The following is a 112460-nucleotide window of genomic DNA, read 5'->3' on the forward strand; positions in this document are numbered from 1 at the left end:
CGAGACCGGCGCGGCGGGCAAACAGCGCCAATTGCTCGATATCATGCTGGCGCAAGCTGGTATTGGCGGGAAACTCGGTGAGATTATAGCCGGCGCCGCGCAAGCCGATGCCTTCATAGGCGGCGAGCGTTCGGGTTCCGCAGGCCACCGTCGCCAGCACACTCCGCGCGAAGGGGCGCAAGGTGTTGACCATATTGACGAGTCTGCTCTGCGCTACACCCAGCGGCACGTCGTAGATGATGAAGCTCATGAAATTGCGGGCGTTGAACGAGAGCCCCTTGCAGGCCGCGAGCACTGCGACGCGTCCCGCAGGCACACCCAGCACATTGAAAGAGAGCGGCACCGCCAGCAAAAAACGCTGCGGCGTGTTAAGCGTGGCTTCCAGCTTGGCAATCCCGTCCCGCAAGGTGGCGAGTTCGACCTCAATGCGCTCTTCCAGGGAAAGCTGGCTTAAGAGGACCGTACCCGGGCGGCCAGATACCGTAATATCCCGCGCTTCGCAGCCATAGCTTGTCACAGCAGTGCTGGGCACCGCCCAGATCGGCACGTAATGGAATTTACATTGCACACCGGAAGCATCATTGGCGCGCGGAGGCGCAACCGCCTTATTGACCACCACTGGCGCGGTTGAAGGTGTCTGCGTGGCGAATGCATCCGCTGCGCTCGCGACTTGCGACCCGGCAACAGCCTTGCGCAGCACCTCTTCGGGAACGCCACCGCGCGCGGCCAATGTGATGATGCGATCCGATGAAATACGGCTCAGCTGCAAAGTGTCGTCTGAAGCGCTGCTTGCGACATCGACCACCACATCCTGCAGAACACATTGACCAAGGAAACTTGTCTGAAGATCAAAGGCAACACGGGTGCAAACAGCACTAACCTCGTCAGGCGCAATGCCGGGCATACTGACGAGATAAGCCGCCTCGCCGATCCGCACAAAAATGTCGTTCGGACCAATCCGGGCATTAAGCAGAGCTTCGATTCTGGAATACACGCCCTCGCAAACACGGGACCAACTGGCCCCGGCACGGGCCTTGATGTTTTCGAATTCGATAACGTTCACCGCCCCGCGCGATAAGAAGGCAGGAGAAGCTGCAACTGCGAGGACTGATGAAGGCCGATTCAACATAAGGCCGCATCTAATAAATTCCCGCGTTACAAGCTAAACAACTTTCTTGACTAGACTATTAGGGATTACCGCAACGCCCGGATAATCTCGCAATGTTTGGTTAACCACACATCGGGAACGGTTTCTCAGGCGGCGGTTTCGATAACGCCGTACCAGCCGAGCCCCTTATAGGTTTCATAGCCGGGAGTCAGCGCATAGGCGTAGAGCTTTTCGTCTTTATAGTAGTAATTGCGCGGTCCGCCGGAGTGGTCCAAGGCATAGACTTCGGTCAATTCCCCCTTGCCGTCCGATGCCGCGATGACACGGCCTTTCGCATCCAGGATAAGAACGCGCGCATGTTCCTTTTCCTCATCCGAAAGCCCCACCCCCGTGACCACGGTTCTGGCTTGCGGCGCCCAATCGAAGAAGATGCCGAGCACGCCCGCAGGCGCGCCGTTATTCTCGCCGCCCCGGCGGATCGCCGTGGCATAGGTTGCGACTGCGGCACCGCCAAGTCCGGGATTGGTGGCAATGTCGGCCACCGCGAAATCATCGCCCGAACGTGTCGCCATCGCTTCACGAAACCAGGCTGTGCCGGAAACGTCCATGCCGAGTACCTTGTATTTCTCCGGTTGGCCGTTCGCGATCACTTTTCCCTTGGCATCGGCGATCCATAAATCGAGATAGACCGTATAGGAGCGCAGGATTGTCGCCAGCCGCGAAGAGGCATGGCGGCAGGTTTCCGCGCTCGCATATTCCACCGCATCCACCACAGCGGAATCCGTTGCCCACCAGCGCACATCGCACGAGCGCTCATAAAGATTGCGGTCGATGATTTCGATGATGTTGAGTGCCAAATCCTGGCAGCGCACGCCACGAAAGCGCTGCACGAGATCGCCCATGACGGAGATATTGGCCGCGATGGCCGTCTTTAATTCACGCGAGACGGCACCGATGTCCTTGGCGACACTGCCCATCTCAGAGGCGACAACGGCGAAGGCATTGCCACTGTCTCCGGCGCGGGCCGCTTCGATGCGGGCGTTTAGCGAAAGCAAATGAGTCTGGCGGGTGATGGAGTCGATAAGGCCAATTTTCTCTTCCGTGACCCGCGCCACTTCCGCCGACAGCTTTACGATATCGTCCTGCATGAATTCCCCCGCACGGGGAAATACTGCCCTGGCGACGTTTAACAGTTTGCTTTACGTCCTAAAGAATTATACGCAAAAATTATGGGCAACCCGCTGCTTTCCGAGGCGCCTTCGCCGCCACGACGAAGAGCGCCAGCGCAGATGCCCAATTAGAATGCAATCAACCCCGGCCGCGATACGGCGCCACTTCCAGCGCAGGCAGGAAGGTGTTTTTCGGCAGCGTGCCGGTCTGCCAGAAGACATCGATCGGAATGCCGCCGCGCGGATACCAATACCCCGCGATACGCAGGTATTTAGGCTTCAACACCTCGATCAGCTTCTTGGCGATGACAAGCGTGGTGTCTTCGTGGAAGGCCGGATTGTTGCGGAAGCTCGAGAGATAGAGCTTGAACGACTTCGATTCCACCAACGCCTTACCCGGCACATAATCGATGACGAAATGCGCGAAATCCGGCTGGCCCGTCACCGGGCAGAGGCACGTGAATTCCGGCGCGGTGAAGCGCACAACATAATCCGTACCCGGATGAGGATTGGGCACTGCCTCGAGTTTGGCGTCGTCGGGCGTCTCAGGAATGGCAACAGCCTTGCCGAGTTGGGTCAGGCTTTTGCGAAGGGTGGTTTTCTTGGTAGCAGCCATGGCTTTCTCATGTCGTTATGGCCGGATTTTCACCCGGCCATTCGCTGACGACATGAGCGTGTTTCCCGGCCGGGTCAAGTCCGGCCCGGGATGAGGGGTTATTTATGCCCGTCTTTCCACTTCTTCACGGCGTCCAGGGTCAAGGTGACGTGCTGGTCGGGGCTCATGTCGGAATGGACGAAGGCGACCTTATGGTCGGGCGTAATGACATAGGAAATGCGGTTGGACATGGCCAGAACCGGCATTTTCGCGTCATAGGCGCGGATCACCTTGCCGTTCGGGTCGGCGGCGACGGCGAACTTGTTACGGCATTCTTCGGTAGAGAACTTCTGCTGGGTGGCAATATCGTCGTTGCTGACCCCGATCACGGTCGCGCCGCTGGCGGCGAACTTCTCGGTCGCTTCGGCAAATTCATGGGCCTCGATGGTGCAGCCCTTGGTGAACGACTTGGGATAGAAATAGAGCACTACCGGCCCTTTTTTCAGGGCGTCCGCGAGCGAAAACGAAAAAACCTTGCCGCCAAGGGAGGCCTCGGTGGTGAAATCGGGCGCGGCGGCACCGATGCTCAGCGCGGCTTCAGCCGGGGCGGCGGCAATGCCAAGGCCCAGAGCGGCGGCATACAAGAGCTTCATGAACTACTCCCTTCCAGACGTTATCGTCTCGCAGTATTAGACGGGCCGCACTATGGATTGGATCAGCCCGAAACTGCAATCGGGCCCGAGCCCTTAGTGAGCTTCAATTGCGCTTGAAAAACGCCCCGAAAACCACGACATCTTTGGGGTCATTGTTTCCAAATAGTGGGAAGGGCGGCTGCCTGATGAAATTCGTGCTCACCAATTGGCTGGAGCGTAACACGCCCGCCCCGATTGCCGGCTTCTTCGCGCGCCAAGATGTGAAGGCCGTGATCGAATGGCTGAAAGAGCCCGTCTACGCGGTGGCGCTGATGTTCGCGCTCACCACGATCATCGCCCAGCCATTTTACGTTCCGTCAGGATCTATGGAGCCGACGCTGGCCATCGGTGATGCCGTGCTGGCCGCGAAATTCCCCTATGGCTATTCGCGCTATTCCATTCCCTTCGTGAACGGCCCGACGCCCGAAAAGAAGCTGTTCGAGCGCCTGCCCTCCGTTGGCGACGTGGTGGTGTTCCGCCTGCCGCGCGATACTAAGGTCACCTATGTGAAGCGCGTCATTGGCCTGCCGGGCGACCGCATTCAGATGAAGGAAGGCCGTCTCTGGATCAATGGCAAGCAGCTACCGCTGCGCCAAAGCGGTGTCGGCGAAAGCGAGGATTCCTTCGGCGGCACCAAGGAAGTCGCGCGCTTTGTCGAAACCCTGCCGGGCGGCAAGGAGCACATCATTTTCAAGGAGCGTTGGGACGGCCCCGCTGACAACACCGGCGTCTATGTCGTGCCCGAAGGCCATCTCTTTATGATGGGTGACAACCGCGACAACTCCCTCGACAGCCGCTTCTCGATCGACGGCCACGTCCTCGGCAATGACTATATGGCCTCCAATGAAGGCGGCGTCGGCTATGTGCCGGTCGGCAATCTCGTTGGCCGCGCCTTTATCGTGATCGGCTCAGTGGACTTCCTGAATGCCGGATCTTTGCTCGAATGGCCGCTTCAGTTCCGCTTCTCGCGCATCCTGAAAGCGATCCATTAGGCCAGCCACTTGAATCCTGGCGCCATTCCCTCCAGGTAAGGCGCCTGGGAGGCTTTTATGCTTAAGACTGGGGACCAATGGTGGAACACGGCCGCGGAAAAACTCCGCAGCCGTGATGGCCGTCAGGAAATTGCGACTTGGTTGCGCCGCAACGCCTATCATGTGGCCGATTACTTGCGCGAGCCGGTGATGGTCTTCGCCGCCTTCTATTTTGTGGCCTCCGCCATCGCCCAGCCGTTCTACGTGCCGTCGGGGTCCATGCAACCCTCGCTGGCCATTGGCGACCTTCTGATCGCCACGAAATATTCTTACGGCTACAATCGCTATTCGCTGCCCTTTGCGGGCGGCGATACCCCAAAAACACGGCTTTTCGCGAGTCTGCCCCAGGCCGGGGATGTCGTCGTATTCCGCAAACCCGGCGACACCGCCACCACCCTGGTGAAGCGCGTGGTCGGCCTTCCCGGCGACCGGGTGCAGATGCGGGCCGGACATCTCTGGATCAACGGCAAGGAACTCTCCCTGAAGGCCGAAGGCTATGGCAAGGTAGAAGACGGCCCAGGCGAGCCCTCGCCCGGCACCTATTTCACCGTCGCCCGCTACACCGAAACCCTGCCCAATGGCCGCGAACATCCCGTGTTCAAGAAATATTGGGGTACGGCCTATGACGAGACGGTCGAGTACCACGTCCCAGAAGGTCACCTTTTTGTGATGGGCGATAACCGGGATGATTCGGCGGATAGCCGGGCCGATGTCGGTTTCCTGCCGGTCGGCAATGTCATGGGCCGGGCGCAGTTCGTCCTCGCCTCAGTGGATTTTGTGAACGCCAGCGGGATCTGGGCCTGGCCGCTGCAATTTCGTGTCAAAAGACTTCTCAGCCGCATTCCGTAACGGTCCGAAACCGGGCGTTTTTCACCGCATCTATGAGCCGCATCGCCGCGCCGCGACTATCCGCGGCGGCAGGCTTATTGCGCGTCATTCCCGGTCCATGCTAAGGCCAGCCTCCGCGAGTTGAGGGATTCTCTCGCGTCGCTGAATTTTCATTGCCCATCAGGGATTTAAAGGAGCCGGGACCCTCCTCTCCGGCACCATGAAACGGAAGAAGCGTGGCAGACGAAGCTCATCTTTCGGGGATCGCAGGGCGCTATGCGCTAGCCGTCTTCGAGCTTGCCCAGGAAGAACGGAAGGTCGAGGTCTTGAGCCGCGATCTCCAAGCACTCAAACAATTGCTGGCCGAAAGTGCCGATTTGCGCCGTCTGGTGCGGGCACCGGTGTTCAGCCGTGACGATCAGGCTAGAGGCATGCAGGCGGTGTTGGCCGCCGCTGGTGCCGACGCCCTGACGGCGCGCTTTGTGCAGCTTCTCTGCTCGAAGCGCCGCCTCTTCGTCCTGCCGGACGTGATCCGCGATGTCGAAACGCTGGTCGCCAAGCAGAAGGGCGAGATCGAGGCCGAAGTGACCTCGGCGCATCCGCTAACGGATGCACAGACCGTCGAACTCAAGGCCGCGCTGAAAGACAAGCTCGGCCGTGAGCCGCTCATCGCCACCAAGGTCGATCCGACGCTGCTCGGCGGCTTGGTCGTGAAGGTCGGCTCGCGCATGATCGACGCGTCGCTCCGCGCCAAGTTGAATGGCCTTCGCACTGCCTTGCGAGGGGCAGCCCACTAGAATTTTCGCGCCAAATCTACGCGCTTCGGCGCGGCCTCTGCCCAGATAAAGCAAGGTCAAGCAGGATAAAGGAACTCTCACGATGAACATCCAACCGGCCGAAATCTCGTCTATCCTGAAACGCGAGATCCAGAATTTCGGCGCCGAAGCGGAAGTCAGCGAAGTCGGCCAGGTGCTCTCGGTCGGTGACGGTATTGCCCGCGTCTATGGCCTCGACAACGTCCAGGCCGGCGAGATGGTTGAGTTCAACGGCGGCATCAAAGGCATGGCGCTGAACCTCGAAAACGACAACGTCGGCGTGGTGATCTTCGGTTCCGACGTCACCATCAAGGAAGGCGACACCGTCAAGCGCACCGGCGCCATCGTGGACGTGCCGGTCGGCAAAGGTCTCCTCGGCCGCGTCGTGGACCCGCTGGGCAACCCGATCGACGGCAAGGGTCCGCTGACCGATGTCGCCGAACGCCGCCGCGTTGACGTGAAGGCCCCCGGCATCATTCCGCGCCGCTCGGTGAACGAGCCGATGCAGACCGGCATCAAGGCCGTCGACGCCCTCATCCCGATCGGCCGCGGCCAGCGCGAGCTCATCATCGGTGACCGTCAGACCGGCAAGACCGCGATCATTCTGGACACCATCCTGAACCAGAAGACCGTCAATGCGGGCACCGACGAATCCAAGAAGCTCTATTGCATCTACGTCGCTATCGGCCAGAAGCGCTCCACCGTCGCCCAGATCGTGAAGACGCTCGAAGACGCCGGCGCCATGGAATACACCACCGTCGTCGCCGCCACGGCCTCTGAACCGGCCCCGCTGCAGTTCCTGGCCCCGTTTGGCGGTTGCGCCATGGGCGAGTGGTTCCGCGATAACGGCATGCACTGCCTGATCATCTATGATGATCTTTCCAAGCAGGCCGTCGCCTATCGCCAGATGTCCCTGCTGCTGCGCCGCCCGCCGGGCCGCGAAGCCTATCCGGGCGACGTGTTCTACCTGCACTCCCGCTTGCTGGAACGCGCCGCGAAGATGAACCAGGCCAATGGCGGCGGTTCCTTGACGGCTCTGCCCGTGATCGAAACCCAGGCCAACGACGTCTCGGCCTATATTCCGACCAACGTGATTTCGATCACCGACGGCCAGATCTTCCTTGAAACCGAACTCTTCTATCAGGGCATCCGTCCTGCCGTGAACGTCGGTATCTCGGTGTCGCGCGTGGGCTCCTCGGCCCAGGTGAAGGCGATGAAGCAGGTGTCCGGCTCGATCAAGCTGGAACTGGCGCAGTACCGCGAAATGGCGGCCTTCGCCCAGTTCGGTTCGGACCTCGACGCCTCCACCCAGCGCCTGCTCAACCGCGGCGCCCGCCTCACTGAACTTCTGAAGCAGCCGCAGTATTCGCCGCTGCCGGTGGAAGAAGAAGTGGTGGTGCTGTTCGCCGGTATGCGCGGCTATCTCGACAAGCTCGCCGTGCGCGATGTCGGCCGTTTCGAGCAGGACATGCTGCGCCTCTTCCGCGGCAAGCATCAGGACATTCTGGATGCGATCCGCACTGGCGGCGTCCTGACGCCTGATCTGGAAGCCAAGGTCCGCGCGGTGCTCGACGAGTTCACGAAGGCGTTTGTCTAATGGCGTCGTTGAAGGCACTGCGCAACCGTATCGCTTCCGTCAAGGCGACGCGCAAAATCACCAAGGCCCAGCAGATGGTCGCGGCGGCGAAATTCCGCCGCGCCCAGGATGCCGCGGTCGCGGCCCGTCCGTACGCGGACAAAATGGGCCAGGTGATTGCGTCTCTTGCCGGCGGCATGAAGGGCAATGCGGGCGCCTCGCCTCTCCTTTCCGGGACGGGCAAGGACGACGTTCATCTGTTGATCGTCGCGACCGCCGACCGCGGTCTCTGCGGCGCCTTCAACACCAACATCGTGCGCCTGGCGCGCCATAAGATCGAAGAGCTGCAGGCCCAGGGCAAGAAGGTCCTGATCCTGACCGTGGGCCGCAAGGGCCGCGATCAGCTCAAGCGCCAGTATGAGAAGCTGATCCTCGAAAGCATCGAGTTCACGCATGTGAAGCGCATCAGCTTCGCCAACGCTGCCGAGATCGGCCAGCGCGTGCTGGAACTCTATGCCGAAGGCAAGTTCGACGTTGCCACGGTCATCTATTCGAAATTCCGCTCGGTGATCAGCCAGGTCCCGACCGCAACGCAGCTCATCCCGGCTCCGGTCGAGGAGAAGGCTTCGACGCAGACGGGCGTGACCTATGATTACGAGCCGGATGAAGGCGAAATCCTCGCCGACCTTCTGCCGCGTAACGTCAGTGTGCAGATCTTCCGCGTTCTTCTCGAGAACGTGGCGGGCGAATTCGGCGCCAAGATGACTGCCATGGACGGCGCCACGCGCAACGCTGGCGAAGTGATCGACAAGCTGACGCTGCAGTACAACCGCACGCGCCAAGCCCAGATCACCAAGGAACTGATCGAAATCATTTCGGGCGCCGAAGCGCTCTAAGCTGAAGGAGAACGGTCATGGCCTACACGACGAAAGCGATTTCCAAGGGCGGCCGTGCGGGTCGCAGCGCGGTTGAAGGCGGGGCTCTCGCCCTTGCCATGAGCTTCCCCAAGGAATTGGGCGGCGACGGCGACGCGCACAATCCCGAACAGCTTTTCGCGGTGGGCTGGGCGGCCTGCTTTAATCAGGCCGTGCTGGTGCTGGGCCGCAACCATGGCATCGATCCGGCTGCTGCCGTGGTCGGCGTCGCGGTGACCCTCCATACCGAAAACAATGACTTCAAGCTCTCCGCTGAGATCAGCCTCAAGGTTCCGGGCGCCGACAAAGCCGCTGTGGAAGCCCTGATCAACGACGCCCATTCGATCTGCCCCTATTCCAAGGCGACCAAAGGCAACATCCCGGTCACGCTGACCGTACTTTGAGCAAATACCCAAGGAAATAATCCGATGAACGTAGAGACAAGCAACAAAGTGGGCCGCGTGACCCAGGTTACGGGCGCTGTGGTGGACGTGCAGTTCGACGGCCATCTGCCGGAGATTCTGAACGCGCTCGAAACCGAAAATAACGGCCTGAAGCTTGTGCTCGAAGTGGCCCAGCATCTCGGCGAGTCCACCGTGCGCACCATCGCGATGGACTCCACCGACGGTCTCGTTCGTGGTCAGGCGGTGAACGACACCGGCCGCCCGATCGCGATCCCGGTCGGTGAAGGCACCCTCGGCCGCATCATGAACGTCATCGGTAACCCGGTGGACGAAGCCGGTCCGGTCAACGCTGCCGAACTTCGCCCGATCCATGCCGAAGCCCCGGCCTTCACCGAACAGTCGACCGAAGCCCAGGTGCTCGTCACCGGCATTAAGGTCATCGACCTTCTCGCCCCGTATGCGCGCGGCGGCAAGATCGGCCTGTTCGGCGGCGCCGGCGTCGGCAAGACGGTGCTCATTCAGGAACTGATCAACAACATCGCCAAGAAGCACGGCGGTTATTCGGTCTTCGCCGGCGTCGGCGAGCGTACCCGTGAAGGTAACGACCTTTATCACGAAATGATCGAATCCGGCGTGAACAAGGACCCCAAGAAGGGTTCCACCGAAGGCTCCAAATGCGCCCTCGTCTTCGGCCAGATGAACGAGCCCCCGGGTGCCCGCGCCCGCGTCGCCCTGTCGGGTCTGACCGTCGCCGAATACTTCCGCGATCAGGGCCAGGACGTGCTCTTCTTCGTGGATAACATCTTCCGCTTCACCCAGGCCGGTTCCGAAGTGTCCGCGCTCCTCGGCCGTATTCCTTCGGCGGTGGGCTATCAGCCGACTCTCGCGACCGATATGGGCGCCCTGCAGGAACGCATCACCACCACCACCAAGGGTTCGATCACCTCGGTGCAGGCCATTTACGTGCCGGCCGACGACTTGACCGACCCGGCGCCTGCCACCTCCTTCGCCCACTTGGACGCCACCACCGTGTTGTCGCGTTCGATTGCGGAAAAGGGCATCTACCCGGCCGTGGATCCGCTCGACTCCACCTCGCGCATCCTTGATCCGCGCGTCGTTGGTGAAGAGCACTATCAGGTTGCCCGCCAGGTGCAGCAGATCCTGCAGCGCTATAAGAGCCTGCAAGACATCATCGCCATCCTGGGCATGGACGAACTGTCTGAAGAAGATAAGGTCGCCGTGGCCCGCGCCCGTAAGATCGAGCGCTTCCTCAGCCAACCCTTCCACGTCGCCGAAGTCTTCACCGGCTTCCCGGGCGTGTTCGTGGACCTGAAGGACACCGTGCGTTCGTTCAAGGCGCTGGTGAACGGCGAATACGATCACCTGCCGGAAGCGGCCTTCTACATGGTCGGCACCATCGAAGAAGCGGTGGCCAAGGCCGAGAAGCTCGCCACCGAAGCGGCGTAAGTCTGATCGTTGTGGCCGGGCTCGTCCCGGCCATGACCGATTGCAAAAAGCATTAGGTGCAGGATTCTCCGTATGGCCGATAAAATCTCTTTTGACCTCGTCTCTCCCGAACAGCTTCTGTTGTCCGATGCCGCCGATATGGTGACCATTCCGGGCTCGGATGGCGATATGGGCGTGATGGCTGGCCATGCTCCGCTGATCACCACCCTGCGCCCCGGCATCATCAAAGTGGCAGGCGCGACGGGCGGCGAAGACAGCTACTTCGTGGCTGGCGGCTTTGCCGAAGTGAATGCCGAGAAAATTACGGTGCTGGCTGAGGAAGCCGTGCCGGTGAAAGGCCTCGACATCGAGGCGCGGCTTACGCTCGCCAATGAAGCCGTTACGGCGGCCAGGAGCGATGCCGACAAAGCCAAAGCGCAAGAAATTGTAGATGCGCTCGCGGCGCTGCGCTCGGTGCACTAACTTTTAGCAGTTACTGAACGGCGAACCTTGCGCGGGCGCCACGCTTGCGCAAGAAACTGTCCCAAATCCTGAAACTACCGGTTCCCTGACGCATTTTGGTCTTGTTATAATTCCACCCTGGTGGGCGGTGTATAGAGGCCTCAATGGTGCAAGGACCGGTTTACAAGGCGGGCTGGAACCCGGACGACATCGCGTGGGAAAAATTCGATCCGTCCAAGGCTGAATCCTGGATGATCGACGCGATCAAATCCGCGGCTCTGGTGGAATATAACGCCCCCGATTACGTCTCCTATTTGAAGCGCATTTTTCCCGATCCCGACTTTCATCCCGTGATCGAACAATGGGGCCGCGAGGAAAGTCAGCACGGCAAAGTGTTGGGGCGCTGGGCCGAGATGGCTGATCCGAATTTCAAACTCGAAGAAGCCTTCGAACGCTTTCGCGCCGGGTATCGGCCAGAGCATTTCGATACCGAAGACACTACCTCCGTGCGCGGCTCGCGAAAGGGCGAGATGATTGCCCGCTGCGTCGTGGAAAGCGGCACGTCCTCCTATTACACCGCAATCAAGGAGGCTACCGCCGAGCCGGTCTTGCAGGAGATCGCGGGCCGCATCGCCGCCGACGAATATCGCCACTACCGCCTCTTCTATGAAACCGAGAAGACGCAACAAGGCGAAGCCGATCTGCCGTTCTGGAAAAAGCTCTTGATTGCCATCGGACGCATCACTGAATCCGACGATGACGAGATCGCCTTCTCGCATTACTGCGCCACGGTTCCGGCCGCCGAAATGGTAGCCAAGCCTTACGATCGCAGAGCCTATTCAAAGCGGATTTTCGAGATCACCGTGCGCGTCTATCGCAAGAAGCACATCCACAAGCTCACCCAGATGGTGGCCAAGGCTGTTGGCGCCGATCCGCAAGGAAAGCTGGTGCAGCTCGCGGGCGGGGCCATCTGGCGGATGCTGCGCATGCGCGCAGGGCTTGCCGGCGTCCATCATCAAATGGCGTCGTAGCGTTTCCTTTCACTTCCCCCTCGCGGGGAAGTGAATCGTCATCACACCCCGCGCTTGACCAGCATGCGCTTGATATTGCCGATCGCCTCGGCCGGGTTCAGCCCCTTCGGGCAGGTGTTGGCGCAGTTCATGATGGTGTGGCAGCGATAGAGCCGGAACGGATCCTCAAGGTCATCGAGACGCTCCGGGGTCATCTCATCGCGGCTATCGGCGATCCAGCGATAGGATTGCAAAAGCGCAGCGGGGCCGAGATAGCGGTCAGAGTTCCACCAATAGCTTGGGCAAGCCGTCGAGCAAGAGGCGCAGAGAATGCACTCATAAAGCCCATCGAGCTTGGCGCGTTCTTCGGGCGACTGTTTCCACTCGGCTTCCGGTTCCGCTGTCTTGGTCTGCAGATAGGGCTTGATGGAAGCGTGCTGGGCATAGAAATGGGTGAGGTCCGGCACCAGATCCTTCAGCACCGGCTGATGCGGCAAGGGATAGACCTTCACCGGCCCGGAGACATCCGTGATCGCCTTGGTGCAGGCCAGCGTGTTGCCGCCATCGATATTCATGGCGCAGGAGCCGCAAACGCCTTCGCGGCAGGAGCGGCGGAAGGTCAGCGTCGGATCAGTCTCGTTCTTGATCTTGATCAGCGCATCCAGAACCATCGGCCCGCAGCTATCGAGATCGACCGTATAGGTGTCGATGCGCGGATTGGCATCCGTGGCCGGATCGTAGCGGTAGATCTTGAATTCCTTGGTCCGCTTGGCCTTCTTGCCATTGGGCTCTTTGGGTCCTTCCCACGTCTTGCCTTGCTCGGGCTTGGAGCCTTTGGGCAGCGTGAACTGGACCATGTGATTCTCCGGCAAAAAGCGGTGCGACACCTTTGCTTAGCAAAGGCAGCCTCACCCTGCAACGATATTGCCGCAGGCCGTCGCCACCTGCCCGCGGAAGGTCACGCGCGCGCAGCTTTACGGGCCTTAAACCCCGAATAGGTGGCCACATTGCGGACCTGCAACCCGCCCGCCTCGCCTAGCTGGAAAAAGCCGATCAGATCGCTCAAGACCTCTGTTTCGGCGGCCAGGCTGCGCGTCGCGGCGGTGGATTCCTCCACCATGGCGGCGTTCTGCTGGGTGACATGCTCAACTTGGGTGACGGCGCTGGAAACTTCTGCCACGCCCACCGACTGGCGCTCGGCGGCGCCGGCCATTTCGTTGACCAGCGCATTAATCTCGACAATTTGCGCAACCATGCCTTTCAGCGCCTCGCCGGACTCGCCTGCGAGTTTCACCCCGGTGCCGACATGCCCGCTGGCGGCATTGATCAGCGCCTTGATCTCCTTGGCCGCCTGACCGGAGCGCTGGGCCAGGGCGCGCACTTCCGAGGCGACCACGGCAAAGCCCCTGCCCGCCTCACCCGCGCGCGCCGCTTCCACGCCTGCATTCAAGGCGAGCAGATTGGTCTGGAAGGCGATCTCGTCAATCACCCCGATGATGTCGGTGATCTGTTGCGAGGACTGCGCAATGGCATCCATCGCCGCCATCGAGGCTTCCACGATCTTGCCGCCTTTAGCGGCCTGTTCGGTCGCCGCTTTGACATTGGCGCTGGCGCGCTTGGCGTTATCGGCCGTGCCTTTGGCGGTGGTGGTGATTTCCTCCAGCGCGGCAGCGGTTTCTTCCAGACTCGCGGCCTGCTGTTCGGTGCGATGCGAGAGCTCCTCGGCGGCGTGGCTGACATCGCCCGCACCATTGGCGATCTGCTCGGTCGAGACACGCACATTGACGAGGGTTTCGCGAATGCGATCCATCGCTGCGTTGAAATCATCCTTCAGCTTGCGGAACGGCCCGGTGAGGTCCTCCTGAACGCGATGGGTGAGATCGCCCTGTGCCAGCCGCGCGAGGCCCGCGCCAATGCTGGCGACGATAATCTCGGTCTGGGCCTCTTTGGCGTGATCTGCTTCGTCGAGCTGACGCTTGAAGGCCGTCATGGCGCTGGCGAGCTTACCGATTTCATCTTCCTGATCGGTATAGGGCACATGCACATCGCGCCGTCCGGCTGCGAAAGCGCCCATAGCCTCTGTCATACGCCCCAAAGGCACAGAGATGGCGTTGATCATGAAAGCGCTAAACACGCCACCCAGGATCACCGCGACGCCGAGGGCAAGGAAAATCCAGAACCGCGCGGATTGATAGGTGCGGTTGCCGAGATCGCCTGACTTCATACCGCCTTCGGCGTTGAACTCGACCGCCTTTTCAATGGGCTTATAAAATGCGTTGAAGGCGTTCTTCATGTCGGTCGTAAAGAAGGCCGCTGCCGCTTCCGTGCCTTTCGACTGCCGAATTTCGATTTCCTTGTCGAGCAGCGGCAGATAGGCCGCCCATTTCTGCGAAATCTCCGCCGTCAGCGCGCGCTTTTCATCGGTGTCGGCGAGCGGGGCGAGCTTTTCCAAATCCGCCGCGATCAGCCCTTCGTATTTCTTCAGATCGGCGACCGCATGGGCGTGATCGGCTTCCGATGTCGGCAACAGGTAAGAGCCCTCGATCGAACGATAGCGTGTCGCGTGATAGCGCAGATCGCCCAGGATACGCATCGCGGGAAGCCAGCTCGCGCGGAGATCGGCCGCCGCGCCATCAACAACCGCGAGACGTTGCAACGCAAACAATCCCAGCGCCACAGTGGTGATCAGCACCAGAACAGACGTTACGATCACCTTGGTGCGAACCGGAAGGTTCTTCAAAAAATCCGCCGACATGCCGCGATGGTCCCCGCGCGTTTCATCTCTGCCGCCCCCAAAGGCGGACACGGAGCTATCGTCTGACACCGATGGTCAACGACCGGTAAATGCACCGCGCGCGGAATCGGCCCCAGCACCCGCCTCACGGAAAAAGCATGCAGGGATAATCGTTTGAGGTGTGTACTAGGGGTTATTCCTGAGCCGCGCTTACGCCGCAGCGGGCGCGAGCGGCACACCGAGGGCGATGAGATCGGAGCGGAGCTTATTTGCAGTTGTAAAGCACAGCCCGCGCATTCCAGCCTTTTCAGCGCCTTCCACATTCTCCTGACGGTCGTCCACGAAGACGAGCTCGCCCGCCGGCATGCCATAGCAATTAAGCGCAACGTTATAGAGGCGCACATCCGGCTTGATCAGCCCATGCTCACCCGAGAGCACGATATGCTCGAACATCTGAAACGCGGGCAGGCTGTAGCGCACCTTGGCGAAGGTCTCGCAGTGCCAGTTGGAGAGCGCGAAGAGCCGGTAACCCGCCGCCTTCAATTCCGTCATCAGCTCATAGGTGCCCGGGATAGCCTCGCCGATCATTTCGATCCAGCGCCCGTAATAGGCGCGGATTTCGCGCGCCCATTCGGGATGCAGCGATACCAATTCGTTGGTCGCGACTAGAAGATTGCGGCCTGCATCCTGCCGCCCATTCCATGCGTTGGTGCAGATGGTCTCGAGGAAATTCGCGGCCTTGATTTCGTCGCCCTCGAACACCTTGCGGTAGAGATACATCGGGTTCCAATCGATCACCACGCCGCCGAGATCGAACACCACACCATTGATCGCGCCCAAAACCGCCTCTTACCTTTGAACTAGGCCCCCGCTTACCACGCCCCTGTGTCAGACGGAATGCGGTGGGATGCTCATCATTTGTCATCCCGCTGACGGATTTTCGCGCGGGAGCGCTGAGTGCGCGGGGCGCCCCATCAATTCGGCGGGGTGGCGATTTGTTCGATGATCCAGCCGATTTCGGCTGTCTCGTTTTTCACCCGCCCGGTGACCACGATCTGCTCGGCACGGCGCACCATATCGGCGCCGAGATAGACGCTTTCCTCGATGGCCATGGCGGCTGTGGCGCGCATCCGCCAGCCTTCACCATTGGGCAGCTTGAACAGCACATCGCCCGCCTGTGAGGTGGAGAGCCGCACATCGGGATGAACATGGAAGCGGATGGCGAAGGTAAGCGTATCCTTGCGCTCATGCAGCGGCACTATCCGGTCAATACCGGTCACCGCGAGGCCTTGCGGAGAAAGCGTCAACTCGCGTTCATGGCGCATAGAAAAGTTCGGCACATAACCATCATGGCACGCCACCACGGTGGTGCCTTTTTCGGTCTCCATGCGGCGGGTTTCGATATGCGTTGGACCATGGATCAGCCGCGCGCCGATTTTGGTGCGCACCCAGCTCTCGCGCAGGATGAAGCCACTGGAGGTATCGGCAAGCGTCACCGTGGAATGGGCGGCGGTGGCCCGCAGCGCATTCTGCCAGCGCCGATGGCCCGCTTGCGAAGGCGTACCGCAATTGACGATCAGCCGCTGCGCGCCAGCGCTCAATTCGAAAGCCAAACAGCCTGCATGGGCGGTGTTGGAATAAACGCCCGGCGGCGGCGTTCCGCAATCAAACAGCACCAGCGTGCGATTGGCACTCATGCGGTGATAGCCCGAATGCGGCGCATAGCCGAACGGTTGGCCCTTCACATCATCGCGCTGCAATAGGAGCTGGATCATGCGGGGGTTGCTCTCCCCGCCCCCGTTAAAGAGGCTCAAAGCGCCATCGCCATGGCGGAAGAAACGCACCATCGGCGACATGCGGTCGAGCGCGCCGCGAATGCCTTGCGGCACCGGATGCTCACGGAAGGCAAGCGCCTCCAGCACCATGATGACATGGCGATAGACATCCACCAGCGTCTCGGGCGAACGCGAGATATGCCCGCCATCGGGCAGTATCTGTTTGGCGAGTTCGGTTTCGAGCCGCTCAAGCCCATTTTCCAGCCGCCGCGAGCCGTCTTCCAGACAGACGCCAGAAAGGGCAAGCGCCGCCGCCGCTTCGATGCGCGGCAAGCCTTCGGGCGCCTCGCGCGCGATACGGTCCAGCATGCGCGCCTGTTCGCGCAGCGACACGAAAACTTTCGAGCGCCAGAGCATGTCGCAGTTGGTCAGAATAAAGCGGCCATAGGTGAAGATGGCGATCAGGCGCCGCGCCATGACATGCGGAGCCCAGGCAGGCTCGGAATATTTGCCGTAGCGCTTCAGCCATTGGCTGACGAGATTGGTGGCAAGCGTGCGCGCCGGATCTCCACCCGCCATAGCGAGCGGCGGCAGAAAGGCAAAGCCGTGCAGGTTCTTCAGCCAATCTTTCGATGGCGGCACCGCGTCGAAAATCGATTTGCCGCCCGCATCCGCCATCTCGCCTTCGAATTTGAAGCGGCCGCGCAGAAGCGCGTCGGCCTCATCCAAACGGCGCGGCAGGCGGTCCTGTGGCTGGTAATCGATGCGGTCGGTAAGCTGACCGATGAGAAAGCGGCGATAAATCCAGGTCGAGCGATACCAACTGCGCCAGCCACTCAAGCCTTGCCACAAAGCGTATTCCAGCGCTTCCGGCCATAAGGCCAGGGGTGGTTTGGTGTGGTGTGGCGCGCGGGCGGGCACCCTAGCCTCTCAGGGCCGTGATATTGGCAGCGTATTGGTCCGGCCCGCCTTGAAAGACCGCCGTTCCCGCCACCAAAAGATCAGCACCGGCATTGATGACATCCTTCACCGTCTTGGCGTTCACCCCGCCATCGACTTCCAGATCGATATGCCGCCCGCTCTTGGCGATACGCTCCGCCGCCGCCTCGATTTTCTTGAGCTGGCTGTAGATGAAACTCTGCCCACCGAAGCCCGGGTTCACCGTCATGATCAAGACCAGATCGACCAGATCGAGCACCGGATCGATGTGATCGATGGGTGTGCCGGGATTGAGCACGATGCCCGGCCGTTTACCGAGGGCGCGGATGTGCTGCAGCGTGCGATGGATATGGGGGCCCGCTTCGGGATGCACCGTGATGCCGTCGGCGCCTGCTTCCGCAAAAGCCTCCAGGAATGGATCGACCGGCGAAATCATCAGATGCACATCGAAGGGCAGTTTGGTGTGCGGGCGCAACGCCTTCACGATGGGCGGCCCTAAGGTGATGTTGGGCACGTAATGGCCATCCATCACATCGATATGGATGAAATCGGCGCCAGCTTTATCCAGCGCCTCGATCTCCGCGCCAAGGCGGGAAAAATCGGCCGAGAGAATCGATGGGGAAATGCGGACCTTAGTCATATCAAGCCATTAAGTGCCGGATTCGAGGGGGCGCCGCAAGGCGCGTTGACACTCTGGCGCGCCTAAAACGGGACAATCAACCCAGTACCGTCAAATGCGACCCCGCCGCTGCACGCACGGGATGACACATGGAAAAGTTCATCCCGGCTACCCATATCCATTACACCTGAGTTATGGAGTTCTGGTCATGTTTGGTTCTGCTGCTGGCCGTTTTGCTGGTGTCGCCCTTGCTTGCCTCATGACGGCGTCCGCAGCCGCAGCGACCCCGGATGAGTCCGAAATGGAGTTTCCAGATGGCTGGTTCGCCGCCACAGAAGCCCCGCCAGCGACGCTGACGCCAGAGGAAGCAACCGCCCAGGTCAACGCGATTTTCGATCTGGTCGACCGCCACATTTTCGATCCCGAGAAAACCGCCGAAGCCCGTGCGAAAGCCCGCGAAGCCGCGTTGGCCGCCGTAAAACAAGGCCCCCAGGACCAGAAAACAGTCGGAGACAGCATCGAAAAAGCGCTTGTGGGCATGGGCTATTCCCACATGCACCTGTTTCCGCCCGCGATCGCGCGAAAACTCGCGGACATGACAGACGGCAAGGACGACGGTGAACCAGCCCAAGCGGTGATTACGGCCCACATGGAAGGCGATGTCGGCATCCTCAGGGTTTCCAGCTTCATGGTTCCTCTGTTCAACCAGAAAGACCTCGCCAAGGCTCAAGCCAAGCTCCGTAAGGCTAAAACCCTGGTGATCGATCTCACCGGCAATGGCGGGGGAAATGTCTCGCCGGTCGTGGCTCTGGCCCACCCGCTGGTTGGCGCGGGCAAGCCGATCGTCAAAGACGTCAAGCGGCCCGCCGGAACACCTACGCCGATCGACCAATTCGGACCGCTGCCTGACAACACCAACCATGGCGGCGGCGCCGATGATCGCCTGAGTGAAATCCACGGTGTGGTCACCTGGTTCACGGCCAAAACGCCGGTCCCTGCGAACCACCGGCCGACCTACCTTGTGATCGACGGCCATTGCGCCTCGTCTTGCGAGATTTTCTCAGGTGCCATCAAACACTATGGTGCGGCGCGCCTGTTGGGCCGCAACACAGCGGGCAAAGTGCTCGGCGGAATTGCGTTCCGCCCGCCAATGAAGGGCTACGCGCTTCTGGTGGCGACCAGCACGACTTATGGTCCGGGCGGTGAGTTCTACGAAGGCCCCGGCGTTGCGCCGGATGTCGAGCTGACGCAGTGCCAGACAGCCAAAGACAAGACCGCCGATAGCGGCGCCTGCCTGACGGCTGCGCTGGACTACATCAAGGCGCAGCCCCACTAACGGTCTCAGGCGGTCAGGTTTGGCCGCCGCAAGGCGCGTTCCACGCTTTGCCGGGCTGTCAACAGAACGATCAAGCAGGGAACCCAGGCCACACGGGACTGGTAGCGGTCATGCGGCCCCGAAAACAGGCCGCAGACCATCGCGTTTCCCAAAAGCCCGAGCAGCACAAAGGCGGGCAGCGTACCAAGGTTCCAGCGGCGGCGTTTGATGGCGCGATAAAGCACCCAGCCAAGCCAGAGTTGCGCCAAGAGCGCCAGCGGCACATGCACCACATTGACGGCTGGGAAACGCAAGGTGCCGCGCTGCTGATGCGCAGTCAGGTAATCCTTGTATTGCGCCGGCATGAAACCGCGGAACAGCGGCCCAAGCACCCATTCTTGCGGCTCAACGCCATCGCCGGTGCGCACCATGAAATACTGGCGCAGCGAGCCTAACAGCCCCGGCATCAGGCTTTGCAGCGGATAATGGGTCAGGCTGTGAGAGACGATGAGATCGTATTCTTCCTTCGGCCCGTAAAACCGTCCGATCTTGTTGAACGGACTTTCCGGCCCCCAAAGAAAATTGTCCGCCGTCTTGGGCAGGTTGTCCTTGTAAGGGCACAGCAGCAAAGGATGGGTTGGGCAAAGATCATAGAGGGTCTTTTTCACCACCCCGTCGCCCATCAGACGCGCGGCCAGGAAGAACGAGCCCGAGCGGCTGACGAACCATTTATCCGGCAGGCCCTTGTTGTGAAGCGCGATGCTGTGATTGGCGAGCAGCACCAGCGAAAGCCCTGCGGCCACCATCGCCGCGGGAAGAACCACATTCGGCCGCGGCAGACGCAGACGTTTCCAGATCAACGCCGCAATCCAGGCCGCGAAAAGACACAGCACCAGACCGGAACTGGTCCCGAGATGCGAAGGATGCGTCCCAATCGCAATTCCCCCCACCACAATCAAAAGGATCGCCCGCACCACGCCCAATTGCTGCGGTTTGAACGCCAGCGGATACATGGCGAGGATCAGAACCGCCGTGAAACAGTCCGGCTCGATCTGGCCGACAAACCAGGAAATGCTGGTGAGGATGGAGAGGGCCGCGCCCGCGCGCAGCATCAGCCAGAGGCTGGTGCGCGGCCACACCGCCCGGGCGAATTCCACAATGGCGATGGCCGTCAAAAGCGACTGGATAATCGCGACATACCACAAGCTCTCGCGGCCATCGGCGTAATGGATGAAGAGCGAATAGACCGGCGAGCGCTCCGGCACAAAGACGCGTGCAAAGCCTTCCAGCACATAGGCGCCCGAATCGAAGAACAGGAAAGGAAAGCCGTTCCACACCGCCACGAAGAGGAACATCGGCGTCAGAAGCGCAATCGCGGCGAGTTCCCCGCCCAGATGCGAAATCGGAAATGCGGGTAAGCGCTGCCAGCCAAACACCCCTGCGGACCGGCGCCCTCGCAAAGTCCTGGCCGACGAATCGTTGATCACGAAAATCACCTCAAAACGCTGATGGCGGACAATGGCCTGCCCGCGCCCGCCCCGCAAACAGCGAATTGCCTCTTCGAACAGGTTTTTTCCGCTTTTTTCAGGGGGCGAATTGGTTGACTTGGAAGGGGTAAAACCTACACTCCTGCGTCGTTTTAACACCCCAGGATCACCCCTGGCACTTTCACATCTGGCAGTTTGAGGACTTTCATGGCGGAAACCCCGAGAGCGGCGCCAAAGCTGGCCGCCCGCCCGCTATCGCCCTTCACCACCATCTTCCGCTGGCCGATCACCATGGTGACCTCGATCACCCACCGCATCACCGGTGTGGCACTGTCGGTGGGCACAATCCTTCTCGCCTGGTGGTTGATCGCCGCCGCGAACGGACCTGACAGCTATCAGACCTTTGTCGATACGGCCTCCTCGCCGCTCGGCCAGATCGTGCTGTTCGGATTTTCCTGGGCGCTGGCCTTTCACACCTTGAACGGCATCCGCCACCTCGCCTGGGATATGGGCTACGGCTTCAAAGTGCCGACCGCGAATAAGACGGGCATTCTGGTGATCGTCCTCTCGCTTGTTCTCACCATCGCGGCCTTCGTGGTCGTCTGGACCGGTCATGGAGGCTATTACCAATGAGTCTCGAAACGCCTCTGCATAAGGCCCAAGGCCTGGGCGCGGCCCATTCGGGTGTCGGCCATTTCTGGAAGCAGCGCGTCTCGGCGGTGGCTCTCGTCCCGCTGGTGCTGTGGCTGGCGATATCCATTCTAGGGCTCGCCGGCGCGCCCTTGCCCGCCGTGCTCTATTTCCTCGCCAACCCGGTCAATGCGGTGTTGATGGCGGCCTTTGTCGTGATCGGCCTCTACCACATGACCCTGGGCTTGCAGGAAATCATCCTGGATTACGTGCCCCATCAGGGCCTCAAGCTCACCCTGATCATCGCCGTCTACACCTTTGCATTCGCAGTGGCGGCGGCGTCTCTCTTCTCGCTCTTGCGCATCGTCGGAACCTGACATGACCGCTTATCCCATTATCGATCACACCTTCGATGTCGTCGTGGTTGGCGCCGGCGGTGCCGGTTTGCGCGCCACGCTGGAATGCGCCCGTCAGGGCCTGAAGACGGCCTGCATCACCAAGGTCTTCCCCACCCGCAGCCATACGGTCGCCGCCCAAGGCGGTGTCGCCGCCGCGCTCGGCAATATGGGCGAGGATGACTGGCGCTGGCACATGTACGACACCGTGAAGGGCTCGGACTGGCTCGGCGATCAGGACGCCATCGAATATCTCTGCCGCAACGCGCCCGAAGCCGTGTACGAGCTTGAGCATTTCGGCGTTCCGTTCAGCCGCACCGAAGACGGCAAGATCTATCAGCGCGCTTTCGGCGGCATGACCAGCCATTTCGGCAAAGGCATCGCCCAGCGCACCTGCGCCGCGGCCGACCGCACCGGTCACGCCATGCTGCACACGCTGTATGGCCAATGCGTGAAGCATGAGGTGAACTTTTTCGTCGAATACCTCGCCCTCGATCTCATCGTCGAAGACGGCGCGGTGCGCGGCATGATGGCGTGGAAGCTGGACGACGGCACCATCCACCGTTTCCGCGCCCATAAGGTCATTCTCGCCACCGGCGGCTATGGCCGCGTCTATTTCTCCTGCACTGGCGCCCATACCCAGACCGGCGACGGCAATGCCATGGTGCTGCGCGCGGGCCTGCCCTTGCAGGATATGGAATTCGTGCAGTTCCATCCCACCGGCATTTACGGCGTCGGCGTGCTCATCACCGAGGGCGTGCGCGGCGAAGGCGGCTATCTCACCAATTCCGAAGGCGAGCGCTTCATGGAGCGTTACGCCCCGAATGCGAAAGACCTCGCCTCGCGTGACGTGGTTTCGCGCGCCATCACGGTGGAAATCCGCGAAGGCCGCGGCTGCGGCCCCTTGAAGGACCACGCCCATCTGCATCTGTCGCATTTGGACCCCAAGGTCATTCACGAGCGCCTGCCCGGCATCACCGAAAGCGCGCGCATCTTCGCGGGCGTGGACGTGACCAAGGAGCCGATCCCGATCCTGCCGACCGTGCATTACAACATGGGCGGCATCCCGACGAATTATATGGGCGAAGCCGTCACCTTGCATGACGGCAACCCCGATACCGTGATCCCTGGCCTGATGGCGGTGGGTGAAGCGGCTTGCGTCTCGGTGCATGGCGCCAATCGCTTGGGCTCCAACTCGCTGATCGATCTTGTGGTGTTCGGCAAGGCCGCGGGCATTCAGGCCGCCAAGAGCATCGGCGAAAATCCCAAGCATTTCGATCTGCAGAAGAATGCGGGCGAAGCCGCGCTCGAGCGTTTCGATCGCCTGCGCTATGCCAAGGGCTCGACCAAGACCTCCGAGCTGCGCCTTGCCATGCAGAAGGCGATGCAGGAAGACGCCGCCGTGTTCCGCACCGGCGAGGTGCTCGAGAACGGCAAGAAGCGCATCGCCGAAGTCTATAAGGCGAAGGCCGACATCCAGGTGCGGGATCGCTCGCTGATCTGGAACACCGATCTGGTCGAGACGCTGGAATTCGAAAACCTCATCGCTCAGGCCGCGGTCACCATCGCCGGTGCCGTCAACCGCACCGAAAGCCGCGGCGCGCATGCGCGCGAGGACTTCCCGAACCGCGACGACAAGGAATGGATGAAGCACACCCTGGCGTGGCTCAATAACGAAACCGGCGAAGTCACCCTCGACCAGCGCCCGGTGCATAGCTACACCCTCAGCAACGACGTAGAATACATCCCGCCCAAGGCGAGGACGTATTGAGCGGCAGGTAGCTTGGGGGGAAGATGTGGGGGAAAATCAACAACTTTGGAAAGAGCACTTTCAAATCCAATCAATGGTCGATTTGGACTTCGTTATCGGCCAAATGATTGGCTACCCGATAGGCATGACGCGCGACAGCCCTGCAGAGTTTCGCAGGCGCGTCACAGCGGCGGGAATTTCCTACTTTCTTCAATTGCGCTCCATCGATTACGCACTTAGGCGCTACGTCGAGCCTGCAATGTACGAAGAGATGAGCGTCACATGCGGGGATCAAACTAGCGACTATCTGCGGAACTGCTCCGATGTGATGGTGGAGGAACTTAAGCTTCTACACACCACGGAAGAACTTACGTTCGGGATATTCGCAGCTGAAATCTCGCTTTATAGGGTCCCTCATGCCCTAGATACGGCGCGTATGTTGGCGAACCGAGGTCTTTTGCTTGAGATGTTGCCGATACTGCGTCTTTGCCTCGAGATGATTGCGTGGGGTGCTGCCGCATTTAGTTTAAGTGACGATGAAAAAATAAAAGCACTAAAGGCACAGAGATGCGTTTCTCAGCTTAAGCCAGTCTACGCCACAGCTGGAAAGCTTTACGGTTACCTTTCACGTTTCACCCACTGGGGATTTGAGGTCCATCGCGAATTCCTCATTACCGAAGAAGACCATGTTGGCGTTCTGAATGCGTCTGTTCGCTATCGCGCCATAGGGCTCTCACTCTGCTTAGTGGTACTTGATGTAATGATGGCAGTTATCCGCCACTTATACCCAAGCGAGTGCGATAGGATTATGTGCCGCATACAGGGGGAACAACTGGATGACAATAACCGCAACACGGCCAAGCATCTAGCCGACATTGTTAATCTCACCGACTTGGAGGAGATTAGAGAGATACGACAACTTATGTTTTCGTGAACTAAAACCGTCTAACACTAAATATATGTCAGAGCAAAATGCTGTTCCCCTGGCGGGTTATGTGCGGCAGCGCTTGGGCTATCACGGTTTATTCCGCAGCCATCTTCTTTCCGCGTTGCAGGATTTGCAGCGCTTCCGCGATCACATCGGGATGCTTGCTGGCGAATTGGATATTGTAACCGACTGGCTCGCCATCCTCACCGATATCGACCGCGAAATCGCGATCATCATGAGCGATAGTGTCGACCACATGGCCCTCACGCAGCGTGATATACATGCTGTCGGTGCTCTGGTCATAGATGACGGGATCGCTCATGGCCTGAAATTCCTGTCGAGAAAGGCGTTGTGGACGGTCTCTTCATCGGCAAGCGTTACGACGCGCAGCCATCGCTCCAATTCCGCAATATAGCCCCAGTACCGGATGCGTCCGTTCTCCTCGCGCTCTTTCCGGGCGGGGGCCTCTAGCACAGAGATTACCATTTCCGGCCGGATCATCCAACGCCCGGGCTTCTGGAGAACAGCTCTTTCAAAATATTGCGTTCGCCAGAAAGGCGGCGGCGCTAACCTTTCCGGCTCGGGCGTGCTCAGATCAGGCATTAGAAACCTCGAAGACGCAATTTTACCGCGAAATGCCGGAATGGCAAAGGGCGCCAATTCCGGCGGAAATCGCGCCTCCCCCTCACCTCCTGCGCACCGTCATACTGGCAAACACGCCATCGCGGAAGACGAGCGCGTGCATCAGGGCGGCGCCGAGATGGGCGAGGATCACCGCAAACAACGTGAAGGCCAGCACCGTGTGCACTTGGCGCAGCGTTGCATACAGCATCACGTCATGTGGCACGATGTGAGGCAGATGCCAGCCGCCAAAGAGCACGATGGGATCACCCGCGGCTGACAGCATCGCCCAGCCCACCAGCGGCAGCGCGAACATTAATCCGTATAGCACCCAATGCGAGCCATGGGCCGCGAGGCGCAGCACAAGCGGCATACCCTCCGGCAAAGGTGGGGGCGGATTGAAGAGGCGGTTGATCAGACGCACCGCCGCCAGAAGCAAAATCAGCGCCCCCAGCGGACGGTGTATCGACACAAGCTGGTGATAATCGGCCAGCGAAGAGACCATGGCGATGCCGATAAACAGCATGGTGAGGATCAGCGCCGCCATCAACCAATGCAAGGCGCGCGAGAAAATCGTGAAGGTCATCTTTAAGCTCCTTGGCGGGCGGGCGGTTGCACGGCGCTGGGACTTTTGGGCTCGCCCGCGCGGCGCCGGAACGACACCGAATAAGCCGCCGACCGTGCCGAGAGCAGCGGATCGTCCGAGGGCTGAATACCGTGCGGCAGCATCATCGGATCGAAATTGATATCGCGGCAATTGCCGTCTTCTTCCGCCGTCAGCGCCGATACCGTCAGCACGCCCGCATCGATTTTCACCCGGTCTTTCGGCCACATCTTGCTGGCATCATTGGTGGGATCGCCGGGCGCCCCGATGGTGACGATCAGATGCCATTGCACTGGGCCTTTGGCGAGGCGCCGTTCGAGATCGGTGAAGAGAAAATTCTGGTCGCTTGGGGCAGTCTTGAGCGCGGGCTGAAACGGCTCGACCGGCACCATCGCCCAGCGCACCGGCGTTTTCTTGCCCGCCGCATCGACAAATAAAAACGCGTTCAAGCTTTCATAGCGGTCATCGGCAAAGCCTTTGGAAAACGGCGTCGCCTTGATGATCGCGATGGCTTGCACAGCTTCGGGATGCTTCTTCAGAAACGCCGGAAACGCAGCAGGATCGGGCTTGCCGTTCGGCCCCGGCTTGGCTGTGGAGACCTGATCGTAAAAGCCCTGCACATCCTTCACTGGCAGCACCGGAATATCATTCATGCCCGTGCGCCAGACCTCGCCATTGGATGTAGTGAAATTGAGCGCCATGCTGCGCACGGTGGAGGGCGTATCGGGCGTCCGTGGCATGCCGCCTGCGAGCGCGAAGCGGCCAAACACCGGCACCGTGCCCGGCTTGAACACCACAGCATCCGAGATCGCGGCCGCATCCCCGCTCGCCTGGAAAGTCCCGGCGAGACAGACGCCTTTGGTGTGATTGCGCCGGAAGCCGGGATGAACGCCATTGACCGCTTCAAAAGTATTGATGATGCGGGTCTGGGTCAGCCGGTGCGAGAAAAGTCCACCCGCCCAAGCGAAAGCCGTGGCCGCACCCAGCACCACCGCACCAATCCCGGCCATGGCCAGCATCGCACGCGGGTTCAGCACGGCGCGCAAACTATAGCGCTCCTTTGCGTAAGCATTCTTCTCTTGGTTTGGTGGCATGAAGTCTTCTCCACTGGTGTTGAAGGCCATTCGTGCAGCCGTGAGCACCGGTTACACGTCACCTATCCGAAATCTTGCACAACCGAGGGGAGATTTCACGCAACTTCGCACCTAAATTCCGGAGGGTGGCTTCCTGTTTGTACGCTTTGCATACAAGATCACTTGGCGCCAACCGCTGATGGAGCGCGCCATGGCTCTTCACATCCGCCTACCAGCACTGTCCTGCATCGCACTGCTTCTGCTCACGGGCTGCAGCAGCGAAACCCTGTTCCGCTCCGACTTCTCACCCAGCACCATCGGTGATCCGCCTGCGCAAACCCAACCGGTCGGCACACTGAAAGTCTGGGGGCCGGGCGTCACGGTGGTGGCTGCGCCGCCTGATGCGTCGCCGTCCGGCAAATGGGTCGAGATCACCCGCACCACCAGCCCCACGGCGACGCCGGGCATCCAGGGTCAATTCACGCGCCAAGCGGGCGACGGGATCTATACCTTCAGCGCCGTGCTTTATCTTCCAACCGGCTCCAATGGCCCATCAACGATCCAGTTCGAGCGGTCCGGCGCCACAGACTTCAAAAGCTTTCTGCATCTGGATTTCATGGCCGACAACACGGTGCGGATTGACGACGGCTATAACGGACCCAATTTCGGAAATTTTCCGCGCAACAAGCCCTTCGGCGTACAGGTCACGCTCAACATCAACGCAAGCCCGAGCGCGCATATCGTGCTTTATGGCGACGGCGCCTCGGGCACGGCGGATTGCACCGTCCTTCCACCCTTCAGGGGCGATGCGCATCTCTTCGGCGCGGTTCGAGCCTGGATCGGCTTTCCCAATGAAGGCACCTTCGACATCACCAATATCGTGGTGACGAAACGAAACAACTGATCCGCGCACGCAAAATATTTCCGCCGTCCCCACTTTCTGCTTTGACGGCAGGCTGTAGGATGCATATTCGCATTTCCTCGCACCGGATCTCATGTCTTTCTTGCGCGCCACCGGGCCGTTCGCGGCGGTATCGTTCATTGCTGTCATCATGGGCGCCATCACGGCCCATTTGCATGGCGTCGGCCCGGCGCTGATCGCGCTGAATCTTGCAGCCTGGGTGATCGGCCTCAGCGCGGCCTTCGCACTCTCCAAGGCGAGCCCCCAAACAGCCCTGCCGCTCGCAATCCTCGCCACTGCCGCCCTCGCCACCACACTAGCATCGCCCGGCATGGAGGGCGTGCATCGCTGGATCGGTTTAGGCCCCCTCAAGCTCAACGCTGCCGAGGCCGTGTTGCCGCTGGCCTTGGTGGCGCTCGCCAGCCTTACCACCAACTCACGTGCGCGCCTGCTGTTGCCCGCCGCAATCGCCGTGCTCTTAGCCAAACAGCCGGATGCCTCTCAGGCGTGTGCTTTCACGGGGGGCGCGCTGGCGCTGGTCCTCACCACAGCCCAGCCCGTTATTCTCCGGGCGCTTACTATTGTGGCGATGATTGCCGCTGCCACGCTCGCTTGCCTTCTGCCAGATCCTTTGGCGCCAGTGCCATATGTGGAGGGTATCATCGGCCTCGCCGCGCAAAGCTCACCTATACTCGCCGCTCTCACCGTTCTGGCGCTCGCCGCCATTCCCCTGCTGATTGCCAATGCCGCCCGCAGCAGCAACACACCAGCCCCATATCGCCTTGGCGCACTGTCCCTCGCCATCTATTTCGCCCTCGCCTCCATCGCGTCTGCTCTTGGCGCTTTTCCCGTGCCGCTTATCGGCATAGGGCTCAGCCCCATTCTCGGTTTCTGGCTGGGGATAGGCTTTCTGACCGCGCTGAAGAAAAACTGATCCTCATTCCCAGCGCCGCCCAGCAGACATTCTGTCAAAACTCCATCACCGAAGCGTCACACGGAATCGGCAAAGTTCCGCTACGCGGGCGCAACACCCGGCTATGTGGAGGCGGAAATGAAGGGGCTTCTGTCATCGCTTTCGGCGGCAACGCTGGCGGCCATGCTGTCGGTGCCAGTGCAAGCCGCCACCGAAGAACCCACTTCCAGCGCCTGGCAATGGCTGGAGCTCATCGACCACGGCAAATATAGCGAGAGCTGGGCGGAAGGCTCGGCTTTATTCCGTGCACGGATCACTGAGCGCTCCTGGGAATCCAAGATTCAGATTTTTCATGATGCCGTGGGAAGCATCGTTTGGCGCGATGTCTTGGGCGTTTCCTCCGTCGCCGATCCCAAGGGCCTGCCGAAGGGCCTATACCAAGTCGTGCATTACAAATCGAAATTCACCGACGCGCGCGGAAAGAAAAGCGAATACGAGGAAACCGTCACCCTCATTCTCGAGAACGGGCTTTATCGGGTCGCGACCTACGACGTCAAATAGCAAAGCCGCCGCTGACAGCGGAACCATTGTCCGAGACCCCGCGTTCACCTCCCGCGAAACGGTGTGTGGGAGCGGTCATGAGCCTTGTTCTGATCATCATCTTGGTACTTCTGATCGTCGGCGCATTCCCGAGCTGGCCTTACTCCTCCGGCTGGGGCTATTACCCGTCGGGCGGTCTGGGCCTCGTGCTGCTGATTATCCTCATTCTGGTCCTGATGGGGCGGCTATAGCGCCCCAACGGCACCTTCAGTGGTCAAGGTTGCGGCCAAGGTTACGGGAAGTTCAGCCTGCAATTTGCCGAAATCCGTTCAGGGCGCGTTCAGCCTCGAAATATGATGCTATAGTCAGCATCTACCAAAGGAGTGCTTCGCGTGTTGAGGAAACTGTTGATGGCGGGGGCCACCCTCGCAGTTCTGAGCGGGGCCGCGCTGGCGCAACCTTACCCAGTCCCCCCGGGCGCCGATCCCGAAGGCTATTACAGCCGCTCCGACCGTGACGGCTATTACGACCGCCGCGGCCAATATCATCGCTTCAGCGAGTACCGTGATCGCGATCGCGATAATTACCGCGACCGCGATAGCTATAGCCCGCCGCCACCTCCGCCGGACTATGATCGCGACGCCGCCTATGTGCGGGACTGCCGTAATCAGAACTCCTCCAACAAGACGGTCGGCACCATCTTCGGCGCCCTCGCGGGCGGCCTGATCGGCGGCGCAGCCAGCCATGGCAATGGCGGCGCAGTGGTCGGCGGCGCGATCCTGGGCGGTCTCCTCGGCAATGCGGTCTCCAAGGAGATCCCCTGCGAAGACCATCCTTACGCCTTCCGCGCCTACTCCACCGGCCTCAACGGCGATCTTGGCCGCCGCTATGAGTGGCGCCATGACGACAACTACGGCTACTTCACCCCGCAGCGGGAATTCTATCGCGGTCGCACCGTCTGCCGTTCCTGGAGCGAGACGAGCTATGTCCGTGGCCGGGAATACACCCGTTCCGGAACCGCCTGCCGCCAGACCGACGGCAACTGGCGTTTCGACGACTAGGCCCCAATACACCAGAAGCGTGAAGAAAGGCCCGTTTATGCGGGCCTTTCGCATTTATTCGGTCCAATTCAAGCATTGAGTAAGGTTTAAAATCTAGGCTAGGCGCCGCAAGAACCGGCTTTTCGAGTGTATGGAATCGACCTGGACGATCCGCGTGAACGAACGCAGCTTCGGGCCTTACACGCTCGAGCAGATGCGCGTCTTCACCACTGAGGGACGTCTGGCCCCCCATTCCCTGGTGGCCCGCGGCAGAGGTAGCGATTACCGTATGGCCGCCGAAGACGCCGAACTCGCCACGCTCTTTCGCCCGGCCGCCATACCCCAAGCGCCGCGCCCGGTCTTTTTCACGGCCGAAGGCGATATCGGCCAGTCTCAAAAGCGAGACGCCGAAGCCTCGCAGTTCTCCCGCTTCCTGGTCCTCGCGGATATGAAATCGCGCTCCATCGCGGGGCTCGAGGAAGAGATCTTCCGTTTCGGACGCGCGGTGCCGCTGATGCCGCAAGCCTGGCTCCTTATCACCGACCAGTCCCTTAATGCCGTGCGCAATTGCCTGATCCAGAAACTCGGCCGTATTGATACGCTGTTCGTGGTGGATATCGCCCGCAACAAGGCGGCGTGGTCAGGCTATGGATTGGAAGCCGATTCCCGCATTCGCCGGGTCTGGCAGGAAGCCATCAAACAGACCGCCGCCGAGTAACCGTGCTATGCTCCCGTTAGAGGGAGTTTCGCCGTGCTCACCAGACGACGCCTGATCATCGCCGCGCCGGGATTGCTCAGCGCCTGCGCCACACAAGCTTCCACCGACAACCTGATCAAGGTCACTGCCAAGCCCGGATCGACCACAGGAGAAGTGGCATTCGAGGGCCAGCGCTATCCCTGCATGCTCGGACGTTCAGGCATCGTCAGCGCCAAGCATGAGGGCGATGGCGGCACGCCTGCCGGCGTTTTCCCGCTGCGCCGCGTCTATTACCGCCCCGACCGGCTGGTGCGCCCGGGGACCGCCTTAAGGGCTCAAGCGCTGTCGCCAAATGATGGCTGGTGCGATGCGTCAGGCGATCCCAACTACAACAAGCCCGTAGTTTTGCCCTATGCAGCCAGCGCAGAGGCGCTGTGGCGGCAGGACGGGGCTTATGACGTCTTCGCGGTGATCGGCTACAATGATGCGCCCATCGTGCCCGGCGCGGGCAGCGCCATATTTCTGCATGTGATCCGGCAAGACGGCGCGGTGCGCTTACCCACTGCGGGCTGCGTGGCACTGGAAAGGGAGCACCTTCTCGAATTGCTCTCGCACATCCGCCGCCAGACGCAGATCCGTATCGGCTAATTATTTCGCCAATGGACTACTTGGAAAGCATGCGGGCGGCGGTGGCCAGCGCATTGCTCCGGCGACGGCGATCGCGCCACAGCCGTGCCATCACATCCGTCATCCCCCCCAGAAACGCGATGGCGACGATGATGAAGGTGAGAATGGAGGTACGGCGCTGCTGCTGTTCGGTCTCCGCTTGATGGGCCTTCAGCGCCTTCAATTCGGCGCTGCGCATTGCTTCCAGCCCATTCAGCACCTCATAGCGCTTCTGACGCTCGACCGGATCGATGATCACCGCAGCGACCTCGGCGGCGTGTTTCGGCCCTAGCGCCACCAGCTTTTCATACACCGCCGCATGCGCTTTCAATTTCTCTTTCAGTGCAGCAAGACCTGCCTGCTGCTGCGGACCAACGAGCGGCATCAGCTCGTCTAGCACGACCTTCAACCGGCCTTGCTTCTGGTATTCATGATCCAGGAAAAGAACCTGCCCGGTAAGCGCATAACCGCGCGCAGAATAATCGACACCGATGACGAGGCTGTTGATCTCTTCAATCTTCAGAAGCGCTGAGGTTGTGCGCTCCATATCGCGATTGGATTGGCGCAGCTTGGCCTCGGCGGAAAACAGAAGCGCCGCCGCCGAGGCTAGAAGCACCAGCCCGGTCACCAGCATCGCCTTACCGACTTCGGAAACATTCATCCGGTCAAGCATAGAAGGGCTCACTGTGCCGCTTTCCATAGAAGGGTCCACATCCTCTATACCCGCCAGCATTACATAGTTGTTAACACTGACAATGGCACGCGGATGGCACTCGCGGCAAGTTTGGTCACCCGATCTTTACCAAATCGCGACGATAGCGCGCTGATTTTTCAACATAAACGTGTGAAGCATCTTTTAGTGCCTTTCGCTGCTCTTCATTCAGCGTGCGGATGACCCGCCCCGGCGCGCCCACAATCAACGAGCCTTCTGAATAAGCCCGTCCTTCGGGGACCAAGGCATTCGCGCCGACCACGCTATACGCGCCGATGATGGCACCGTTTAGAAGTGTGGCACCCATGCCGATGAGCGCATGATCACCCACGCGCGCGGAATGAATGGTTGCGCTATGCCCGACCGTCACACCTGCCCCCAGCACAATCGGCTGACCTGGGTCTGTATGTAATACAGCGTTATCCTGCACATTGCTGCCCTCGCCTAATGTGATCCAATCATTGTCGCCACGCAGCACCGCGCCAAACCACACGCTCGCATTTCTGAGCAGCCGCACACGTCCAATCAGCACCGCGTTTGGTGCGATGAAGTATTCGCCGTCTGGCGGCAGTTCGGGCGAGACGCCATCGATGGAATAAAGCGGCATGACTGACAATCCTCAAACGATGATAAAAGCGGCGCAGTGCTGCTTCGTTCATCATTATGCCAGTTATATGACGCGGCGAAATAACCGAGGCGCAAAGGCGCTGCGATGATATTCTAAACACAGTCGCGTGATTCGAACTGATCACAGCGGAGGCGAAAACCGGTGCGGCGTTGCACAGTGGAAATTTCGAGCTTCCAACGGCCTTCCCGCCGCATCCTTCACGCACCGCATCACGCAACTGTCCCCAACAATGGCGTCTGTAAGTTGACCAGGGAGTACCCATGGCCAAGCGGTCTGCGCGTTACAAAACTCGCGAACTTTCAACGAGCGAAAACGTCCATCGATTGTTTCCGTCCAGCGGCGGGCGAACCCCGCGTGACGACGGGGCACGCGATCGAAAATATGTAAAAAATGTCCGGGCCATGAGCCCGGCGCAGCAATTGCTGCTCAATGCGCTTGAGGAGCGCAGCGTTACCCTCGCTTTGGGGCCTGCGGGCACCGGCAAAACCTATCTCGCCATCGCCAAAGGTGTTGAAGCCCTCGAACAGGGCCGGGTCAGCCGTATGGTGCTGTCACGTCCTGCGGTGGAAGCAGGTGAAAGTCTCGGCTTTTTGCCAGGCGATCTTGAACAGAAGCTGGCGCCTTATCTGCGCCCGCTTTACGACGCCCTCACGGAGCGGCTTGGCACCAAGCGTATGAAGGCGCTTTTGGCCGAAGGGGTGATTGAAATCGCTCCCGTCGCCTATATGCGCGGGCGCACGCTCAATGACTGCTTCGTGGTCATCGATGAGGCGCAGAACTGCACCTATACCCAGATCAAGATGCTGCTGACGCGTCTTGGTTGGCGCTCGACCATGGTGCTGACGGGCGATCCGGACCAGACCGATTTGCTGCCCGGTCTATCAGGCCTCGCCGATGTCGCCGAGCGTTTGGAGAAAGTGCCGGAAATCGCGGTGGTACGGCTCGCGGATGCCGATATCGTGCGTCACCCGCTGGTGGCTGGCATGCTGACGGTGCTCTAGCCCCGTTCAGTGCGCCACATAGAGATTGAGGACGAACAGGCCGAGAGCAAAGCTCCAATAGCCTGCGACGGCAGCCGCCAGCCAAAAGGCGATGCTGGAGCATTTCTTGGCGCGAAAGCTCTTGGCCGCATTGCCGAACAACACGCTCGGCCCAGCCAGCACCATCACGCCGGCATAGACGACCTTGCCAGGCAGGCTCTCAGGCTTGTTCGCAATAAGCCGGTACAGATTGGCGGTGATGCCCGAGGCGGTGAACCCGAAGGCAATCGCGAACAGGATGATGACAAGACCGTGCATGAAACCCCTCGACCAGTTGAGGGATCAACTGCATTGCCTGTGCCCGCTCCGGCCTGCAATTATGTGCCACTACGATACAGATTTCGCGATATCGGCGAGCCCGCGCTAACCAAACCTTGGGCCCGTGCCGATTTGAGCCGAGGCACTAACGGACTTTTGGCGCTTGCCGCATAATACTGGCCTTACCGACTCGGGATTTGGGGGACATGCGCCGGACCGACGACGACGAGACCATCAAGAAGCGCTCCGGCTGGGTCATCCCGCTGGCCGTTTTTCTCGTGACTTTCCTGCTTTCGGCGGGTTTCCTGCTTTTCTATCTCGCGCCGTCCGGGCCGGCCCTGTTCGACAAACAGGTCAATCCGACCGCGCGCAGCGAGATGGTGACGCTGCGCCTGGCGGGCCGCACCTTCTATATCCCTGCCAATTACCTGCTCTATGCGGGCACGCGGCAAGGCGGCGACCGCAAGGATATCGCGATCTTCGCGCTTCTGCCGAACCTCACCGGCTGGTCGAATTGGGATGCGGAGGCCTTCGCCTCCAATAGCGCCGATTCCAAGGTCGTGTATCTCACCATCAAGGCCGATAAGCTGGGCCTGAGCGAGGAACAGAAGCTCGCCCGCGTCTACAAGGATTATCTCGAGCCCGGCTCGGGCCATCCCGGTCCTGCGGGCCTGACGCAATATAGCTTTCGCGAGGATACCGGCTATCGCAGCGAGGACCTCTATGTCGGCCAGGGCGCCAAGGGGCCCATCGTGATGCGCTGCGTGAAACCCTTGCGGGAAGTGCCCAATCCTAGCTGCCTGCGTGAAACCGTGCTCTTTCCCGGTATCTCCCTCTCCTACCGCTTCAAGCGTACGCATTTGGGGGATTGGCAGGAGATCGCGGCCAAAGTCGACCGTCTGATCACGAGCTTTGAGAAAAGCCGCTAAGATTTGCGCACGTAAAGCTCTTCCAGCCGCCGCTTGCGCGGAAACAGCGCCTCGAGCGCCGTGACCACGGCGGGCGCCAGCAAACCGCCGCTCAGCCCAGCCGCGGCGATAACAAAATAAAACGCCACCGCGCCAGGAATAAGAAGCACGGGCAGCGTGAGCATCAACAGCACACCACATACCGCCGCGAAGACCGGACCCGTCTCTTCCAGCATCCGTCCGCGCGCGCCTGCGGGCAGCTCGCCCCTTTGCCGGAAAATCCGCACCTTCGCCAAGCCGCAGAGCGCGAGAAAACTCGTGAGGATGGCTGCTTGCAGGGCCACCGCCCCGCCTTCCGCCGCACGCGGAGCGATGGCGAGAATCCATAAAGCCAAAAGCGCCGCGGCCACAAAAGCCAAGCCCAGCGCAAGTCCTTCGCGCCATCCCCCGCCCGTCCACCAGCCCAGCGCGATCAGCACCGCCGCCGCGCCAAGGGCCATGACGGATGAACCGCTGATATGCGCGCCGTACCAGCTCAAGGTCATCAACACCAAGCAGATCCCGGAAAGGCTCAAGCCCCAGCGCGGTGTGGCAGCGAAAGCAAGTCCTTCAAAAACCCGGCCACGCTCCTCGCGGGCGCGATTGGCCTCGGCGATAAAATCCTCATCGAAATGCAGAAACGACAGCGCCATGGGTAAAAGCAACGTGACCGAGAGCATCACCAAAATCGAATCGGCCGCGATCTGGATAGCCATATCCGGCTTGCCGCTGAGAAGCAGCGTGCCACTCACGGTGGCGAGTGCAGCCGACATCCAGCCCGCGCGCAATGGCCTGCCCTCCGGGCCAGCCTGTAGCAGCAAGGTGAGCCGGTCATCGCTATAGAACAGCGCAGCGGCGAAGCCCAAGCCATAGGCTAAGAACGGCAGCAGGCCAAAATCCGATCCGCTCGACACCGGCGCAGCCCAAATCAGCCCTGGCAGCGGAGCCAAGGCAGTCATGGCCGCGATCAACCAACGGCGCGTTAGTGCATAGCAAGGAAGTATCGCAAGGCAGGCGCCCAGCGCCAGATACAACGCGTTTTGGAAAACCAGGGCTTGGCTGAGCGCCAAACCCGTCGCGATTCCCGTCGCGATGCCCGCCACCGACAGCACAGCCGTCACGGCTGGCATGTGGTGGCGGCGACAAAACTGCTGAGCCCGGCCCGGAAGACCGGTCTCAAGCTCCATCATCTTGTTTAGGCTCGGCTGGAAGGTGCTTGCGGAAGATCCATTTCCAGGATCGCCATGTTGAAGGCGTAGGAAATCTCGCCGTCTTCTTCATCCTTGAAGATCACGCCGATGAATTCGCCATTGACCATCACTTCCGCCGAATCGGGCGCCTTGGGACGCTCGACAACGGTGATGGTGTCCAAACGGAACAGATTCCGCAGGTATTTCTCGACACGCCAAAGTTCGTTACGGGTCACGCTCGTCTCCTTATGGCCGGGTTTCTTGCCCCAGCCTTAACGGCCTCGCGCTGGACTCGCACGGCGGCCCGGAAGGGTCAAGAAGCTTTGTGCCCCTCCGCAAATGGCCGCGGCTACGCAGCCTCAGACCTCGTCATCGATGAACTGATCCATATCCTGGCTCGGCCTTTCGCAGCCAGGGCAGGAAACCACCTTGGCGGGAACGCCCACCGCGGTACAGCGCGGCGGAACAGTCTTGAGAACCACCGAACCGGCGCCGATGCGCGAGTATTCGCCAACCGTGATATTGCCGAGCACCTTGGCGCCCATGGAGAGCAGCACGCCCCGCCCGATCTTGGGATGGCGATCACCGGTTTCCTTGCCGGTGCCACCCAGCGTCACGCCATGCAGCATGGAGACATCATCACCAACCACGGCCGTCTCGCCGATCACCACCCCGGTCGCATGATCGATCATGATTCCCCGGCCGAGCTTGGCGGCGGGATGAATATCGACATCGAAGCGTTCGGAAATGCGGCTTTGGAAAAACAGCGACATGCCTTCGCGCTTTTGCGTCCACAGCCAATGGCCGATGCGATAGCATTCGAGGGCGTGGAAGCCTTTGTAATAGAGGAACGCCTCGGCATAGGAATGGCAGGCCGGATCACGCTCGAACACCGCCGAGAGGTCCGCGCGCACTGCCGCCCCGATCTCTGGGTCGGCGTTCAGGGCCTCATCGAAGATTTCCCGCGCCAGCATGGGGGAGATGTCCTCGTTCCCGACCTTTTTGGCGAGGTGATAGGACAAGGCCGATTCCAGCCGGTCATGTTTCAGGATGGTGGCATGGATGAAACTGGCGAGCGCCGGTTCGCGCGTGGCCAATTCCTCGGCTTCCTTGCGCAGGGCCGACCAGATGGGGTCCACGCTCGCGATTTTTTCCAGGGAAACGGCCATTCTTCTCTCCGTCCCCCATTCTAGCGCAGAGGGCCCGCTATCGCCAAACCGGCATTTCCCTTAGATAGGGGCCAAACGCGCCACTGCCAAGCCGCCACAGGAGCCTATGGACAGCCCCCCGCCCTTCAATGTTTCCGCCCCTAAAGCCCTCGACCTCCTTCTGACCCGGCGTTCGGGCTCGGCCAAGGCCATGACAGGGCCCGGCCCCGGCCCCGAGGAACTTGATGCCATTCTGAAGGCCTCCGCCCGCGTGCCCGATCACGGCAAGCTCGCGCCTTGGCGCTTCGTGGTGTTCGAAGGCGACGCCCGCGCCCGCTTCGGCCAGCTTATTGCGGACGCCCTCGCAGAGACCGAAAAAGTCAGCGATGAGCGCAGCGCCAGCGAGGCCGCCCGCCTGATGCGCGCCCCGGTCGTGGTGGCGGTGATCAGCCGCGTGCGCGAGGCGATTCCGATTCCCGAATGGGAGCAGGTCCTCTCCGCCGGCGCCGTCTGCCAGAACATGCTGATCGCGGCACATGCGCTGGGCTATGTCGGCAATTGGCTGACGGAGTGGTACGCCTATCACCCGGTGGTGAAAGAGCGCATGGGCCTGAAACCCGGCGAACGCATCGCAGGCTTCATCTACATCGGGACCAGCGCCATCGAGCTTGAGGAACGCATCCGTCCCGATCTCGAGAAAATCGTTACGCGGTTTTGACGTCGTCCCATTCGGGCTGAATCGTGCGCCCTGGGGGCATACGGAGCCACACCGTCGTGCCCCTGCCCGGCTCTGAGTCGATCGACAGCGTGCCGCCATGGCGCTCGGTCAGGGATTTCGCCATGGAAAGTCCCAAGCCTGTGCCTTCGACATTGCGTGCCAAGGGCGATGAAATCTGCCGGAAAGGCTCCAGCGCCACCGGGATCATTTCGGGCTCCATGCCAATGCCCGTATCGGTAATGGAGAGAACGATGCCGCCGTCCGCACCAATCTGGGCGGAAGCTACCACCGCGCCGCCGGGCAGCGTGAATTTCACCGCATTACTCAGAAGATTCAGCAGCACCTGCTTGATGCGCAAGGTGTCGGCGCGCATCGCGGGCAGATCCTCGGGCACCTCTATTGTCAGATCAACCTTGCCCTCTGCCGCCCTCGGATGCACCAGCCGCACACAATCACTGAGTAGCTTGTTGACGTTCACCGGCTCCGAATAAAGCTCCATCTGGCCCGATTCCGATTTGGAGAGGTCCAGGATGTCGTTGATCAGCGCCAGAAGATGCCGCCCCGCACCGAGAATATCATTGGCATATTCGCCATAACGCTTCACCGTATGTGGGCCAAACAATTCCGCGGACAGAACCTCGGAAAAACCGATGATGGCGTTCAGCGGCGTGCGCAGCTCATGGCTCATGAGTGCGAGAAAGTTCGAGCGGGTGCGATCCGCATCCTCCGCCGCCACCAGAGCGGCCTGTAGCTGGGCCTCGCGCTCCGTCAAAATCTGAACCTTGGCCTTGATCAGCGCTTCGCTAGTACCGATGCCGAGATATTGCCCCGCCTGGGTGACCACAAAACACTCGCGCAAAGCGTCGGGATGATCCAGCGTGATCATGTTGGCAAGCTCGCTCACCGTCATCGCTTCGTCCACGATCAGCGCATGCGGGTTGGCCATCGCCAGAATGGGGCGGCGGTCATACAGCTCGGGAATGAAGCGCTGGGAGTAGCGTGCCAGAAAGCGCAACCGGTTCACCAACCCGACCGGGCGGGCCAGATGATCGATCACCGCAACAGCGCTCGGTGCATCGGGCTCTTTCAGCTTCTCATAGATGGCCGCGCAGGTCGCTTCGGCGGGAATAGGTGGAATGGTATCCACCAGCCGCCCGGCGGTCCAATCAAGCTCGACATCAGGCATCGCCAAAGAATGCGAACCGCCGAAAGAACTCATACCCACACACCCACAACACCCGCGGATGGCAAAATAGTTTCTATGCGTTTTCTGCCCGTTAATACGCTCAAGCGCAGCGGCGGCTTTTTTGCGAAGACTTGGTGACAGATTAGAAGAACTATGGAATTCCCAGCAACTTGTGCGTCTGAAGTGAGAGCTTCCACCTGGGATGCGCGAGACAATAGGCAATCGCAGCCTTGGTATTCTCCTCGCGCGCGGGCCCGTCCATCGGCTGCAAGTAGAAGTTTTCGAACATCAGCTTCTCGAACTGGGACGGATCCAGCCCCTGTTGCGGATAGACCAGCTTCAATTCCTGACCGTTCATTTGCACAAGACCAGCCCCAGCCTTAGGACTGATGCAGATCCATTCGATGCCGCGCGGCGCTGCTTGCGTTCCATTGCTTTCGATGGCGATCTCGAAACCTTCGCCGTGCAAGGCTTCGATCAAAGCCTCGTCCAATTGCAGAAGCGGCTCGCCCCCGGTGCAAACGACATAGCGCTGTGTGGTCAAATCGTTCGGCCATAAGGCGGAGACTGCTTTGGCAAGCTCCTCAGCGGTGGCGAATTTCCCGCCGCCCTCGCCATCAGTGCCGACGAAATCGGTATCGCAGAATTGGCAAATGGCATGCGCGCGATCACGCTCCAAGCCGTTCCACAAATTGCAGCCGGAAAAGCGCAAGAATACAGAGGCACGCCCGGCGCGGGCGCCCTCGCCTTGCAGCGTGTAGAAGATTTCTTTAACCGCGTAGCTCACGATTCATGCGCGCGATATTTCGCGTAGCCCTTGGCTCGAAGATCACAGGCAGGGCAGACGCCACAGCCATAACCCCAATCGTGATGATGCTCGCGATCGCCTTCATAACAGGTGACCGTCTCTTCGCGGATGAGATCGATCAGCGCCGTGCCGCCGAGTTCATCGGCAAGCGCCCAGGTCTCTGCCTTGTCGATCCACATCAAAGGCGTGTGCACCGTCACCGGCCGGTCGAGCGCCATGGTGAGCGCCACCGCGCAGGCCTGCACCGTCTTCTCGCGGCAATCGGGATAGCCGGAGAAATCGGTCTCGCACATTCCGCCGACGAGATCTGAAATCCCCCGCCGGTAGGCGAGCGCCGCCGCCGTGGTCAGGAACAGCACATTGCGCCCCGGCACAAAGCTGGTGGGCAGGCCGTTCTGGCCCATCTCGATGGTCATGTTGTCGGTCAGCGCGCTGCCGCCGATCTGCTTCAAGACATCGAGGCTGAAAAGATGATCCTCGCCGAGGCGCGGCGCCCATTCGGGAAAGCCGGCCTTGATCGCGCTGAGCACACGCTGGCGTGCCTCCAGCTCCACACGATGGCGCTGGCCATAATCGAAGCCGATGGTTTCCACGCGTGCGAAACGGGCCAAGGCCCAAGCCAGGCAGGTGGTGGAATCCTGTCCGCCCGAGAACAATACCAATGCGCTGTCAGACATCATGAGGACGGTTTAAAGCCCTGAGCCCGAAGAAGGAAGCGCTTTTACGCCCCAGCCGATTCTGCTCGTGTCTCAGGCGATGGCTGCCCGGTATTCGCGCAAGTTTTCGTCACTCCAGACGCAGCTTGGCGGCAATTCGATGGTGACGGTGGTGCCCTTATGCTCCGCCGAGCGAATGGCGAGCCGCCCGCCATGCAGTTCGGTCAAGGCATGGGCGATGGGAAGGCCAAGGCCGGCGCCTTCGAAGCGCCGCGCCAGCGAGGCATCGGCTTGATGGAAAGGCTGCAGTACGAGCGCGATGGTTTCTTCTGACATGCCGATGCCGCTATCGCAGACCTCGAAATGCACCCCGCCATCTTTCTGAAATGCCGCCGAGAGCCGGATTTCACCGCCTTCCGGGGTGAATTTCAGCGCATTGCAGAGCAGATTTGCCAGCACCTGCGAAAGCCGGTTCTGATCCACATGCAGGCTCGGCATGTCGCTTGGAATATCGATCGTGACGGCCTGCGCCGTGCCGGTAAGATGGCGCGCGCGGTCAAGCGCCGTTTCGGCGACATCTTGCGGCAAGGCGAGTTGCCGGTTCAGCGTGATGGCCGCACCTTCCAGCCGCGCCACGTCCAGCACATCATTGATGATGGCGAGCAGGCGCACACCGCTGTTGTAGATGTCGTTCATATAACCGCGATAAGCCGCGGTTCCGATGGGGCCGAGCATCTCCCGGCGCACCATATCCGAAAATCCCAGAATGGCGTTGAGCGGTGTTTTCAGCTCGTGGCTCATCATGGCGAGAAAGGCATTCTTGGTGGCGTTGGCTTCTTCGGCCCGCTTCAGCCCGCGCTTGATCGCGCGCTCGGCTTCGAATTTCGCCGTAACGTCTTCCACCGTGCCTTGATAGCAGATCAGCTTACCTGACCAGTCACGCACCGCGCGCGCGTTTTCCTTGATCCAGATCGTGGTGCCATCGCGGCGGTGGATCTCGCTGACGAAATCGGAAACTTGATCGTGCTGGGCCATCAGGGCCTGGAATTCGTCGCGGCGCCTTGAATCGACATAGAGCTGTGAAGAGATGTCCGTCAGCCCAGCTTTCATCTCTTCGGGGCTGTCATAACCATAGATGCGCGCCAGGGCCGGATTGACGTCGAGATAATGCCCGTCGGGGGTGGTGCGAAAAATGCCTTCGATGGCGTTATCGAAAAACTCGCGATAGGCGAAATCGGGCGTTAGCAGATGGCGGTCAGATCTCCCCGCGAGCTTACGCAACAGGAAAACGGTCCCTGCCGCTAGGACAAGGAACACCATTACCGTGGCAATTTCGCGCGCCTGCAGCCTGGTTGCCGCGATCCCCACCACCAAACCAAGCAGGAAAAGTGCAGCCGCGCTGGAGGGCGCAGCACCGCTCTGAATAGCCGGAATCGCGCCGCCGACGCGGCTTTTGCCGTGTTTCAGGAACGCATCACCCAAAGACCCCACGCGACAACCTCTGCGGCATCGGTAGATATCCTTACTGATGAGTTCTAAACATCCTCTTGCGACTGGTTCGAAATGCTTGCCTTCGCGCGCGCGGTGCGCCAGTTTCCCTTAAGGATAGGCGCAAGGGGTTGGGAAGGAAACGAAATTGTCGAATTTAGTGCTTTCCGGGACAGGTATGTACGTCCCACCCCATAAGATCAGCAATGAAGAATTGGTCGGTGCGTTTAATGAATACGTGCACCGCTACAATCGCGCCCATGCCAGCGAGATCGAAAACGGCAGCTTGAAGCCGCTGTTGGAATCCTCCCCCGAATTTATTCTCAAGGCCTCGGGCATCAAGAGCCGCTACGTGCTCGACCGCGCCGGCATTCTCGATCCCGAAGTTTTACGCCCGCATATCCCCGAACGCGCCGACGATCAGCTTTCGATCATGGCTGAGATGGCGGTCGCCGCTGCGCGCAATGCGCTTGCCGATGCCGAGAAAAAGCCCGCCGACATCGACGCGGTGATCATCTCTTGCGCCGTCCTGCAGCGCGCCTATCCCGCTATCGCCATTGAAGTGCAAAACGCGCACGGCATCACTGGCTTTGCTTTCGATATGAGCGTTGGCTGCGCCTCGGCAACCTATGCCATGCATATCGCGCGCGGCTTGATTGAGACGGGCGGCGCCCGTGCGGTGCTGGTCTGCAATCCCGAAATCCTTTCGGGTCACGCCAATTTCAAGGAACGCGATAGCCATTTCCTATTCGGTGACGCCGCTACGGCTTTCATTGTGGAACGTGAGGAAACAGCCCAGGCCAGCAATGTCTGGCAGATCGTGTCCTCCAAGCTGAAGGCGCAATTCTCCAATAATATCCGCAATAATTTTGGCTTCTTGAACCGCTGCGCGCCGGAAACCCGCGATACGCCGGATAAGCTCTTCGTCCAGCATGGCCGCAAGGTGTTCAAGGAAGTGCTGCCGCTGGTCTCCCACTTCATCGCCGAACACCTTGAAGAACATCATCTCGGCGCCGCAGAGATCAAGCGCCTCTGGCTGCATCAAGCCAACATCAACATGAACCAGTTCGTCGCCCATAAAGTCTATGGCCGCGACCCGACGGAATCCGAGGCGCCCAATGTGATTGGCGAATACGGCAATACCTCTTCGGCCGGCGCCATAATCTGTTTCCATGAGCACAGCGCCGATCTCTCCCCGGGGGATTACGGAGTACTCTGCACCTTCGGCGCAGGCTATTCTGCAGGCAGTGTCATCCTGAAAAAGCTGAGCTGATGCTGTTTCTAGCGGCGATCCAATGGGGCTATGTGGCCTCGGGCCTGCTTGTCGGGTGCGCCGTCGGATTGACCGGGGTTGGGGGCGGCTCGCTCATGACCCCGATCCTCATTCTCATTTTCGGGATTTCACCCGTCGCCGCTGTGGGCACCGATTTGCTCTATGCCGCTGCTACCAAGAGCGTCGGCTCGGTGGTTCATGGCGCGCACGCCACCATCGACTGGAAGATCGTCCGCCGTTTGGCGTTGGGCAGTGTCCCCGCCGCCATCCTGACCCTGATCGCGCTCAACGCCCTCGGCCTCGATAGCCACAAGGCCAATAAGATTGTCTCAGAGGTGCTGGCGATCGCCCTCCTGGTCACGGCGGGCGCCCTGATCTTCCGCCGCCAACTGCGCGGGCTATACGGCAAAAGGATCGGCCATCTTAGCCCCGCCGCCACCGCCCGCTATACAGTCGCCACCGGCGCCGTGCTGGGGCTGCTCGTGGCTTCGACCTCTGTTGGCGCAGGTGCCTTGGGCGTGACCGCGCTAATCCTGCTGTACCCCGAACTTCCCGCCGTGAAGTTGGTCGGCTCCGACATTGCTCATGCCGTGCCGCTGACCCTGGTTGCGGGGGCAGGCCATTGGTATTTAGGCAATGTAAACTTCACCCTGATGGGCACGCTGCTGATGGGCTCCATCCCAGGCATTCTGATCGGCAGCTATCTCGCCCCCCGCATTCCGGAATGGGTGCTGCGCAGCCTGATGGCTTTCATCCTGGTGCTGGTCGCCATAAAGCTCATGTCATGAGTGCAAAACAGCCCGCAAGGGCTTGGCAGCGCATGCTGTCCGGCCGCCGCCTCGACCTCTTGGACCCTACCCCGGTCGATATCGAAATCGAGGATATCGCTCACGGGTTGGCGCGTGTGGCGCGCTGGAACGGCCAGACCAAGGGCGAACATGCCTTCTCGGTGGCGCAACATTGTTTGCTGGTCGAACGGATTGCGGCGGACATCGCGCCCGCAGGGCTGACCAAGGAAGGCCGTCTGATGGCCTTGCTGCATGACGCCCCTGAATATGTCATCGGCGACCTCATCAGCCCCTTTAAACGGGCTGTTGGTATTAATTACAAAAGCTTGGAGCTGAAACTTCAAGCGGCAATTCATATCCGCTTCGGCTTGCCCGCCAAGCCCTCCGCCGAGCTTGAAAAGCTCTTTAAACGTGCGGATTTGATCTCGGCTTATCATGAAGCGACACAACTGGCGGGCTTTACCCACGAGGAAGCCAAAAAGCACTTCCCCTTGCCGCCCCCCGGCCTGAAGACGCCCCGCCTCATTCCGCTCCCAACCCAGGAGGCCCAGGCAGCCTTTCTGGAACGGTTCCGGAAATTGGGCGGCTAAAACCCGCACGAATTCGCGCACCTAAACGCTTCTACGTGTCATACTGGCGGTCTATCAGAGACGTCATGTCCAAGATTCTTGTCTGTCCCCTGTCCCAAGTTCCCGACATCCTGCGCAGCCATCAGCCGTCGCATGTCATCACCCTGCTCTCGCCGGAATACATGATCGAGACGCCCGGCGGCTTCCCGCCCGAGCGCCATTTGCGGGTCAGCGTCTCCGATATCGTCGAGTGCATGGAAGGCAAGGTGCATCCTTGCGACGACCACATCTCAGCAGTGCTGGAATTTGCCCGCGGCTGGGATGGAAAGCGCCCCATGCTGGTGCATTGCTGGGCGGGCGTCAGCCGCTCCATGGCCGCGGCTTTCTCCATCCTCTGTGACCGGGCCTGGAAGGGCGCCGAATACCGCATCGCGCGCGAGATCCGCGCCCGCGCCCCCCATGCCAGCCCCAACCGCCTGCTCGTCAGCTTGGCCGATGCTTATCTGGGGCGGGACGGCGATATGGTGAAGGCGGTGGAGGCCATGAGCCCGCCCGTTTTCGTGGAAGAAGGCATTTTGGTCGAATTTCCCCTTGCCGAGTTCGGGATCGAAGGGCGCTAATCAGGGATCATGAGCGAACCAGCCAAACATGTGGTGGAGATCGGACTTTCAGCGGCCATTGTCTCGGTCGCGGAAGACAGCCCCACCGTGCTGGTCGTGCATACCCCTTCGGGCGATGACGCCCTGCCGTTCGGCCCCTTCGACCCCATCGCACACCGCACCCTCGAAAGCGGCCTTCGCACCTGGGTGGGCGAGCAGACCTATCTCGATCTCGGCTATGCCGAGCAGCTTTACACCTTTGGCGATCGCGGCCGGCACACCCTGAAACCGGGCGAGAATGCCCGCGTGGTGTCGGTCGGCTATCTCGCGCTGACCCGCCAAGGCGCCGAGAGCAAAGCTCCGGACACGCTGTGGCGGGACTGGTACCGCTTCTTTCCCTGGGAAGATTGGCGCGACGAACGCCCGGCGGTGCTGGACGAGACCATCATGCCCGCGCTCGATCGTTTCGTGGCCGAGGCGCCCGATAAGCCGACTGCCGCCCTTCGCCGGGATCGCGCCCGCCTCTGTTTCGGCACCGACGACATCGGCTGGGATGAGGAAAAGGTTCTGGAGCGCTACGAGCTTCTCTATGAGGCCGGGATCATCGCCGAAAGCGCGCGCGACGGGCGTGTCGCCAAAGAGCATGTCTTGCCGCTTGGGGACCGTATGATGTTCGACCATCGCCGCATTCTGGCGACCGCCATCGCGCGGCTGCGCGGCAAGATGAAATACCGCCCGGTGGTGTTCGAGCTGATGCCGCCCTGCTTTACGCTTCTGGATTTGCAGCGCACCGTTGAGGCGATTTCCGGCACCCGGCTGCATAAGCAGAATTTTCGGCGCCTGGTGGAAGATCAGGGCCTGGTGGAAGGCACCGGAAAATTCGCCGCCCCCGCCCGCGGCCGCCCCGCCGAACTCTTCCGCTTCCGCCGCGAAGTCCTCAGCGAACGCCCGTCGCCAGGTGTGCGTCTGGCGAGACAGAGGGCGGGTTAGCCTCTCCCCTGAGCGCCTTCGCATGCCACGCCACATGCGCGCCGATGAAGCTGGCGATGAAGTAATAACTGTGGTCATAGCCGGAGCGCATATTGAGGACCAGCTTATGCCCCACGGCATCGCAGGCCGCTTGCAACAGATGCGGCTTGAGTTGGGTTTCTAAAAACTCATCGCCCAGCCCTTGCTCGACCAGAAGCGGCAAGCGCTCTGAAGCCGTCTTCACCAGCTCCACCGCGTCATAGGCTTTCCAGGCTTCACGGTCCTCGCCGAGATAGGCGGTGAACGCCTTCTCGCCCCAGGGCACTTGGCTTGGCGCCACGATGGGCGAAAAGGCCGAGACGCTTTTATACCGCCCCGGATTTTTCAGCGCGATGGTGAGCGCCCCATGCCCGCCCATGGAATGGCCGCTGATCGCGCGCGCCTCGGTCGCCGGAAATTCGGCTTCGATCAGCTCCGGCAATTCCTTCACGATGTAATCATACATGCGGAAATGCTTGGCCCAGGGCTCCTCAGTAGCGTTGAGATAAAACCCCGCACCTTGCCCCAGATCATAAGCCGGATCATTGGCGACGCCCTCACCCCGCGGGCTGGTATCAGGCGCCACAAGGATCACGCCATGCTCCGCCGCATAACGCTGCGCGCCTGCCTTGGTGATGAAATTCTGCTCGTTGCAGGTCAGCCCCGAGAGCCAATACAAAACCGGCAGGCGATCCTTTTCTGCGTCCGGCGGCAGATAGACGGAAAAATTCATCGCGCAACCGAGCGTTTTGGACTCGTGGCGATAGACATCCTGATAGCCGCCGAATGAGGCGCGATGCTCGATGCGTTCCATAGCCATCTCAGTAATGGATCACGGAGCGGATCGATTTTCCCTCATGCATCAGATCGAAAGCTTCGTTGATGCGTTCCAGCGGCAGCGTATGCGTCACAAACGGCGCGAGTTCGATCTCGCCGCGCATCGCCTCCTCCACCATGCCCGGCAACTGGCTGCGCCCTTTCACGCCGCCGAACGCGGTGCCTTTCCAGGTGCGACCTGTCACGAGTTGGAACGGACGCGTGGAAATCTCCTGCCCCGCGCCCGCCACGCCGATGATTACGGATTGGCCCCAGCCGCGATGGGCGCATTCCAGCGCCGCCCGCATCACATTCACATTGCCGATGCATTCAAAGGAATGATCGACGCCCCAGCCGGTCATCTCCACGATCACCTGCTGGATCAGCTTGTCATAGTCTTTCGGATTGACGCAATCGGTGGCGCCGAATTGGCGCGCCAGATCGAACTTTGTTGGATTGGTATCAACAGCGATGATCCGCCCGGCTTTCGCTTGCCGCGCGCCCTGGATCACGGCAAGGCCGATGCCGCCGAGCCCGAACACCGCCACGCTGTCGCCGGGCTGCACCTTCGCCGTGTTATGCACCGCGCCGATGCCTGTCGTCACACCGCAGCCGAGCAGACACACCTCTTCGTGATTGGCGGCGGGATTGATCTTGGCGAGTGAGACTTCGGCCACCACGGTATATTCGCTGAAGGTCGAGCAGCCCATATAGTGATAGATCGGCTGGCCGTTATAGGAGAACCGCACCGTGCCATCGGGCATCACGCCTTTGCCTTGGGTGGCACGCACAGCGACGCATAAATTCGTCTTGCCGGATTTGCAGAACAGGCACTCGCCGCATTCGGCGGTGTAGAGGGGGATCACATGATCGCCCGGCGCAACGCTGGTGACACCCTCGCCCACTTCTACCACCACGCCCGCACCTTCATGGCCGAGGATGGCGGGAAACAGCCCTTCCGGGTCATCGCCCGAAAGCGTGAAGGCATCGGTATGGCAGACGCCGGTATGGCTGATCTTGATCAGTACCTCGCCTTTTTTCGGCGGCGCGACGTCAACTTCCACGATCTCGAGAGGTTTTCCAGCTGCAAAAGCAACGGCCGCACGCGATTTCATGAGAATCCTTTAGCGCAAATCCTCCAGCACCTTGGCAAAATCCGTGGCGCAACGAAATCCCAATTTCGCTTCGGCTTTGGCTGTCGAATAGACCCGGTCGATGGCGGAAAACATCGTCCAGCCGCGCTTTTCATAGAGCGCCCGGTAGTGCGGGAAATAGCGCGCAACCACGGCTGGCGCATCCGCGATCAAAGCTTCGCAATCTTCCGGGCTGAAAGGCGTCGGCGCCGAGACGATGAACGTGTCAAAGCCGATCTCAGGGGCTTTTGTAAGCGCCACAACATGCGCCTCAGCGGCATCCTCCACCGTCAGCCGCCGGAACAAGAACTCGTTCGCCTTGGTGTTGTCGCCGGATTGCACGATCGTATGCGCCATGTCGTCTTCTTCGGGGAAGAAGCGCGCCGTGCGCAGCACTACACAAGGCAAACCCTGCTCGTGAAAGGCCAAGCGGCAAAGCTGCTCGGCAGCGAATTTGGTGATGCCATAGATATTGCGCGGCTCAGGCGCGAGGGTCTCGTCGATCCATTCGGCTTTCTTGGCCCCGCCTGCCTTGCCCGCACGGATGCTCTTGGAAATCATCAGCGAGGTGGTGGAGGTGAAAACAAAGCGCGAGGCGCCCTGTGCAACCGCCTCTTCCAAAAGGTTCTGCGTTCCTTGCACATTGGTGGCGATGAAGGCCGAAGCCGGATGCTTGACGATATCGGGCTTATGCAGCGCGCCCGAATGGATCACCGCCTCCACGCCCTCCATCGCGTGGGCGACGGTCTCGCGGTCCGCGACCGATCCGACAATTTGTGTGCATGGTCCAGGCAAGATATCGAGCCCCACCACCACATGGCCATCCTGCGCCAAGCGCGGAGCAAGCGTCCGTCCCAGCCAACCCGAAGATCCGGTCAAAAGAATACGCATGGAGCGCAGGTAAGCACCCGAGGTCGCCTTGAAAAGTCCGCCCTAGGGAAAAAATGACAACCCTCCGGATCCAAAATGACGCGCCCATTTATAAACTTCCGTTCAGAAAGCTTATGAGTGCAATTCGCTCTTGACCCGACTTATCCTCATGTGCAGCATAAAGACGCTACCCGGCCCTTGAAGCCGGTTTCTTTGCACCCCATATATACTCAAGTAGAGCATAAGTGGACAGCGTCATGGATATTCTGCCTTTCACGCCCGCCGTCGCCCGCGAAACCGAGGCCCTCAAGGCCCGGATGATGAAGGTCATCCCGGAGATCGAATGGCCGGTGCACGCGCCCTATATCGCCGCGATCAATGCGCTCAAGCGCGAGAAGAACGCCGTCATCCTGGCGCATAACTACATGACGCCCGAGATTTTCCATGGCGTGGCCGATTTCGTCGGCGACTCGCTGCAGCTCGCCCGCCTCGCCGCCAAGACCGAGGCCAAGCTGATCGTGCAGGCTGGCGTCCATTTCATGGCCGAGACCTCTAAGGTTCTGTCGCCGGAAAAGACCGTTCTTATTCCCGATCCCCAGGCGGGCTGTTCGCTTGCCGCCTCCATCACCGGCGCCGATGTTCGCCTCTTGAAGCAGACCTATCCCGGCCTGCCGGTGGTGACCTATGTTAACACCTCGGCTGAAGTGAAGGCCGAAAGCGATGTCTGCTGCACCTCCTCCAACGCGGTGGCGGTGGTGGAAGATATCGCCCGCGAATGGGGCGTCGATACCGTGATCATGGTGCCCGATGAATTCCTCGCCCAGAACGTCGCCAAGCTGACCAAGATCAAGGTCATCACCTGGAAGGGCCATTGTGAGGTACACGAGCGCTTCACGGCGGAGACCATCCGCGATTTCCGCGACAGCCATCCCGGCGTGATCGTGATCGCCCATCCCGAATGCCCGCCCTCCGTGGTGGCGGAAGCCGATTTCGCGGGTTCCACTTCGGGCATGATCGATTTCGTGGCGCAGAAACAACCTCAGAAGGTCGTACTCGTCACTGAATGCTCGATGAGCGACAACGTTGCTGTTGAATTTCCCAAGGTCGATTTCGTGCGGCCCTGCAATCTCTGCCCGCACATGAAGATGATCACCCTGCCGAAAATTTTGCACGCGCTGCAAACAAACACGGTGGAAGTGACGGTCGATGCCGCCATTGCCGAACGGGCCAAAAAGGCCGTGGAACGCATGCTGGCGGTGCCTGTGAAGGCTGCGCGTCAGGCGGCGTAAACGCCGAAGGAAAATTGGAATGACAAGCCATCTGGGCAATGTCATCGAAAGCGAGGGCGCGCTTATTCTGGGCGCGGGCGTCGCTGGTTTATTCACCGCCTTGAAGCTGGCACCTTATCCCTGCCTGGTGCTCGCCGATGAGCGACCTGGCGTGTCGGGCTCGAGTGCTTGGGCGCAAGGCGGCATCGCCGCCTCGGTCGGCAAAGGCGATACTTGGCAATCTCATGCCGCCGATACGGTGGCGGCGGGCGCAGGCCTGACCGATCCAGAAATTGCTGCGCTGGTGGCGCGTGAAGCCCCTGCCCGCATCAACGATCTTCTTTCTTACGGCGCGCCGTTTGACCGTGACGCCGATGGCTCGATCGCCGTGGCGCGCGAGGCCGCGCATTCCGCCAGCCGCATCGTGCATGTGAAAGGCGACCGCGCCGGTGCCGAAGTCATGGCGGCGCTGGCCAAATGCGCTTTCGCGGCACCTTCCATTCGTTTTGTGGAAGGCTATCACGCCGTCGAGCTGGCGCTGGAAAATGGCCGTGTCGTCGGAGTCTTCGCCCGCAGCTGGACCTCCAACGCAGACGCACCCCGCCTCATCCTGATCCGTGCTAAGGCGGTGGTGATGGCGACGGGCGGGCTCGGCGCCTTATATGCCGTCTCCACCAATCCGCCGGAATCGCGCGGAGAAGGTCTTGGCATGGCGGCGCGCGCAGGCGCGGTGATCGCCGACCCCGAATTCGTGCAATTCCATCCCACCGCCATCGCGGTGAACAAAGACCCTGCCCCGCTCGCTACCGAAGCCTTGCGCGGTGAAGGCTCTATCCTGATCGATGAAACCGGCCGCCGCTTCATGCCGTCGGTGCATGAAAACGCAGAGCTTGCGCCGCGCGATGTGGTGGCGCGCGCCATTCATCGCGAGATCGCCGCAGGCCATAAGGTGTTTCTGGATTGCACCAAATCGGTCGGCGCCGAATTTCCGCATCATTTTCCAACCGTCTATCAGGCCTGCAAAGAGGCCGGGATTGATCCGGTCACGCAACCGATCCCTGTCGCCCCCGCCGCGCATTACCACATGGGCGGCATCGCTACCGATCAACGCGGGCGCACCTCGCTCGAAGGGCTTTGGGCAGTCGGCGAATGCGCGTCTACCGGACTACATGGCGCCAATCGGCTTGCCTCTAATTCGTTGCTCGAAGGCTTGGTGTTTGGCGCCCGCGCCGCGGAGGACATCAAGAGCAATCCCGCGCCTGCCATCAGCCACGCGGCGCTGCTGCCGCCGGTCGTCAGCTATTGTGCCCCGCCCGTGCCGCGTCCGTTGCGCGAGGTGATGAGCCGTCTCGTCGGTCTCGAACGCAATGAGGCCGGCCTCAAGGAAGCGCTTGGCAAGATCGCGCAGATCGAACGCGCAGGCGGCTATGATCCCTCGCTCCTCAACATGACATCTGCGGCCCGTCTGGTGATTGCTGGCGCGCTTGCCCGGCAGGAGAGCCGGGGCAGCCATACCCGCACCGATTATCCCAAGACGGACGCCCACGGGAGCCGCAACTTCCTCACCCTGGCCGAGGCCAACCGGCTGGCTGAGGAAATCCTTCCAGCCTCCGCCTGCGCCGCCCGCTAACCTTTCCAGAGACGATGAATGCCCGCTAACCTTCGCCCGCCGCCCGCGCTGCTGATCGAACCCTTGGTGCGCCGGGCGCTGGAGGAGGATTTGGGCCGGGCCGGTGACCTCACCTCCGACCTCATTCTCCCCCCAGGTCAGCAAGGCATGGCGGCGCTGGTCGCACGGCGTGAGGGGGTGATTTCAGGCCTGCAAGTCGCCGCCCTCGCCTTTGGACTGGTAGACAGCGCCCTCAGCGTCCGTCAGGAGGCTCAGGACGGCGATAAAGTTCCAGCAGGCACGAGGCTCATGGTCCTTGAAGGCGCCGCCAGGAGCCTTCTGACGGGCGAGCGCGTGGCGCTCAACTTCGTCGGGCACCTCTCCGGGGTCGCCACCGCGACGCGTGCCTTGGTGGATGCCGTGGCCGGTACGAAGGCAAGAATTGTATGCACCCGCAAAACAACTCCCGGTCTGCGCGTGTTGGAGAAATACGCTGTACGCTGCGGTGGCGGCTTTAACCATCGCTTCGGTCTCGATGACGCGATCATGATCAAGGATAACCATATCGCCGCCGCGGGTGGGATCACCGCAGCCGTGGAGCGGGCCCGCGCGGGCATCGGCCATATGCTGAAAATAGAGGTCGAGGTCGACACACTCACCCAGCTCGAAGAGGCCCTGAGCCTCGGCATCGACACCATCCTGCTCGACAACATGCCGCCCGCGATGCTGCGCGAGGCTGTGGCGCTCAACAACGGCCGCGCCACGCTCGAGGCTTCCGGCAATGTCACGCTTTCCACCGTGCGCGCGATTGCTGAGTCTGGTGTCGACTACATTTCTTCGGGTGCGCTCACCCACTCCGTAGCAAATTTGGATGTGGCCTTGGATTTTTGATGTCTGAAGCGTGAGAGAACATAACTCACGCCCGTATCGGGGACGAGGATGAGTTGCTATAAGCCGCGGCGGAATAGCACAGATGACGGAAGATGAAATCGCTCCTCGCCGGTTACCAGAAATTCCGTAAAGAGATTTGGCCCAGCGACAAAGAACACTTTGTCGAACTCGCCAAAGGTCAAAACCCCCATACGCTTGTGATTTCGTGCAGCGACTCCCGTGTGGACCCCGCCACGATTTTTGGTGCGCGCCCGGGTGATCTCTTTGTCATCCGCAACGTGGCCTCGGTTGTACCACCCTATGAAACCAACAGCGGCTATCATGGCGTCAGCGCCGCCATTGCTTTCGCCGTGATCAATCTCGAAGTGGCGCGCGTCGTGGTCCTCGGCCATGAATATTGCGGTGGTGTGACCGCGGCTATGTCCACAGAGGATCTGACCACGCCCTTCCTCTCGCAATGGGTGTCGCTCTTGAAACCCGCGATTCACAAATGCGGCTGCGAACACGGCCAGCTTCCGGTCGAATATGAATCGATCCGCCTTTCGCTCGGCCGCCTGATGACCTTCCCGTTTATCGCGGAGCGGGTGGAAAAGAAGGGCCTGCAGCTCTTAGGCGCCCATTTCAAGATTTCCGACGGCACGCTTTCAGTGCTCGACAACAAGACGGGCGAATTTGCTACCGTTCCCGAGCTCTGAAAGCTTCGGACAAGAAAGCCCACCCCACCTTCGTCATGGCCGGGCTCCGATCCGGCCATCCGTCTCGCGGCCACGCCTCTCCAAAACGCTTAACGGGCAGCGGCACTCCGGCTGGCAGGGAAACCACTCTCTCCCGCCGGAACGCCACTGCCCGTTATTCCTTAAGCCGCCTCACATGGCGCGAGAGCGCGCCGCAGCTTCCTTCTTGTAAAAGACGTGATTGCCGATCTGGGTGGTACGCGCCATCTCGGCGGCCCATTCCGGCTCGACCGTGGTGGCGTGGAAATTGACTGCCCCGCCAGTGGCGCCGCGCAGTTGCGATTCGCCGGTCAGTATCTGGGCCGCAAGCGTCTGGGCGCGCATCCAGGCGCCAGGCTGTTTGTGCTTCTTCAGCTCGCCATTGCAGGTGAAGGAGAACTGGCAGGCCGGCTGGCCCGCGCCTTCATAAACCACGGCGCAAATGGAATGGCCGTAATTGCCTTTGCGCATGCGCGAGAAGATCACCTCGGCGATGGCCTTCTGGCCCTTCTCGCCCTCGCCGCGCGCCTCATAGTAGAGCGCTTCGGAAAGGCAGCGGTGCTCGGCCAAAAGCTTGTTCATGACCAGCTCTTCAGCCGGAGACTTGGCGCGGCCCGGAACATAGGCCGCTTCGGTGGCCGTCCCCGCCAGGGACACCGGCGCCGAGACGGGCGCGGCTTGGGCCACGATTTGTGCGACAGGCTTCAATTCTTCCGTATGCGGACGATACGCAGCAGCCGCACCGACAGCCGCGCTCACGGCTGCGAGTACAACGGTAAGCGCACCAACCAGGATGCGATCAGACCGTCGAAGGGCGTCAGGCGTTTTCTTAGACATCGGGATAACTCTCTTCGAACTCGTTTCGAATGTATCGGCTTGTTAGGTCGACCTTGGTCGGCGTGATTACGAACAGTTCCCCCATCTCCCCCGTTAACACTCTCCCAGACACGGGAGGCGCGCTGTTAGTCCATGAACGAAGCCCGCGTCAAATTAAAAAATTCAAGATCGTGACACAACGTCACCCTTGCAAAAGAAAAAACGAGGGAAATCCTGGATTTTCCCGGACTTCCCTCGCGTATTTTTTTGTGTGCGAAACCACTACTCCGTACACAGATTATCGCTCAAAACGCGTGATCAGACATCGCGCTCCACTTTTTTGAGAGCCGCTTGCGCCGCCGCAAGACGAGCGACAGGCACGCGGAACGGCGAACACGAGACATAATTCAGCCCTACTTCGTGACACAAAGCGATGGAATCGGGATCGCCGCCATGCTCGCCGCAGATGCCGACATCAAGATCGCTGCGAGTCTTACGACCGCGTTCGGCTGCGATCTTGATCAACTCGCCAACACCATCGCGATCGATTGTCACAAACGGATCGCGCATCAGAAGTCCTTTCATTTGATACTCAGTCAAGAAAGGACCGGCATCATCACGGCTGATACCGCAAGTCGTTTGCGTTAGATCGTTTGTGCCGAAGGAGAAGAATTCGGCGGTCTGTGCAAGATCACCGGCGCGCAATGCGGCGCGCGGCAACTCGATCATTGTGCCGATCTTATACTGCGGCAGTTTTCCGCGTTCTTTCTTCACCTGCTGCGCCACGGTTTCGATGACGTCCTTGGCGAAGTCGAGTTCCTGCTTCCAAGCCACTACCGGAATCATGATTTCGGCGATGACTTTTTTGCCTTCGGCTTCGACATTAAGTGCGGCTTCGAGAATCGCGCGCGCTTGCATCGCGGTGATTTCCGGGAAGGTGATTCCAAGGCGGCAGCCGCGATGGCCGAGCATCGGATTCATCTCGTGAAGCTGATTGGCCTTCTGTTTCAGCTTGGCAACGGAAAGGTCCGCGGACTTCGCAACCGCCGCATATTCCTCTTCCTTGTGCGGCAGGAATTCATGCAGCGGCGGATCGAGCAGACGGATGATCACCGGCAGCCCGTCCATGACACGGAAAATTTCTTCGAAATCGCCGCGCTGCATGGGCAGAAGCTTCGCGAGAGCGCGTTCGCGTTCTTCCACCGTTTCCGACAGAATCATCTGGCGCACGGCCACGATGCGATCGCCATCGAAGAACATATGCTCGGTGCGGCAGAGGCCGATGCCTTGCGCGCCAAAGGACCGCGCGGTGCGCGCATCGGTCGGCGTATCGGCATTGGTGTAGACCTTCAACTCGCGCACTTCATCGGCCCAGTTCATCAGCGTGTTGAAATCGCCGGTAAGTTCGGGCTTCTGCATCGGTACGCGGCCCTGATAGACCACGCCCGCCGAGCCATCGATGGTGATGACATCGCCCTGCTTCAGCATCTTGTCGCCCACCGCCATGCATTTGGCGTCGTAATCGATGCGGATGGAACCCGCACCGGCCACGCATGGACGGCCCATGCCACGCGCAACCACGGCCGCGTGAGAAGTCATGCCGCCACGCGCCGTAAGGATACCCTTGGCCGCATGCATGCCGTGAATGTCTTCCGGGCTGGTTTCCTGGCGAACCAGGATGACATCATGGCCTTCATTGGTGAGCTTCTCGGCTTCGTCAGCAGTGAATACGATTTCGCCGATGGCTGCGCCCGGAGAGGCCGCAAGACCGGTGGAGAATTTCAGCTTAGGTGCTTTCGGGTCGAGGGTCGGGTGCAGCAATTGATCAAGCGCTGCGGGGTCGACACGCTGCACGGCGGTCTTCTTGTCGATCAGGCCCTCGCTGACGAGATCGATGGCGACTTTCAGCGCGGCCTTGGCGGTGCGCTTGCCGGCGCGGCATTGCAGCATCCAGAGCTTGCCTTCCTGGATGGTGAATTCGACGTCCTGCATTTCCTTGAAGTGGTTTTCAAGCTTCTGCCCGATGCCAAGGAGCTCCTTGTACATATTGGGCATGGCCTCTTCCATCGACGGCTTCTTGCCGCCCTGGCGTTCACGCACCAGCTTGGTGATCGGCTGCGGAGTGCGGATACCGGCCACCACGTCTTCGCCTTGCGCGTTGATGAGATATTCGCCGTAGAGATATTTCTCGCCATTGCCGGGGTCGCGCGTGAAGGCCACACCCGTAGCAGACGTATCGCCGCGATTACCGAACACCATCGCCTGCACGTTCACCGCCGTGCCCCAATCGCCGGGGATCTTATTCAAGCGGCGATAGGTTTGCGCGCGGGTGCACATCCAGCTTGAGAAGACGGCGCCAATGCCGCCCCAAAGCTGCTCTTCCACCGTATCCGGGAAGGGCTTGCCGAGCTTCTTCTGGACGAGTTCCTTGAACTTCGCCGTGACGGTTTTCAGATCGCCCGCATCGAGATCGGTGTCGAGCTCAACGCCTTTGGCTTCTTTGGCGTGGTCGAGGATTTCCTCGAAATCGGCATGCTCCATTCCGAGCACGACGTTCGAATACATCTGCACGAAGCGGCGATAGCTGTCCCAGGCAAAGCGCGGGTTGTTGGTCAGCTTGATCACGCCTTCCACGGTCTCCGGCGTCAGGCCGAGATTGAGAACCGTATCCATCATACCTGGCATGGAGACGCGCGCGCCGGAGCGCACCGAGACCAAGAGCGGGCGTTCCGGATCGCCCAGCTTGGCGTCCATCAAACGGCCCATGCGGATCACCGCGGCTTCCACCTGCTCCTTCAGGTCCGCGGGATAGGTCTGGTTGTTGGCATAATAGTAGGTGCAGACCTCGGTGGTGATGCTGAAGCCCGGAGGAACAGGCAACCCAAGGTTGCTCATTTCCGCGAGATTGGCACCCTTGCCGCCTAAGAGGTTGCGCATACTGGCATCGCCGTCGGCGCTACCGTCCCCAAATGTATAGACCCATTTGCTCATCGTTTCTCTCACCTAGTTTTGTTGTGATTGTTGTGAGGACCCGATCCTGGGCGCCGAGGCGCATCGGCAGGCACAATTCGGGACCCTGCAGCGCAAAGAGATCGCGTCGCGTTGGTGATCCCGATGTGGTTAAGACCCGCATAAGCCGGCCCTGCCAAAAAGAGGGAAAGGGAACTCACACTGTAATTTCAGGAGTAATACGCATGCGTTCACGACGCAATGTGGCAGGCTGGCGCTATTTTTTGATCGATTATTGCTGGTGCGAAATCTACCCTGGCACAGTCACGCTGGAAGCGTCTGCGCTGAAGGCGATTGCCTGGGGACCGAGGGTCCTGCAATCGGAGATTTCAGGTAGCGTGATACGCCCAAATATGGCGAAAAGCGAGCCGATGCCCCTCAACTGACATGCGTATAGTTTTGCCAAATGGCGCATTTTGCATGCGCAGTTATGATTATTTTATAGGCATTTTGAATATGGCGAAAATCGGCCATTTCTCGCCTTTTCCGCGCATGCGACAGTTGTGACCCCGGTGTCATTCCACACCGCACAATTGGTATTCGCACCTTACAAATTCCGCTTTTGGGCGTGCCCAATCCGCAGGCGCGACAATTGGCGCCGACGTTTCACAGGGTGAAGTCGTGCGTGCTTCGAGGGCCTGCACCCCAATCGCACTGCCTCTCGTTCACAGCCTGCGCGCAGGCCACCTCAGCATGACGAGAGTTTTTAAATCCCAATCTCGTCATGCTGAGGTGCGAGCCGCGTAAAACTGTAAGTGATTCAAGCAATTGCCCGGGCGGCGAGCCTCGAAGCACGCACCACCAGACCTGTCATCCCGGACGCGCCCACGAAAATCGCGTCATCTGTCACAAAGGCGCGATCCGGGACCTACTCGGAAATCTGTGCTGGCGCAAAAGTGGGTCCCGGGTCTCTCAGCCGATGCTGCGCACCGCCTGATCGCCCGGGATGACAGCTCTTTTGCTACCCTTCAATCTTCGAGAAATCAGCCACCAGATGCAGCGTGGCGCGAAGTTGCGAAAGCAGCAGCAAGCGGTTCTTGCGCAGACTCGCATCCTTATCGTTCACCGTCACCTTATCGAAAAACGCGTCCACTGGCGCGCGCAGCCCGGCCATCACACCCATGGCTTCGACAAAGCGCTCGGCTTCAATATCGGCCTTCACCTGCCCGGCTGCTTTCTGAAGTTCGGCGAACAGCGCCATTTCTTCCTCCAGCACCAGCGCGGAAGCCTCCGCCTCGCCTTCGTAAGTGGTTTTGTCTTTCTTCTCTTCGGCCTTCAAAATATTGGCCGCGCGCTTGTAGCCCGCGAGGAGATTGGTGCCCGCCTCGGTCTTGAGGAAGGACTGCAACGCCTCCACCCGCGCCACGAGCCGCACCAGATCATCTTCATTGCCGAGAGAGAACACGGCATCGATCAGATCATACCGCGTGCCTTTTTCTTTCAACGCGACCTTCAGACGGTCGGCGAAGAATGTGAGCAGCTCCGAGTGCACAATTCTCCCGATACCCTTTTCGGAATTATAATAGTCCGCTTGGCTGGTATGAGCCGTCAGCGGAAGAAACAATTTATTCTCAAGAATAAGACGGATTACGCCAAGAGCCGCCCGTCTCAAGGCAAATGGGTCACCCGATCCCGTCGGCTTTTCATCGTATCGGAAAAACCAAACAAGCTGATCCAGCTTATCCGCCAGCGCCACAGCGATGGAGACCTTGCTTGTCGGCACGGCATCGCTGGGGCCTACTGGCTTATAGTGATCGCGGATGGCATCGGCGACTTCGGCGTCTTCGCCGTCATGGATGGCGTAATAGCGGCCCATCACGCCTTGCAATTCGGGGAACTCGCCCACCACGCCAGTCGTCAAATCCGCCTTGCACAGCAGCGCGGCGCGTTTGGCTTTTTCCACATCGGCGCCGATCTTGGCCGCGATCTCGCCTGCCAGCGCCACAATGCGCATCACGCGCTCATACTGCGTGCCGAGCTTGGCGTGGAAGGTGATGCCCTTTAGCGCGTCGACGCGATCCGCAAGCTTGGTCTGACGATCCAAATCCCAGAAGAATTTCGCATCCGACAAACGGGCGCGCAGCACGCGCTCGTTACCGGCGATGATCGCCGCGCCGCCATCCTCGGCCACCATATTGGAGACCACCGCGAAGCGATTGGCGAATTTGCCGGTCTTAGGATCGCGCAGCGAGAAATACTTCTGATGCGTGCGCATCGAGGTCTGCAAAATCTCCGCTGGCACATCCATGAACTGATCTTCGATGCGGCCGATCAGCACCGTCGGCCATTCGTTCAGGCCCGCGACTTCCTCCAAAAGGCCCTCATCCTCGATCAGCTCCAAGCCCAGCGCGAAAGCGGCGGTCTTGGCCTGTTCCAGAATGGTTTCCTTGCGGTCGGCCGCATCCAGCATCACATGATGATGCTTAAGGTCGGCGCGATACATCTCGAAGCTATTGGCGGTGATGACGCCCGCCGACAGGAAGCGATGGCCGCGGGTTTGCTTGCCGCTTTTCACGCCCGCAAACTCGAACGGCACCACTTCGCCGCCCAGCGTGCAGAGGATCGAATGCAAGGGGCGCACCCAGCGCGTCGCCTCGCCCGGAATCCAGCGCATGGATTTGGGCCAAGGCAGTTTCGCCATGCATTCCGGGATCACTTCGGCCAGCACTTCGGCGGTGTCGCGGCCTTTGCGATGAATGACGGCGACATAGAATTCGCCCTTGCCGTCATCGCGCTTTTCGCATTGTTCCAGCGTCACACCAGCCGAACGCAGAAAGCCTTCAATGGCTTTTTCGGGCGCGGTGATACGCGGACCTTTCTTTTCCTCGGACACGTCCGGCTGTTTCACCGGCAGACCGGCGCAGACGAGCGTCAAGCGGCGCGGCCCCGCGAAAGCCTTGGAGCCTTCGAACAAAAGACCGCGATCCGACAGCGCGCCGACGACCAGCCGCTCCAAATCCTTGGCGGCCTGCGCCTGCATGCGCGCGGGAATTTCTTCGGAGAACAGTTCAAGAAGCAAATCAGCCATATCAGCCAAACCTCGGCTCGTAAGCGCCCATGGGTGTCGCAAGCCAGCCTTCGCAGCACATTTTGGCGAGGGCGCGCACGCGGGCGATGTAGGCGGCGCGTTCAGTGACGGAGATCACGCCGCGCGCATCCAGCAAGTTGAAGCAATGCGAAGCCTTGATGCATTGGTCATAAGCGGGCAGCGGCACGCCTTTTTCGACCAGCGATTTGCATTCGGCTTCGGCGTCCTCGAAATGCCGCTTCAGCATCTCGGTATTGGCGTGCTCGAAATCGTAAGCCGAGAACTCACGCTCCGACTGGTGAAACACTTCGCCATAGCGAAAATTTTCGTTGAAAGCCAAGTCGTAGACGAACTCGACGCCCTGCACATACATGGCGAGGCGTTCCAGGCCATAGGTGATCTCGGCGCAAACCGGATCGCAATCGATGCCGCCGACCTGCTGGAAATAGGTGAACTGCGTCACCTCCATGCCGTCGCACCAAACTTCCCAGCCCAGGCCCCAGGCGCCCAGCGTCGGGCTTTCCCAATCGTCTTCCACGAAGCGCACATCATGCTTCATCGGGTCGAGGCCGATGGCCTTCAAAGAGCCGAGATAAAGCTCCTGAACATTCTCCGGGCAGGGCTTCAGGATCACCTGATACTGATAATAATGCTGCAGGCGGTTCGGGTTCTCGCCATAGCGGCCATCCTTGGGGCGGCGGGAAGGCTGCACATAGGCCGCGCGCCAGGGCCTCGGACCAAGCGCCCGCAAGGTGGTGGCCGGGTGGAAGGTACCCGCCCCCATCTCCACATCATAAGGCTGCAGGATCAGGCAGCCTTGCGCCGCCCAATAATTCTGAAGGGTCAGGATCAGGTCCTGAAATGTTTTCGCCACGATCGGTGCCTCGGAGCGTCAGCCAAATACCGTAAGGCTGCGCGACAGCTAAAGAATCCGCCGGAACCTAGCGGCGCGAGCGCGGGCAAACAACAGCAAATGCCACCCTTTAACCTCCCCCTCGCGGGGAGGTCGATCCGACGCAGCGAGAGCGAAGACGGATCGGGTGGGGGAAGCGGCGGAAGCACAGCTCAATCGCTTCCCCCCACCGAAATGCTTCGCTTCGCTTTCGCATTTCGACCTCCCCACAAGGGGGAGGTTAAAGGGTCAGTCCCCGCTCACCCCTTAAGACCGCATCGGCCTCTGGCGTATAGCGCCCGTCCGCCTCGTGCAGCACCAGGCCGGGCAATAGCGCCATCGGCGAACGCGCGCCTTGGCGAGCCTGCAAAATAACCCGTTTTGCAGGAACTCCAGCCTTGGGCCAGAGCGGAAAGACCGAAATACCCCGCTCCGGCAGGGCCTGAAGCGCCTCCGAAAGCCGGTCGGCGCGCAAAATCGTGGTAAACGCCCCCCCGGAAACCGTCCTTTTCAGCCCGGCGCGCAGCCAATCGGCCAGCCGCCCGCCATCTTGCAGCGCCCGCGCCTTGGCAGGATCAGGGGCCGCCTGCCCCTCCTCGCCATGAAATGGCGGATTGGCGAAAACATGGTCGAAAGGCTTTCGATAGCAGGCCGGAAGGGCGAAAATATCTCCTGTTATCAGAGACATACGCTCCAGAAGCCCGTTTGCGGCGGCATTGGCAGAGCCCAGCTCTGCGGTCGGCGGGTCGATTTCCACGCCCTTGGCCCGCACGCCCGCCACCCGGGTCAGCAAACACAGCGCGGCCGTTCCCACCCCGGTGCCCAGCTCCAAGACCTCTTCCCCGGCCTCGGCGGGGACGGCGGCGGCGAGCATCACCGCGTCCAGCCCGGCGCGAAACCCGGCCTCCGGCTGGCGGATGATGACGCGCCCGCCCAAAAAGCGATCTTCCGTCAGAGACATCGCATTATGCTTCTGGTTCCAAGGCCTTAGCGCCCAGCGCCTCGGTCAGAATGGCGCGCGCCTCGGCCTCATCCTCATCGGCCACCATCAGGCGGCGCGGCAGCACCCCGACGCTCCCCTCCATCACGCTCATGGCGCCATCAAAGACAACCGCGCCGATGCCGGCGTCCCTAAGCACGGCTTGGGCGTAATCGAGCTGAACCGGGTCATTCGTCTTCAATATGAGGCGCATAGAGGCGATTCCAACTAGCAAGCGAAGCCATTGTATCACCGAAATCTTTCCTTGCCCGCTTGACCCAGGGCCGCGCCGCAACCAATCTCCCGGCAAACAGACGCGAGCCCCCGCATAGCATGCAAGTCAGCACCCGCACCGACATTTCACCCGTGGAACAACTGCATGCCCTGGTGGCAGCCGATATGCGTGCCACCGACGTCCTTATTCATGAGCGCCTGTCGAGCGCGGTGGCGCTGATCCCCGATCTCGCCAAGCATCTGATCGATTCCGGCGGCAAGCGGTTGCGCCCGCTCCTCACCCTCGCCGCGGCCCAGGTCGGCGGCTATCACGGCGCCCATCACATCAAGCTCGCCGCAGCGGTGGAGTTCATCCATACCGCCACGCTGCTACATGATGATGTCGTGGACGACAGCGCGCTGCGCCGGGGTAAGGTTTCGGCCAATATCGTCTGGGGCAATAAGGCGAGCGTGCTGGTTGGCGACTTTCTCTTCAGCCGCGCCTTCGAATTGATGGTCGAAACTGACGAGTTGAAAGTACTCGGCATTCTCTCGCATGCGTCCGCCGTGATCTCCGAAGGCGAAGTGATGCAGCTCAAATCCTCCGGCAATCTGCAAGCCTCCGAGGACCATTATCTGCGCGTCGTCAGCGCCAAGACGGCGGAGCTCTTCGCTGCGGCTGCCGAAGCTGGCGCGGTGATCGCGGGCGGTGAACACGCGAAAGCCTTGCGCGCCTATGGCCAAAATCTAGGTATCGCCTTCCAGCTTGTCGATGATGCGCTGGATTATTCCGGCCGTCAGGCGCTGATGGGCAAAGCCGTCGGCGATGATTTCCGCGAAGGAAAAGTCACCCTGCCCGTCATTCTCGCCGTGGCGCGCGCGGATGAAGCCGCGCTGAAGTTCTGGAAAAAGACCATCGAAATGGGCACGCAAGGCGAAGCCGATCTCGACCGCGCCATCACGCTGGTCGAACAGACCGGCGCCATTGCCGATACGATGGAACGCGCCCGCGGTTACGCGGGTCTTGCCTGCCGCGCGCTCGAAACTCTGCCCGAAAGCAAAATCCGCGATGTGCTCGCCGCCGTCGCCGATTTCTGCGTCGCACGGGCGTATTAGAAATAACGCGTGACGCCGATCTCGACCTGATTGCGGCCATAGCCGTAGAGCGGGACATTGCTGTTCTGCGTGACATGCGAGAACGAGAGCTGCGGCGTGAATCCGGCATAGGTCAACCGCCGGTTTAGAACACCAATCCGGAAGGAATAGGCCCAGTCCTCGCGCGCTTGCGCAAAAGCGGCCATGCGCTCGTCGTAATGCGACCAAACCAGACTGGGCGTGGCGGCAATTGTGAAGCCAAACGGCAAGTCGCGCTGGTAGGTCACGCTGCCCCAGTAACTCCAATTCGAATAGGCCGCGACATCGGCGTCGGTGCGCGCCACCCCGATCGAAAGCTGCACCAGACTCGATGGTGAGAGGATGTAGCTGAGAGAGCCATCCAGACCGAAAACCGGACCGTTCATGGCCGGCTGCGTGGCATAGGCCACCGCACGCGCGGAAAAATTCACGCCCAGATAAAACTGCTCGGCCACCGGATGCTGAACCGATAATTGCCCGCCGAAGGCCTCGCTGTAATCTGCGTTGCCATACCAGCGCCGCATCCAATTCGCGAGCAGGCTGATATCCCAATTGGGCGAGACCCATTCCGGCCCAGCATAGGCGGAGAGCGTCATATCATCGAATTTACCGCCGCTATATTCGCTGCGATGCAGATCGGCACCCATCCGCGCTTTGATACTATCGGTAAGAAATGGCGACCACTCGCCGCCCGTGTCGAGCGTCAAGCCCACTCCGCTGGTACCACGCGCATCGGAAGATAATTCGAAAGGCAGACCATAGATCGTCACTTGCCGCACATTGGTGCCGCCATTGACATTGGTATCCGGTGCCACCGCCACCGAGAAACGATACTGCCAGCGCTTCAGCCGTGCGATCGCCCCCAGATACTGGTCGACATTGCTCTTCACCGCATCCGGCAGATCGCCCGCCCGCGCAAAGCGGAATTGGCGTTCGGCATTGGTGTAATCACCCGCCAGGAAGAAGGCACGCGCCAATTCCAGCCGCACACGGTCCGCGTTAGGCTCCGTTAACAGGAGGGCACGGAAACGCTCGATGGCCTCATCATAGCGCTGCTCGGCGACGGCGATCATGCCGAGAAGAAACAGCGCCTGGTGATCTTCGGGCGATTTTTCGAGTTGAGCTTTGAGAACGCGCTTGGCCTCATCGTTCTTGCCGCTTTGCATCAAGAGTGCGGCGGCCTCGTCAAGCGTGATCGTTTTTGTGACTTTTTTTTCTTGAGCCCATGCGGCCGCGCAACTGAACGCCAGGGCGCTTACAGCCGCTACAAGACTTGAACACAATTTCATGGTCGAAACTCGGCCGGGGGAGAAATAAGTCCTGGCACCGTAATGGCGCCAGGACTTTGCAGGTTACTGTTTACGGCCGCCAACCGTACCGATGGCCGCGCCGGTGTTGTCCCCGTTCGACAGAGTCCAGACGCCAGCGAGTTCATTGGCATTAGGGCCATAGAAGCCGCCGGAGATCGCACCCGCCGCATCAGGCTTCAAGGCGAAGGTACCGGTTGCCCCCGACGTCGCCGTCGTCGTGCCGCTGAAGCTATTGCTGCCTGTGGCAATATTTCCGGTAAAGGAAACACTGTTCCAGGGTGTCTTCTGGGTCCCGACATAGGCGTTCATATTGGAGAAATTGCCGGTCACTGCGCCCGTCGAGAAATTCGCGGTCATGGAAGCATCGCCTTGCAGTCCAGCCGCCGAGAAGGTCGCACCATTGGGAACGATCACCTCACCCGCAACCATGCCTGCGCCTGCATAGGTCGCAGAACCCGATGTCGGCAAGTTTCCGACCGGCGTTTGCATGCCAATCAGATAGGTTCCGGTGTAATCGACTTTTCCGAAATCGTTCTGGGATTGGGTCCACACGCCAAAGGAGGTGTAGCTCAAGCCATAGCTCACCAGCGAGAAGGAATACGGGCTGGTCTTACCTGCAGGCGTGCTGTCGATGGTCGTGGTGGTAACGGCGCTCAGATTGTTGTTGATCTTTCCCGTTGCCGTAACGCCGACCCCAGGCACAGTCAATGTGAAATTGGTGTCTTTGCAGGTCGGACAGCTGGGCCCGTTATCCTGGAACGAAACGCTGTTTGTAGCGTAACCGGGATAGGTAACGGTCTTGATCGGCCCGGTTCCGAGGGTTGTTTGTAACGCCGGGAATGTGCCGGTCGGATAATTGCCGCTGGCGCTGTCAAACGTCGGCCCGCCGGAGGTGGCCATGATAGGCGTGGCCTGTGTATAGCCGAAGCTGGGGGCTAATGGCGGATTGATGATAAAGGGATCGGAGTTTCCGCCGAAGGTCCCGAAAGCTGAGGTCGTCCCATCCCCGATCGACCACACCCCGGCAACGTTCCAGGAATAGGGGCCGTAAAAGCCGCCATTGGTTGTCCCGGTCGCATCGCTCTTGACGGCGAAGCTCGTTCCCGGCGCGGAGGTCGCAGAAGTCTTGCCAGCGAAAGTCATGTTGTCGGATCTTATCGATCCGGTGATGGCAACATCATTCCATGCCGTTTGGGTGGCATTGGTATCCGTTGCGGTCATGTTCTTGAGCGTACCGGTTATCGCGCCAGTCTGAAAATCTGCGTTAAGGGTGGCATCGCCGTTAAGAACAGCAACATTCTTGGCCTGCAAAGCATAGCCTTCGACATTGTTCTTCGCGGCATAAGTCGCTTTTCCCTGGAGGGCCGGACCACCCGCTCTGAAGCCCGTCACGAATTGCGATAACGTGCCTTTGCTGCCGTCCCAGACAAACCATTGCCCGGCGATCACGTCACTCCAGACATTCACCGCCATCAGCACGGCACTGCTCGCGCCATTCAGCAGGTTGAGCGCAGCGGCAGCGTCATTCTTGACGGGCTTATCGGTAACATTGAGCGAAGGAATGCTCAGCGTCAGCCCAGGCGTGCCCCCTTTTGCATGGGTCAGCGTGGCGCCACCGCTATTGGTCGCTGTATCGATCGACCAGCCACTGTTGTCGATCTTGATGCTCGATTGGAGCAGCGGGAAGACGGTGTTGGCATCCACCATTGAATTGGCGGCGCCGAAATTAGGCGTGTACTGAGCTGTGCTCGGCAAAGCCAAGCTCGGCCCCCCGTAGGAGGCGCCAGCGGGTAATGGAAGTGCGGCAGGCGGCGGGTTCGTTGTGCCACCCGTGGTGCCGCCAGTCGTACCACCCGTGGTGCCGCCGGTCGTGCCACCCGTAGTGCCGCCAGTCGTACCGCCCGTGGTGCCACCAGTCGTACCACCCGTGTTTCCGGCTGAGGTCCCATTGGACGGTGTAGAAATTGGTGAGCTTCCACCGCCCGACGCACAAGCACTCAACACAATTGCGCAAGCCGCCACTGCCACGCAGTGGGGCATCTTCCCCAAGCCGCTCATGAACATCTCTCCCCTACTCCACGCAGCATTCTTCGGCGCGTGTGTGGATGTATTTTAGCAGCTTGAGATAGCGGTGTTACCGGAAACATCTTTACGTTCGTGTGGCAAAGCGTAGCTCCCGTTAGGAGTGCAGGAAAATGCCACAGAATTGAACCGCCCAGGACCGTCCATCGGCTATGGTCGCCAGCACCGACTCTTTGGGCGGCGGACAACTTTCGGCGGCTGCGATCACGCGACGGAGTTTTTTATGCGCGCATTTCTTATCGCGTCCGTTCTTTTCTTAGCCGGGGCTTTCGCGGCAACCGATCCCATGGCCACGCGCTATGGCAACACAACCATTGCGCTTGACCCGGATGGCTCGACCACGCGCCTCTTCTATCGCGCCGACCAGAGCTTCGTCGCCAAACAAACAAACTGGCAAAGCGACGGCCATTGGGCCTTCGAAAGCGGCAAGCTCTGCCTCACGTACAAAATCACGCGTCCAGGTGTTGGCGATAAGGAATGCGTCTCTTCCGAACCGCATGCCATCGGCGATGTCTGGATACACGGCATCCATCACGTCACCTTGGTGCAAGGCGAAGCGCTGAAGGATACGCCGGAGGTATTGGCGGCGTTGGCAGCGGCGAGCCGCGTCGGCAACACGATCATCGCCAAGGATCCCGATGGCACCGAGACGCGACTATATTGGCGTCCCGATCACAGCTTCTCAGCCACGCGTCCGGGATGGCAAACCGAAGGAAGCTGGCGGGTGCAAGGCGCGAGCTTGATCCTGCATTACAACATCCCGCGCCCCAATATGGGCAGCTATGAGGAAATGAAGAACGCAACACCGCGCAAGGTGGGCGAGGTTTGGGGCATGGCGGATCGCCAGGTCACGCTAGTGGCCGGCAATCAGCTGAAAGCGCCATAACGCTTCGAGATTATTTCGGTGCGACGCCCAGAATCTGTTCCGGCGTTTCGTGCACTTCGATCGCGCTGGAGCTCTCACCAGCGCCGAAGACCACGCGCGTGCATTCGGTCCCACGGACCATGAACTGCACGACGTCGAGATTGATCAGAAGCTGCGGCGAGATGCTCGGATCGATGCCGACTTCATATTCAATGCAACGAACCCAACTCGCCATCCTGGCTCTCCCGGCCTTTGTGAAGAGACGAGATTACGCCCGGGAAAGTATACAGGTCGTAACTAGCGGGATGGGGTTTTCCCTTATACGACCCTGTCAAACGAGCGTAGATAACAGGCGGCTCGGCATCACCCACCAACCTGCATGCGCGGCTTTTAGGGCCTCGGCGGCGGCTTTCGCATCCGTTTCGGTTGCAAACAGGCCGAAACAGGTGGCCCCGCTGCCCGACATACGGGAAAGCAGCGCCCCCTCGCCTGCAATCGCTTCGAGAACCGCATTCACCTCCGGCGCGATCATCCGCGCGGGCGCTTCAAGATCGTTGCTCGTGCTTTTGAGATAGCCAATCAGATGGTCGGCACCGGTGAAATACGGAGGTAACGGCAACTCCACGCCCCGGCGCTCTTTCAGGGCACCAAAGACCTTGCCCGTCGGCACACCGACACCGGGATTGACCAGCACGATGGAGAGCGGCGGCAAGCTCGGCAATTCGGTGAGAATTTCACCGCGCCCTTCCATCCATTGCGGCCGCGAGGTGATGCAGACCGGCACATCGGAGCCAAGCTCTTCGCCCACCTTCTGCAAAGCGAGCGAGTCTTTGCCCAAGTTCCAAAGCTTGGAGAGTCCACGCAGTGTCGCCGCGCAATCGGCAGACCCGCCACCGATGCCAGACGCCACCGGCAAATTCTTGGTCAGCACGATCTTGGCGCCTTGCGAGGTCCCAAGCGCGCGCGCGGCCCGGACGATGAGATTATCCTCACCTGCGCTAAGCCCCTTGCCAAACGGCCCGCCGATATCGAGCGATACGCCATCGCCTGGCGCAAACGACAGCTCATCGCCCGCCTCTGTGAAGGCGACAAGACTTTGCAATGCATGAAAGCCGTCAGGCCGTTTTGCGCCCACATGCAGGAAGAGATTGATCTTGGCGGGCGCGGATACGGAAAAACTGGTCACTGCTGAGCCGTCTGAAGTTTTTTCTCGATTTTGGCCTTGTCGCCCGCTTCGGCGCCGAAGGCAAGCGCGTGGCTCCACTGGAAGGTCGCATCTAGCTTGCGCCCGGTCTTCCAATAGGCATCGCCGAGGTGATCATTGATGGTGGGATCGCCCGGTACGAGCTGCACCGCATCTTCCAGCGCATCCACCGCTTCGGCATAGCGTCCGAGTTTGTAATAAGCCCAGCCGACGCTATCGATGATATAGCCATCCTGTGGCGCGAGCTGACGCGCCTTCTCGAGCATGGCGAGGGCTTCCTTGGTGTTCTCGCCCTTGTCAACCCAGCTATAGCCGAGGAAATTCAGCACTTGCGGCTCGCTCGGCGACAGCATCAGGGCTTCCTTGAGATCGGCTTCCGCCTTGTCCCAATTGCCCGCTTCATGCTCGGCCATGGCGCGCGCATAGAGCAGCGGCCAGCTCTTCTTGGTATGCGGACCCGCGGCAGCCAGCGCACGGTCATAGGCCGCCACAGCTTCACCAAAGCGCTTGGATTCGCGATAGGCATCGCCAAGCGCCGTCCAGCATTCTAGGTCGTTCGGATCGGCCTTTGCGAGACTCGTCAGCCGCGCGATGGCCTCATCGAATTTGTCCTGCCGGGCGATGTCGACAGCCACGGCGACCTGCGAGGCGCGATAGAAGGGCGAGGATTGCGGCACGCCGGCATAAACATGGATGGCATCCTCATACTTGCCCATGGCCTCGAAGCGATTGGCCAGAAGAATCGTGGCGAGATCGAGCTTGGGCGAAAGATGCAGCGCGAGGCGCAGATAGAGAATGGAAATATCGCGGCTCTGCTCGTCATTCAGTGAAGCGGCGATCCCGAACAGCGCCTCGGCGGCGCCATCTTCGGCGCGCGGCGCCAGCGGATCGGGCAGCACGCCCTTGGCGATCCGCGCCAGCCCCGGCTCGGTCACGGTGGCATAGCCTTCATTGATCGCAGTCTTTTCATAAAGCTGCTTGGCGGCATTGGCCTGCCCGCTGCGCTCCAGGAAACGTCCGAACGCATCCACCACGCGCGGTGTCGGGCCAGAGGCGAGCAGCGACTGGCGATAGAAGCTATCCGCCGCATCGCGGTCGCCGAAAAGTTCGGCCAGCATGGCCTCGTTGAAATAGGCGAGCGCATCGGCGCTGTGCTGCGCGTGCAGAAGCTTGAAATCGGCGTAGGCGGCATCCTTCTCGCCCGCGCCCGCAGCCGCCCAGCCATCGATCAGCGCAACCGAGAAAGAGGTGAACGGTCCTTTGGCGGATTTGCCGATCTCGACTCGCGCCTTTTTGTAATCGCGATTATGCAGCGCGTTTACCGCGAGGGTCAGCCGCGCAGCGCGATCATCCGGAGCAATCGTCACCAGCCTTTCGGCGATCTTGGCCGCCTCATCCACATGTCCCGCCGCCGCCGAATAGAAGAAGGCAAAGGTCAGAAGCTGCTGGTTGGTGCTATCCGCCGTGAGGCTGTCGCGATAGAGCTTGGCGGCTTCCGCGAAGTCGTGATTGCCGGCAGCAAAGCGGGCGGAGAGATAACGGCCGAGACCAGCCGTGCCCTGATCGCTCGTGTCAATGCGGGCGGTGGTCTTGGCCTCCGCTACCGAAAGACTGAGGCAGGAAAGACCAAGCGCGACGATGAGGGAAGCAATACGCAAACCAGTCTCCTGCAAACGGGGCTTTCGGCCATATTCCGGCAAATTAAGGCCCACGGGAAGTGAAGGATCGGTCAACCCATTCGCGAAGTGGTTGATCTTCCTTCCAATAGGTACCGCAAAGCTACAGGCGGCGGACGGTTTTGGGAAGTTCGAGCCACCCTTATACAACCGTCCCACAGCTTTCCCATGCGGCGTCCGGCCCGCCAGCCACCCGCAGGGGTCGCATCTCGCCGCGCGCTCCCTTATGCTGGCGCCATGACTGATCATCTTGCCTCTGATCCCCTGGCTACGCTCGCCTGGCTCCTGGAGTCCGGTGCCGAGGAAGCCATTGGCGAGACCCCGATCAACCGCTTTGCCCTGAAGCCGCCGCCAGCCGCCACGACGCCTCTTCAAGCCCGGCCACTTCCTAGCGCCGCCGCCGCTCGGCCCACGCCCGCCGCCCCGGCCGCCCAGGCGGCTATGCCTCTGGAAGGAGAAGCCATCGCCTCCGCCCAATCGCTCGCCAAAGCGGCGACAAATCTTGCGGAGCTGCGTGCGGCACTGGAAGGCTTCGAAGGCTGCGGCCTTAAGAAAAATTGTGCCAATACCGTCTTCGCCGATGGCAACCCTACCTCGCGCATCATGTTCATTGGCGAAGCGCCGGGCGCCGAAGAAGATCGCCAGGGCCTTCCCTTTGTGGGCCGCGCCGGCAAACTGCTCGACAAGATGATGGCGGCGATCCATCTCGACCGCTCGAGCGCCTATATCACGAATGTTTTAAATTGGCGCCCGCCACAGAACCGCGATCCTTCGCCAGAAGAGGCCGCGATGTGCCTGCCCTTCCTGCGCCGCCATATAGAGCTTGTGAATCCCGGCATCATCATTCTTCTGGGCGCCGTCGCCGCGCGGCATGTGCTGGGCTTTTCCGAAGGCATCATGAAATTGCGCGGCCGCTGGCTTGAGTATCGTGTCAACGATGTAATGATTCCGGTCATGGCCACGCTGCATCCCGCCTATCTCTTGCGCCAGCCTGCGCATAAGAAACTCGCTTGGCGCGACTTGCAGGCGGCAGAAGAAAAGATCATCGCGCTCGGATTGCTTGAGAAGCATTCCTCGATCCACTAACACTCTCGCCGTCGGCATGATCAGAAGAAAGGCCCGGGCATGATCCGCCGTTTGGTGTTTGCGCTAAGTCTTGCAGTTCTGTCGCTTCCCGCTTTTGCGCAAGCGCCGGACCAGGCCTTGCGGCCGTCCGTGCTGTCTCAAGAAGATGTGATCCGTTACCGCAAGATCATCGCGGCCGAGCGCGCGGGCAATTTTGCGACCGCTGAAAAACTCTTCGATGCGGTCGATGACAAATCCCTGCAGGGCTATGTCGAGGCCGAGCATTATCTCTCGCCCAAATCCAAGCGTGTGCCGGTGACCACATTGGTTGCATGGCTGAAGCAATATGGCGAGCTGCCGATTGCCCCGCGCATTCACAAGCTCGCCGAACAGCGCGCCGTCGTGAAGAAGAAAGTCGGCAAAAAGCATCATCGCCGTACCGTGACCGTGGTCACCGCACGCATCCCAGGGCTTCCGGGCGCGCAACGCCGCGGCGGCGGTTATGAAGATGCCGATTTGCCCCTGCCGCCCGTAACCTCGGATGCAGGCAAGCGCGTACTCGACCAGATCACAACCTTCATCAAAGCGGATCAGCCCGAACAGGCGGACGCAGTGTTGCAGAGTCTTGCCGCCACCAACACCGCACCGGCCAATGATATTGCCGCGTTATCCCAGCGCGTTTGCCAATCCTATCTCGCCGAAGGCATGGACGAGCAGGCCTTTGCTTTAGGCGAAGCGGGCGCGAATATGGGCCGTCAATACGCCCCGCAGCTTGATTGGTGCGCGGGGATTGCCGCCTTCCGTCTGGAAAAATTTGCCATTGCCGCCTCGCATTTCGAGCAGGTGGCGCAGCTCGCCAATATTCCCGGCTCCAACCGCAGCGCTGCCGCGTTCTGGGCCGCGCGCTCTTATATGCGCGCGGGCGATCCGCGCCGCGTTGTGACCCTTCTCACCGTCGCGGCGAAAGATCAGCCGACCTTTTATGGCCTGCTCGCCGAAAAGCTGCTGGGCGAGGACATTCAGCGCGGCTTCTCCGATCCCTTGCTGCTGCCCAATGATTTCCAAACCCTGATGCAGAATGGGCCCGCGCATCGCGCCGTCGCGTTGTGGCAAGTGGGCGAGAAGAAATACGATTACTACGTCAATACCGAGCTCAATCGCGCCTTCGGTATGTCGGCCAGCCTCAATTGCGACATGGCTTTTGCCGCGCTAGCCCGCGCCATGGGCGTGCCCAATCTCGAGTTGCGCGCCAGCGAGACAAGCTTTGCCAAAGGCAAAGTGCTGACGACCGGCCTCTTCCCCTTCCCGCCTTATGAGCCGACCGGCGGCTACACCATCGATCCCTCGCTGGTGCTCGCTTTTGTGCGCATCGAAACGCGCTTTCAGCCCAACGCGGTCTCGCCCGTGGGCGCCATGGGATTGATGCAGTTGATGCCTGCTACAGCGCGGCTTTTGGGCGGCGCCTCAGCGGAAGATGATCTTCTCAATCCCAGCTACAACATGGCGCTCGGCCAACGCTTCATTGCGCGTCTGCTGAAGAACTATAACGGCTCCATCGTGCAGACTGCCGCCGCGTATAATGCGGGCCCCGGCAAGGTGAAATCCTGGACCGCCGCGCGTGCGGGCAAGGAAGACGACAGCCTGATGTTCATCGAGAGCATGCGGGCGCCGGAAACGCGCTCTTATGCCAAGCGCTTGCTGATCTATTACTGGATGTATCACCGCCGCGACGACAAGCGGAATCCGAGCCTGGATGATACTGCCCGCGGGGGCTGGCCGATCTATCAGCCGCCGCAACAATCCGCACCGCCGCCACCACCCGCCAATACCAACGAGGATGACGACGAAGATGACGAGACCCCATCCTCTTGATGAGAGCATTGCTTTCGTGCCGGTTGAGATTGCGGTTCTGACGATTTCCGACACCCGCGATCTTTCGAACGACAAGTCGGGCGACACCCTCGCCGCCCGGTTAACCGAGGCCGGTCATAAGCTCGCCGCGCGGGCGCTGGTGCGTGATGATAAAGCCGCCATCGCTGCGCAGGTGAAGACCTGGATCGCTGATCCCGCGATCGATGTCGTGATCACCACGGGCGGCACCGGCCTGACGGGCCGCGATGTCACCGTCGAAGCCATCCGCCCCTTATTCGAAAAAGAGATAGATGGCTTTTCGGTGCTGTTTCATCAGGTGAGCTTCACCACCGTCGGCACCTCGACGATCCAATCGCGCGCCTGCGCAGGCCTTGCCCAAGGCACCTACATCTTCTGCCTGCCCGGATCGACCGGCGCGGTGAAGGACGGCTGGGACAATATCCTGAAATGGCAGCTCGACCGCCGCCACCGCCCCTGCAACCTAGTCGAAATCATGCCTCGGCTGATGGAGAAGTAAGCTACTTCCGCTTGTTCTCCGTCGCGCCGCCGTATTGCGCGACCACGGGGGCTTCCTTGTCGGTGGCATAGCCGCGGAACATGCCCATGGTGTTGAAGTACAGACCGACATGGCCTTTGGCATCGACGCCGATCAGCCCGCCTTCGGCATCCAAAGGTTTCAGCACGCCGAAAATCTCGCCCTTCATGGCTTTGGCGAGACTCTGTTTGCCATAGCGGATGCGGTCTGCTGCATCTTTGGAAACGCTGTTGCGGATGAAGAACTCGCCATGGCCGGTGCCCGAAAACGCCGCCACGCCATCCGCCGCATAGACGCCCGCGCCGACAATCGGAGAGTCACCCACGCGGCCCGGCACCTTGGCGTCAAATCCGCCGGTGGAGGTCAGCGCCGCCAGATGCCCGCAGCGGTCCAGCGCCACCGCGCCGACCGTGCCATGCTCCGGCGTTTTTGCTTCGGGCTTTTGGGCTTCGGGCTTTTCGAGTTTCGGTTTACCGGTATTGCCGAAATAGTCCGGCGTCACCGTCTCCGCGCCAAGCTTGATCGCATAGTCCTGACCGCGGTCGCCCACCACCAGCACGTGACGGCCCGCCTCCATCACCAGCCGCGCGGCCACGGAGGGATTTTTCAGCTTGGTCATCGAGGCGACCGCGCCCGAGCGCAGGCCATTGCCATCCATGATGGAGGCATCGGCTTCCACTTGCCCCGCCGCATTGGCAATCGCGCCGCGCCCCGCATTGAACACGCCGCTGTTCTCAAAGGCCTGCACCGTCTCGGAGACCACATCCAACGCGCTGGCGCCACCTTTCAAGGAGGCGCGCGCCTTTTCCAACGCCGCCTGCATCACTTCGAGGCGTTTCGCACCATCCATTTTCTCGCTGAAGGCGCCGCCATGCACGGCGATGGCGAAAGTCCCGTTGGCCGAGCATATCTCCGCCTGCGCGCTCGCAGCCAAGAGCAAACTAGCGGCCAACGCCGCGCCTATCGCTTTCATGGGGAATCCTCGCGCCTATCTCGCGCCTATCTCGCGCCTATCTCGCGCCGAGCTTAGCCCTGTGCGCGCTCAACGGAAAAGCTGCTTTCCGGCGCCGCTTCGTTTTGCGCGAGGGCACGCAAAGGCGGGCTCTTATTCACTGCGCGGGTACGCAGCATGATCAGCCGCCGCGCGCCGATGCGCCGGACAAGATCGATATCCTCGCGCCGCCCTTCGCGATAGCCGCCGAGCTGTTTGAACAGCCGCTTGGGGATCAGCAAGCCCTGGTCGCCATAGGCCAGCTTGAAGAGCCAGCAGCGCAGCGAGGCAAAAGCTTCGCGGCTGCGCGCCTTGTCGTCGAACTCGTCCACCCCGAAGCGGAACGCCGCCGCGCGCGGATGCTCGATGGAAGCACGGTTGATGAAGGCTTCGGCTTCCAACTCCCAGCCTGGATCGAGCGCGGTTTCGGGATGCAGAAACAGGATCCAATCCTGCTTGGCCGCCTGCCCGCCCGCATTGAGCTGGCTCGCCCGCGTGCGCCCGCCGGTCTTCACCCGTGCCCCCGCGGCATCGGCAATCAGCAGCGTGTCGTCTGTCGAGCCGCCATCCGCCACGATCACCTCGCGCACGATCCCGCGCACCGTCGCCCCGATCAGACAATCGAAGCAGCGCGGCAAGGTTTCCTGAGCGTTCAGGGTGGGCACGACGACTGTAATCATGACGCTAGTATGAAGCAGCTTTCGAAAAACGGAAATTCTTTTGCTGCCGCACCCTTATCAGAAGAAGATTGTTTGCCAAGATGTAATTTGTACTTGCTTTGTTCTCATCCAAACCCTACATTCCAGGTCATGACGACGGTCCTGAACACAACCGCCGACCCACGCCTTTTGCGGGGCAGAGGCGCTGTTTCCAACGCCGTGGGGCGCTATGAGCGCTATGCCAGGGTGCTGCTGGACGATGGCTGGAGCCAAAGCGACACGGCGGAGGACGAGCCCCTTCCGCCGCTGAAGACCGAAATCATCATCGATTCCACCCGCACCATCATCGCGCGTAACCAGTCGCCGGATATCTCTTTCGACCGCTCGATCAATCCCTATCGCGGCTGTGAGCATGGCTGCATCTACTGCTTTGCGCGGCCCACCCATGCCTATCTCGGTATGTCGCCGGGGGCGGATTTCGAAAGCCGCCTGCTGGTCAAACCTAATGCCGCCGAATTGCTGGCCAAGGAATTGTCGGCGCCAGGCTATATCCCCAAGACCATCGCCATCGGCACCAACACTGATCCGTATCAGCCGATCGAGAAAAAGCTGAAGATCATGCGCCAGGTGCTGGAGGTGCTGTGGGAGTTCAAGCATCCCGTCGGCATCATCACCAAATCACCGCTGATCACCCGCGATATCGACATTCTGGGGCCTATGGCGGAGATGGGGCTGGCGCGCGCCGCGCTTTCGATCACCACGCTGGACCGCAAGCTCGCCCGTCAGATGGAGCCCCGCGCGGGCACCCCGCAGAGGCGTCTCGAAGCCATCCGCATGTTGCGCGAGGCCGGCATTCCCACCGCGGTAATGTTCGCCCCCATTATTCCGGCCCTCAATGACGGCGAAATGGAATCCGTGTTGAAGGCCGCCAAGGATATGGGGGCGACATCCGCGGGCTATGTCCTCTTACGCCTGCCTTTGGAGATCAAAGATCTCTTCAAGGAGTGGCTGGAGGTCAACCGGCCGGACACCGCCAAGCATGTCATCAGCCTCATCCGCCAGATGCGCGGCGGCAAGGATTACGATGCCGAATGGACTCAGCGCCAGCGCGGCACCGGCCCTTATGCGCAAATGCTGGCGCACCGCTTTCGCACCGCGATCCGCCGCTTGGAGTTGCGCGATACCAGCCATTTGCGCAGCGATCTCTTCGCCGTCCCGCCCAAGGCCGGTGATCAGTTGAAGCTGTTTTAGCGGCGCCCTAACCTATCCACCTGAAATAGCTCGCGTTTTTCTAAGCGCCACGGCACCGCGCGTGGGTGCCGCAAAAAAATTAGCTCATCCTGCATCCAACCGGGCCTGTCGCTGCATCCAGCCTATGTAACTGGATGAGGAACGCGCCGATGAGACCCAACATGCCCTTTATCCTGGCGTGCGTGGTGATCCTCCTGGCGATCTTCTTTGTACGGGACCGGCCGGTCAGCAAAACTTGGAATGAGGTCAAAACCCTCTCTCCGGCGTATGCTGTCCATATGGCGGCGCTTCAGACCGAGCGCGTGCTGGTCGGGTTGGGCATTAGCTTTGGCTAAAGGAAGGCAACAACAATGAATATGGATTTCCCTTTTATCGGCCCGGTCTTTATCTTTTGGGCGTCGGTCGTTCTGATCGTCTTCTTCGTATCGTTTTTCGGCTATCTGGGACGGCGTAACAAATACCGCCTGCTGGAAAAGCTCGCCGAAAGCGGCAAGACCATTCCGCCGGAGCTTCTGCAAAGCCTCGATAGCAAGCTGCCGAGCATGAAGGGAATGGATCCCAATCCCGTCGCGTCGGGCATCACTTTGATGTGCATCGGCGTCGCGCTGATCGTGTTCTTCTGGGCCTTTAACGGCTTCAACAACCCCTTCACGACCGGCGATGCGTGGTTCATCGCGATCGGCATCTTCCCCTTCATGATCGGGCTGGCCCGCGTCTTGGGTGCCGTCGTCGGACGCCGCCAGGAAGCCAAAACGGAATAAACGGAACAGGCAGGGCGGACGGATATGGGCGATTTGTTCACCAGTCGGGCGAGAGGCGGCGATAGTGCCGCCTTCAGCCTGTTGGTGCGCGAACACCAATCGCGGCTGCGCGGCTTTCTTTTGCGCCTGACCAAAGGCAATGCCTCCCTGGCCGATGATCTAGCGCAAGACACATTCCTCGAAGCCTTCAAGAAGAGCGATCAGTTTTCCGGCACCAATTATTTCGGCTGGCTTTGCGCGATCGCGTGGTCTCGCTTCCTGATGGAAGCGCGCAAGCGCAAACTGGAAAACATCGACGATTTGCCCGAGATCGAAGACGACGTACCCGAGGCGGAGAATGCCAGCCTGATCCGCCACGATCTCGAAAGCGCCATGGCTGAGTTGCACCCCATGCAGCGCGCCGCCCTCACCCTCTGTTTCGCGCTCGGCCAATCCAATGAAGAAGCCGCCCAGACCCTAAACATTCCGTTAGGCACGCTGAAATCCCACGTAAACCGTGGCCGTGCAAAGCTCTCCCAACTTCTCTCCGATTGGCGTAAGGTAGCTGTGTCATGACCCATCTCGACGCCCTTCTTTCCCAGCCTTTGGCGCCCGTGGCCGATAACGGCTTCTCGGTGAAGGTGATGCTCCGCGTGCAGCGCGAACAGCAGCGCCGCATGGTCCTTTTGGGTTTCGCGATCACGGCGATGGTTCTGCTGTTGGCCCTGCTCATCCCCGCCTCGGCGTTGACGCAACTGGCGGCGGTTCCGGCCAATCTGAATGCTCTTCTAGTGAAGCTCTCGGGCTCCGTGCAGTTCGGCATCGCCATCATCGTTTTGGTCCTGGTCTACCTCTACGACCGCAAACTACTGCAGTTCTGAGATTTCCCGCTTTTAGGGTAATCTTGTCAGTCCCCCGCACAACGCGCTAGTTTTGCGCGTATGCTGTCTTTGGGGGCATCTATGCGCGAGACAGATGAGAACGACCATCCCGGCGTCTATATCGCTCCGCCGCTGGCTTTCCTGATCGCGTTTTTTGGCGGCGTTTTCGCGGGCATGGGCTTGGATGCCATGCTTATCGACACCCATCTTTGGCTTCTGCCTTGGGCACTGGCGATTTTCGCAGGCTTCGCGCTGATCGCGGTAGGCCTCGCATTCGCGCTCTGGGGCGCCGAGGGCTTCTTCCGCAGAAGCGCAGAGTTCCGCACCTATCGCGGCACGACTGTGCTGGTCACCGATGGCGCGCATGGCTACAGCCGCAACCCCATGTATCTCGGCCTCGCGATGAGCCTTCTGGGCCTGGGCATCGCTTGCCGCGCGCTCACCCTTATCATCGCCGCGCTGGCACTGTTTCTCTATCTCGACCGCTATGTCATCCCGCGCGAGGAATCCTATCTCGCCCGCCGTTTTGGCGAAGATTTCGAGGATTACCGCGCCCGCATCCGCAAGTGGATTTAAGCGATCTGGGGATATCCTGCCCTAGCGGGGGGACAGAGCGCCTCTCCCGCGGCTATAAGGCCTTATGCCGAGCTTCGAGCACGAACTGCGCCACATCGAACGCCTCGCCGGACATATTGCCGGGGTGGATGAGGTTGGCCGTGGTCCGCTCGCCGGTCCCGTGGTTGCGGCGGCGATCATCCTGAAGCCGGATTGCATTCCCGAAGGCCTCGACGATTCCAAAAAGCTGACCGAGAAAAAGCGCGAGGCCTTATTCGCACAACTCATGGATTGCGCGCTGGCTATCGGCATTGGCGAAGCAAGCGTCGATGAAATCGATCTCGTCAACATCCGCCAGGCGACGCATCTTGCCATGGCCCGCGCCATCACGGCGCTTAGCATCGCGCCGGCTTTCGCGCTGGTGGATGGCAATGACGCGCCCGCCCTCGCCTGCCCTTGCGAGACGCTGATCGGCGGCGACGGCCTGTCGGTCTCCATCGCGGCCGCCTCGATTATCGCCAAGGTCACGCGCGACCGGCTAATGACCAAGCTGCATGAAGCCCATCCGCACTATGCCTGGGATCGCAACAAGGGCTATGGCACTGAAGACCACATGACCGGCCTGCGCCTTTACGGCTGCACGCCCCACCACCGCAAAAGCTTCGCCCCCGTGCGCGCGATCCTCAGCGGCGAAGTGGTGGAAGCCCTTTAACCTCCCCGCCAGGGGGAGGTTCGTGGTCTTCTGCACAAATCGCCCTTACCAGCCCTTCCAAGCGCGCTTGACTCCCCACTACATCTTGTATGGTAAACACCCTCGGGACTCAAAACTGAGTCAATCTAAGTCCTTGATTCACAAGACTCTTGACGGCGCGAATCGGCCGAATCACTTTGTCGTTCTGACACCTGATTCGGGCGGAAAATGTCTATCGAACTTGAGAAAGCGCTGGACCGTGTACTGGAAGGCGATTGTGTTGAAACCCTGAAGGCTTTGCCGGCGGGATGTGCGGATTTGGTCTTTGCCGATCCGCCTTACAACATGCAGCTGAAGGGCGAATTGCGCCGCCCGGATAATTCCAAAGTCGATGCCGTCGACGATGCCTGGGACCAGTTCGAAAGCTTCCAGGCCTATGACAAATTCACCCGCGAGTGGCTGGCGGGCGTACGTCACGTGCTGAAGGACAACGGCACCCTTTGGGTGATCGGCTCCTATCACAACATCTTCCGCGTCGGCGTCGCGCTCCAGGACATGGGCTTCTGGGTGCTGAACGATGTGGTGTGGCGCAAGTCCAATCCGATGCCGAATTTCAAAGGCAAGCGCTTCACCAACGCGCATGAGACCATGATCTGGGCCTCGAAGAACCCGAACGCGAAATACACCTTCAATTACGAAGCCATGAAGGCCATGAACGACGATCTGCAGATGCGCTCCGACTGGACGCTGCCGATCTGCTCGGGCCATGAGCGCATCAAGAATGCCGATGGCGAAAAGGCCCATTCCACGCAGAAGCCGGAAAGCCTGCTGCATCGCGTGATCGTTTCTTCGTCCAAGCCGGGCGATGTCATCCTCGATCCCTTCTTCGGCTCAGGCACCACGGGCGCCGTCGCCCGCCGCCTTGGCCGTCACTTCATCGGCCTTGAACGCGACAAGGAATATGCCTCCATCGCCCGTCAGCGCATCGCCGCCATCGAGCCTGCGCCGGATGAATGCGTTGAGGTTACCCGCTCCAAGCGCGCCGAGCCGCGCATTCCCTTTGGCTGGGTGGTGGAGCGCGGACTTCTGCCGCCGGGCACCATTCTGCATGGCCAGCAAAAGCGCCATAAAGCCAAGGTGCGCGCCGACGGCACCCTCGTCTGCGCTGATGCTACCGGCTCCATCCACCAGATCGGTGCGCATGTCCAAGGCGCCGAAGCCTGCAATGGCTGGACCTTCTGGCAGTATGAGCACAAAGGCAAGCTGATCCCGATCGACGTCCTGCGCCAGCAACTGCGCGCCTCGATTTCGTAATCAGGTCTAAATCCGCCGAACACGAACACCCCGCAGCGATGCGGGGTGTTTTTTTATGTACCGGAGCGTGCTTCGCGGCTCGCCGCGCGAAATTCACTCCCCGCTCGTCATGGCCTGGCTCGACCCGGCCATCCAGGGAGCTCTCAGAACGCTGGATGGCCGCCTCAAGGGCGGCCATGACGAATGTGGGGAAGCACTACCCCTTCTTCCGAAACAGCGGCCCTTCGTCCTCGATGGCATGGGTGATGATCTTTTTCATCACGGTCGGCAGCGCAACTGCTCCTAACCGTTCCACGTCTACCCACAGAATTTCACGCGGAGCATCTTTCCACAGCGAAGATGGTCGCGCCTTCACCTCCGCCACCCACGCCTCGATCTCCAACTCAAAATGGGTGAAGACATGGCGCACGATGCCGGGGAGTTTTTTCCAGTCGGCCTCGAAGGGTGCTTGTTTCAACGCTTCGGCGGGTTTGGGGAATTTCTCCGTCCACGGACCAAGCGGCGGTTCCAGCATACCGCCGAGCAGACCCTTTTCAGGCCGCTTGATCAACAGCACCGCGCCTTTACGATCCCGCACCACAAACGCCGCCCCGCGCTTGATCGGGCGCACCGTCTTCGGCCCTTTCACCGGCAGGTTCTCGGCGATGCCTTGCGCCTCAGCCGCACACAACGCGCGCAACGGACAATTGCCACAAGCGGGTCGCTTCACGGTGCAGATCGCCGACCCCAGATCCATCATCGCCTGGGCGAAATCCCCGGCGCGGTTTTGCGGCACCAGCCCCTTTCCGCGCGCGATGATCTCGGGCTTAGACCCCGGCAGCGGCGCGGTGATCGCGAAAAGCCGCGCCACCACGCGTTCGGCATTGGCATCCATCGCCGCCTCGGGCCGGTCGAAGGCAATCGCCGCGATCGCACCCGCTGTATAGGGCCCTACCCCTGGCAGCGCCCGAAGTCCCTCCGCCGTGTCCGGGAACTTGCCGCCCATCTCCTCGGCCACAACTTTCGCGGCTTTGTGCAGGTTTCGCGCCCGGGCGTAATAGCCAAGCCCGGCCCAGGCCGCCAAAACCTCATCCAGAGGGGCCGCAGCCAGATCCTCAACCCTCGGCCAGCGACTGAGAAAATCCTTGAAATATGGCCCCACCGCCTGAACCGTGGTTTGCTGCAGCATGATTTCGGAGAGCCAGACGCGATAGGGATCGGCCTTTTTGCCCGGAAGCGCCCGCCACGGCAGCACCCGGCGATGACGGTCGTACCAGGCGAGCAAAAGCGTGCTGACCTTGGCTTGCGGTTCTGTGCTATCCAAGAAAAAAACCTTTAGGGGATGGTGAATCCCCGCGGTAATGGAAACAGGTATCCTAATGGCTTTGGCACGCCCAACAATTCCAAAAAATAGGGCAATTCTAAAAATGATGGCCGCTCTGGCCTTTCTCGCGAGCGCGTCCGCGGCTCTGGCCTTGGAGCCGGTGTTTCCCGATGACCGCAGCATGGGCGACCCCAAGGCGCCGGTCCAGGTGATCGAATACGCCGCCCCCGCCTGCCCGCATTGCGCGCGCTTCGCCGCGACGGTGATGCCGGATTTGAAGAAGACCTTCATCGATACCGGCAAGGTGCATTACGTGTTGCGCATCTTTCCGATCAGCCAGATCGATGGCGCGGTGGCAGGGATGGCGCAATGCATGCCCAAGACGCGCTATTTCGAGTTTCTCGATCTCGCCTTCAAGCGCCAGGATCTGTGGGACCCGGATGGCTATCAGATTCCCGATATTCACGCCGGCCTTTTGGAACTCGGCAAGCTCGCGGGCTTAAGCGAAGCCCAGGTCGATAGCTGCATCGCCGATGAGAAGGAATATGAGCGCGTCAACCGCATCGCCGCGCATGGTGAGAAGACCTATGGCATCAAAGGTGTGCCGACCTTGATCGTGAATGGCAGCGAAGTGCCGCCGACCGAGCGCGGCTGGCCACAATTGAAAAGCCGTATCGAGACTCTTTTAGCCGGTAAGAAAGATGGCCGCTAAGAAACCGCCGCCGCCAGACGCACCGCCCGAACGGCGTGGCCGAGCGGGGCAGATCGCGCCCGATATCATGGCGATTGCGGGCTCGGCCTTTGCGCAAAAAGGCTTCACCGATCCCGCTTTGGTGTTGCAGTGGGAGAAGATCGCAGGGCCCGAGACGGCGCGTATCTGCCGACCTTTGCGTTTTTCGCAAGGCCCGCAAGGCGGCGTGCTCACGCTTCTGGCAGAGCCCGCGGCGGCGCTGTTTCTTCAGCATGAGACGCGTACGCTCTGCGCGCGCATCAACACCTATTTCGGCCATCCCCTGGTAGCGAGATTACGCTTTGTACAGGGAGCGCTCGCCCATCGCCCGCCGCCACCCAAACCCATCCGCCCTGCCGCAGAAATGGCACAGGACGACCCTGCACGACAATTTGAGGGACGCGAAGATGTGCGAGAGGCGTTGTGGAGACTTGCCCGCGCGAGGCATAATCAGCGCGGATAACCGAAATTCGCAGCATCGGAACATCGCATGTCATTGAAGGACCGCCTCAGCGAGGCCCTCGCCGCTACCCCGGCTGAAAACACTCGCCGCATCGATACGCTGAAAGCCGCCCTCAACGCGGGCGAACATGAATCAGATATCGCCGAAGCGCTCACCCGCCTGATCGAAGCGCGCGTCACCCGCGCCGTGGCGCTGGAGCATGAAGGCCAGACCGAACAGGCCGCGCGGGAACGGGCCGAAATCTCCTCGCTCCAAACCCTGCTCGCCGGTGAACAGCCGGTCGCGCTGCCCGGTACCAAGGGCGCTTCCAAGTCGGGCAAAGGCGGCGCTCTGATCAGCCGCAATCAGATGGTCTTCGGCGGCATCGGTCTTTTGGCCCTTGGCGCGCTGGTCTACGCGCTGGTCCGTCCCTCTGAGGACACCGACACCTCGGCGGCCCAGAACACGGCTGCGATATCCATCTATAAAGAAGACCACACCCTTGGTAATCCCAAGGCGCCGATCACCATCGTGGAATATGCCGCGCCGGTCTGCCCGGTCTGCGCCCGCTTCTCCAATGAGGAATTTCCCATCCTGAAGCGTGAGTTCATCGATACTGGCCGCGTCTTCTATATCTTCCGTGTCTTCCCGATCCGCGCCCAGGACGGCGCCATTGAAGGCATCGCCCGCTGCCTGCCGAAGGAACGCTACTTCCCCTATATCGAGATGATGTTCCGCGAGCAGCCGCAATGGGACCCGGATGGCTATGACATTCCGGACGTCGAAGGCGCCATTGTGAAGCTTGCCGCCCGTGAGGGCCTGTCGCCGGAACGCGCCCGCCAGTGCATGGCCGACCCGGCCACCCAGGAGAGCGTTAACCAAATGGCCCAGGACGCCCAGCTCAAATACCAGATCGAGGGCACCCCGACCTTTATCATGAACGGTCAGGTGGTGAACTTCCCGCCTGGGAATCAGCGCCGCATTGATGTGCTCCGGATGAGAATTAATTCCCTTTCCGGCAGTTCCAATCCCTAACCGTCCACAGGAAGCGCGGTTGGTCCACAGACAGATTCGCAGCAACGTCCTCTAGACCTTGTACCTCGGTCACCTGGACGGGCTAATATGTGCCTGAAAATGGATCATCCCGCGCCTTCTGGAGACGGCTATGGCCCTCAAGGACCAGGTTAACGACGCACTTAACGCGACCCCGCCGGAAAGCACCGCGCGGCTGGAAACCTTGCGGGCCGTTCTGGCCGCTTCTGGCGGCGGCAGCGATGCCGAAGTGCAGGCTGCCCTCACCCGCCAGATCAGCGAACGCGAAAGCAAGGCGGCGACCTTCTCTGCCGCGGGTCAAGCCGATGCCGCCCGCGCCGAACGCGCCGAGATCGATGCTCTGCGTGGTCTGCTCCGCCTCGCGGTGACCAACACCGCACCTGCTACGCCGAAAAAAGCCCCCAAGGCGCCCAAGCCCGCCGAACAAACAGCCGCCGAACCCGCCGCGAAACCGGCGCTGCTTTCCAGCAAGCAGCTCATTATCGCGGGTGTGGTTGTGGCCGTGATCGCCGTGGCCGGTTACTTCGCCTTGAAGCCCAAGGATGAAAGCGCGGCGTCAGGCGGCGCGGTGACCGTAGAAGTCAAAGCCGAAGACCGCACCCAGGGTGATCCCAAGGCGCCGATCATGATGATCGAATACGCCGCCCCGCAATGCCCGCATTGCGCCCGCTTTAATTCCACCGTGATGCCGCGCATCAAGGAAGAGTACATCGACAAGGGTAAGGTGTTTTACATCCTGCGCATCTACCCGCTTGGGCCGACGGACGGCGCTATTGAAGGCATTGCCCGCCTCTGCCTGCCCAAGGACAAGTACTTCCAATTCATCGATCTAATGTTCCGCAACCAGCCCAAATGGGACCCGGATGGCTATCAGATTCCGGATGTGGGCGGCGCGGTGAAGCAGCTTGCGGCCATCATGGGCGTGTCGCCGGATCAGGCGGACCGCTGCATGACCGATCCCAACGAACAAGCCCGTATCAATGCGGTCTCGAATGAAGCCGTGACGCGCTACAACATCACCGGCACGCCGACCTTCATCATCAACGGCACCATCGTCTCGACCGCCGAAGCGACCTATCCCCAGCTTAAGTCTCGCTTCGATGCCATCCTGGCGAAGAAATAACGGATAAAGAGTAAGGGTTCCCAGTGAAGTTCACACGCTTACGAATTTCCGGATTCAAGTCGTTTGTGGAGCCGACTGAGCTCTACATCGAACCTGGTCTCACCGCCATTGTCGGGCCCAACGGCTGCGGCAAGTCCAACCTGTTCGACGCTCTGCGCTGGGTGATGGGTGAAAATCGCCCGACCTCCGTGCGCGGCGCCGAAATGGATGACGTCATTTTCGCGGGCTCCTCGGGCCGTCCGGCGCGTAACGTGGCCGAAGTCACGCTCGCGGTGGACAATTCCGACCGCACCGCAAATCCTCCCTATGCGGATTATGAGACCATCGAGATTTCGCGCCGTATCGAGCGCGAGGCCGGCTCGGTCTATCGCATCAATGGCCGCGATGTGCGCCAGAAGGACGTTCAGCTTTTCTTCGCCGATGCCTCTTCGGGGGCCGCCTCCACCGCCTTCGTGCGCCAAGGCCAGATTGGCCAGCTCGTCAGCCAGAAGCCGCTGGCGCGCCGCGCCATTTTGGAAGAAGCCGCGGGCATTTCGGGCCTGCATGCGCGCCGCCATGAAGCCGAATTGCGCCTGAAAGCGGCTGAAACCAACCTCAACCGCCTCGAAGACGTGATCAAAGAGGTGGAAGGCCAGCTTTCCAGCTTGAAGCGTCAGGCCCGTCAGGCCTCGCGTTATCGCAACCTCTCCGGCCATATCCGTAGAGCCGAAGCCCTCGCCCATTATCTGCGCTGGACCGCCGCCGCGCTGAAGACCTCCGCCGCGCAGGAAGCCCTGGAAGCGGCGAGCGCCATCGTCACCCAGGCGACCGATACCGCCGCTGTCGCCTCCACCTTGCAGGCGCATACCTCTGAAATTCTGCCGCCCTTGCGTGAAGCCGAGGCCGAGCGCGCCGCCGCGTTGCAACGCTTGATCCAGCAGAAGAACATCCTGGAAGCCGAGGAAAAGCGCGCCCAGGAACTCGCGCAATCGCTGCGCCAGCGCATTGCCCAGACCGAGGCCGACCTTTCGCGCGAACACGCGCTGAAAACCGACGCGACCACCGCGCTGGAAGCCCTCAGCACGGAATCGACTGATCTCGAAGCCGCGCAGGAACGCGCCGCTGCCGATCTCGCTGACGCCGATCAGAAGAATGGCGAGCTTAACGCCGCCCTTTATGAAGCCGAAAAGCTGCTCGAGCGTCTCACCGCGGAACTTGCCGAGCGTAACGCCAAACAGGCAAGCCTCGAACGTCAGCGCCGCAGCGCCAACGATCTCGTCGAGAGCACCAATGTTCAGCTTCTCGCTGCCGAAAACCGTCATGCCACGGCGCTCGAAAACGCTGCTGCCGACCCGGATGTAAGCGCCGCCGAAGCCGCGGTTGCTGAAGCCCGCAGCCTTGCGGAAATCGCGATCGCCGCCGCCGAAATGGCGCGCACTGAATTTGCCCGCGTCGATGAAGCCGAACGCGCCGCCCGCGCTGCGATGGAAGCTGCCGAAGCCGAAGCGCGCGCCACCCGCGACGCCGCCGAACGCGTGGCTCGCGAAGCCATGGAAGCGGTCGAGCGTGAAGGCCGCGCTGCGGTCGAAGCGGTGGAACGTGAAGGCCGTGCCGCGCTGGATGAAGCCGAGCGCGAAGGCCGTACCCTCGTCGAGACCACCGAACGCGATGGCCGTGCCGCGCTGGAAGCTGCCGAACGCGAAGGCCGCGCCTTGATCGAAGCTGCGGAACGCGAAGGCCGCGCTGCGATGGAAGCTGCCGACCGCGAAGGCCGCAGCAAGATCGAAGAGATTGATCGCGAAAGCCGCGCTCTTCTGGAAGTGATCGACCGCGAAGGCCGCGCGTCTGTGGAAACGGCTGACCGTGAAGGCCGTGCCGCCATCGATGCTGCGGAACGCGAAGGCCGCGCCGCGCTTGAAACCGCTGAACGCGAAGGCCGTGCCGCCATTGATACGGCGGAGCGTGAAGGCCGCGCCGCGATTGATGCGGCCGACCGCGATGGCCGTGCCGCATTGGAAGCCATCGAACGCGATAAGCGCAGCGTGCTCGAAGAAGCCGAGCGCGAAGTGCAGAAGCTGCAGGCGGAATCCTCGGCGCTGGCCCGTGTGCTCAGCCCCTCGGGTGAAAGCCTCTGGCCGCCACTGGTTGACGCAGTGAATGTGCAACCCGGTTATGAAGGCGCCCTCGCCGCCGCTTTGGGCGATGAATTGCAGGATCCGCTCGATGAAGCCGCCCCACGCCATTGGCGTGATCTGGGCGATTTCCCCTCGCGCGTTGGCCTGCCCGGCGGCGTGACCGCACTCGTCGAATACGTCTCCGGCCCGCATGCCATGAGCCGCCGCTTGACGATGACCGGCGTGGTCTCGCCCGAAGAAGGCGCAGCGCTGCAAAGCCAATTGATGCCTGGTCAGCGTCTTGTTTCGCCGCGCGGCGATCTCTGGCGTTGGGATGGCTACCGCGCCTCGGCGGATGCGCCGTCGGCTGCTGCCGTGCGCCTGGAACAGCGCAATCGTCTCAGCGAATTGGAAGGACTGATCGCTGAGGCGAAAGAAGCCCGCCGCATCGCATCGGAAGCCTATTTCTCGGCCAAGACCGAAGCCGAAGAAACCTATCGCACCGCCAAAGCCGCGGCGGAGGCAAGCTACAAATCCGCCAAGGAAGCGGCCGAGGAAGCTTACCTTCTCGCCACGACGGCAGCGGAAGACTCCTATAAGAGCCGCAAGAGTGCGGCTGTCGAAGCCCATAGCGTCGCCAAGACCGCTGCCGAACAGGCTTATGCGCAAAAGCGCAGCGAAGCCGAAACCAGCTATCGCGCCGCCAAGGCAGACGCCGAAGCCGCCCATGCTGCCGCCTTGAGCGCCGCGCAAGAAGCCTATGCTGCCCGTAAGGCTGAAGCGGATGCGGCCTACCAGACTGGCAAGCAGGCTGCGGAAGCCGCCTATCAGGCAGCCAAAGCCGAAGCCGATGCAGCCTATCAGTCCGGCAACGCGGAAGCCGAAGCGGCCTATCGCGGCCGCAAGGAAGCCGCGGACCAGACCTACAGCACCAACAAGCAAACCGCTGAAGAGGCCTACCTCACCGCACTTTCCGCTGCTGAAGAAACCTATCTTGCGGCCAAGACGGCTGGCGAAGCGGTGTATGAGACCGCCAAGGCTGCTGCCGAAGTCTCGCGCCAAGCCCTGCGCACCGCTGAACAGGAAGAGCGTAACTGCGCTGCCGCCATCATCGCGGCACAGGAAGAAGCCACCAAAGCCGCGCGCCAGGCCGCCGAACGCGCCAACCAGCTCGCCGCCTTGGAAGCCGAAATCAAGCGCCTCACTGAAGCGCGCGATCAGGCCCAGGAAAACGCCAACGCCGCTACCCAAGCGCTGGAAGAAATGGGCGATGGCGCCGAGCTGACCCAGGCTGTCGCCAATGCGCGTGAGAATGCTGCCGAAGCACGCGGCGCCGCCGCCAATGCGCGCGCGGTGCTCGATGGCCTCAAGCGCGATGGCGAAGCTCGCGCCCGCCGTCTCGCCACGATTGCCGAAGAGCGCACCCGTTGGGAAGAACGCGAAGTCGCCGCCTCCTCTCAGGTTGCCGAGTTGGAACGCCGCTGGACCGAGCTTTCCGAGGAACTCGTCGCTGCCGAAGCCGCCCCTGCCGAGATCGCCGAAAAAACGCATGCGCTTCTCGATGCCATCGGTGTTGCCGAAGCCGCCCGCAAGGAAGCTGGCGACGCCCGCGCTGAAGCCGAAGCCAAGCTCTCGGAAGCTGACAAGGCAGCCAAGCTCGCTGATCAGGCCCATTCCGCCGCGCGCGAAGAACGCGCCCGCGCCGAAGCGGTCTTGGAAGCCGATAACGCCCGCCTGACCGAGCTGCTGCAGCGCATCCGCGATGAGCTTGATTGCGCGCCCGAAGAACTCGCCGAACGCGCCGAAATCGCCGAAGGTGACGAACTCCCGCCGCTCGAAATCGCCGAAAAGAAGGTCGAGAAGCTGAAGCAGGAGCGCGAAGGCCTCGGTGGCGTCAATCTGCGCGCCGAAGAAGAAGCCAACGAGCTTGAGACCCGCCTCACCGGCCTCACCACCGACCGCGATGATCTCACCGGCGCGATCGAACGTCTGCGCCGCGGCATCCAGAGCCTCAACCGTGAAGGCCGTGAGCGCCTGCAAGAGGCCTATACGAAGGTCAACGAAAACTTCCAGATGCTGTATGCCAAGCTCTTCGAGGGCGGCGAAGCAAAACTGACCTTCACCGAATCCGAAGACCCGCTTGAAGCGGGCCTCGAAATCTTCGCCCGTCCGCCGGGAAAGCGCCTGCAGTCCTTGCAGCTTCTTTCGGGTGGTGAGCAGGCCCTGACGGCGATGTCGCTGATTTTCGCGGTGTTCTTGGTGAACCCTGCGCCTGTCTGCGTGCTCGACGAAGTGGACGCCCCGCTCGACGATGCCAACGTCGAACGGTTCTGCAACATGCTGGAAGAAATGACCAAGATGACGGACACCCGCTTCCTGGTCATCACCCACCACGCGCTGACCATGTCCAAGATGCACCGCCTCTTCGGTGTCACCATGGCCGAGCGCGGCGTCTCCCAGCTCGTCTCCGTCTCCCTCGCCGAAGCCGAACGGGTGGCGGCGGAATAGGACAGAATTCTTCCGTCATGGCGGATTGCGGCAGCTTGGAGTATGCTGCCGCAATGACCGAATTGTTGAGCCGGATCACGATCAATCCAGAACAGTGCCACGGGCGCCCCTGCATTCGCGGGATGCGCATCCGCGTGGCCGACATTCTGGAAATGCTCGCCAATGGAATCGCGGCAGAAGAAATTTTGGCCGACTTCCCGGATCTCGAAGCTGACGACATTCGCGCCAGCTTGGCCTTTGCCGCGACTCTTGCGGGAAACCCCGTGGTGAACGCCGCCGAGTAGGCCCATGAACTTCCTCGTCGACGCGCAACTGCCGCCCCAGCTCGCCATATGGCTCAGGGATCGTGGTCATCAGGCGTGGTCGATGTGCGAAATGTCGCTGCAAAACGCGACCGACAGGGTTGTTTGGGAGCTGGCGGAGCGTTTCGACGCGGTCATCGTGACCAAGGACGAAGATTTCGTTCTTCTGGCCTCCACCCGCTCTGGTCCACAGATTCTCTGGGTTCGGACCGGAAATCTGGTCAACCGCCTACTCTTGGCCCGCTTTGAACGGGCATGGCCGGAGGTAATTTCCCATCTTGGGGCGAACGCACGCGTTGTTGAATTACGCTAGCCCCCCTCCATATCGCCGCGCCTCTGATTCGCTTTGCTTTTCCAAGCCCTTGTGCGCGTTTCGGCGCGCTTGACGCCCCGTATTCCCGCCCCTATGGTCCGCCCGCTTTAAAGCCAAGCTGCGAGCGGGTCCTTGCCACCATCCGAACCCGAAGACCTCAAACGCCTCAAAGAGCGGCTCGATGCTGCCGGGGCAAAGGTCGCGGAATCGGAGAAACAGGCGGCACCAAACTCCCCCTACAGCATCGCTTTCCGGCTCGGGACCGAGTTGGTGTCGGCGGTGGTGGTGGGCGCAGGTATTGGCTGGGGCATGGATTGGGCGTTCGAGAATTGGGCGCACTTTCATACGCGGCCGGCTTTTATGGTCGTGATGTTCTTTTTGGGAGCTGCGGCCGGGATCCGGAACGTCTACCGCACCTCTCAGCAGCTAAGCGGCGCTGAGCCGCCGAAGGAGAAATAGCGCCGTGGCCATGAACCCCATGGAGCAGTTCGAGGTGAAGCCTCTGATCGAAGCGCCGCTGTTCAGCATCGGCGGTCATCCGATCTATTTCACCAACCAGGCCCTGTTCATGCTGGTGGCCGTGGGCCTTGCCGCGCTGTTCCTCACCCTCACCGTTTCGAAGAATCGCCTGGTGCCGACGCGCGGGCAATCGCTCGCCGAGGTCTCCTACGAATTCGTTGCCAACATGATCAATTCGACGATGGGCCATGACGGGCTGAAATTCTTCCCGCTCATTTTCACCATCTTCGTCTTCGTGCTGTTCAACAACTTCCTTGGCCTGGTGCCCTGGACCTTCACCGCGACTAGCCAGATCGCCATCACCTTCACGCTGGCAAGCTTTGTGATCCTCACCATGGTGGTGGTCGGCTTCATGAAGCACGGGCTTCGCTTCTTCAGCCTCTTTGTGCCGGAAGCGCCGTGGTATCTGCTTCTTTTGCTGGTGCCGATCGAGGTGATCTCCTTCCTCACCCGCCCCATCAGCCTTTCCGTCCGTCTTTTCGCCAACATGCTCGCCGGGCACACTTTGCTCGCCGTGTTTGCGAGCTTCGTGGTGCTGATGACCACTGCGGGCGGCATCATGTATGGCGTGGCCGTGGCGCCCTTCGCGCTCATCGTCTGCATCTACGTGCTTGAGATGCTGGTTGCGTTCCTGCAGGCCTATGTCTTTGCGGTTCTGACCTGCATCTATCTCAACGAAGCCCTCCATCTCCACGACCACCACTAAGTTTTGTGATCCGTCCCTAAGTTTCTGAAAAAAGGAATCAGACAATGGAAGTCGCTGCTGCGAAAATGATTGGCGCCGGTTTGGCCTGCTTCGCCCTCGCGGGCGCTGGCGTCGGCATCGGCCTGGTGTTCGGCAACTACCTCGCGGGCGCTCTGCGTAACCCGGGTGCGGCCGCCAGCCAGACCGCGAACATGTTCCTCGGCTTCGCCCTTTGCGAAGCGACGGGTCTGTTCGGCCTCGTGATCGCCTTCATCATCCTGTTCGGTTGATGAGCGCGGAACCTGTCACGCATACCGGCACTGAGGCGCAGCACAGTGCCGGCTTTCCGCCATTCAAGACGGAGAGCTTTCCGAGCCAGATTTTCTGGCTTGTGGTGACCTTTGCTGCCCTTTTCATCGTGTTGTGGCGCTTGGCAGGTCCGAGGATCGCCGGGGTGATTGGCGCCCGTAAAGGTCAGATCGAAGGTGACCTTGCGGCAGCCGAAAAGCACCGGGCTGATGCGGAAGCCGCCCTGGCCGCCTACGAGACGGCTCTGGCCGATGCACGGGTGAAAGCCCATGCCGAAGCCGAGGCCAACCGCAAGGTGATTGAAGCCGAGGTCGAAAAGGCCAAGGCGGAAGCCGATGCGGAAGCCCGCGAAGCCGCCGCCAAGGCCGAGGCAGGAATTGCTGCCGCCCGCGCCGAGGCTGCAACACATGTCACAAAAGCTGCGCAAGATGCAGCGGCGGATATTGTGAACCGGCTGATCGGGGTTACCGTGACTTCCGAGCAGGCGGAAGCCGCCGTCAAGGCAGTAGGTGCCTGACGATGGTTGGGGGGCCGGCATGTGGGCTTTTAAAACTGCCGTTTCATGGCTTGCCGCCGGCCTTGTCGTCTTCTTCCTCGTCATTCACCGGAACGATTCCATGAACGTGATCGAACTCCTCAAAGAATACGAAGTCTGGGTCGCACTCGGCCTTCTCGTCCTGATCTTCGCCTTCCTGTATCTGCGCGTGCCGGGTCTGGTGACCAAGCAGCTCGATGCGCGCTCCAGCGCCATCGCCAAGGAACTGGAAGAAGCCAAGCGCCTGCGTGAAGAAGCTCAGGCCGTGCTCGCCGGTTACGCCCAGAAGGCCGCTCAGGCCGAGGTCGAAGCCAGCCGCATCGTGGCCGAGGCCAAGGATGAAGCCGAGCGCTTCGCAAAGGAAACCCGCGCCCAGCTGCGTCAGCAGATCGAGCGCCGCGCGCAGATCGCCAAGGACAAGATCGAGCAGGCTGAGAAAGCCGCGCTTGAAGAAATCCGTGTCCTTGCCGCCGATAAGGCTGTGGCCGCTGCGGAAAAGCTGATCGCCGAACGCCTCGATGCCGGTCACACCGACAGCTTGGTCAAGGAAAGCATCCAGGAATTCTACAAGGCCGGCTAAGCCGGTTTTGAAAGACCTGAAATGCAAAACCCGCCGTATCCCGGCGGGTTTTGTTTTGGGGTGTGCGTGCTTCGAGGGCCTGCGCCCAACCACTTTCGCAAATCATCACTATCCGGGCGCGCAGGCCACCTCAGCATGACGAGAATGGAGCCTAAAAACTCCCGTCATGCTGAGGTGCGAGCCGCGGAATATGTGTGTGGGTCAGCAGTGAGCGGGAGCGGCGAGCCTCGAAGCACGCACATAAAAAACGGCGCCGTCCTGCTACGTGACGGCGCCGGGGTAAGCGCTAAAATTAAGGGGGCGCGAGACTAGATCTGCCTTCGCAGGCGGCGACACGAAACCTTCCCCACCAATCTTGGCTCACTTTGGCGCAATGAGCAGAGTTTCGAGTTGTCCCCTCAATGTGGGGCGCACCTCGTCACGCGTTTTCTTCCATTCTGCGTCAGGTTTATACTGCGGATGGTACTCCCCTGGCGCCTCGATGAGGTAATTCCGCCCAGGGCGTGAAGGATCGGCTGGGACTTCTTTCGCTTTCTCGAAATCCTTGACCGCATTCATAGCTGCCATTGCCTCGTCATTGCCGCCTCGACAAAGAGCATCGTCCTTCTTACGCAAGGGTGCGAACAACTTCTCTTGCCTTAGGGCGAAATCGATGACGCGCTTCTTGTCGTCTTCCCGCAGGGATTGGCCAAAACGAATGGCATCACGCGCAGCAAATCTATACTCAGCCATCCGATTGCTTGGAGCCGACATATCCTTGCACATGGGAGAATCAACCGCGATCAGAGCAATCGTATAAAGCGTGTTTGAAAACGCACGCTTCTTCATATCATCGGCTCCAGGGCGCCCCGCTCGTTCGAAGGATAAAGCCATGTTCCAACTATCGACGGCATATAGTTTCGCTACGACATACCCACCGCCATTTGCCAAACGCAGCAACTCCCAGTTCATGATCAAGCCCAGATCATCCACCCCCTTCATCGAGGAATAGATTTTATCGAGTTCACCTTTCAGGGTGCGCCAATCGGAGTGATCAAAAGCGGCATCCAGCTTGGGGGCGTAAGACGGTAACCTGAAGCCCGGTTTGCTCGTATAAAACGTGGTCAGGCGCTCGCGGAGCGCAGCTTCCTCGGGCGTATCTGCCGCGCCCGCCCTGGAGATGGTGAGCAAGACCGCAGCTATAAAGACAATTAGATTTTTCATCAGCTCCTCGGCGCCCATGTTCCCTTCACGATACGATAGGCGACCTTTATTTGCGACCAGGACCTATGCCGCAGCTATGCACCGCATCCCAGTTCATTCGCGATAAAAAAAACGGCGCCGTCCTGCTACGTGACGGCGCCGGGGTAAGCGCTAAAATTAAGGGGGTTCTAGCGCAAAATCAGAATGGCTTTAGCGGGCAGCGATGTTGAAACGCGGCTCGCCGACGATGAGCTGCGGCTTGCCGTAGACGCGGGCCACCAGCGGCGCATTCACCGAACGGATGGCGTTGTCCATCGCCTCGGTCACACAAGCCGAGCGGCGGCGGAACGCGGCGAGATCACGAATGTCGGCGCTGCCGCAAACCGTCTCGGCGGCGACGCGGATGCGGTTGATGAGGGTGGTGGCGCCAGCCGGACGGGCAAGGTCCAGATCGGCATAGGAAACGGAAATCTGCGGCGCGGCCGAAGCGGCGGCGAAAACGGTGCAAGCCGACAAGGCCAGCGCGGTGAGAAAGCGGGTCATGTCATCCTCGTTGTGAGCCCGTTCCGCAGGGAAGAACGGGCCGAATAGCGTTGCGATCTTGGTGAATCGTCCTGCGCTTCTGGGGCGTGGTTTGCCTGCCCCCTGTGACGGGGCCATAACCGGGACATAACGGCTGCGTGAAAACTCTCCGGCAGATTCAAAATGTTACGTGCCTAAAACGAATGCAGGCCACTTGCTGGGGCACTCCGCCCCGGCGCGCGCAAATGTGACTGAGCGGCTCAAGGCAAAATCCCCGAGCCTCTATGCAGCGCCTCTGCGCCGCGCTATCTGTCAAAAAACTCAGACAAAACTTGGGGAGGCCATCCATGCGCCTGACAACGAGACTCGCCACATCCACCGCCGTTCTGGCGATGCTCAGCGCAGGTGCGCTGGCGGCCCCGTGCAAGGTCACCAGCGTCAGCACCGGCAAGGACAGCCTGAATATCCAGACCGCCTGCGGCACGACCCTGATCGAGCCCTGGAGCGAAGCCACGCTGCGCGTCCGCCATTTGCCCGCGGGCGCCCCTGCCCCGCGCCCGAGCCTGATCGTCAACGGCCACAAGGCGCCCTCCCACTTCGCCGTGAAGGACGGTGCCAGCGAGATCACCGCCGAGACCGCCAGCTTGCGCATCGTGATCGATCGCGCGGATGGCCATGCCGCCTTCTTCCATCCCGGCGACAAGACGCCCTTCCTCAGCGAAGCCAAAAGCACCGCCAATCCCACCAACTCAGGCCTCTATAAGGTCGAGCAGGCCTTCGCGCCGCCTTTCGGGGCGGGCCTCCACTTCTACGGCCTCGGCCAGCATCCCGCAGGCGGGCTCGATCTGCAGAAAGGCGCCGTGCATCTGCAGCAGGCCAATGGCTCCACGGGATTGCCCATGGTGCTCACCAGCGGCGGCTATGGCGTCTTATGGGACAACGCCTCGGTCACCGATGTGTCGGTACTTCCTCCGGCCGAAGGCGGCAATCTGCAATTCACCTCTGAAGCCGCTGAAGCCATCGACTACTACCTCATCACCGGCGCCAATGCCGATCAGGTCGTCTCCGGCTATCGCGCGCTGACGGGTTCGGTGCCGATGCTGCCGCGCTGGGCATTCGGCTTCTGGCAATCCTATGAGCATTACGCGACCCAGGATGAGATCGTCACCGTCGCCAAGCGCTATCGCGACAGCGGCATTCCCATCGATGGCATCATCCAGGATTGGCAATATTGGAAAGACGGCCAATGGGGTGCGCATCAATTCGATCCCGCGCGCTACCCCGATCCCCAAAAAATGGTCGCCGATATTCACGCCCTCGACATCCACACCATCATCTCGGTCTGGGCGCGCTTCGACAAGGATACCGACAACACCGCCGAGCTGGATAAGGCGGGCTTTCTTTATCCCAAGACCTACAAGAACGTTTTCCCGGTTGGGTTCGGGCGCTGGTACGATCCCTATGGCAAAGGCCGCGATATGTATTGGGATCAGATTTCCCGCCGCCTCGGCAAGGATGGTTTCGATGGCTGGTGGCTTGATGCTTCCGAGGCCGAGCTTGGCGGCGAATGGGGCCAGATGCGCGATGTCGTGACGGCGCAAGGCCCCGGCGCCCTCGTCTACAACGCCTATCCGCTCTTTCACACCATGGGCGTCTATGAAGGCCATCGCCGCGATTTCCCGGATCGCCGCCCGGTGATCCTGACGCGTTCGGCTTGGGCTGGTCAGCAGCGCAATGGCGCGATCTCCTGGTCGGGCGATATCCATGGCGATTGGGAGACCTTCCGCCGCCAGATTCCCGCCGGGCTCAATTTCATCTCCGCCGGCCTTCCCTATTGGAACACCGACATAGGCGGCTTCTTCGCGGGCGATCCCAAAGACCCCGCCTATGGCGAGCTCTTCACCCGCTGGTTTGAGTTCGGTGCCTTCACCCCAATGTTCCGCGTCCATGGCACCGGCAAATCCAAGGAGATGTGGCAGTTCTCGCCGGAGGTGCAGCCGATCCTCGAGAAATTCGACCGCCTGCGCTATCGCCTCTTGCCCACCATCTATTCGCTGGCCTTTGACGTCACCCTCAACAACGCCTCGATGATGCGCCCGCTGGTGTTCGATTTCGGCGGCGATAAAGACGCGCTCGATATCCCGGATGAGTTCATGTTCGGCCCCATCCTGGTCGCGCCCGTCACCCGCAAAGGCGCAACCGATCGCATGGTCTATCTGCCGGGTGATACCGAATGGGTGGATTTCTGGACCGGCAAGCGCTTCAAGGCAAAATCGAACATCGTCGCCCACGCACCGCTCGACACGCTGCCGCTCTATGTCCGCGCCGGCACCATCCTGCCGATGGGCCCCGTGGTCGGTCATGCCGAAGCGCAGAAGGACAAGCCTATCGAGCTGCGCGTCTATCGCGGCGCCAATGGCAGCTTCAATCTCTATGACGATAGCGGCAATGGCTGGGGCTATGAGAAAGGCCAGCGCGCGCTGGTGCCCATCACCTGGAACGAGGCGACGGGCACGCTCACGCTCGGCGCCCGCCAAGGCAAATTCCCCGGCATGAAACAAACCCGCGAATTCCACATCGTCTTTGTCAACGACACCAACGGTGTTGGCGACAGCGAGGCCAAGACGTTCCAGACGGTGAGCTACAAGGGCAAGAAGGTGGAGATTAAAGCGCCCTAACTATATCCGTCATGGCCGGGCTTGACCCGGCCATCCATCTGCGGCGTATCCAAAATGGATGGCCGGCTCGGAGGCCGGCCATGACGATTAATATTTATACCTTAAGTGCGAGCCTCGACTTGTCCGCCGTAGCTCCTGCAAAGGCGGAAGCACGCACGCCCTACTTTTTCACATTCGCCTTCGCCGCCGCTTTGATCAGCGCCTTCAGCGCCGCGGCATCGATCTTCGCGCCTTCGGCAAAATCGATGGCGCGGCGGGTGTTGCCGTCCAGGCTGGAATTGAACAGTTTCTTGGGATCCGGCAGCGAGGCGCCTTTGGCAAAGGTCATCTTCACCACCGCCTTATAGGTCTCGCCGGTACAGATTATGCCGTTATGCTCCCACACCGGCACGCCGCGCCATTTCCAGGTTTCGACCACATCTGGAACAGCCTCGTGCACGATAGCGCGCAGCTTTTTCAACATCTCGCCGCGCCAATCGCCAAGCTCGGCAATGCGCTGATCGATCAACGCGGACGCGCCGCTTTTGGGTCCGTCTGAAGCTTTGCTCACCATGGCATCCTCCCAGGGGATCATGCCTGCGCAAAGCAGTCCTGAAAACCATGCCGCAACGTCAAGCGATGACGAAGCGCGTCCTACTTCACCGCAAACAGCGCCGCTTCGCGCGCGCAATCGGGCTTGGCGCAGAGCATCCACTGCTCGGCGCCCGCGCCTTCGAAACGGCCCATGTGATAGAGATAGCTACGTTCGTCCGTACACATCACAATCGGCACCAAGAGCGACGATCGCGCGTGCCAGTTCTTTTTCTTTGCGCAGCGGCTATCCGCCGATAGCGCCGGGCGGGCGGGTTTCACCGCCTTGCCCTCGCCCGTCACCTGCACACATGAAGCGCCCGTCAAACAGCGCACGGCGCCAGCTTGCGCCGCACGTTCGAACCAGGTGGCGGGCTTGTCGCCGAACAGCGTGACCCCGAAAACGCCCGCCGCCGCAATCGCGGCAATGGCAAGTCCCAGGCCCGCTGATCCGCGCATCACTTCGTTTCTGGCTTCACCACGCGGATATGCAGCTCTCTGAGCTGCTTCAGCGTCGGTTCGGCGGGCGCGTTCATCATCAGATCCTGCGCCTGCTGGTTCATCGGGAAGAGGATGACTTCGCGCAGGTTATCGACACCCGCGAGCAGCATGACGATGCGGTCGATGCCCGGCGCGGTGCCACCATGCGGCGGGGCGCCATAACGGAACGCATTCAGCATGCCGGCGAACTTCACTTCGGTTTCCTCGCGCGCATAGCCCGCGATCTCAAACGCCTTCAGCATCACTTCGGGATCGTGGTTGCGGATGGCGCCGCTCGAAAGCTCGATGCCATTGCAGACGATGTCGTATTGATAGGCTTTGATATTGAGGATGGTGTCCGCGTCCTTGGGGTCGAGCGCCAGGAAGGCCTCGCGGTCGAATTGCGGCATGGAGAAAGGATTATGCGAGAAGTCGATCTTCTTCTCGTCCTCATTCCATTCATACATCGGGAAATCGACGATCCAGCAAAAGGCAAACTTGTTCTTGTCAATCAGGTTGAGGTCATTGCCGAGGCGGATACGCACCTGCCCAGCTTGAGCAGCAGCGCGCTCCTTCTTGCCCGCGCAGAAGAAGACGGCATCGCCCGCCTTCACGCCGGTCACCTTCACCAGCTCTTCCAACGCGGCAGGCGGCAGGAATTTCGCGATCGGACCTTTGCCGGAGAGCGCGCCGTCCTTTTCCTCGAAGACGATATAGCCAAGCCCCGCGGCGCCGAGATCAGCGCGCGCCCAGCTTTCGAGCTTATCGAACCACGACCGCGGCTGGCTGCCAGCGCCCGGCCCAGGAATGGCGCGCACCACCTTGTCCTTGAACGCCTTAAAGGCCACGTCTTCGCGATCAAATACGGCGGAGACATCGGAAATGATGATCGGGTTGCGCAGATCGGGCTTATCGACGCCGTATTTCAGCATCGATTCCTGATACGGAATGCGCACGAAGGGCGCCGGGCCGACGTCACGGCCAGCGGCGAATTCCTCGAACACGCCATGCAGCACAGGCTCCACCGCCGCAAACACGTCATCCTGGGTGGCGAAGCTCATCTCAAGGTCGAGCTGATAGAACTCGCCCGGCGAACGGTCGGCGCGCGCGTCCTCATCGCGGAAGCACGGCGCGATCTGGAAATAGCGGTCGAAGCCCGCCACCATCAAAAGCTGTTTGAACTGCTGCGGCGCCTGCGGCAGCGCATAGAACTTGCCCGGATGCAGACGGCTCGGCACCAGGAAGTCGCGCGCGCCTTCGGGCGAAGAGGCCGTCAGGATCGGGGTCTGATATTCCATGAAGCCCTGATCGATCATGCGGCGGCGGATGGAGGAGATCACCTGCGAGCGCAGGATGATGTTCTTGTGCAGACGCTCGCGGCGCAGATCCAGGAAGCGGTACTTCAGGCGCGTCTCTTCGGGATATTCGAGATCGCCGAACACCGGCAGCGGCAGATCGGATGCCATGCCCTGCACGCTCGCCTCATCGATGCGCAGTTCCACTTCGCCGGTCGGCATGTCGGGGTTCACGGTATCGCCGGTGCGGGCCTCAAGATGGCCGGTCAGCGTCAGCACCCATTCGGAACGGGCGCGGTCCACGGTCGCGAAAGCCGGGCTATCGGGTTCCACCACGGCTTGCGTGATGCCGTAATGGTCGCGCAGATCGATGAAGATCAGCCCGCCATGGTCGCGGCGGCGATTCACCCAGCCGGACAGCCTGACTTTGGTGCCGACATCTTTCTTGCGCAGTTCGCCGCAAGTATGGGTGCGATAGGCGTGCATGACGAAACGGTTCCCCGGAAATTCTCGTTTAAAGCCGGGGGTATGTGGCGGTTTCAGGGGGGCAAGGTCAAGTATATTGCGCCGATTGCGGCAAACGCCGCAATGATCCGCCAGAATCCGGCCACCCCTGCATTTCGCCCCGGCCCACCATCTTTACGGCCCAGCCCTCCCGTCCTTTTCTGCCCCCATTTCCCTCTTTTCTGCCCCCCGTTTTCCGGGGGGAAGTGCCCCGAAGGGGCGAAGGGGGCCTCGAAACCTGCCCCGCGCCTTCCGAACACGCCCCCGCCACCCCCTTCCCGCGTGTCGAGCTTAAATGTCCTTACCCTCTTCGGATCGCGAAACGCCCGGCGTTACTTATAGCCCCCCTGGTTGAAGGACTGTTTTTCGTAACGGAACCATCCTAGGCTTCGCGTAAGAATCGAGTTTGCCGGCAAATACCCCCTGCGTTGAAATTCGCAACCTTGCATGAAGCGCTAGTTACGAGACTTATATGCCCGAAGGCCCAAAGCTCCTCGAATCGGTCCCTGTAGAACGAATTTTTCTCTGGCTGGGCAATCCCAGGCATAACTCCGTTGAGGCCGAGGCAGCGGCAATCGCGCGCCTTTGCGACAAGGAACTGGTTTACCCTCTTGCACGCGACATCGCGAAGATAGGACTCAATCCGCTTGAACGATTTGCGCTTGTTCCAATTGGCAAAGCCAGAATTGGTGGGGCAACTACAAACTACACGACTGCCGAGGGAAATCGTCGTATCTGCGCTTTGAAGCTCCTTAATGATCCCGAGCTTGCGCCAGCCAATCTTCGAAAGTCATTCGAAAAACTGGCGGAAAAATCGAACGTACCGTCGATGGTGTCGGCGGCCGTCTTTCCTGATTTTGAAAGCTTTCGAATGTGGCTAGACCGTATCCACAACGGGTTGCAAGGTGGGATCGGTCGGAAAGATTGGAATGCGGAACAAAAGCAGCGCTTCGACGGAGGAAGCAAAAACAAGGTAGCACAGGCTCTGCTCGACTATGCCGAAACTGAGAAATTTCTCACCGCCGAGGAGCGCGCCGGAAAGCTCACTACAGTACAACGCTTTGTAGGCAACAGCGTATTTCGCGAGGTGATCGGGATTGATCAAGAAAATCCAGATTCTCTTGGTCGAACCCGCCCCAAAAAAGAGTTCGATGTGTTGGTGAAACGCTTCATTCGCGATCTTGTAGAAGGCGAAGACGTCAATTCGCGAATGAACAGAAAGGAGATTATCGATTACGCACGCCCTCTCAATACTCTGCCGGGGGTCTCATCCAGTCGCGTTGAAACCGAAATCTTGTTGGAATCAGATTCGGATAAGCCAAAGAAATTCAGACTAAAGAAGCCTAAAACACCAGAGAAAGCCACGCGCGTCCGATATGAAGAAACGATTTACAGGGCGCTGAAATCTCTCGGAAACGAAAAGCTCCTGAGCCTTTACCACTCGATTTGCGCCATAGAGCTAGACCTCCACACTCCTATCGTCGCAATTGGCACGTGGTCATTTTTCGAAACCCTTACTGCGTGTGCAGGCCGAAACGATGACACGAGTATTGACGGTTATTTCTCGAAAAACAAATTGGCCAGTTACGGTATTACAGGAGACACCTTGTCGCTTCGCAGCGCGCTAGTTCGGGTCCGAGAGTATGGAAATACTACAAAGCATCACCGGATCGCTGCTCTCTTTAACGGAGATCAGCTCAACAACGACATCGTATCTCTGAAGCCGGTTATCCTGAAGTGCATTGAGGAAGCTGCCGCTAAAAGCCCGTAAAAAATTCTGTCCGCGACCGTTTCGCTCTGATAGTTTCCCCAGCAAAAGCAAGGGGAAGGCCTCAGTATCTCATGTCAATAGCAGCTTCACCGTTGCGCTATCCTGGCGGGAAGGCATGCCTGCTGGATGTCACGGCAACGGTTTTACGTCTCAATAAGTTAGAAAGGGGCCACTATGCGGAACCGTATGCAGGTGGTTGCGGATTGGCTTTAGAGCTCCTGTACGGAGGTCACGTCGCAGATATCCATATCAATGATATCGATCCCTCAATTTGGGCATTCTGGCATTGCGTCTTAAACGAGACCGACGCGCTAGTGAACGCGATAGAAAAAACCGAAGTCACGATTGAAGAATGGCGTAAGCAACGTTGCATTCACAGAGCACAAAATATCGCTGATCCCCTCGCACTTGGGTTTTCTGCATTTTTTCTCAATCGCACGAACAGATCTGGCGTGATCAAAGATGCCGGAGTTATAGGCGGCTTAGCTCAAGCGGGGACTTATAAGATCGACTGCCGCTTTAACCGAATAGAACTCATCCGCCGCATTCAAAGAATATCAAAATACAAAAGTAGGATTCACCTTACAAATTTGGATGCGATAAAGTTTCTAAAAAGGTGTGAGAAAAAACTACCTGAGGATTCTCTTATTTTTATTGACCCTCCGTACTACAATAAAGGTGCCAGTCTTTACACGAACCATTACCTAAAAGACGATCATGCGAAGGTCGCGGAGAGCATAATCAGTCTTAAAAGAAATTGGATTGTAACTTACGACGACGCACCTGAAATCCGGCATCTTTATCGAGACCGGCGCCAATACAGCTTTGATGTTGCCTACTCGCTTCACCAAAAGCGTCTGGGAACCGAGCTTCTAATCGCCTCCAAAGGATTAAAAATTCCCGCGGAAATGCGAGAGAGGCAAGTCAACAGGCCTCAATCTAAAGCTGCCTAGTCGCATTGGGAGCAGTAGTATGGGACGAGAGTAAAGTCCCCTCACCCCGCATACCTCCGCCCCAGCCATTTGCGCACGGGCTTGTCGTAGCCATAGAGCAGCGCCGTCGCCAGCAGCAGCACGAAGGCAAACACGCCCACCGCCGCGCCGTGTTGCGCGAGTTTACCGGGGTGGGTGTTCCAGACCCAATGGCCGAACAAAAATATAAACGGGTAATGCAGGATATAGACGGGATAGGATAGCTCGCCGGTGAAACGGCAGAGCGGCCCCAGCTTTCCGGTCTCGGCGCGAATGCTCGCCCCCACCATCAAGATCAGCGGGAAGACCAAAATGATCATCCCGGCTTCCAGCAGCGTATTGGCGAGGCCCTTCAAAGCGGGCGCGGCCAGGACGGCGAGGAGGATCAGCGAGGCGGTGAGATAGGGCATCGGCAAACGGATTTTCCAGCCCATGCGATAAACGAAGAGCCCGGCAAGGAAGGGATAGGTCAGCCGCACCGGCGCCACCCACAAGGTCTCATAGCCCCAGCCCCAGCCGAAGGCCTGTTTCTGGGCGAGCAGCACCGCCGCCACGATCAGCGCCACCGCCCCCAGCGCCAACAGCACGCGATGCAGCCCGCGCCCGATCCGGCAAAGCCACAGCGCATAGACAACATTGGCGATGTATTCCCAGAACAGCGTCCAGGTCGGCGCATTCAGGCAATGGGTCTCGTCCCAATGGTTGGGCAGCGTCGGCGACGGCAGCAAAAACAGCGTCAGGACATAGGCCAGCAGCAGCGAGCCCAGCGACAGGCCGACGCCGATCTGCTGGGTGGTGCCGACATTGGGATCGTTCAGGTAACAGATCAGGCCCAGCGTCACCGCCACCGGCACCATAGGATGCAGGCGGATCAAGCGCCGTTTGGCAAAACCCCAAAAGCTGAGTGCGCCCGCGCCATTGCCGCCGCGTCTTAATCTTTCATCATAAGCATAGCCGAGCACGAAGCCCGACAAGGCATAGAAGAAATCCACCGCCAGATAGCCATGCGGGAACGGGTTATGGGCCCAATCCGGCGTGGTCAGCTCGAAGATATGGAAAATGATCACCGCGATGGCCGCGGTACCGCGCAGGCCGTCGAGAACCTCGTAATGTGCTTTCAACTGCCCCCAGCGCCGTCTTCAGCGCGCTCCCCGGCCCGCTCATTGGCGGGATTTCATGTTGTGGTTCGCCCATCCTAAGCCCCCGCAATCTTGGGGCTACTCAAGAACGCGTTACACGCCGGGGCACCGCAAAAAGTTGGGGACGACCGCTGGCGGACGCCGGGGCCTTGCTCCAACTGTCGCATAGGGCGATTACGGTCCCAGCCGCTTTCACCAGGGGTATGCCCATGTCACGTCTTCTCGCCACCACCGCCCTCTGCCTCACCCTCGGGGCCATGGCCCTGCCCGCCGCCGCTGAGGATGCGGCGCAGTCGCCTGCGAAGCGCAATGTGGTGATCTTTGTGGCCGATGGTCTGCGCTACACCTCGGTCACGCCCGAGACGGCGCCGACCATGTACAAGCTACGCAAGGATGGCGTGGACTTCGCCAACAGCCACTCCACCTATCCGACGCTGACCACGGTCAATGCCGCCGTCATCGCCACCGGCCATTATCCGGGCGACACGGGCAATTTCGGCAATTCGATGTGGGTCGCCAAGCCTGTCCCCTGCCGCATGGGCGCCAGCGTCACCTTCATCGAGGATGACTGCATCCTGAAAGATGTGAAGGCGCTTTATCCCAACGACTACATCGCCCAGAAGACGCTGATGGAGACGGCGCGCGAGGCGGGCTGGAATACCGTCGTGATCGGCAAGAAGGGGCCGGCGGCGATCGAATATCTCGGCGCCTTGGAAAGCGAAGGCAAGGATGTCGGCGATGCCAAAGGCCTCTTCATCGACGACGCCACCAACCGCCCGCAGAATCTGGACGGCAGCCCCTCCAAAAGCACCGTCTTGAAAGGCGCGCTGGCGGCGGAAGTGATGACGGTCACCGGCGGGCTCACCGCTCCGCCTTTCAGCGCCACGCCGAACCTCACCCAGCAGGCCTATCTGCGCGCCGCCGCGACCCAATCGATCCTGCCGCGCCTCAAGGACGCCGGAAAGCCTTTCGCGATCTTCTATTGGTCGCGCGATCCCGACACCACCCAGCACGGCGCCATGGATAGTGACGGCAAACTGGTTCCGGGCATTAATTCAACCAGCGGACGAGCTGCAATCTCCAACGCCGACAGCGACTTGAAGGGACTTCTTGAGACGCTGAAACAATATGATTTGGACAAGAACACCGATGTCGTGGTGATCGCCGATCACGGCTTCTCCACCATCTCGCACGCCATCCCGAATGAAGACGGCAGTGTTGGCCGCAACACGTTGGCGCCCGGCTTTGTTGCCATGGATGTCGGCGGCTGGCTGGGCAAGAAGGTGTTCGATCCCGACCGCGAGGGCGCCGAGGTGGACACCTCCTCGGGCGAGCACCCCGCCCAGGGCAATGGCTTGATCGGCGATGATCCAGAAAAGCCAGAGGCTGTGGTGGTCGCCAATGGCGGCTCGACCTTCATCTATATCCCCGACCACAGCCCGGCCACGGCCAAGAAGATCTATGCCGAGCTGGTGAAGCAGCCTTATGTCGGCGGCCTCTTTGTCGATGACGCGATCCTCTCCAGCGATAAGCCCGCCTTCGCCGGAGCCCTCGCCTTGAGCCAGGTCAATTTCATCGGCTCGTCCAAGATGCCCCGCCCGGCGATCATCATCGCCTTCCGCAATTTCGTCGCCAAAGGCTGCGTCGAGAAGCTGGAACAGATGTGCCAGGCCGAGATCGCCGACACCACGCTGCACACCGGCCAGGGCATGCATGGCAGCTTCGGCCGCGCCGATACCCGCAATTTCATGGCCGCCATCGGGCCGGATTTCAAAAAGGCCTATGTCGATACCACCCCGGTCGGCAATGTCGACGTCGCCCCGACGCTCGCCCATATCCTGGGAATCGATCTGAAGGGCCCCGGCGCGCTGAAGGGCCGGGTCGCCAGCGAAGCGCTCCAGGGCGGCGTGGTGCCGAAGGTGGTCAAGACCACGGTGGCCTCTGACAAGGCCGCCAATGGCTTCCAGACCCTGCTCAACCTGCAAGAAGTGGATGGCCACCGCTATTTCACCGCCGCCGGCATGCCTGGCCGCACCGTCGGCCTCGAGGCGAAGTAATCCCAAGCCCCTTTCTCCCTTGCAGGCGGGAGGGGCCACTTTGTTCGCGCCACATACATTTTGAGGGGCCGCCGCCGCGAAAATGCCCCAGCGGGCGGCGGGTTCTTTCTCCTGCCGCTCCGGCACCTCACGAAAATTTTTTACTGCAAAAACCCATGTTTTCCGCGATTTTTTCCGCCATTTCCGGGACTTGGCGCCAGCCTCCCTTGTAGCGGGCCGCGTTATCGCCTATATATCTTCCACGATCTTGTTGATGAACGTTGTTTCTGCTGCGCGACACGCGCTCTGACGATCTTTCTTCTCAAAATCGAACACTACAGCATCCGCCTTAGGCAGGGCGGACGAAAGCTATTTGAAAGGAAGTCGCCATGATCACGGGAACCGTGAAGTTCTTCAATACCACCAAGGGTTTCGGCTTTATCGAGCAGGGCAATGGCCAGCCGGATGTGTTCGTGCACATCTCCGCTGTCGAGCGCGCTGGTCTGCGTGGCCTGAACGAAGGCCAGAAGGTCACCTTTGAAATCGTGCAGGACCGCCGTTCCGGTAAGTCCGCTGCCGATAACATCCAGCTTGCCTAAGGCTAGCTAGTGATCAGCGAACCGGCCCTCGCCTTTTGGTCTGGGCCTGTTCGTATCGTGAAAAGGGCCGGGCTTGCCTCGGCCTTTTTTATTTTTCGCCCCTCACTATGAAAGGACGGCCATGAAACAGCCTGACGATTTCGGCGTCTTCAAGCCCACACTCTCGCGCGGCGAAACCAAAGCCGAGATGACGGATCGCACCGTCAAGGAATTCCTCGATAAGGAAGCCGCGGCCACAGAAGCCAAGACGGCCCGTTTGCGCGCCGCCCGCCTCGCCCTCGAAGCCGAGCGCGCCGCCAACCCGCCGCCCCCCGAAGCCAAGCCTGCGAAAAAGACCGCCGCCAAGAAGGCCGCGCCCAAGCGCGCCAAATCCGCCGCGTAAGAAGAGCGGCACGCCTGCAGGGGCCCGGTCAGCGCATTTTCGCGAAGACCAGATGATCCTTGTTCTGCTGCATCAAGGATGACAGACCATTGATGGTGTCGAGCCCCAACCCGCTCGGCACATCACCCTCTTCTCCGGCGTTGATCGCGCTATAGGCCGCGCCCGAGACTTTCTCCCATTTGCCATTGGGCTTTTTGATTTCCAGCGCCGCCACAGTTGCCTTCAACACTAGCCGGACGATGGCGGTGTCAAACGTGCGCGGCTTCATCAAACTCAAAAACCCGCCCGCCTCCTGCCAGCCATGCGCCAAAGCCCAGGCGTGAAGGTCATCCTTGGTCATCGCATAGGCTCCGCTGAATCGCCCGCAATCTGCGCCCGCGCGTGCCGCAATACCAGAGCGAGACCTTCGCCGCGTGAGAGTGCTTGACTCTACCCTGGGTTGGGTAAAGCATGAGCTCTCGTAACGCGAAAGGGTCTGGGGAGGCCGCCAATGTCCAGCAACTCAACTCGACTAAGCGTCATTCTGAGGCGGCTCTCCCTTTTTGCCGTGCTCGGCCTTAGCGCGGTCATCCCTGCGAGCGCGGGGAACATTGCGATCCGCGCCTTCGAGTCTCACGGCGGAATGAGCACATTTGGGACCAAGGTCACCGACGACCTGCCCACTTACAGCCTGCACATCGATGGCGGTCTTCTCAAAGACGATAGCAACAAGGTCTTCAGCTCCTATAAATCCCAGTCCACCTCGACCGTTGCTGACGCCTCGTGCAAATACATGCCGACATGGCTCGGCCTCAGAGGCAAACTAGCCTACTACACGACCTTCTATGTCGTTTTGGAAAGTGACCCTAGCCACATCATCGCGGTCAATTCCTGCGGAAAGGCGCCTCTGCAAAGAGGATCATTCGAGCAATATCCGCAGCAGACCGAAGCCAACTTCATTAATCATGCCCAGATTGCTGGAACGACAAACGGCGCCGTGAACCGGGTAATCGCGGCTGGCGAAATGGACGTTATCAATGGGCGGATCGTCTACATGGACACCTGCAGCGGCCACTTCCAGCCCACGCCTGAATCCTTTCTGGCCTATCTTCGCGACACGGGCGGGAAGTCCCTGACAATAAACAGCGGCCTGAATACGATCATCAGCTCGGGGTCGATCAGTGATGCCCAGATCGACAGCAACATGCTCCGGATGATCAAGGGCGATAAGCCTGCACGCACCGTCCGCGCGGGGACAAGCAACTGCGTCGCCTACACGACCGTCTTCGATATCTCAAAAAATGGCAACACAGCGACGCTGACGGGCGGGCTGATGTCGGTAGGTGGCGGTCCCATCCAGGTCGCTCAAGGGGGCATTGGCCCGGCTTCGAATTCCAATCTCAAATCCATCAGGCTGGATAACAATCAAGGGGCCTGGATCTACAGCTACGTCGTGAACGTGGAGACCGACCTCCATCTGATCAACAATAGTATCGATCTGGCCTTCACCGACGAGACGAACGACACCTACAACTTAAATATCCGCGTGTTCATGTACGATCACACGGTCAAATATAACTCGGCCAAGCCGAACGTGAACAAGGTCAAGATAACCTGGAATTAGCAGCTCCATCTGCTTGTCATCCCCGGCTTAGTCCATTGAGCAGCGCACGCTCTGCTCAGCCGGTAATGACAGATGGTGTTGACCGCGGCGTCGGAGCCCCTCGTCCCATGTGGGGCCGAAGCGCCAGCGTGCGGCGCACAAAATCTTGCAAATACTTCCCTCGCCCCACTTCGGGGGGAGAGGGCGCAAAATCTTGCACTTAGCCGAGCGCAAGACTGTCAGAGCCTGCACAGCCCCGAGGCTAAGCGCTAGATTTTGCGGGTGAGGGGGAAATCGCGCGACATGCAGCCTCCGCATCCAATTCAACGAAGCAGGATTTACTTTGACCTTCTCTGCTCATAACGGGCTCCAGCTAATGCCACCAGGGCCAAGGCTAGAGCGAGGGACAACATCGTATTTTGGAACTCCGAGGTTGTCAGAATCCCCGCCCCTTCTGTCCAATACCGGTAACTTGCATAGCCCCCCAGCATCAAAGAAAAGGCCACCGCATTGCGAATAAGCTTAGGTATGAATGACTTCTTTGGATGATTAAACTCCATCTAGACACCACGCCTCACTTGTTTCACGAAGCACGCAAGTTACCTTACGCCGCAATCACTCTGATCTTCCCGCTGGCGCGTGAGGACGGCTTTTTCTTGATGGCGATTTCGACATCGCGGTCGAGCGCGGTCAGAAACGTCATCAGCCGCTCCACCGAAAAGCCCTCCAGCTTATAATTCTGGAGTGCGGAAATTTTCGGCTGATTGACCTTCAACATCTCCGCCGCTGCGGCCTGGGTCAGTTGCAAAGACTCGAGTATCTGATTGATCGCGAACACCAGGCGAAGCTTGGTCTGGCGCTCTTCGGCATCGGCAAGCCCAAGATCGGCAAACACATTGCCGCTGCCAAACACGACCACATCGCTGCTGGTTTTACTTTTTCTCGCCATACCGTGCCTCGTAATCCTCCTGAGCAATCTTCAATCGGCGCGCCACCATCTCGACATCACCGCGCGCGGTTTTGATCCCCTTGGGCGACTTCTTTTGAAAGGCGTGAAGAACATAGATCACCTCTCGAAACCGCACGGTGTAGACGGCGCGGTAAGTGTCTCCGTCAAAATCCTCCACGACTTCAAAAACGCCCGAGCCCTGCCCTTTCCATGGCTTAGCCGATGGATGCAAACCGCCGAACTGCGCCACTCCCAGAGCATTACCCATTTCGCTGATAACCGGCATGGGAAACTCAAGAAAATCGCGCTTAGCGGAACCAACCCAAGCAAGCGGCTTTTCACCGATAATCCAATCGCGTGCCATAACTATATCCCAATACTAGGATACATGCAATTGACTAAAAGCTATGCCCGACAATCCCAGCGACTGACAGATGTCAGCGGGAAGAGCATGCTCGGCAAAAATGAGAGTAGGTTATCCGTTTATTTGTTTGGTGCGACGGGCGGCGGGTTGAACCCAGGCACAAGCGTAATATTTACTGGACTTTCGTACTTGTTGTCTGACCCAGACGCGGAGTCCACAGCCCAACCGATAGCACCTCCTGCCACTATATTACCCCATGTTGCGCCCGCGGTGGCTGAGTGATTCAGATAGGTCGACGTTTGATAGCCTGGCTTGTCGCAAGTAATTGTGATGTCGTACTTAGTTTTCTTAATCGTCGCAGCAGCAGGCGTCTGCGGAACACGAGAAATTACTTGGCCTTGGCGAGATAATGTACAAGAAGCAGCTGGTGGATTCGTATTTATCATGACTTCTTGTGTAGTGCCTTCGATTATAGTTGAGCATCCTCCAAGAAACATAGTTGTGCAGGTAATAGTGAGAGTGGAAAGCACCTGAGTTTTCATAACTTCCCCCTGATAATTTTTTCAACTTTATAACATGATGCAGACCACAACAAATGCTTGCAGCACACATACAAACAAATTCGCACTGTTTTACATCCAAACAGAATACTACACCTGCACCTGCCTCTCACTTCACTTGCACTTCGGTCCCGCGCTTCCCACATCTAACGCGTGGTCTAAACCCGACGAGGCGCAGTGCTTTCTTCTCGGCAGACACCGGATGTGATTTTGGCGGCGCGGGAACGGAAGATCTCTCGGCGGCGCAGTCGCGTGTGGTTGCCGTTGTTGATGGACCCCGCAGAGGCGCCGCACATAAAGGTACCCCCTCCCCCCTCCTCTCAGGCCCATAACAATTATCTTGCGCGGACTGCTGCCAAAGCCACCGTCTCCAAGCCACGCGCCGCCGCTAAATCTGCCGCCGATCCCGCCTCCCCCAAGCGCCGCCCCGGTGCCCCGCTGGGCAATCGCAATGCGGCCAGGAAACTCTCGCCGGAGCTGGCCGCGTTCGACGCCGCGATCCAGGCCAAAATCGCCGCCTGGGTTGCACGAGCAAACGCCGCGATTGCCAAGGCCGAAGCGGACATTGCCGCTATCAAAGCCGTCAAAGCCGCCGCCCGCACAGCGCCCCCAACCGCTCCAGCCCC

General features: G+C 60.4%; 116 protein-coding genes (1 of these 116 running past the window's edge). 66 read left to right on the plus strand and 50 right to left on the minus strand.

From position 1 onward, the window contains the following. The 4 genes from FHS83_RS17050 to FHS83_RS17065 all read right to left on the minus strand — a co-directional run. Positions 1–1063, minus strand: the 5' portion of a protein-coding gene (locus FHS83_RS17050; protein ID WP_167084333.1) for a hypothetical protein. 173 nt of this gene lie to the left of the window's left edge; only the first 1063 of its 1236 coding nucleotides appear in the window; the start codon lies at positions 1061–1063; the stop codon falls past the left edge of the window. Positions 1064–1254: 191 nt separating this feature from the next. Beyond that, positions 1255–2256, minus strand: coding sequence for a methyl-accepting chemotaxis protein (locus FHS83_RS17055; protein WP_167084335.1), 1002 nt, complete (start codon positions 2254–2256; stop codon positions 1255–1257). 160 nt (positions 2257–2416) lie between these two features. Further along, positions 2417–2893 carry a preQ(1) synthase gene (gene queF / locus FHS83_RS17060; RefSeq protein ID WP_167084337.1) on the minus strand — a complete coding sequence of 159 codons (477 nt, stop codon included), beginning with the start codon at positions 2891–2893 and terminating at the stop codon, positions 2417–2419. Between the two features lie 98 nt (positions 2894–2991). Next, entirely contained in the window at positions 2992–3525 is a 534-nt protein-coding gene (locus FHS83_RS17065) for a peroxiredoxin (RefSeq protein ID WP_167084339.1), read from the minus strand. Between the two features lie 185 nt (positions 3526–3710). On the opposite strand from FHS83_RS17065, the gene lepB (FHS83_RS19705) reads away from it, so the two are divergent. The 9 genes from lepB (FHS83_RS19705) (at position 3711) to FHS83_RS17110 (ending at position 12071) form a co-directional block, all read left to right on the plus strand. After that, entirely contained in the window at positions 3711–4556 is an 846-nt protein-coding gene (gene lepB / locus FHS83_RS19705; protein WP_167084341.1) for a signal peptidase I, read from the plus strand. Positions 4557–4613: 57 nt separating this feature from the next. Beyond that, positions 4614–5444, plus strand: coding sequence for a signal peptidase I (gene lepB, locus FHS83_RS17075; RefSeq protein ID WP_167084343.1), 831 nt, complete (start codon positions 4614–4616; stop codon positions 5442–5444). A gap of 215 nt (positions 5445–5659) precedes the next feature. Continuing rightward, positions 5660–6220 (plus strand): F0F1 ATP synthase subunit delta, encoded by a 561-nt coding sequence (locus FHS83_RS17080; protein WP_167084345.1) that lies wholly within the window; start codon positions 5660–5662, stop codon positions 6218–6220. Positions 6221–6302: 82 nt separating this feature from the next. Continuing rightward, a complete protein-coding gene (atpA, locus tag FHS83_RS17085) occupies positions 6303–7835 on the plus strand; it encodes a F0F1 ATP synthase subunit alpha (RefSeq protein ID WP_167084347.1) in 1533 nt (510 codons plus the stop codon). After that, a complete protein-coding gene (locus FHS83_RS17090) occupies positions 7835–8710 on the plus strand; it encodes a F0F1 ATP synthase subunit gamma (RefSeq protein WP_167084349.1) in 876 nt (291 codons plus the stop codon). Before atpA ends, FHS83_RS17090 begins: the two co-directional genes overlap by 1 nt. 17 nt (positions 8711–8727) lie before the next feature. After that, on the plus strand, positions 8728–9132 hold the full coding sequence (locus FHS83_RS17095; RefSeq protein ID WP_167084351.1) for an Ohr family peroxiredoxin: 405 nt from the start codon (positions 8728–8730) through the stop codon (positions 9130–9132). Between the two features lie 24 nt (positions 9133–9156). After that, on the plus strand, positions 9157–10599 hold the full coding sequence (gene atpD / locus FHS83_RS17100) for a F0F1 ATP synthase subunit beta (RefSeq protein ID WP_167084353.1): 1443 nt from the start codon (positions 9157–9159) through the stop codon (positions 10597–10599). Positions 10600–10671: 72 nt separating this feature from the next. Next, a complete protein-coding gene (locus FHS83_RS17105; RefSeq protein WP_167084355.1) occupies positions 10672–11061 on the plus strand; it encodes a F0F1 ATP synthase subunit epsilon in 390 nt (129 codons plus the stop codon). Between the two features lie 143 nt (positions 11062–11204). Beyond that, entirely contained in the window at positions 11205–12071 is an 867-nt protein-coding gene (locus FHS83_RS17110) for a ferritin-like domain-containing protein (protein ID WP_167084357.1), read from the plus strand. Between the two features lie 41 nt (positions 12072–12112). Here FHS83_RS17110 and FHS83_RS17115 read toward each other — a convergent pair whose 3' ends face one another. From FHS83_RS17115 to rpe, 5 genes are all read right to left on the minus strand, one after another. Then, positions 12113–12907: a succinate dehydrogenase iron-sulfur subunit gene (locus FHS83_RS17115; protein WP_167084359.1), complete on the minus strand. Its 795-nt coding sequence runs from the start codon at positions 12905–12907 to the stop codon at positions 12113–12115. Between the two features lie 101 nt (positions 12908–13008). Continuing rightward, positions 13009–14805 (minus strand): methyl-accepting chemotaxis protein, encoded by a 1797-nt coding sequence (locus FHS83_RS17120; protein ID WP_167084361.1) that lies wholly within the window; start codon positions 14803–14805, stop codon positions 13009–13011. Between the two features lie 189 nt (positions 14806–14994). Then, positions 14995–15624: an HAD family hydrolase gene (locus tag FHS83_RS17125; RefSeq protein WP_167084363.1), complete on the minus strand. Its 630-nt coding sequence runs from the start codon at positions 15622–15624 to the stop codon at positions 14995–14997. A 134-nt stretch (positions 15625–15758) separates the two neighbouring features. Next, positions 15759–17480 carry a heparinase II/III domain-containing protein gene (locus FHS83_RS19850; protein ID WP_167084366.1) on the minus strand — a complete coding sequence of 574 codons (1722 nt, stop codon included), beginning with the start codon at positions 17478–17480 and terminating at the stop codon, positions 15759–15761. Between the two features lies 1 nt (position 17481). Continuing rightward, on the minus strand, positions 17482–18138 hold the full coding sequence (rpe, locus tag FHS83_RS17135) for a ribulose-phosphate 3-epimerase (RefSeq protein WP_167084368.1): 657 nt from the start codon (positions 18136–18138) through the stop codon (positions 17482–17484). Positions 18139–18325: 187 nt separating this feature from the next. On the opposite strand from rpe, the gene FHS83_RS17140 reads away from it, so the two are divergent. Next, entirely contained in the window at positions 18326–19453 is a 1128-nt protein-coding gene (locus tag FHS83_RS17140; protein WP_167084371.1) for a S41 family peptidase, read from the plus strand. A 5-nt stretch (positions 19454–19458) separates the two neighbouring features. Here the strand turns inward: FHS83_RS17140 and FHS83_RS17145 are convergent, their stop codons facing one another. Beyond that, the gene (locus tag FHS83_RS17145; protein WP_167084373.1) at positions 19459–20919 is read right to left on the minus strand and encodes a hypothetical protein; all 1461 of its coding nucleotides are present in this window, start codon (positions 20917–20919) and stop codon (positions 19459–19461) included. Positions 20920–21126: 207 nt separating this feature from the next. Here FHS83_RS17145 and sdhC point away from each other — a divergent pair, with 207 nt between their 5' ends. The 4 genes from sdhC to FHS83_RS17165 are packed head-to-tail and all read left to right on the plus strand — an operon-like array spanning position 21127 to position 24628. Next, positions 21127–21552, plus strand: coding sequence for a succinate dehydrogenase, cytochrome b556 subunit (gene sdhC, locus FHS83_RS17150; RefSeq protein WP_167084375.1), 426 nt, complete (start codon positions 21127–21129; stop codon positions 21550–21552). Beyond that, positions 21549–21926, plus strand: coding sequence for a succinate dehydrogenase, hydrophobic membrane anchor protein (sdhD, locus tag FHS83_RS17155; RefSeq protein ID WP_167084377.1), 378 nt, complete (start codon positions 21549–21551; stop codon positions 21924–21926). The genes sdhC and sdhD overlap by 4 nt, the downstream gene beginning before the upstream one ends. A gap of 1 nt (position 21927) precedes the next feature. Continuing rightward, complete coding sequence (gene sdhA, locus FHS83_RS17160; RefSeq protein ID WP_167084379.1) at positions 21928–23715, plus strand: succinate dehydrogenase flavoprotein subunit; 1788 nt, start codon at positions 21928–21930, stop codon at positions 23713–23715. A gap of 25 nt (positions 23716–23740) precedes the next feature. Further along, positions 23741–24628: a hypothetical protein gene (locus tag FHS83_RS17165; protein ID WP_167084382.1), complete on the plus strand. Its 888-nt coding sequence runs from the start codon at positions 23741–23743 to the stop codon at positions 24626–24628. An 88-nt stretch (positions 24629–24716) separates the two neighbouring features. On the opposite strand, the gene FHS83_RS17170 is transcribed toward FHS83_RS17165, so the two are convergent. The 4 genes from FHS83_RS17170 to FHS83_RS17185 all read right to left on the minus strand — a co-directional run bounded on the left by FHS83_RS17170 (position 24717) and on the right by FHS83_RS17185 (position 26866). Beyond that, entirely contained in the window at positions 24717–24944 is a 228-nt protein-coding gene (locus FHS83_RS17170; RefSeq protein ID WP_167084384.1) for a DUF2283 domain-containing protein, read from the minus strand. After that, positions 24941–25225 (minus strand): hypothetical protein, encoded by a 285-nt coding sequence (locus FHS83_RS17175; RefSeq protein ID WP_167084386.1) that lies wholly within the window; start codon positions 25223–25225, stop codon positions 24941–24943. The genes FHS83_RS17170 and FHS83_RS17175 overlap by 4 nt, the downstream gene beginning before the upstream one ends. An 82-nt stretch (positions 25226–25307) precedes the next feature. Then, entirely contained in the window at positions 25308–25829 is a 522-nt protein-coding gene (locus FHS83_RS17180; protein WP_167084388.1) for a cytochrome b, read from the minus strand. A 2-nt stretch (positions 25830–25831) separates the two neighbouring features. Further along, a complete protein-coding gene (locus FHS83_RS17185; RefSeq protein ID WP_425061530.1) occupies positions 25832–26866 on the minus strand; it encodes a catalase family peroxidase in 1035 nt (344 codons plus the stop codon). Between the two features lie 265 nt (positions 26867–27131). On the opposite strand from FHS83_RS17185, the gene FHS83_RS17190 reads away from it, so the two are divergent. The 7 genes from FHS83_RS17190 (at position 27132) to FHS83_RS17220 (ending at position 31659) form a co-directional block, all read left to right on the plus strand. Beyond that, positions 27132–27824, plus strand: a complete 693-nt coding sequence (locus FHS83_RS17190) for a hypothetical protein (RefSeq protein ID WP_167084392.1) — start codon at positions 27132–27134, stop codon at positions 27822–27824. Between the two features lie 91 nt (positions 27825–27915). Next, positions 27916–28755: a hypothetical protein gene (locus FHS83_RS17195; RefSeq protein WP_167084394.1), complete on the plus strand. Its 840-nt coding sequence runs from the start codon at positions 27916–27918 to the stop codon at positions 28753–28755. Between the two features lie 117 nt (positions 28756–28872). Then, on the plus strand, positions 28873–29295 hold the full coding sequence (locus FHS83_RS17200; protein WP_167084396.1) for a DUF4019 domain-containing protein: 423 nt from the start codon (positions 28873–28875) through the stop codon (positions 29293–29295). 77 nt (positions 29296–29372) lie between these two features. Beyond that, entirely contained in the window at positions 29373–29525 is a 153-nt protein-coding gene (locus tag FHS83_RS17205; protein WP_167084398.1) for a DUF3309 family protein, read from the plus strand. A gap of 159 nt (positions 29526–29684) precedes the next feature. Next, a complete protein-coding gene (locus tag FHS83_RS19280; RefSeq protein ID WP_208414925.1) occupies positions 29685–30335 on the plus strand; it encodes a hypothetical protein in 651 nt (216 codons plus the stop codon). A gap of 130 nt (positions 30336–30465) precedes the next feature. After that, entirely contained in the window at positions 30466–31032 is a 567-nt protein-coding gene (locus tag FHS83_RS17215; protein ID WP_167084399.1) for a DUF4339 domain-containing protein, read from the plus strand. A gap of 33 nt (positions 31033–31065) precedes the next feature. Further along, complete coding sequence (locus tag FHS83_RS17220; protein WP_208414926.1) at positions 31066–31659, plus strand: L,D-transpeptidase family protein; 594 nt, start codon at positions 31066–31068, stop codon at positions 31657–31659. A gap of 16 nt (positions 31660–31675) precedes the next feature. On the opposite strand, the gene FHS83_RS17225 is transcribed toward FHS83_RS17220, so the two are convergent. Both FHS83_RS17225 and FHS83_RS17230 read right to left on the minus strand, forming a co-directional pair. After that, positions 31676–32350: a CHASE3 domain-containing protein gene (locus tag FHS83_RS17225; RefSeq protein ID WP_167084400.1), complete on the minus strand. Its 675-nt coding sequence runs from the start codon at positions 32348–32350 to the stop codon at positions 31676–31678. A gap of 115 nt (positions 32351–32465) precedes the next feature. Next, on the minus strand, positions 32466–32996 hold the full coding sequence (locus FHS83_RS17230) for a gamma carbonic anhydrase family protein (RefSeq protein WP_167084402.1): 531 nt from the start codon (positions 32994–32996) through the stop codon (positions 32466–32468). Positions 32997–33277: 281 nt separating this feature from the next. Here FHS83_RS17230 and FHS83_RS17235 point away from each other — a divergent pair, with 281 nt between their 5' ends. Further along, positions 33278–34018, plus strand: coding sequence for a PhoH family protein (locus tag FHS83_RS17235; RefSeq protein WP_167084404.1), 741 nt, complete (start codon positions 33278–33280; stop codon positions 34016–34018). Between the two features lie 6 nt (positions 34019–34024). On the opposite strand, the gene FHS83_RS17240 is transcribed toward FHS83_RS17235, so the two are convergent. Next, on the minus strand, positions 34025–34315 hold the full coding sequence (locus FHS83_RS17240; protein WP_167084406.1) for a DUF6949 family protein: 291 nt from the start codon (positions 34313–34315) through the stop codon (positions 34025–34027). Between the two features lie 206 nt (positions 34316–34521). Between FHS83_RS17240 and FHS83_RS17245 the strand changes: the two genes are divergently transcribed. Next, positions 34522–35244, plus strand: coding sequence for a hypothetical protein (locus FHS83_RS17245; protein ID WP_167084408.1), 723 nt, complete (start codon positions 34522–34524; stop codon positions 35242–35244). Here FHS83_RS17245 and FHS83_RS17250 read toward each other — a convergent pair. The 3 genes from FHS83_RS17250 to cysE form a co-directional block, all read right to left on the minus strand. After that, positions 35241–36452: a hypothetical protein gene (locus tag FHS83_RS17250; RefSeq protein WP_167084410.1), complete on the minus strand. Its 1212-nt coding sequence runs from the start codon at positions 36450–36452 to the stop codon at positions 35241–35243. The genes FHS83_RS17245 and FHS83_RS17250 overlap by 4 nt on opposite strands. Before the next feature lie 5 nt (positions 36453–36457). After that, positions 36458–36688, minus strand: coding sequence for a DUF3126 family protein (locus tag FHS83_RS17255; RefSeq protein ID WP_167084412.1), 231 nt, complete (start codon positions 36686–36688; stop codon positions 36458–36460). Positions 36689–36811: 123 nt separating this feature from the next. Then, positions 36812–37621, minus strand: a complete 810-nt coding sequence (gene cysE, locus FHS83_RS17260; protein WP_167084414.1) for a serine O-acetyltransferase — start codon at positions 37619–37621, stop codon at positions 36812–36814. Between the two features lie 106 nt (positions 37622–37727). Here cysE and FHS83_RS17265 point away from each other — a divergent pair, with 106 nt between their 5' ends. After that, positions 37728–38318 carry a nitroreductase family protein gene (locus tag FHS83_RS17265; RefSeq protein ID WP_167084416.1) on the plus strand — a complete coding sequence of 197 codons (591 nt, stop codon included), beginning with the start codon at positions 37728–37730 and terminating at the stop codon, positions 38316–38318. Here FHS83_RS17265 and FHS83_RS17270 read toward each other — a convergent pair. From FHS83_RS17270 to FHS83_RS17285, 4 genes are all read right to left on the minus strand, one after another. Further along, a complete protein-coding gene (locus tag FHS83_RS17270) occupies positions 38305–39537 on the minus strand; it encodes a sensor histidine kinase (protein ID WP_167084418.1) in 1233 nt (410 codons plus the stop codon). The two genes, FHS83_RS17265 and FHS83_RS17270, sit on opposite strands and share 14 nt — an antisense overlap. A 118-nt stretch (positions 39538–39655) precedes the next feature. Next, a complete protein-coding gene (gene queE / locus FHS83_RS17275) occupies positions 39656–40291 on the minus strand; it encodes a 7-carboxy-7-deazaguanine synthase (protein WP_167084420.1) in 636 nt (211 codons plus the stop codon). Next, on the minus strand, positions 40288–40992 hold the full coding sequence (queC, locus tag FHS83_RS17280; RefSeq protein WP_208414928.1) for a 7-cyano-7-deazaguanine synthase QueC: 705 nt from the start codon (positions 40990–40992) through the stop codon (positions 40288–40290). The genes queE and queC overlap by 4 nt, the downstream gene beginning before the upstream one ends. Positions 40993–41061: 69 nt before the next feature. After that, positions 41062–42459: an ATP-binding protein gene (locus tag FHS83_RS17285; protein WP_167084422.1), complete on the minus strand. Its 1398-nt coding sequence runs from the start codon at positions 42457–42459 to the stop codon at positions 41062–41064. Between the two features lie 145 nt (positions 42460–42604). Between FHS83_RS17285 and FHS83_RS17290 the strand changes: the two genes are divergently transcribed. From FHS83_RS17290 to FHS83_RS17310, 5 genes are all read left to right on the plus strand, one after another. Then, the gene (locus tag FHS83_RS17290; RefSeq protein WP_167084424.1) at positions 42605–43729 is read left to right on the plus strand and encodes a beta-ketoacyl-ACP synthase III; all 1125 of its coding nucleotides are present in this window, start codon (positions 42605–42607) and stop codon (positions 43727–43729) included. Between the two features lie 2 nt (positions 43730–43731). After that, positions 43732–44517, plus strand: a complete 786-nt coding sequence (locus FHS83_RS17295) for a sulfite exporter TauE/SafE family protein (protein WP_425061531.1) — start codon at positions 43732–43734, stop codon at positions 44515–44517. Next, positions 44514–45107, plus strand: a complete 594-nt coding sequence (locus FHS83_RS17300) for an HD domain-containing protein (protein ID WP_167084429.1) — start codon at positions 44514–44516, stop codon at positions 45105–45107. The genes FHS83_RS17295 and FHS83_RS17300 overlap by 4 nt, the downstream gene beginning before the upstream one ends. A 65-nt stretch (positions 45108–45172) precedes the next feature. Further along, complete coding sequence (locus FHS83_RS17305) at positions 45173–45706, plus strand: tyrosine phosphatase family protein (protein WP_208414930.1); 534 nt, start codon at positions 45173–45175, stop codon at positions 45704–45706. Positions 45707–45715: 9 nt separating this feature from the next. Further along, positions 45716–46675: an NUDIX hydrolase gene (locus FHS83_RS17310; protein WP_167084431.1), complete on the plus strand. Its 960-nt coding sequence runs from the start codon at positions 45716–45718 to the stop codon at positions 46673–46675. On the opposite strand, the gene fghA is transcribed toward FHS83_RS17310, so the two are convergent. From fghA to FHS83_RS17325, 3 genes are read right to left on the minus strand one after another with little or no spacing between them, the layout of a single operon-like run. Then, on the minus strand, positions 46623–47507 hold the full coding sequence (gene fghA, locus FHS83_RS17315) for an S-formylglutathione hydrolase (RefSeq protein WP_167084433.1): 885 nt from the start codon (positions 47505–47507) through the stop codon (positions 46623–46625). The genes FHS83_RS17310 and fghA overlap by 53 nt on opposite strands. Before the next feature lie 7 nt (positions 47508–47514). Next, a complete protein-coding gene (locus FHS83_RS17320) occupies positions 47515–48624 on the minus strand; it encodes an S-(hydroxymethyl)glutathione dehydrogenase/class III alcohol dehydrogenase (RefSeq protein ID WP_167084435.1) in 1110 nt (369 codons plus the stop codon). A 9-nt stretch (positions 48625–48633) separates the two neighbouring features. Then, positions 48634–49533, minus strand: a complete 900-nt coding sequence (locus FHS83_RS17325) for an NAD-dependent epimerase/dehydratase family protein (RefSeq protein ID WP_167084437.1) — start codon at positions 49531–49533, stop codon at positions 48634–48636. 236 nt (positions 49534–49769) lie between these two features. Here FHS83_RS17325 and nadA point away from each other — a divergent pair, with 236 nt between their 5' ends. The 4 genes from nadA to FHS83_RS17345 all read left to right on the plus strand — a co-directional run bounded on the left by nadA (position 49770) and on the right by FHS83_RS17345 (position 53975). Continuing rightward, a complete protein-coding gene (gene nadA / locus FHS83_RS17330) occupies positions 49770–50801 on the plus strand; it encodes a quinolinate synthase NadA (RefSeq protein WP_167084439.1) in 1032 nt (343 codons plus the stop codon). 19 nt (positions 50802–50820) lie between these two features. After that, positions 50821–52410, plus strand: a complete 1590-nt coding sequence (locus tag FHS83_RS17335) for an L-aspartate oxidase (protein ID WP_167084442.1) — start codon at positions 50821–50823, stop codon at positions 52408–52410. 18 nt (positions 52411–52428) lie between these two features. Further along, complete coding sequence (gene nadC, locus FHS83_RS17340; RefSeq protein WP_167084444.1) at positions 52429–53280, plus strand: carboxylating nicotinate-nucleotide diphosphorylase; 852 nt, start codon at positions 52429–52431, stop codon at positions 53278–53280. Positions 53281–53372: 92 nt separating this feature from the next. Next, the gene (locus FHS83_RS17345) at positions 53373–53975 is read left to right on the plus strand and encodes a carbonic anhydrase (RefSeq protein WP_167084446.1); all 603 of its coding nucleotides are present in this window, start codon (positions 53373–53375) and stop codon (positions 53973–53975) included. Between the two features lie 171 nt (positions 53976–54146). Here the strand turns inward: FHS83_RS17345 and FHS83_RS17350 are convergent, their stop codons facing one another. Next, positions 54147–54830: a cell wall hydrolase gene (locus FHS83_RS17350; RefSeq protein WP_167084448.1), complete on the minus strand. Its 684-nt coding sequence runs from the start codon at positions 54828–54830 to the stop codon at positions 54147–54149. 297 nt (positions 54831–55127) lie between these two features. Beyond that, positions 55128–57800 carry a pyruvate, phosphate dikinase gene (gene ppdK / locus FHS83_RS17355; protein ID WP_167084450.1) on the minus strand — a complete coding sequence of 891 codons (2673 nt, stop codon included), beginning with the start codon at positions 57798–57800 and terminating at the stop codon, positions 55128–55130. Between the two features lie 203 nt (positions 57801–58003). Between ppdK and FHS83_RS17360 the strand changes: the two genes are divergently transcribed. Next, entirely contained in the window at positions 58004–58204 is a 201-nt protein-coding gene (locus tag FHS83_RS17360; protein WP_167084452.1) for a hypothetical protein, read from the plus strand. Between the two features lie 575 nt (positions 58205–58779). On the opposite strand, the gene glyS is transcribed toward FHS83_RS17360, so the two are convergent. From glyS to FHS83_RS17380, 4 genes are all read right to left on the minus strand, one after another. Further along, complete coding sequence (gene glyS / locus FHS83_RS17365; RefSeq protein ID WP_167084454.1) at positions 58780–60846, minus strand: glycine--tRNA ligase subunit beta; 2067 nt, start codon at positions 60844–60846, stop codon at positions 58780–58782. Position 60847: 1 nt separating this feature from the next. Then, positions 60848–61720: a glycine--tRNA ligase subunit alpha gene (locus tag FHS83_RS17370; RefSeq protein ID WP_341801569.1), complete on the minus strand. Its 873-nt coding sequence runs from the start codon at positions 61718–61720 to the stop codon at positions 60848–60850. A gap of 259 nt (positions 61721–61979) precedes the next feature. Then, positions 61980–62699, minus strand: a complete 720-nt coding sequence (locus FHS83_RS17375; protein WP_167084456.1) for a tRNA1(Val) (adenine(37)-N6)-methyltransferase — start codon at positions 62697–62699, stop codon at positions 61980–61982. A gap of 4 nt (positions 62700–62703) precedes the next feature. Then, positions 62704–62931 carry a putative signal transducing protein gene (locus FHS83_RS17380; RefSeq protein WP_167084458.1) on the minus strand — a complete coding sequence of 76 codons (228 nt, stop codon included), beginning with the start codon at positions 62929–62931 and terminating at the stop codon, positions 62704–62706. A gap of 119 nt (positions 62932–63050) precedes the next feature. On the opposite strand from FHS83_RS17380, the gene FHS83_RS17385 reads away from it, so the two are divergent. Beyond that, positions 63051–64046 carry a polyprenyl synthetase family protein gene (locus tag FHS83_RS17385; RefSeq protein WP_167084460.1) on the plus strand — a complete coding sequence of 332 codons (996 nt, stop codon included), beginning with the start codon at positions 63051–63053 and terminating at the stop codon, positions 64044–64046. On the opposite strand, the gene FHS83_RS17390 is transcribed toward FHS83_RS17385, so the two are convergent. Beyond that, positions 64043–65230, minus strand: coding sequence for a porin family protein (locus FHS83_RS17390; RefSeq protein ID WP_167084463.1), 1188 nt, complete (start codon positions 65228–65230; stop codon positions 64043–64045). The two genes, FHS83_RS17385 and FHS83_RS17390, sit on opposite strands and share 4 nt — an antisense overlap. A 186-nt stretch (positions 65231–65416) precedes the next feature. Further along, complete coding sequence (locus tag FHS83_RS17395) at positions 65417–67432, minus strand: transferrin-binding protein-like solute binding protein (RefSeq protein ID WP_167084465.1); 2016 nt, start codon at positions 67430–67432, stop codon at positions 65417–65419. 247 nt (positions 67433–67679) lie between these two features. Between FHS83_RS17395 and FHS83_RS17400 the strand changes: the two genes are divergently transcribed. After that, a complete protein-coding gene (locus FHS83_RS17400) occupies positions 67680–68342 on the plus strand; it encodes a hypothetical protein (protein ID WP_167084467.1) in 663 nt (220 codons plus the stop codon). A 10-nt stretch (positions 68343–68352) separates the two neighbouring features. Here the strand turns inward: FHS83_RS17400 and FHS83_RS17405 are convergent, their stop codons facing one another. The 3 genes from FHS83_RS17405 to FHS83_RS17415 all read right to left on the minus strand — a co-directional run bounded on the left by FHS83_RS17405 (position 68353) and on the right by FHS83_RS17415 (position 71183). Next, positions 68353–68556 (minus strand): hypothetical protein, encoded by a 204-nt coding sequence (locus tag FHS83_RS17405; protein WP_167084470.1) that lies wholly within the window; start codon positions 68554–68556, stop codon positions 68353–68355. Between the two features lie 96 nt (positions 68557–68652). Continuing rightward, a complete protein-coding gene (locus FHS83_RS17410) occupies positions 68653–69507 on the minus strand; it encodes a 4-(cytidine 5'-diphospho)-2-C-methyl-D-erythritol kinase (protein ID WP_167084472.1) in 855 nt (284 codons plus the stop codon). Continuing rightward, the gene (locus tag FHS83_RS17415; RefSeq protein WP_167084474.1) at positions 69504–71183 is read right to left on the minus strand and encodes a tetratricopeptide repeat protein; all 1680 of its coding nucleotides are present in this window, start codon (positions 71181–71183) and stop codon (positions 69504–69506) included. Before FHS83_RS17415 ends, FHS83_RS17410 begins: the two co-directional genes overlap by 4 nt. Before the next feature lie 255 nt (positions 71184–71438). Between FHS83_RS17415 and FHS83_RS17420 the strand changes: the two genes are divergently transcribed. Genes FHS83_RS17420 through moaB form a run of 3 tightly spaced genes read left to right on the plus strand, consistent with a single transcriptional unit; the run spans position 71439 to position 74655 of the window. After that, complete coding sequence (locus tag FHS83_RS17420) at positions 71439–72287, plus strand: uracil-DNA glycosylase (RefSeq protein WP_167084476.1); 849 nt, start codon at positions 71439–71441, stop codon at positions 72285–72287. Positions 72288–72326: 39 nt separating this feature from the next. Then, entirely contained in the window at positions 72327–74138 is a 1812-nt protein-coding gene (locus tag FHS83_RS17425) for a lytic transglycosylase domain-containing protein (RefSeq protein ID WP_167084478.1), read from the plus strand. Continuing rightward, a complete protein-coding gene (moaB, locus tag FHS83_RS17430) occupies positions 74116–74655 on the plus strand; it encodes a molybdenum cofactor biosynthesis protein B (protein ID WP_167084480.1) in 540 nt (179 codons plus the stop codon). Before FHS83_RS17425 ends, moaB begins: the two co-directional genes overlap by 23 nt. A gap of 1 nt (position 74656) precedes the next feature. Here the strand turns inward: moaB and FHS83_RS17435 are convergent, their stop codons facing one another. Together FHS83_RS17435 and FHS83_RS17440 are read right to left on the minus strand one after the other, a co-directional pair. Then, positions 74657–75646, minus strand: a complete 990-nt coding sequence (locus FHS83_RS17435) for an isoaspartyl peptidase/L-asparaginase family protein (protein WP_167084482.1) — start codon at positions 75644–75646, stop codon at positions 74657–74659. Positions 75647–75699: 53 nt separating this feature from the next. Beyond that, positions 75700–76344 carry a glycosyltransferase gene (locus FHS83_RS17440; protein ID WP_167084484.1) on the minus strand — a complete coding sequence of 215 codons (645 nt, stop codon included), beginning with the start codon at positions 76342–76344 and terminating at the stop codon, positions 75700–75702. A 129-nt stretch (positions 76345–76473) separates the two neighbouring features. Here FHS83_RS17440 and FHS83_RS17445 point away from each other — a divergent pair, with 129 nt between their 5' ends. The 8 genes from FHS83_RS17445 to FHS83_RS17480 all read left to right on the plus strand — a co-directional run bounded on the left by FHS83_RS17445 (position 76474) and on the right by FHS83_RS17480 (position 81755). Next, a complete protein-coding gene (locus FHS83_RS17445) occupies positions 76474–77574 on the plus strand; it encodes a PA0069 family radical SAM protein (RefSeq protein ID WP_167084486.1) in 1101 nt (366 codons plus the stop codon). Positions 77575–77735: 161 nt separating this feature from the next. After that, a complete protein-coding gene (locus FHS83_RS17450; protein WP_167084488.1) occupies positions 77736–77909 on the plus strand; it encodes a hypothetical protein in 174 nt (57 codons plus the stop codon). Between the two features lie 15 nt (positions 77910–77924). Beyond that, complete coding sequence (locus tag FHS83_RS17455) at positions 77925–78335, plus strand: DUF6249 domain-containing protein (protein ID WP_167084490.1); 411 nt, start codon at positions 77925–77927, stop codon at positions 78333–78335. 24 nt (positions 78336–78359) lie between these two features. Next, on the plus strand, positions 78360–78890 hold the full coding sequence (locus FHS83_RS17460) for an RNA polymerase sigma factor (RefSeq protein ID WP_167084492.1): 531 nt from the start codon (positions 78360–78362) through the stop codon (positions 78888–78890). Then, on the plus strand, positions 78887–79195 hold the full coding sequence (locus FHS83_RS17465; RefSeq protein WP_167084494.1) for a hypothetical protein: 309 nt from the start codon (positions 78887–78889) through the stop codon (positions 79193–79195). The genes FHS83_RS17460 and FHS83_RS17465 overlap by 4 nt, the downstream gene beginning before the upstream one ends. A gap of 81 nt (positions 79196–79276) precedes the next feature. Then, positions 79277–79771, plus strand: a complete 495-nt coding sequence (locus FHS83_RS17470; protein ID WP_167084496.1) for a methyltransferase family protein — start codon at positions 79277–79279, stop codon at positions 79769–79771. A gap of 64 nt (positions 79772–79835) precedes the next feature. Then, the gene (locus tag FHS83_RS17475; protein ID WP_167084498.1) at positions 79836–80462 is read left to right on the plus strand and encodes a ribonuclease HII; all 627 of its coding nucleotides are present in this window, start codon (positions 79836–79838) and stop codon (positions 80460–80462) included. 207 nt (positions 80463–80669) lie between these two features. Next, complete coding sequence (locus tag FHS83_RS17480; protein WP_167084500.1) at positions 80670–81755, plus strand: site-specific DNA-methyltransferase; 1086 nt, start codon at positions 80670–80672, stop codon at positions 81753–81755. 196 nt (positions 81756–81951) lie between these two features. On the opposite strand, the gene mutY is transcribed toward FHS83_RS17480, so the two are convergent. Then, positions 81952–83058, minus strand: a complete 1107-nt coding sequence (gene mutY / locus FHS83_RS17485; protein ID WP_208414931.1) for an A/G-specific adenine glycosylase — start codon at positions 83056–83058, stop codon at positions 81952–81954. A gap of 103 nt (positions 83059–83161) precedes the next feature. Here mutY and FHS83_RS17490 point away from each other — a divergent pair, with 103 nt between their 5' ends. From FHS83_RS17490 to FHS83_RS17545, 12 genes are all read left to right on the plus strand, one after another. Beyond that, positions 83162–83770, plus strand: a complete 609-nt coding sequence (locus FHS83_RS17490) for a DsbA family protein (RefSeq protein WP_208414932.1) — start codon at positions 83162–83164, stop codon at positions 83768–83770. Continuing rightward, positions 83760–84251: a DciA family protein gene (locus FHS83_RS17495; RefSeq protein ID WP_167084506.1), complete on the plus strand. Its 492-nt coding sequence runs from the start codon at positions 83760–83762 to the stop codon at positions 84249–84251. The genes FHS83_RS17490 and FHS83_RS17495 overlap by 11 nt, the downstream gene beginning before the upstream one ends. Before the next feature lie 27 nt (positions 84252–84278). Then, positions 84279–85265, plus strand: coding sequence for a DsbA family protein (locus FHS83_RS17500; RefSeq protein ID WP_167084509.1), 987 nt, complete (start codon positions 84279–84281; stop codon positions 85263–85265). Between the two features lie 130 nt (positions 85266–85395). Next, complete coding sequence (locus FHS83_RS17505; protein ID WP_167084511.1) at positions 85396–86406, plus strand: DsbA family protein; 1011 nt, start codon at positions 85396–85398, stop codon at positions 86404–86406. Between the two features lie 23 nt (positions 86407–86429). Then, positions 86430–91007 (plus strand): AAA family ATPase, encoded by a 4578-nt coding sequence (locus tag FHS83_RS17510; protein WP_167084513.1) that lies wholly within the window; start codon positions 86430–86432, stop codon positions 91005–91007. Positions 91008–91060: 53 nt separating this feature from the next. Beyond that, positions 91061–91291, plus strand: coding sequence for a DUF433 domain-containing protein (locus FHS83_RS17515; RefSeq protein WP_167085602.1), 231 nt, complete (start codon positions 91061–91063; stop codon positions 91289–91291). A 4-nt stretch (positions 91292–91295) separates the two neighbouring features. Further along, the gene (locus FHS83_RS17520; protein ID WP_167084515.1) at positions 91296–91622 is read left to right on the plus strand and encodes a DUF5615 family PIN-like protein; all 327 of its coding nucleotides are present in this window, start codon (positions 91296–91298) and stop codon (positions 91620–91622) included. Positions 91623–91754: 132 nt separating this feature from the next. Next, positions 91755–92081, plus strand: a complete 327-nt coding sequence (locus tag FHS83_RS17525) for an AtpZ/AtpI family protein (RefSeq protein ID WP_167084517.1) — start codon at positions 91755–91757, stop codon at positions 92079–92081. A 10-nt stretch (positions 92082–92091) separates the two neighbouring features. Continuing rightward, positions 92092–92847: a F0F1 ATP synthase subunit A gene (locus FHS83_RS17530; protein ID WP_167085604.1), complete on the plus strand. Its 756-nt coding sequence runs from the start codon at positions 92092–92094 to the stop codon at positions 92845–92847. Positions 92848–92891: 44 nt separating this feature from the next. Then, complete coding sequence (locus FHS83_RS17535; protein WP_166930433.1) at positions 92892–93116, plus strand: F0F1 ATP synthase subunit C; 225 nt, start codon at positions 92892–92894, stop codon at positions 93114–93116. Further along, positions 93116–93652 (plus strand): F0F1 ATP synthase subunit B family protein, encoded by a 537-nt coding sequence (locus FHS83_RS17540; protein WP_167084519.1) that lies wholly within the window; start codon positions 93116–93118, stop codon positions 93650–93652. Before FHS83_RS17535 ends, FHS83_RS17540 begins: the two co-directional genes overlap by 1 nt. Before the next feature lie 19 nt (positions 93653–93671). Then, a complete protein-coding gene (locus FHS83_RS17545) occupies positions 93672–94250 on the plus strand; it encodes a F0F1 ATP synthase subunit B family protein (protein WP_208414935.1) in 579 nt (192 codons plus the stop codon). A 360-nt stretch (positions 94251–94610) separates the two neighbouring features. Here the strand turns inward: FHS83_RS17545 and FHS83_RS17550 are convergent, their stop codons facing one another. Both FHS83_RS17550 and FHS83_RS17555 read right to left on the minus strand, forming a co-directional pair. Next, positions 94611–95471 carry a hypothetical protein gene (locus FHS83_RS17550; protein WP_167084521.1) on the minus strand — a complete coding sequence of 287 codons (861 nt, stop codon included), beginning with the start codon at positions 95469–95471 and terminating at the stop codon, positions 94611–94613. A gap of 171 nt (positions 95472–95642) precedes the next feature. Next, on the minus strand, positions 95643–95975 hold the full coding sequence (locus tag FHS83_RS17555) for a UrcA family protein (protein WP_167084523.1): 333 nt from the start codon (positions 95973–95975) through the stop codon (positions 95643–95645). Positions 95976–96301: 326 nt separating this feature from the next. Between FHS83_RS17555 and FHS83_RS17560 the strand changes: the two genes are divergently transcribed. Next, positions 96302–98632, plus strand: coding sequence for a glycoside hydrolase family 31 protein (locus tag FHS83_RS17560; RefSeq protein ID WP_167084525.1), 2331 nt, complete (start codon positions 96302–96304; stop codon positions 98630–98632). Between the two features lie 160 nt (positions 98633–98792). Here FHS83_RS17560 and FHS83_RS17565 read toward each other — a convergent pair whose 3' ends face one another. The 3 genes from FHS83_RS17565 to aspS form a co-directional block, all read right to left on the minus strand. Continuing rightward, positions 98793–99185, minus strand: coding sequence for a DUF1801 domain-containing protein (locus FHS83_RS17565; protein WP_167084527.1), 393 nt, complete (start codon positions 99183–99185; stop codon positions 98793–98795). A gap of 80 nt (positions 99186–99265) precedes the next feature. Next, a complete protein-coding gene (locus FHS83_RS17570; RefSeq protein ID WP_167084529.1) occupies positions 99266–99661 on the minus strand; it encodes a hypothetical protein in 396 nt (131 codons plus the stop codon). Beyond that, complete coding sequence (gene aspS, locus FHS83_RS17575; protein WP_167084531.1) at positions 99661–101463, minus strand: aspartate--tRNA ligase; 1803 nt, start codon at positions 101461–101463, stop codon at positions 99661–99663. The genes FHS83_RS17570 and aspS overlap by 1 nt, the downstream gene beginning before the upstream one ends. Positions 101464–101953: 490 nt before the next feature. On the opposite strand from aspS, the gene FHS83_RS17580 reads away from it, so the two are divergent. Continuing rightward, positions 101954–103252, plus strand: coding sequence for a hypothetical protein (locus FHS83_RS17580; protein ID WP_167084533.1), 1299 nt, complete (start codon positions 101954–101956; stop codon positions 103250–103252). A 71-nt stretch (positions 103253–103323) separates the two neighbouring features. Then, positions 103324–104205 (plus strand): DNA adenine methylase, encoded by an 882-nt coding sequence (locus FHS83_RS17585; RefSeq protein WP_167084535.1) that lies wholly within the window; start codon positions 103324–103326, stop codon positions 104203–104205. Between the two features lie 41 nt (positions 104206–104246). On the opposite strand, the gene FHS83_RS17590 is transcribed toward FHS83_RS17585, so the two are convergent. After that, positions 104247–105344 carry an acyltransferase family protein gene (locus FHS83_RS17590; RefSeq protein WP_167084537.1) on the minus strand — a complete coding sequence of 366 codons (1098 nt, stop codon included), beginning with the start codon at positions 105342–105344 and terminating at the stop codon, positions 104247–104249. A gap of 227 nt (positions 105345–105571) precedes the next feature. Here FHS83_RS17590 and FHS83_RS17595 point away from each other — a divergent pair, with 227 nt between their 5' ends. The 3 genes from FHS83_RS17595 to FHS83_RS17605 all read left to right on the plus strand — a co-directional run bounded on the left by FHS83_RS17595 (position 105572) and on the right by FHS83_RS17605 (position 108379). Beyond that, positions 105572–107419 carry an alkaline phosphatase family protein gene (locus tag FHS83_RS17595; RefSeq protein WP_167084539.1) on the plus strand — a complete coding sequence of 616 codons (1848 nt, stop codon included), beginning with the start codon at positions 105572–105574 and terminating at the stop codon, positions 107417–107419. A 368-nt stretch (positions 107420–107787) separates the two neighbouring features. After that, positions 107788–107997: a cold-shock protein gene (locus tag FHS83_RS17600; RefSeq protein ID WP_167084541.1), complete on the plus strand. Its 210-nt coding sequence runs from the start codon at positions 107788–107790 to the stop codon at positions 107995–107997. Positions 107998–108118: 121 nt separating this feature from the next. Beyond that, on the plus strand, positions 108119–108379 hold the full coding sequence (locus FHS83_RS17605) for a hypothetical protein (RefSeq protein WP_167084543.1): 261 nt from the start codon (positions 108119–108121) through the stop codon (positions 108377–108379). 28 nt (positions 108380–108407) lie between these two features. Here the strand turns inward: FHS83_RS17605 and FHS83_RS17610 are convergent, their stop codons facing one another. Beyond that, positions 108408–108719, minus strand: a complete 312-nt coding sequence (locus FHS83_RS17610) for a hypothetical protein (RefSeq protein ID WP_167084545.1) — start codon at positions 108717–108719, stop codon at positions 108408–108410. Between the two features lie 150 nt (positions 108720–108869). Between FHS83_RS17610 and FHS83_RS17615 the strand changes: the two genes are divergently transcribed. Beyond that, positions 108870–109982: a hypothetical protein gene (locus FHS83_RS17615; protein WP_167084547.1), complete on the plus strand. Its 1113-nt coding sequence runs from the start codon at positions 108870–108872 to the stop codon at positions 109980–109982. A gap of 583 nt (positions 109983–110565) precedes the next feature. Here FHS83_RS17615 and FHS83_RS17620 read toward each other — a convergent pair. Both FHS83_RS17620 and FHS83_RS17625 read right to left on the minus strand, forming a co-directional pair. Continuing rightward, positions 110566–110910 (minus strand): helix-turn-helix domain-containing protein, encoded by a 345-nt coding sequence (locus FHS83_RS17620; RefSeq protein ID WP_167084550.1) that lies wholly within the window; start codon positions 110908–110910, stop codon positions 110566–110568. Next, complete coding sequence (locus FHS83_RS17625) at positions 110894–111274, minus strand: type II toxin-antitoxin system RelE/ParE family toxin (protein WP_167084552.1); 381 nt, start codon at positions 111272–111274, stop codon at positions 110894–110896. Before FHS83_RS17625 ends, FHS83_RS17620 begins: the two co-directional genes overlap by 17 nt. Positions 111275–112460 lie beyond the last annotated feature (1186 nt).

The organism is Rhizomicrobium palustre, from assembly GCF_011761565.1.
Taxonomy (GTDB): domain Bacteria; phylum Pseudomonadota; class Alphaproteobacteria; order Micropepsales; family Micropepsaceae; genus Rhizomicrobium; species Rhizomicrobium palustre.

Coding starts and splice junctions, on each gene's coding strand:
- FHS83_RS17055 (WP_167084335.1), bottom strand. CDS start 2,256: ATGCAGGACGATATCGTAAAGCTGTCGGCGGAAGTGGCGCGGGTCACG.
- queF (WP_167084337.1), bottom strand. CDS start 2,893: ATGGCTGCTACCAAGAAAACCACCCTTCGCAAAAGCCTGACCCAACTC.
- FHS83_RS17065 (WP_167084339.1), bottom strand. CDS start 3,525: ATGAAGCTCTTGTATGCCGCCGCTCTGGGCCTTGGCATTGCCGCCGCC.
- lepB (WP_167084341.1), top strand. CDS start 3,711: ATGAAATTCGTGCTCACCAATTGGCTGGAGCGTAACACGCCCGCCCCG.
- lepB (WP_167084343.1), top strand. CDS start 4,614: ATGCTTAAGACTGGGGACCAATGGTGGAACACGGCCGCGGAAAAACTC.
- atpA (WP_167084347.1), top strand. CDS start 6,303: ATGAACATCCAACCGGCCGAAATCTCGTCTATCCTGAAACGCGAGATC.
- FHS83_RS17090 (WP_167084349.1), top strand. CDS start 7,835: ATGGCGTCGTTGAAGGCACTGCGCAACCGTATCGCTTCCGTCAAGGCG.
- FHS83_RS17095 (WP_167084351.1), top strand. CDS start 8,728: ATGGCCTACACGACGAAAGCGATTTCCAAGGGCGGCCGTGCGGGTCGC.
- atpD (WP_167084353.1), top strand. CDS start 9,157: ATGAACGTAGAGACAAGCAACAAAGTGGGCCGCGTGACCCAGGTTACG.
- FHS83_RS17105 (WP_167084355.1), top strand. CDS start 10,672: ATGGCCGATAAAATCTCTTTTGACCTCGTCTCTCCCGAACAGCTTCTG.
- FHS83_RS17110 (WP_167084357.1), top strand. CDS start 11,205: ATGGTGCAAGGACCGGTTTACAAGGCGGGCTGGAACCCGGACGACATC.
- FHS83_RS17115 (WP_167084359.1), bottom strand. CDS start 12,907: ATGGTCCAGTTCACGCTGCCCAAAGGCTCCAAGCCCGAGCAAGGCAAG.
- FHS83_RS17120 (WP_167084361.1), bottom strand. CDS start 14,805: ATGTCGGCGGATTTTTTGAAGAACCTTCCGGTTCGCACCAAGGTGATC.
- rpe (WP_167084368.1), bottom strand. CDS start 18,138: ATGACTAAGGTCCGCATTTCCCCATCGATTCTCTCGGCCGATTTTTCC.
- FHS83_RS17140 (WP_167084371.1), top strand. CDS start 18,326: ATGTTTGGTTCTGCTGCTGGCCGTTTTGCTGGTGTCGCCCTTGCTTGC.
- sdhC (WP_167084375.1), top strand. CDS start 21,127: ATGGCGGAAACCCCGAGAGCGGCGCCAAAGCTGGCCGCCCGCCCGCTA.
- sdhD (WP_167084377.1), top strand. CDS start 21,549: ATGAGTCTCGAAACGCCTCTGCATAAGGCCCAAGGCCTGGGCGCGGCC.
- sdhA (WP_167084379.1), top strand. CDS start 21,928: ATGACCGCTTATCCCATTATCGATCACACCTTCGATGTCGTCGTGGTT.
- FHS83_RS17170 (WP_167084384.1), bottom strand. CDS start 24,944: ATGAGCGATCCCGTCATCTATGACCAGAGCACCGACAGCATGTATATC.
- FHS83_RS17175 (WP_167084386.1), bottom strand. CDS start 25,225: ATGCCTGATCTGAGCACGCCCGAGCCGGAAAGGTTAGCGCCGCCGCCT.
- FHS83_RS17180 (WP_167084388.1), bottom strand. CDS start 25,829: ATGACCTTCACGATTTTCTCGCGCGCCTTGCATTGGTTGATGGCGGCG.
- FHS83_RS17185 (WP_425061530.1), bottom strand. CDS start 26,866: ATGCTGGCCATGGCCGGGATTGGTGCGGTGGTGCTGGGTGCGGCCACG.
- FHS83_RS17190 (WP_167084392.1), top strand. CDS start 27,132: ATGGCTCTTCACATCCGCCTACCAGCACTGTCCTGCATCGCACTGCTT.
- FHS83_RS17195 (WP_167084394.1), top strand. CDS start 27,916: ATGTCTTTCTTGCGCGCCACCGGGCCGTTCGCGGCGGTATCGTTCATT.
- FHS83_RS17200 (WP_167084396.1), top strand. CDS start 28,873: ATGAAGGGGCTTCTGTCATCGCTTTCGGCGGCAACGCTGGCGGCCATG.
- FHS83_RS17205 (WP_167084398.1), top strand. CDS start 29,373: ATGAGCCTTGTTCTGATCATCATCTTGGTACTTCTGATCGTCGGCGCA.
- FHS83_RS19280 (WP_208414925.1), top strand. CDS start 29,685: ATGGCGGGGGCCACCCTCGCAGTTCTGAGCGGGGCCGCGCTGGCGCAA.
- FHS83_RS17215 (WP_167084399.1), top strand. CDS start 30,466: ATGGAATCGACCTGGACGATCCGCGTGAACGAACGCAGCTTCGGGCCT.
- FHS83_RS17225 (WP_167084400.1), bottom strand. CDS start 32,350: ATGCTTGACCGGATGAATGTTTCCGAAGTCGGTAAGGCGATGCTGGTG.
- FHS83_RS17230 (WP_167084402.1), bottom strand. CDS start 32,996: ATGCCGCTTTATTCCATCGATGGCGTCTCGCCCGAACTGCCGCCAGAC.
- FHS83_RS17235 (WP_167084404.1), top strand. CDS start 33,278: ATGGCCAAGCGGTCTGCGCGTTACAAAACTCGCGAACTTTCAACGAGC.
- FHS83_RS17240 (WP_167084406.1), bottom strand. CDS start 34,315: ATGCACGGTCTTGTCATCATCCTGTTCGCGATTGCCTTCGGGTTCACC.
- FHS83_RS17245 (WP_167084408.1), top strand. CDS start 34,522: ATGCGCCGGACCGACGACGACGAGACCATCAAGAAGCGCTCCGGCTGG.
- FHS83_RS17250 (WP_167084410.1), bottom strand. CDS start 36,452: ATGATGGAGCTTGAGACCGGTCTTCCGGGCCGGGCTCAGCAGTTTTGT.
- cysE (WP_167084414.1), bottom strand. CDS start 37,621: ATGGCCGTTTCCCTGGAAAAAATCGCGAGCGTGGACCCCATCTGGTCG.
- FHS83_RS17265 (WP_167084416.1), top strand. CDS start 37,728: ATGGACAGCCCCCCGCCCTTCAATGTTTCCGCCCCTAAAGCCCTCGAC.
- FHS83_RS17270 (WP_167084418.1), bottom strand. CDS start 39,537: ATGAGTTCTTTCGGCGGTTCGCATTCTTTGGCGATGCCTGATGTCGAG.
- queC (WP_208414928.1), bottom strand. CDS start 40,992: ATGATGTCTGACAGCGCATTGGTATTGTTCTCGGGCGGACAGGATTCC.
- FHS83_RS17300 (WP_167084429.1), top strand. CDS start 44,514: ATGAGTGCAAAACAGCCCGCAAGGGCTTGGCAGCGCATGCTGTCCGGC.
- FHS83_RS17305 (WP_208414930.1), top strand. CDS start 45,173: ATGTCCAAGATTCTTGTCTGTCCCCTGTCCCAAGTTCCCGACATCCTG.
- FHS83_RS17310 (WP_167084431.1), top strand. CDS start 45,716: ATGAGCGAACCAGCCAAACATGTGGTGGAGATCGGACTTTCAGCGGCC.
- fghA (WP_167084433.1), bottom strand. CDS start 47,507: ATGGAACGCATCGAGCATCGCGCCTCATTCGGCGGCTATCAGGATGTC.
- FHS83_RS17320 (WP_167084435.1), bottom strand. CDS start 48,624: ATGAAATCGCGTGCGGCCGTTGCTTTTGCAGCTGGAAAACCTCTCGAG.
- FHS83_RS17325 (WP_167084437.1), bottom strand. CDS start 49,533: ATGCGTATTCTTTTGACCGGATCTTCGGGTTGGCTGGGACGGACGCTT.
- nadA (WP_167084439.1), top strand. CDS start 49,770: ATGGATATTCTGCCTTTCACGCCCGCCGTCGCCCGCGAAACCGAGGCC.
- FHS83_RS17335 (WP_167084442.1), top strand. CDS start 50,821: ATGACAAGCCATCTGGGCAATGTCATCGAAAGCGAGGGCGCGCTTATT.
- nadC (WP_167084444.1), top strand. CDS start 52,429: ATGCCCGCTAACCTTCGCCCGCCGCCCGCGCTGCTGATCGAACCCTTG.
- FHS83_RS17345 (WP_167084446.1), top strand. CDS start 53,373: ATGAAATCGCTCCTCGCCGGTTACCAGAAATTCCGTAAAGAGATTTGG.
- FHS83_RS17350 (WP_167084448.1), bottom strand. CDS start 54,830: ATGTCTAAGAAAACGCCTGACGCCCTTCGACGGTCTGATCGCATCCTG.
- ppdK (WP_167084450.1), bottom strand. CDS start 57,800: ATGAGCAAATGGGTCTATACATTTGGGGACGGTAGCGCCGACGGCGAT.
- FHS83_RS17360 (WP_167084452.1), top strand. CDS start 58,004: ATGCGTTCACGACGCAATGTGGCAGGCTGGCGCTATTTTTTGATCGAT.
- glyS (WP_167084454.1), bottom strand. CDS start 60,846: ATGGCTGATTTGCTTCTTGAACTGTTCTCCGAAGAAATTCCCGCGCGC.
- FHS83_RS17375 (WP_167084456.1), bottom strand. CDS start 62,699: ATGTCTCTGACGGAAGATCGCTTTTTGGGCGGGCGCGTCATCATCCGC.
- FHS83_RS17380 (WP_167084458.1), bottom strand. CDS start 62,931: ATGCGCCTCATATTGAAGACGAATGACCCGGTTCAGCTCGATTACGCC.
- FHS83_RS17385 (WP_167084460.1), top strand. CDS start 63,051: ATGCAAGTCAGCACCCGCACCGACATTTCACCCGTGGAACAACTGCAT.
- FHS83_RS17390 (WP_167084463.1), bottom strand. CDS start 65,230: ATGCAAAGCGGCAAGAACGATGAGGCCAAGCGCGTTCTCAAAGCTCAA.
- FHS83_RS17395 (WP_167084465.1), bottom strand. CDS start 67,432: ATGAGCGGCTTGGGGAAGATGCCCCACTGCGTGGCAGTGGCGGCTTGC.
- FHS83_RS17400 (WP_167084467.1), top strand. CDS start 67,680: ATGCGCGCATTTCTTATCGCGTCCGTTCTTTTCTTAGCCGGGGCTTTC.
- FHS83_RS17405 (WP_167084470.1), bottom strand. CDS start 68,556: ATGGCGAGTTGGGTTCGTTGCATTGAATATGAAGTCGGCATCGATCCG.
- FHS83_RS17420 (WP_167084476.1), top strand. CDS start 71,439: ATGACTGATCATCTTGCCTCTGATCCCCTGGCTACGCTCGCCTGGCTC.
- FHS83_RS17425 (WP_167084478.1), top strand. CDS start 72,327: ATGATCCGCCGTTTGGTGTTTGCGCTAAGTCTTGCAGTTCTGTCGCTT.
- moaB (WP_167084480.1), top strand. CDS start 74,116: ATGACGAGACCCCATCCTCTTGATGAGAGCATTGCTTTCGTGCCGGTT.
- FHS83_RS17435 (WP_167084482.1), bottom strand. CDS start 75,646: ATGAAAGCGATAGGCGCGGCGTTGGCCGCTAGTTTGCTCTTGGCTGCG.
- FHS83_RS17440 (WP_167084484.1), bottom strand. CDS start 76,344: ATGATTACAGTCGTCGTGCCCACCCTGAACGCTCAGGAAACCTTGCCG.
- FHS83_RS17445 (WP_167084486.1), top strand. CDS start 76,474: ATGACGACGGTCCTGAACACAACCGCCGACCCACGCCTTTTGCGGGGC.
- FHS83_RS17450 (WP_167084488.1), top strand. CDS start 77,736: ATGCCCTTTATCCTGGCGTGCGTGGTGATCCTCCTGGCGATCTTCTTT.
- FHS83_RS17455 (WP_167084490.1), top strand. CDS start 77,925: ATGAATATGGATTTCCCTTTTATCGGCCCGGTCTTTATCTTTTGGGCG.
- FHS83_RS17460 (WP_167084492.1), top strand. CDS start 78,360: ATGGGCGATTTGTTCACCAGTCGGGCGAGAGGCGGCGATAGTGCCGCC.
- FHS83_RS17465 (WP_167084494.1), top strand. CDS start 78,887: ATGACCCATCTCGACGCCCTTCTTTCCCAGCCTTTGGCGCCCGTGGCC.
- FHS83_RS17470 (WP_167084496.1), top strand. CDS start 79,277: ATGCGCGAGACAGATGAGAACGACCATCCCGGCGTCTATATCGCTCCG.
- FHS83_RS17475 (WP_167084498.1), top strand. CDS start 79,836: ATGCCGAGCTTCGAGCACGAACTGCGCCACATCGAACGCCTCGCCGGA.
- FHS83_RS17480 (WP_167084500.1), top strand. CDS start 80,670: ATGTCTATCGAACTTGAGAAAGCGCTGGACCGTGTACTGGAAGGCGAT.
- FHS83_RS17490 (WP_208414932.1), top strand. CDS start 83,162: ATGATGGCCGCTCTGGCCTTTCTCGCGAGCGCGTCCGCGGCTCTGGCC.
- FHS83_RS17495 (WP_167084506.1), top strand. CDS start 83,760: ATGGCCGCTAAGAAACCGCCGCCGCCAGACGCACCGCCCGAACGGCGT.
- FHS83_RS17500 (WP_167084509.1), top strand. CDS start 84,279: ATGTCATTGAAGGACCGCCTCAGCGAGGCCCTCGCCGCTACCCCGGCT.
- FHS83_RS17505 (WP_167084511.1), top strand. CDS start 85,396: ATGGCCCTCAAGGACCAGGTTAACGACGCACTTAACGCGACCCCGCCG.
- FHS83_RS17515 (WP_167085602.1), top strand. CDS start 91,061: ATGACCGAATTGTTGAGCCGGATCACGATCAATCCAGAACAGTGCCAC.
- FHS83_RS17520 (WP_167084515.1), top strand. CDS start 91,296: ATGAACTTCCTCGTCGACGCGCAACTGCCGCCCCAGCTCGCCATATGG.
- FHS83_RS17530 (WP_167085604.1), top strand. CDS start 92,092: ATGAACCCCATGGAGCAGTTCGAGGTGAAGCCTCTGATCGAAGCGCCG.
- FHS83_RS17535 (WP_166930433.1), top strand. CDS start 92,892: ATGGAAGTCGCTGCTGCGAAAATGATTGGCGCCGGTTTGGCCTGCTTC.
- FHS83_RS17540 (WP_167084519.1), top strand. CDS start 93,116: ATGAGCGCGGAACCTGTCACGCATACCGGCACTGAGGCGCAGCACAGT.
- FHS83_RS17545 (WP_208414935.1), top strand. CDS start 93,672: ATGTGGGCTTTTAAAACTGCCGTTTCATGGCTTGCCGCCGGCCTTGTC.
- FHS83_RS17550 (WP_167084521.1), bottom strand. CDS start 95,471: ATGGGCGCCGAGGAGCTGATGAAAAATCTAATTGTCTTTATAGCTGCG.
- FHS83_RS17555 (WP_167084523.1), bottom strand. CDS start 95,975: ATGACCCGCTTTCTCACCGCGCTGGCCTTGTCGGCTTGCACCGTTTTC.
- FHS83_RS17560 (WP_167084525.1), top strand. CDS start 96,302: ATGCGCCTGACAACGAGACTCGCCACATCCACCGCCGTTCTGGCGATG.
- FHS83_RS17565 (WP_167084527.1), bottom strand. CDS start 99,185: ATGGTGAGCAAAGCTTCAGACGGACCCAAAAGCGGCGCGTCCGCGTTG.
- FHS83_RS17570 (WP_167084529.1), bottom strand. CDS start 99,661: ATGCGCGGATCAGCGGGCCTGGGACTTGCCATTGCCGCGATTGCGGCG.
- aspS (WP_167084531.1), bottom strand. CDS start 101,463: ATGCACGCCTATCGCACCCATACTTGCGGCGAACTGCGCAAGAAAGAT.
- FHS83_RS17580 (WP_167084533.1), top strand. CDS start 101,954: ATGCCCGAAGGCCCAAAGCTCCTCGAATCGGTCCCTGTAGAACGAATT.
- FHS83_RS17585 (WP_167084535.1), top strand. CDS start 103,324: ATGTCAATAGCAGCTTCACCGTTGCGCTATCCTGGCGGGAAGGCATGC.
- FHS83_RS17595 (WP_167084539.1), top strand. CDS start 105,572: ATGTCACGTCTTCTCGCCACCACCGCCCTCTGCCTCACCCTCGGGGCC.
- FHS83_RS17600 (WP_167084541.1), top strand. CDS start 107,788: ATGATCACGGGAACCGTGAAGTTCTTCAATACCACCAAGGGTTTCGGC.
- FHS83_RS17605 (WP_167084543.1), top strand. CDS start 108,119: ATGAAACAGCCTGACGATTTCGGCGTCTTCAAGCCCACACTCTCGCGC.
- FHS83_RS17610 (WP_167084545.1), bottom strand. CDS start 108,719: ATGACCAAGGATGACCTTCACGCCTGGGCTTTGGCGCATGGCTGGCAG.
- FHS83_RS17615 (WP_167084547.1), top strand. CDS start 108,870: ATGTCCAGCAACTCAACTCGACTAAGCGTCATTCTGAGGCGGCTCTCC.
- FHS83_RS17620 (WP_167084550.1), bottom strand. CDS start 110,910: ATGGCGAGAAAAAGTAAAACCAGCAGCGATGTGGTCGTGTTTGGCAGC.
- FHS83_RS17625 (WP_167084552.1), bottom strand. CDS start 111,274: ATGGCACGCGATTGGATTATCGGTGAAAAGCCGCTTGCTTGGGTTGGT.